Source organism: Micromonospora sp. NPDC049645, from assembly GCF_040675155.1.
Taxonomy (GTDB): domain Bacteria; phylum Actinomycetota; class Actinomycetes; order Mycobacteriales; family Micromonosporaceae; genus Micromonospora.
The window spans coordinates 226,687-338,086 of the sequence record NZ_JBFAOI010000001.1; the positions used below are offsets into that span (position 1 = coordinate 226,687).

Annotated in this window: 111 protein-coding genes, 2 tRNA genes, 2 pseudogenes and 1 riboswitch (2 of these 116 running past the window's edge); of the genes and pseudogenes, 61 read left to right on the forward strand and 54 right to left on the reverse strand. The window is 71.2% G+C overall.

The window, feature by feature from the left end; all coding sequences use genetic code 11:
• The 3 genes from AB0J33_RS01085 to AB0J33_RS01095 all read left to right on the forward strand — a co-directional run.
• Window positions 1-302, forward strand: the 3' end of a protein-coding gene (locus tag AB0J33_RS01085) for a helix-turn-helix transcriptional regulator (RefSeq protein ID WP_091396372.1). The gene continues 580 nt to the left of window position 1, outside the view; the window shows 302 of its 882 coding nt (coding positions 581-882); the start codon falls outside the window, past its left edge; it ends in the stop codon at window positions 300-302.
• The gene (locus AB0J33_RS01090; RefSeq protein WP_363608573.1) at window positions 272-493 is read left to right on the forward strand and encodes a DUF397 domain-containing protein; all 222 of its coding nucleotides are present in this window, start codon (window positions 272-274) and stop codon (window positions 491-493) included. Before AB0J33_RS01085 ends, AB0J33_RS01090 begins: the two co-directional genes overlap by 31 nt.
• 214 nt (window positions 494-707) lie before the next feature.
• The gene (locus tag AB0J33_RS01095; protein WP_363608575.1) at window positions 708-1,106 is read left to right on the forward strand and encodes a hypothetical protein; all 399 of its coding nucleotides are present in this window, start codon (window positions 708-710) and stop codon (window positions 1,104-1,106) included.
• On the opposite strand, the gene AB0J33_RS01100 is transcribed toward AB0J33_RS01095, so the two are convergent.
• Window positions 1,074-1,673 carry a hypothetical protein gene (locus AB0J33_RS01100; RefSeq protein ID WP_363608577.1) on the reverse strand — a complete coding sequence of 200 codons (600 nt, stop codon included), beginning with the start codon at window positions 1,671-1,673 and terminating at the stop codon, window positions 1,074-1,076. The genes AB0J33_RS01095 and AB0J33_RS01100 overlap by 33 nt on opposite strands.
• Window positions 1,674-1,889: 216 nt before the next feature.
• On the opposite strand from AB0J33_RS01100, the gene AB0J33_RS01105 reads away from it, so the two are divergent.
• Entirely contained in the window at window positions 1,890-3,446 is a 1,557-nt protein-coding gene (locus tag AB0J33_RS01105) for a S8 family serine peptidase (protein WP_363608579.1), read from the forward strand.
• Between the two features lie 85 nt (window positions 3,447-3,531).
• Here the strand turns inward: AB0J33_RS01105 and AB0J33_RS01110 are convergent, their stop codons facing one another.
• The 3 genes from AB0J33_RS01110 to AB0J33_RS01120 form a co-directional block, all read right to left on the reverse strand.
• Window positions 3,532-4,338 carry a WecB/TagA/CpsF family glycosyltransferase gene (locus AB0J33_RS01110; RefSeq protein WP_363608581.1) on the reverse strand — a complete coding sequence of 269 codons (807 nt, stop codon included), beginning with the start codon at window positions 4,336-4,338 and terminating at the stop codon, window positions 3,532-3,534.
• On the reverse strand, window positions 4,335-5,450 hold the full coding sequence (locus AB0J33_RS01115) for an NAD-dependent epimerase/dehydratase family protein (protein WP_363608583.1): 1,116 nt from the start codon (window positions 5,448-5,450) through the stop codon (window positions 4,335-4,337). The genes AB0J33_RS01110 and AB0J33_RS01115 overlap by 4 nt, the downstream gene beginning before the upstream one ends.
• A 64-nt stretch (window positions 5,451-5,514) precedes the next feature.
• Window positions 5,515-5,600 (reverse strand) — tRNA-Leu (locus AB0J33_RS01120).
• A 207-nt stretch (window positions 5,601-5,807) separates the two neighbouring features.
• Between AB0J33_RS01120 and AB0J33_RS01125 the strand changes: the two genes are divergently transcribed.
• From AB0J33_RS01125 to AB0J33_RS01160, 8 genes are read left to right on the forward strand one after another with little or no spacing between them, the layout of a single operon-like run.
• Complete coding sequence (locus tag AB0J33_RS01125) at window positions 5,808-6,596, forward strand: DUF3662 and FHA domain-containing protein (protein WP_269681726.1); 789 nt, start codon at window positions 5,808-5,810, stop codon at window positions 6,594-6,596.
• 6 nt (window positions 6,597-6,602) lie between these two features.
• Window positions 6,603-7,088, forward strand: coding sequence for an FHA domain-containing protein (locus tag AB0J33_RS01130; protein WP_088986981.1), 486 nt, complete (start codon window positions 6,603-6,605; stop codon window positions 7,086-7,088).
• Window positions 7,085-8,554 (forward strand): PP2C family serine/threonine-protein phosphatase, encoded by a 1,470-nt coding sequence (locus AB0J33_RS01135; RefSeq protein WP_363608586.1) that lies wholly within the window; start codon window positions 7,085-7,087, stop codon window positions 8,552-8,554. Before AB0J33_RS01130 ends, AB0J33_RS01135 begins: the two co-directional genes overlap by 4 nt.
• Before the next feature lie 30 nt (window positions 8,555-8,584).
• Window positions 8,585-10,078 carry an FtsW/RodA/SpoVE family cell cycle protein gene (locus AB0J33_RS01140; RefSeq protein WP_363608588.1) on the forward strand — a complete coding sequence of 498 codons (1,494 nt, stop codon included), beginning with the start codon at window positions 8,585-8,587 and terminating at the stop codon, window positions 10,076-10,078.
• Entirely contained in the window at window positions 10,075-11,580 is a 1,506-nt protein-coding gene (locus tag AB0J33_RS01145) for a penicillin-binding protein 2 (protein WP_363608590.1), read from the forward strand. The genes AB0J33_RS01140 and AB0J33_RS01145 overlap by 4 nt, the downstream gene beginning before the upstream one ends.
• Window position 11,581: 1 nt before the next feature.
• Window positions 11,582-12,991, forward strand: coding sequence for a protein kinase (locus AB0J33_RS01150; protein ID WP_363608592.1), 1,410 nt, complete (start codon window positions 11,582-11,584; stop codon window positions 12,989-12,991).
• Window positions 12,988-14,802, forward strand: coding sequence for a Stk1 family PASTA domain-containing Ser/Thr kinase (gene pknB, locus AB0J33_RS01155; RefSeq protein WP_363608594.1), 1,815 nt, complete (start codon window positions 12,988-12,990; stop codon window positions 14,800-14,802). Before AB0J33_RS01150 ends, pknB begins: the two co-directional genes overlap by 4 nt.
• A 21-nt stretch (window positions 14,803-14,823) precedes the next feature.
• Window positions 14,824-15,519, forward strand: a complete 696-nt coding sequence (locus AB0J33_RS01160; RefSeq protein WP_363608596.1) for an ElyC/SanA/YdcF family protein — start codon at window positions 14,824-14,826, stop codon at window positions 15,517-15,519.
• 89 nt (window positions 15,520-15,608) lie between these two features.
• Here the strand turns inward: AB0J33_RS01160 and AB0J33_RS01165 are convergent, their stop codons facing one another.
• Genes AB0J33_RS01165 through AB0J33_RS01180 form a run of 4 tightly spaced genes read right to left on the reverse strand, consistent with a single transcriptional unit; the run spans window position 15,609 to window position 19,003 of the window.
• Complete coding sequence (locus AB0J33_RS01165; protein ID WP_363608598.1) at window positions 15,609-16,259, reverse strand: aminodeoxychorismate/anthranilate synthase component II; 651 nt, start codon at window positions 16,257-16,259, stop codon at window positions 15,609-15,611.
• A gap of 2 nt (window positions 16,260-16,261) precedes the next feature.
• Complete coding sequence (locus AB0J33_RS01170) at window positions 16,262-16,540, reverse strand: hypothetical protein (RefSeq protein ID WP_363608600.1); 279 nt, start codon at window positions 16,538-16,540, stop codon at window positions 16,262-16,264.
• 4 nt (window positions 16,541-16,544) lie between these two features.
• The gene (locus tag AB0J33_RS01175; RefSeq protein WP_363608602.1) at window positions 16,545-18,206 is read right to left on the reverse strand and encodes a class E sortase; all 1,662 of its coding nucleotides are present in this window, start codon (window positions 18,204-18,206) and stop codon (window positions 16,545-16,547) included.
• Window positions 18,203-19,003: a DUF881 domain-containing protein gene (locus tag AB0J33_RS01180; RefSeq protein WP_363608604.1), complete on the reverse strand. Its 801-nt coding sequence runs from the start codon at window positions 19,001-19,003 to the stop codon at window positions 18,203-18,205. Before AB0J33_RS01180 ends, AB0J33_RS01175 begins: the two co-directional genes overlap by 4 nt.
• Before the next feature lie 221 nt (window positions 19,004-19,224).
• Between AB0J33_RS01180 and AB0J33_RS01185 the strand changes: the two genes are divergently transcribed.
• From AB0J33_RS01185 to AB0J33_RS01205, 5 genes are all read left to right on the forward strand, one after another.
• Window positions 19,225-19,488 carry a cell division protein CrgA gene (locus AB0J33_RS01185; RefSeq protein ID WP_363608606.1) on the forward strand — a complete coding sequence of 88 codons (264 nt, stop codon included), beginning with the start codon at window positions 19,225-19,227 and terminating at the stop codon, window positions 19,486-19,488.
• Window positions 19,489-19,690: 202 nt separating this feature from the next.
• Entirely contained in the window at window positions 19,691-21,889 is a 2,199-nt protein-coding gene (locus AB0J33_RS01190) for a (Fe-S)-binding protein (protein ID WP_363610154.1), read from the forward strand.
• Window positions 21,890-21,993: 104 nt separating this feature from the next.
• Window positions 21,994-23,319, forward strand: a complete 1,326-nt coding sequence (locus AB0J33_RS01195) for a hemolysin family protein (RefSeq protein ID WP_363608608.1) — start codon at window positions 21,994-21,996, stop codon at window positions 23,317-23,319.
• A complete protein-coding gene (locus AB0J33_RS01200) occupies window positions 23,312-24,313 on the forward strand; it encodes a hemolysin family protein (protein WP_363608610.1) in 1,002 nt (333 codons plus the stop codon). Before AB0J33_RS01195 ends, AB0J33_RS01200 begins: the two co-directional genes overlap by 8 nt.
• 167 nt (window positions 24,314-24,480) lie before the next feature.
• The gene (locus tag AB0J33_RS01205; protein WP_363608612.1) at window positions 24,481-25,494 is read left to right on the forward strand and encodes an NlpC/P60 family protein; all 1,014 of its coding nucleotides are present in this window, start codon (window positions 24,481-24,483) and stop codon (window positions 25,492-25,494) included.
• Between the two features lie 56 nt (window positions 25,495-25,550).
• Here AB0J33_RS01205 and AB0J33_RS01210 read toward each other — a convergent pair whose 3' ends face one another.
• On the reverse strand, window positions 25,551-27,533 hold the full coding sequence (locus AB0J33_RS01210; protein ID WP_363608614.1) for an N-acetylmuramoyl-L-alanine amidase: 1,983 nt from the start codon (window positions 27,531-27,533) through the stop codon (window positions 25,551-25,553).
• Window positions 27,534-27,768: 235 nt separating this feature from the next.
• A riboswitch (cyclic di-AMP (ydaO/yuaA leader) is annotated at window positions 27,769-27,905 on the forward strand.
• A 13-nt stretch (window positions 27,906-27,918) separates the two neighbouring features.
• Here AB0J33_RS01210 and AB0J33_RS01215 point away from each other — a divergent pair.
• A complete protein-coding gene (locus tag AB0J33_RS01215; protein WP_363608616.1) occupies window positions 27,919-28,959 on the forward strand; it encodes an NlpC/P60 family protein in 1,041 nt (346 codons plus the stop codon).
• Between the two features lie 113 nt (window positions 28,960-29,072).
• On the opposite strand, the gene dcd is transcribed toward AB0J33_RS01215, so the two are convergent.
• Entirely contained in the window at window positions 29,073-29,651 is a 579-nt protein-coding gene (gene dcd / locus AB0J33_RS01220; protein ID WP_030332009.1) for a dCTP deaminase, read from the reverse strand.
• 99 nt (window positions 29,652-29,750) lie between these two features.
• Between dcd and AB0J33_RS01225 the strand changes: the two genes are divergently transcribed.
• Both AB0J33_RS01225 and AB0J33_RS01230 read left to right on the forward strand, forming a co-directional pair.
• Window positions 29,751-30,308, forward strand: coding sequence for a pyridoxamine 5'-phosphate oxidase family protein (locus AB0J33_RS01225; RefSeq protein ID WP_363608618.1), 558 nt, complete (start codon window positions 29,751-29,753; stop codon window positions 30,306-30,308).
• Window positions 30,309-30,539: 231 nt separating this feature from the next.
• A tRNA-Gly gene (locus AB0J33_RS01230) sits at window positions 30,540-30,613 on the forward strand.
• Between the two features lie 90 nt (window positions 30,614-30,703).
• Here AB0J33_RS01230 and AB0J33_RS01235 read toward each other — a convergent pair.
• Entirely contained in the window at window positions 30,704-31,093 is a 390-nt protein-coding gene (locus AB0J33_RS01235; RefSeq protein ID WP_363608620.1) for a site-specific integrase, read from the reverse strand.
• A gap of 22 nt (window positions 31,094-31,115) precedes the next feature.
• Between AB0J33_RS01235 and AB0J33_RS01240 the strand changes: the two are divergent.
• Window positions 31,116-31,550 (forward strand): annotated as a pseudogene (locus AB0J33_RS01240) (HAD-IA family hydrolase); the annotation flags it as partial.
• Window positions 31,551-31,653: 103 nt separating this feature from the next.
• Here AB0J33_RS01240 and AB0J33_RS01245 read toward each other — a convergent pair.
• The 4 genes from AB0J33_RS01245 to AB0J33_RS01260 form a co-directional block, all read right to left on the reverse strand.
• Complete coding sequence (locus tag AB0J33_RS01245) at window positions 31,654-32,715, reverse strand: DUF4365 domain-containing protein (protein ID WP_363608622.1); 1,062 nt, start codon at window positions 32,713-32,715, stop codon at window positions 31,654-31,656.
• Window positions 32,716-33,075: 360 nt separating this feature from the next.
• A complete protein-coding gene (locus AB0J33_RS01250) occupies window positions 33,076-34,125 on the reverse strand; it encodes an LD-carboxypeptidase (RefSeq protein WP_363608624.1) in 1,050 nt (349 codons plus the stop codon).
• Between the two features lie 36 nt (window positions 34,126-34,161).
• Window positions 34,162-34,584: a nitroreductase family deazaflavin-dependent oxidoreductase gene (locus tag AB0J33_RS01255; RefSeq protein WP_363608626.1), complete on the reverse strand. Its 423-nt coding sequence runs from the start codon at window positions 34,582-34,584 to the stop codon at window positions 34,162-34,164.
• The gene (locus tag AB0J33_RS01260) at window positions 34,584-35,207 is read right to left on the reverse strand and encodes an NAD(P)H-binding protein (RefSeq protein WP_363608628.1); all 624 of its coding nucleotides are present in this window, start codon (window positions 35,205-35,207) and stop codon (window positions 34,584-34,586) included. Before AB0J33_RS01260 ends, AB0J33_RS01255 begins: the two co-directional genes overlap by 1 nt.
• A gap of 100 nt (window positions 35,208-35,307) precedes the next feature.
• Here AB0J33_RS01260 and AB0J33_RS01265 point away from each other — a divergent pair, with 100 nt between their 5' ends.
• Window positions 35,308-35,712: a helix-turn-helix domain-containing protein gene (locus AB0J33_RS01265; RefSeq protein WP_363608630.1), complete on the forward strand. Its 405-nt coding sequence runs from the start codon at window positions 35,308-35,310 to the stop codon at window positions 35,710-35,712.
• Between the two features lie 70 nt (window positions 35,713-35,782).
• Here AB0J33_RS01265 and AB0J33_RS01270 read toward each other — a convergent pair whose 3' ends face one another.
• Entirely contained in the window at window positions 35,783-36,136 is a 354-nt protein-coding gene (locus AB0J33_RS01270; RefSeq protein WP_363608632.1) for a transcriptional regulator, read from the reverse strand.
• Window positions 36,133-36,888, reverse strand: a complete 756-nt coding sequence (locus AB0J33_RS01275) for a hypothetical protein (protein WP_363608634.1) — start codon at window positions 36,886-36,888, stop codon at window positions 36,133-36,135. The genes AB0J33_RS01270 and AB0J33_RS01275 overlap by 4 nt, the downstream gene beginning before the upstream one ends.
• 161 nt (window positions 36,889-37,049) lie before the next feature.
• On the opposite strand from AB0J33_RS01275, the gene AB0J33_RS01280 reads away from it, so the two are divergent.
• The gene (locus AB0J33_RS01280) at window positions 37,050-37,415 is read left to right on the forward strand and encodes a VOC family protein (RefSeq protein WP_363608636.1); all 366 of its coding nucleotides are present in this window, start codon (window positions 37,050-37,052) and stop codon (window positions 37,413-37,415) included.
• Window positions 37,416-37,447: 32 nt separating this feature from the next.
• On the opposite strand, the gene AB0J33_RS01285 is transcribed toward AB0J33_RS01280, so the two are convergent.
• The 3 genes from AB0J33_RS01285 to AB0J33_RS01295 form a co-directional block, all read right to left on the reverse strand.
• Window positions 37,448-38,092 carry a dihydrofolate reductase family protein gene (locus tag AB0J33_RS01285; protein WP_363608638.1) on the reverse strand — a complete coding sequence of 215 codons (645 nt, stop codon included), beginning with the start codon at window positions 38,090-38,092 and terminating at the stop codon, window positions 37,448-37,450.
• Between the two features lie 43 nt (window positions 38,093-38,135).
• Complete coding sequence (locus AB0J33_RS01290; RefSeq protein WP_363608640.1) at window positions 38,136-38,840, reverse strand: dihydrofolate reductase family protein; 705 nt, start codon at window positions 38,838-38,840, stop codon at window positions 38,136-38,138.
• A gap of 235 nt (window positions 38,841-39,075) precedes the next feature.
• Complete coding sequence (locus AB0J33_RS01295; RefSeq protein WP_363608642.1) at window positions 39,076-39,348, reverse strand: GNAT family N-acetyltransferase; 273 nt, start codon at window positions 39,346-39,348, stop codon at window positions 39,076-39,078.
• Between the two features lie 48 nt (window positions 39,349-39,396).
• Between AB0J33_RS01295 and AB0J33_RS01300 the strand changes: the two genes are divergently transcribed.
• A complete protein-coding gene (locus AB0J33_RS01300; RefSeq protein WP_363608644.1) occupies window positions 39,397-40,278 on the forward strand; it encodes an LLM class flavin-dependent oxidoreductase in 882 nt (293 codons plus the stop codon).
• Window positions 40,279-40,308: 30 nt separating this feature from the next.
• Here the strand turns inward: AB0J33_RS01300 and AB0J33_RS01305 are convergent, their stop codons facing one another.
• The 3 genes from AB0J33_RS01305 to AB0J33_RS01315 form a co-directional block, all read right to left on the reverse strand.
• Window positions 40,309-40,740, reverse strand: coding sequence for an ASCH domain-containing protein (locus AB0J33_RS01305; protein ID WP_363608646.1), 432 nt, complete (start codon window positions 40,738-40,740; stop codon window positions 40,309-40,311).
• Window positions 40,741-40,797: 57 nt separating this feature from the next.
• On the reverse strand, window positions 40,798-40,989 hold the full coding sequence (locus tag AB0J33_RS01310; protein ID WP_363608648.1) for a hypothetical protein: 192 nt from the start codon (window positions 40,987-40,989) through the stop codon (window positions 40,798-40,800).
• 106 nt (window positions 40,990-41,095) lie between these two features.
• Window positions 41,096-41,647: a phosphoribosyltransferase family protein gene (locus AB0J33_RS01315; RefSeq protein WP_363608650.1), complete on the reverse strand. Its 552-nt coding sequence runs from the start codon at window positions 41,645-41,647 to the stop codon at window positions 41,096-41,098.
• Between the two features lie 187 nt (window positions 41,648-41,834).
• On the opposite strand from AB0J33_RS01315, the gene AB0J33_RS01320 reads away from it, so the two are divergent.
• The 4 genes from AB0J33_RS01320 to AB0J33_RS01335 all read left to right on the forward strand — a co-directional run bounded on the left by AB0J33_RS01320 (window position 41,835) and on the right by AB0J33_RS01335 (window position 46,186).
• On the forward strand, window positions 41,835-42,467 hold the full coding sequence (locus AB0J33_RS01320; RefSeq protein WP_363608652.1) for a septal ring lytic transglycosylase RlpA family protein: 633 nt from the start codon (window positions 41,835-41,837) through the stop codon (window positions 42,465-42,467).
• A 104-nt stretch (window positions 42,468-42,571) separates the two neighbouring features.
• On the forward strand, window positions 42,572-43,696 hold the full coding sequence (locus tag AB0J33_RS01325) for a PP2C family protein-serine/threonine phosphatase (protein WP_363610156.1): 1,125 nt from the start codon (window positions 42,572-42,574) through the stop codon (window positions 43,694-43,696).
• 128 nt (window positions 43,697-43,824) lie between these two features.
• Entirely contained in the window at window positions 43,825-45,681 is a 1,857-nt protein-coding gene (locus tag AB0J33_RS01330; RefSeq protein WP_363608654.1) for an acyl-CoA dehydrogenase, read from the forward strand.
• Between the two features lie 235 nt (window positions 45,682-45,916).
• The gene (locus tag AB0J33_RS01335) at window positions 45,917-46,186 is read left to right on the forward strand and encodes a DUF6458 family protein (protein ID WP_030332052.1); all 270 of its coding nucleotides are present in this window, start codon (window positions 45,917-45,919) and stop codon (window positions 46,184-46,186) included.
• A 56-nt stretch (window positions 46,187-46,242) separates the two neighbouring features.
• Here the strand turns inward: AB0J33_RS01335 and AB0J33_RS01340 are convergent, their stop codons facing one another.
• Window positions 46,243-46,782 (reverse strand): histidine phosphatase family protein, encoded by a 540-nt coding sequence (locus tag AB0J33_RS01340; RefSeq protein WP_363608656.1) that lies wholly within the window; start codon window positions 46,780-46,782, stop codon window positions 46,243-46,245.
• Window positions 46,783-46,894: 112 nt separating this feature from the next.
• Between AB0J33_RS01340 and AB0J33_RS01345 the strand changes: the two genes are divergently transcribed.
• On the forward strand, window positions 46,895-47,182 hold the full coding sequence (locus AB0J33_RS01345) for a DUF6458 family protein (protein ID WP_238657100.1): 288 nt from the start codon (window positions 46,895-46,897) through the stop codon (window positions 47,180-47,182).
• A 221-nt stretch (window positions 47,183-47,403) separates the two neighbouring features.
• Here the strand turns inward: AB0J33_RS01345 and AB0J33_RS01350 are convergent, their stop codons facing one another.
• The gene (locus tag AB0J33_RS01350; protein ID WP_363608658.1) at window positions 47,404-48,081 is read right to left on the reverse strand and encodes a hemolysin III family protein; all 678 of its coding nucleotides are present in this window, start codon (window positions 48,079-48,081) and stop codon (window positions 47,404-47,406) included.
• Between the two features lie 107 nt (window positions 48,082-48,188).
• Here AB0J33_RS01350 and AB0J33_RS01355 point away from each other — a divergent pair, with 107 nt between their 5' ends.
• From AB0J33_RS01355 to AB0J33_RS01365, 3 genes are read left to right on the forward strand one after another with little or no spacing between them, the layout of a single operon-like run.
• The gene (locus AB0J33_RS01355; RefSeq protein WP_363608660.1) at window positions 48,189-48,884 is read left to right on the forward strand and encodes an allophanate hydrolase subunit 1; all 696 of its coding nucleotides are present in this window, start codon (window positions 48,189-48,191) and stop codon (window positions 48,882-48,884) included.
• Window positions 48,881-49,744: a biotin-dependent carboxyltransferase family protein gene (locus AB0J33_RS01360; protein WP_363608662.1), complete on the forward strand. Its 864-nt coding sequence runs from the start codon at window positions 48,881-48,883 to the stop codon at window positions 49,742-49,744. Before AB0J33_RS01355 ends, AB0J33_RS01360 begins: the two co-directional genes overlap by 4 nt.
• Window positions 49,728-50,477 carry a 5-oxoprolinase subunit PxpA gene (locus AB0J33_RS01365; protein WP_363608664.1) on the forward strand — a complete coding sequence of 250 codons (750 nt, stop codon included), beginning with the start codon at window positions 49,728-49,730 and terminating at the stop codon, window positions 50,475-50,477. The genes AB0J33_RS01360 and AB0J33_RS01365 overlap by 17 nt, the downstream gene beginning before the upstream one ends.
• Window positions 50,478-50,510: 33 nt before the next feature.
• Here AB0J33_RS01365 and AB0J33_RS01370 read toward each other — a convergent pair whose 3' ends face one another.
• Entirely contained in the window at window positions 50,511-52,349 is a 1,839-nt protein-coding gene (locus AB0J33_RS01370; RefSeq protein ID WP_363608666.1) for an NHL domain-containing thioredoxin family protein, read from the reverse strand.
• Between the two features lie 849 nt (window positions 52,350-53,198).
• Between AB0J33_RS01370 and AB0J33_RS01375 the strand changes: the two genes are divergently transcribed.
• Complete coding sequence (locus tag AB0J33_RS01375) at window positions 53,199-53,393, forward strand: hypothetical protein (protein WP_363608668.1); 195 nt, start codon at window positions 53,199-53,201, stop codon at window positions 53,391-53,393.
• A 299-nt stretch (window positions 53,394-53,692) separates the two neighbouring features.
• On the opposite strand, the gene AB0J33_RS01380 is transcribed toward AB0J33_RS01375, so the two are convergent.
• The 8 genes from AB0J33_RS01380 to pdhA form a co-directional block, all read right to left on the reverse strand.
• Window positions 53,693-53,938: a hypothetical protein gene (locus tag AB0J33_RS01380; RefSeq protein WP_363608670.1), complete on the reverse strand. Its 246-nt coding sequence runs from the start codon at window positions 53,936-53,938 to the stop codon at window positions 53,693-53,695.
• A 382-nt stretch (window positions 53,939-54,320) separates the two neighbouring features.
• Window positions 54,321-55,868, reverse strand: a complete 1,548-nt coding sequence (locus AB0J33_RS01385; protein WP_363608672.1) for a recombinase family protein — start codon at window positions 55,866-55,868, stop codon at window positions 54,321-54,323.
• A gap of 43 nt (window positions 55,869-55,911) precedes the next feature.
• On the reverse strand, window positions 55,912-56,034 hold the full coding sequence (locus tag AB0J33_RS01390; RefSeq protein ID WP_357267830.1) for a hypothetical protein: 123 nt from the start codon (window positions 56,032-56,034) through the stop codon (window positions 55,912-55,914).
• Window positions 56,035-56,169: 135 nt separating this feature from the next.
• On the reverse strand, window positions 56,170-58,875 hold the full coding sequence (locus AB0J33_RS01395; protein ID WP_363608674.1) for a hypothetical protein: 2,706 nt from the start codon (window positions 58,873-58,875) through the stop codon (window positions 56,170-56,172).
• 342 nt (window positions 58,876-59,217) lie between these two features.
• Window positions 59,218-59,355 (reverse strand): hypothetical protein, encoded by a 138-nt coding sequence (locus AB0J33_RS01400; RefSeq protein WP_363608676.1) that lies wholly within the window; start codon window positions 59,353-59,355, stop codon window positions 59,218-59,220.
• Between the two features lie 218 nt (window positions 59,356-59,573).
• Window positions 59,574-61,067: a dihydrolipoamide acetyltransferase family protein gene (locus AB0J33_RS01405; RefSeq protein WP_363610158.1), complete on the reverse strand. Its 1,494-nt coding sequence runs from the start codon at window positions 61,065-61,067 to the stop codon at window positions 59,574-59,576.
• Window positions 61,068-61,072: 5 nt separating this feature from the next.
• A complete protein-coding gene (locus tag AB0J33_RS01410) occupies window positions 61,073-62,062 on the reverse strand; it encodes an alpha-ketoacid dehydrogenase subunit beta (protein WP_363608678.1) in 990 nt (329 codons plus the stop codon).
• Window positions 62,062-63,237: a pyruvate dehydrogenase (acetyl-transferring) E1 component subunit alpha gene (gene pdhA, locus AB0J33_RS01415; protein WP_363608680.1), complete on the reverse strand. Its 1,176-nt coding sequence runs from the start codon at window positions 63,235-63,237 to the stop codon at window positions 62,062-62,064. The genes AB0J33_RS01410 and pdhA overlap by 1 nt, the downstream gene beginning before the upstream one ends.
• 521 nt (window positions 63,238-63,758) lie before the next feature.
• Between pdhA and AB0J33_RS01420 the strand changes: the two genes are divergently transcribed.
• Window positions 63,759-64,724: a hypothetical protein gene (locus tag AB0J33_RS01420; protein WP_363608682.1), complete on the forward strand. Its 966-nt coding sequence runs from the start codon at window positions 63,759-63,761 to the stop codon at window positions 64,722-64,724.
• Between the two features lie 65 nt (window positions 64,725-64,789).
• Window positions 64,790-65,413, forward strand: a complete 624-nt coding sequence (locus AB0J33_RS01425) for a phosphatase PAP2 family protein (RefSeq protein WP_363608684.1) — start codon at window positions 64,790-64,792, stop codon at window positions 65,411-65,413.
• Between the two features lie 97 nt (window positions 65,414-65,510).
• On the opposite strand, the gene AB0J33_RS01430 is transcribed toward AB0J33_RS01425, so the two are convergent.
• Genes AB0J33_RS01430 through AB0J33_RS01440 form a run of 3 tightly spaced genes read right to left on the reverse strand, consistent with a single transcriptional unit; the run spans window position 65,511 to window position 70,294 of the window.
• Entirely contained in the window at window positions 65,511-66,734 is a 1,224-nt protein-coding gene (locus AB0J33_RS01430; RefSeq protein WP_363608686.1) for a hypothetical protein, read from the reverse strand.
• Window positions 66,735-66,791: 57 nt separating this feature from the next.
• Window positions 66,792-68,477: a GTPase gene (locus tag AB0J33_RS01435; RefSeq protein WP_363608688.1), complete on the reverse strand. Its 1,686-nt coding sequence runs from the start codon at window positions 68,475-68,477 to the stop codon at window positions 66,792-66,794.
• Window positions 68,474-70,294 carry an ABC transporter gene (locus tag AB0J33_RS01440; RefSeq protein ID WP_363608690.1) on the reverse strand — a complete coding sequence of 607 codons (1,821 nt, stop codon included), beginning with the start codon at window positions 70,292-70,294 and terminating at the stop codon, window positions 68,474-68,476. Before AB0J33_RS01440 ends, AB0J33_RS01435 begins: the two co-directional genes overlap by 4 nt.
• 220 nt (window positions 70,295-70,514) lie before the next feature.
• On the opposite strand from AB0J33_RS01440, the gene dnaK reads away from it, so the two are divergent.
• The 5 genes from dnaK (at window position 70,515) to AB0J33_RS01465 (ending at window position 75,253) form a co-directional block, all read left to right on the forward strand.
• Entirely contained in the window at window positions 70,515-72,374 is a 1,860-nt protein-coding gene (gene dnaK / locus AB0J33_RS01445) for a molecular chaperone DnaK (RefSeq protein ID WP_363608692.1), read from the forward strand.
• Window positions 72,375-72,422: 48 nt separating this feature from the next.
• A complete protein-coding gene (gene grpE, locus AB0J33_RS01450; protein WP_363608694.1) occupies window positions 72,423-73,184 on the forward strand; it encodes a nucleotide exchange factor GrpE in 762 nt (253 codons plus the stop codon).
• Between the two features lie 85 nt (window positions 73,185-73,269).
• Window positions 73,270-74,451: a molecular chaperone DnaJ gene (gene dnaJ, locus AB0J33_RS01455; RefSeq protein WP_363608696.1), complete on the forward strand. Its 1,182-nt coding sequence runs from the start codon at window positions 73,270-73,272 to the stop codon at window positions 74,449-74,451.
• Window positions 74,452-74,481: 30 nt separating this feature from the next.
• Complete coding sequence (locus tag AB0J33_RS01460; RefSeq protein WP_030332087.1) at window positions 74,482-74,922, forward strand: helix-turn-helix transcriptional regulator; 441 nt, start codon at window positions 74,482-74,484, stop codon at window positions 74,920-74,922.
• A 136-nt stretch (window positions 74,923-75,058) separates the two neighbouring features.
• Complete coding sequence (locus AB0J33_RS01465) at window positions 75,059-75,253, forward strand: hypothetical protein (protein WP_363608699.1); 195 nt, start codon at window positions 75,059-75,061, stop codon at window positions 75,251-75,253.
• Between the two features lie 181 nt (window positions 75,254-75,434).
• Here AB0J33_RS01465 and AB0J33_RS01470 read toward each other — a convergent pair whose 3' ends face one another.
• The 4 genes from AB0J33_RS01470 to AB0J33_RS01485 form a co-directional block, all read right to left on the reverse strand.
• A complete protein-coding gene (locus AB0J33_RS01470; protein WP_030332093.1) occupies window positions 75,435-75,866 on the reverse strand; it encodes a hypothetical protein in 432 nt (143 codons plus the stop codon).
• 221 nt (window positions 75,867-76,087) lie between these two features.
• On the reverse strand, window positions 76,088-77,308 hold the full coding sequence (locus AB0J33_RS01475) for a cation:proton antiporter (protein ID WP_363608701.1): 1,221 nt from the start codon (window positions 77,306-77,308) through the stop codon (window positions 76,088-76,090).
• A gap of 5 nt (window positions 77,309-77,313) precedes the next feature.
• Window positions 77,314-77,814, reverse strand: a complete 501-nt coding sequence (locus AB0J33_RS01480) for a TrkA C-terminal domain-containing protein (protein ID WP_363608703.1) — start codon at window positions 77,812-77,814, stop codon at window positions 77,314-77,316.
• A gap of 142 nt (window positions 77,815-77,956) precedes the next feature.
• Complete coding sequence (locus AB0J33_RS01485) at window positions 77,957-78,268, reverse strand: GntR family transcriptional regulator (protein WP_363608705.1); 312 nt, start codon at window positions 78,266-78,268, stop codon at window positions 77,957-77,959.
• Window positions 78,269-78,289: 21 nt separating this feature from the next.
• On the opposite strand from AB0J33_RS01485, the gene AB0J33_RS01490 reads away from it, so the two are divergent.
• Window positions 78,290-78,553 carry a hypothetical protein gene (locus tag AB0J33_RS01490; RefSeq protein ID WP_363608707.1) on the forward strand — a complete coding sequence of 88 codons (264 nt, stop codon included), beginning with the start codon at window positions 78,290-78,292 and terminating at the stop codon, window positions 78,551-78,553.
• Window positions 78,554-78,659: 106 nt separating this feature from the next.
• On the opposite strand, the pseudogene AB0J33_RS01495 reads toward AB0J33_RS01490, so the two are convergent.
• Window positions 78,660-79,140, reverse strand: a pseudogene (locus AB0J33_RS01495) (epoxide hydrolase); the annotation flags it as partial.
• Between the two features lie 87 nt (window positions 79,141-79,227).
• Here AB0J33_RS01495 and AB0J33_RS01500 point away from each other — a divergent pair.
• The 9 genes from AB0J33_RS01500 (at window position 79,228) to AB0J33_RS01540 (ending at window position 87,353) form a co-directional block, all read left to right on the forward strand.
• On the forward strand, window positions 79,228-79,872 hold the full coding sequence (locus AB0J33_RS01500) for a helix-turn-helix domain-containing protein (protein ID WP_363608709.1): 645 nt from the start codon (window positions 79,228-79,230) through the stop codon (window positions 79,870-79,872).
• Between the two features lie 85 nt (window positions 79,873-79,957).
• On the forward strand, window positions 79,958-82,549 hold the full coding sequence (clpB, locus tag AB0J33_RS01505; protein ID WP_363608711.1) for an ATP-dependent chaperone ClpB: 2,592 nt from the start codon (window positions 79,958-79,960) through the stop codon (window positions 82,547-82,549).
• A 116-nt stretch (window positions 82,550-82,665) separates the two neighbouring features.
• The gene (locus AB0J33_RS01510) at window positions 82,666-83,046 is read left to right on the forward strand and encodes a hypothetical protein (RefSeq protein WP_363608713.1); all 381 of its coding nucleotides are present in this window, start codon (window positions 82,666-82,668) and stop codon (window positions 83,044-83,046) included.
• Between the two features lie 121 nt (window positions 83,047-83,167).
• Window positions 83,168-83,788: a DUF4178 domain-containing protein gene (locus AB0J33_RS01515; RefSeq protein WP_363608715.1), complete on the forward strand. Its 621-nt coding sequence runs from the start codon at window positions 83,168-83,170 to the stop codon at window positions 83,786-83,788.
• 92 nt (window positions 83,789-83,880) lie between these two features.
• On the forward strand, window positions 83,881-84,627 hold the full coding sequence (locus tag AB0J33_RS01520; protein WP_363608717.1) for a hypothetical protein: 747 nt from the start codon (window positions 83,881-83,883) through the stop codon (window positions 84,625-84,627).
• A gap of 105 nt (window positions 84,628-84,732) precedes the next feature.
• Complete coding sequence (locus AB0J33_RS01525) at window positions 84,733-85,389, forward strand: hypothetical protein (RefSeq protein ID WP_363608719.1); 657 nt, start codon at window positions 84,733-84,735, stop codon at window positions 85,387-85,389.
• 10 nt (window positions 85,390-85,399) lie between these two features.
• Window positions 85,400-86,209 carry an SDR family oxidoreductase gene (locus tag AB0J33_RS01530; RefSeq protein WP_363608721.1) on the forward strand — a complete coding sequence of 270 codons (810 nt, stop codon included), beginning with the start codon at window positions 85,400-85,402 and terminating at the stop codon, window positions 86,207-86,209.
• Window positions 86,210-86,378: 169 nt separating this feature from the next.
• Window positions 86,379-86,918 (forward strand): orotate phosphoribosyltransferase, encoded by a 540-nt coding sequence (pyrE, locus tag AB0J33_RS01535; RefSeq protein ID WP_112586136.1) that lies wholly within the window; start codon window positions 86,379-86,381, stop codon window positions 86,916-86,918.
• 57 nt (window positions 86,919-86,975) lie between these two features.
• Window positions 86,976-87,353 (forward strand): metalloregulator ArsR/SmtB family transcription factor, encoded by a 378-nt coding sequence (locus tag AB0J33_RS01540; protein WP_030332125.1) that lies wholly within the window; start codon window positions 86,976-86,978, stop codon window positions 87,351-87,353.
• A gap of 169 nt (window positions 87,354-87,522) precedes the next feature.
• Here AB0J33_RS01540 and AB0J33_RS01545 read toward each other — a convergent pair whose 3' ends face one another.
• Window positions 87,523-88,344, reverse strand: coding sequence for a DedA family protein (locus AB0J33_RS01545; RefSeq protein WP_363608724.1), 822 nt, complete (start codon window positions 88,342-88,344; stop codon window positions 87,523-87,525).
• A gap of 129 nt (window positions 88,345-88,473) precedes the next feature.
• Window positions 88,474-90,048 carry an LPXTG cell wall anchor domain-containing protein gene (locus AB0J33_RS01550; RefSeq protein WP_363608726.1) on the reverse strand — a complete coding sequence of 525 codons (1,575 nt, stop codon included), beginning with the start codon at window positions 90,046-90,048 and terminating at the stop codon, window positions 88,474-88,476.
• A 182-nt stretch (window positions 90,049-90,230) separates the two neighbouring features.
• Between AB0J33_RS01550 and AB0J33_RS01555 the strand changes: the two genes are divergently transcribed.
• Together AB0J33_RS01555 and AB0J33_RS01560 are read left to right on the forward strand one after the other, a co-directional pair.
• Window positions 90,231-90,710 (forward strand): SigE family RNA polymerase sigma factor, encoded by a 480-nt coding sequence (locus AB0J33_RS01555; RefSeq protein WP_363608728.1) that lies wholly within the window; start codon window positions 90,231-90,233, stop codon window positions 90,708-90,710.
• Window positions 90,711-90,712: 2 nt separating this feature from the next.
• Window positions 90,713-91,774 (forward strand): LCP family protein, encoded by a 1,062-nt coding sequence (locus AB0J33_RS01560; protein WP_363608730.1) that lies wholly within the window; start codon window positions 90,713-90,715, stop codon window positions 91,772-91,774.
• A 93-nt stretch (window positions 91,775-91,867) separates the two neighbouring features.
• On the opposite strand, the gene AB0J33_RS01565 is transcribed toward AB0J33_RS01560, so the two are convergent.
• Together AB0J33_RS01565 and AB0J33_RS01570 are read right to left on the reverse strand one after the other, a co-directional pair.
• On the reverse strand, window positions 91,868-93,436 hold the full coding sequence (locus tag AB0J33_RS01565) for an LPXTG cell wall anchor domain-containing protein (protein ID WP_363608732.1): 1,569 nt from the start codon (window positions 93,434-93,436) through the stop codon (window positions 91,868-91,870).
• Window positions 93,437-93,579: 143 nt separating this feature from the next.
• Window positions 93,580-93,792 carry a hypothetical protein gene (locus AB0J33_RS01570; RefSeq protein ID WP_363608734.1) on the reverse strand — a complete coding sequence of 71 codons (213 nt, stop codon included), beginning with the start codon at window positions 93,790-93,792 and terminating at the stop codon, window positions 93,580-93,582.
• A 123-nt stretch (window positions 93,793-93,915) separates the two neighbouring features.
• On the opposite strand from AB0J33_RS01570, the gene AB0J33_RS01575 reads away from it, so the two are divergent.
• On the forward strand, window positions 93,916-94,299 hold the full coding sequence (locus tag AB0J33_RS01575) for a phage holin family protein (protein WP_363608736.1): 384 nt from the start codon (window positions 93,916-93,918) through the stop codon (window positions 94,297-94,299).
• A gap of 135 nt (window positions 94,300-94,434) precedes the next feature.
• The gene (fbaA, locus tag AB0J33_RS01580) at window positions 94,435-95,460 is read left to right on the forward strand and encodes a class II fructose-bisphosphate aldolase (protein WP_124771129.1); all 1,026 of its coding nucleotides are present in this window, start codon (window positions 94,435-94,437) and stop codon (window positions 95,458-95,460) included.
• 50 nt (window positions 95,461-95,510) lie between these two features.
• On the opposite strand, the gene AB0J33_RS01585 is transcribed toward fbaA, so the two are convergent.
• Window positions 95,511-96,704, reverse strand: coding sequence for a hypothetical protein (locus AB0J33_RS01585; RefSeq protein WP_363608739.1), 1,194 nt, complete (start codon window positions 96,702-96,704; stop codon window positions 95,511-95,513).
• Window positions 96,705-96,952: 248 nt separating this feature from the next.
• Here AB0J33_RS01585 and AB0J33_RS01590 point away from each other — a divergent pair, with 248 nt between their 5' ends.
• Complete coding sequence (locus tag AB0J33_RS01590) at window positions 96,953-97,381, forward strand: DUF3151 domain-containing protein (RefSeq protein ID WP_363608741.1); 429 nt, start codon at window positions 96,953-96,955, stop codon at window positions 97,379-97,381.
• A 45-nt stretch (window positions 97,382-97,426) separates the two neighbouring features.
• Here the strand turns inward: AB0J33_RS01590 and AB0J33_RS01595 are convergent, their stop codons facing one another.
• Together AB0J33_RS01595 and AB0J33_RS01600 are read right to left on the reverse strand one after the other, a co-directional pair.
• Window positions 97,427-99,745: a chromosome partitioning protein gene (locus tag AB0J33_RS01595; RefSeq protein ID WP_363608743.1), complete on the reverse strand. Its 2,319-nt coding sequence runs from the start codon at window positions 99,743-99,745 to the stop codon at window positions 97,427-97,429.
• 92 nt (window positions 99,746-99,837) lie between these two features.
• Window positions 99,838-100,956 carry a diacylglycerol kinase family protein gene (locus tag AB0J33_RS01600; RefSeq protein ID WP_363608745.1) on the reverse strand — a complete coding sequence of 373 codons (1,119 nt, stop codon included), beginning with the start codon at window positions 100,954-100,956 and terminating at the stop codon, window positions 99,838-99,840.
• A 124-nt stretch (window positions 100,957-101,080) separates the two neighbouring features.
• Between AB0J33_RS01600 and AB0J33_RS01605 the strand changes: the two genes are divergently transcribed.
• The 3 genes from AB0J33_RS01605 to purD all read left to right on the forward strand — a co-directional run bounded on the left by AB0J33_RS01605 (window position 101,081) and on the right by purD (window position 104,146).
• Complete coding sequence (locus tag AB0J33_RS01605) at window positions 101,081-102,370, forward strand: adenylosuccinate synthase (protein WP_363608747.1); 1,290 nt, start codon at window positions 101,081-101,083, stop codon at window positions 102,368-102,370.
• A gap of 201 nt (window positions 102,371-102,571) precedes the next feature.
• Window positions 102,572-102,841: a type IV toxin-antitoxin system AbiEi family antitoxin domain-containing protein gene (locus AB0J33_RS01610; RefSeq protein ID WP_363608749.1), complete on the forward strand. Its 270-nt coding sequence runs from the start codon at window positions 102,572-102,574 to the stop codon at window positions 102,839-102,841.
• 54 nt (window positions 102,842-102,895) lie between these two features.
• Complete coding sequence (gene purD, locus AB0J33_RS01615) at window positions 102,896-104,146, forward strand: phosphoribosylamine--glycine ligase (RefSeq protein WP_363608751.1); 1,251 nt, start codon at window positions 102,896-102,898, stop codon at window positions 104,144-104,146.
• Between the two features lie 12 nt (window positions 104,147-104,158).
• Here the strand turns inward: purD and AB0J33_RS01620 are convergent, their stop codons facing one another.
• From AB0J33_RS01620 to AB0J33_RS01630, 3 genes are all read right to left on the reverse strand, one after another.
• On the reverse strand, window positions 104,159-105,721 hold the full coding sequence (locus AB0J33_RS01620; RefSeq protein WP_363608753.1) for an AMP-binding protein: 1,563 nt from the start codon (window positions 105,719-105,721) through the stop codon (window positions 104,159-104,161).
• A 193-nt stretch (window positions 105,722-105,914) separates the two neighbouring features.
• Entirely contained in the window at window positions 105,915-107,129 is a 1,215-nt protein-coding gene (locus tag AB0J33_RS01625; RefSeq protein ID WP_363608755.1) for an acyl-CoA dehydrogenase family protein, read from the reverse strand.
• A 1-nt stretch (window position 107,130) separates the two neighbouring features.
• A complete protein-coding gene (locus tag AB0J33_RS01630; protein WP_363608757.1) occupies window positions 107,131-107,583 on the reverse strand; it encodes an SCP2 sterol-binding domain-containing protein in 453 nt (150 codons plus the stop codon).
• Between the two features lie 68 nt (window positions 107,584-107,651).
• On the opposite strand from AB0J33_RS01630, the gene AB0J33_RS01635 reads away from it, so the two are divergent.
• Entirely contained in the window at window positions 107,652-108,290 is a 639-nt protein-coding gene (locus tag AB0J33_RS01635) for a TetR/AcrR family transcriptional regulator (RefSeq protein WP_363608759.1), read from the forward strand.
• On the opposite strand, the gene AB0J33_RS01640 is transcribed toward AB0J33_RS01635, so the two are convergent.
• Entirely contained in the window at window positions 108,265-108,933 is a 669-nt protein-coding gene (locus tag AB0J33_RS01640; protein ID WP_363610160.1) for a VTT domain-containing protein, read from the reverse strand. The two genes, AB0J33_RS01635 and AB0J33_RS01640, sit on opposite strands and share 26 nt — an antisense overlap.
• A 167-nt stretch (window positions 108,934-109,100) precedes the next feature.
• Here AB0J33_RS01640 and AB0J33_RS01645 point away from each other — a divergent pair, with 167 nt between their 5' ends.
• Window positions 109,101-110,252, forward strand: a complete 1,152-nt coding sequence (locus AB0J33_RS01645) for a histidine kinase (RefSeq protein ID WP_363608761.1) — start codon at window positions 109,101-109,103, stop codon at window positions 110,250-110,252.
• Entirely contained in the window at window positions 110,249-110,890 is a 642-nt protein-coding gene (locus tag AB0J33_RS01650) for a response regulator transcription factor (RefSeq protein WP_363608763.1), read from the forward strand. The genes AB0J33_RS01645 and AB0J33_RS01650 overlap by 4 nt, the downstream gene beginning before the upstream one ends.
• Before the next feature lie 34 nt (window positions 110,891-110,924).
• On the opposite strand, the gene AB0J33_RS01655 is transcribed toward AB0J33_RS01650, so the two are convergent.
• Window positions 110,925-111,400: the 3' portion of a DedA family protein gene (locus AB0J33_RS01655; protein WP_363608765.1), read on the reverse strand. The gene runs 145 nt beyond the window's last position; 476 of the gene's 621 nt are visible here — the last part of the coding sequence; its start codon lies off the right edge, out of view — the gene reads right to left on this strand; its stop codon occupies window positions 110,925-110,927.

The window sequence follows — 111,400 nt, forward strand, 5'->3', positions numbered from 1 at the left end:
TGGCCGAGTTGCCGAACGTGACGCTGCAGATCCTGCCCTTCGAGGTGGGTGCGCATGCCGGCATGGACGGCACGTTCACGATCCTCAGCTTCCCTGAGCCCGGTGATCCGGATGTTGTGTACGCGGAGAACGCCACGGGTGGGCTTTTCCTCGAGAAGAGCGACGAACTACAGAAGTACAGCTTCATCTTCGATCACATCCGCGCCGCGGCCATACGTCCGGAGGAGTCCGTCGCACACATCGCAAAACTGGCAGAGGAGCCGTTGTGGAAATGGCGACCAAAGGGTTCCCCGTGGACCTGACGCAGGCAGCATGGTTCAAGAGCTCGAAGAGCGGGCCGAACTGTGACAACTGCGTGGAGGTGGCGTACGTGACGGGGGCGGTCGGAGTGCGGGACTCGAAGGACAAGGCGGGCCCCGCCCTGGTCTTCGCGCCGGGTGACTGGCACGCCTTCGTCGCCGGCACCCGGGGTGGTGTGTTCGGCGAGGTCTGACCGACTGGTCAGTGGAGTCCCCGTCCGGTTCGCCGGACGGGGACTCTGCCGTGTGCGCGTGAGCCGTCGCGCACGGTCGAGTCGTGGCCGAGGGCCGGCGAGGTTCCGTCGGGATTCCCGTCGCCAGACAGCCCCCGTCTCGTTGAACCGGTCGGTACGGCGCTGGTCGACGACCCGCCGCACCGACCCGCAACCGAGCGAGTAGGCGAGACGGATGACGACGATCGGTTCAGACAACCTCACCACCGGTCCGGCGAAGCCGGAGCGGTTCGGTGGCAAGTACCGCGGTGCTCGTCGGGACACGGTTCTGACCGAGGTGGTCTCGACCGACCAGGACTTGAGTGGGCGGGATAGCGATTCCGAGACGACGGATCCGCCGCTCTCACTGCCCTCGTTGGACCCGAACCCGCTGATCGAGCCGTCGTTCCCGCCGGCCGGATGGCCGATGGAGCCGCCCGAGTCCCTGGCTGACCACCCGTTGCTGCGTGGTCTGCTGATGGAGCTGCCGCCGAAGGGCACCGTGCCCTCGCAGGACTGGCTGGACCGCTGGTTCGAGGCGACCAGGTCGATCCTGGAGTTGCTATACGTGCAGAGCGCCAGCCGTCCGCGTTGACCGTGCGGCGGCGGGCCGGGCCCGCTCGGCGAAGCGGTTGTGCCGGAGCGCGTGCCGCACCGCGATGACGGCCACCGCGAGGGCCCCCACGGTGATGGCCGGGCCGGTGACGCCAGGATCGGCTCCGAGGTCGGTGCCGGCCGCCGCGATCAACGCTGGCACCGTCGCCAGGGCGGTCACCTGCAAGGGCAGCCCGACGAGCGGATGAGCCGCGGCGGCGCGCAGCCCGTGCGGAGCGGGTGTGGCGGGTGCACTGGCGAACGCGCCCGCCCCGGCTCGCAGCCGGCGGATTCGTCGTACCGAGCAGAGCGTCGCCACGAGCGCCGGCCCGGCGGCCAGGGTGAGCCCGGCGGCGGCCTGGTCGACCGGCGCGGTGCCGGCATCGAACAGCCCTCCGCCGAGCACGGCCGCGGTGAGCGCCGTGCCGGTGAGGGTCAGCGCCAGCAACCAGCCGGTACGCCGGTGCAGCGCGCGGGTGTTGAGCAGCCGGGGAAGTCCGTCGGCGACGACGCCGGCGGCCAGCCACACGGCGGCGATCGGCAGCAGGATGGTGAGCTGACTCTCCATGTTCGAGAGTCTTTCCCGAATCCCGCCGGGGCGAATCCGGGCCCGTCCCCCGTTCGCCCCGGACACCGGGCCCGTAGGGGGTCATCACTCGAAGGTATGGCCGTTTCGACATGTTCAAGTGGCCGATGGCTGACTTAGTCTCAGCTCGATCGGCAAGCGTCGATTGATGTTGGGACCGGTGGTCTCGTTCCGCCGCCGGTCAGAGGGAGGTAGGAGATGGGTCTTCCACGAAGGTCCGTACTGGTCGGGGTGGCTGCGGTGACCATGCTGGCCGTCGGCACCCCGGCCCTGGCCGCCGAACCCGTCGGTGTGGTTCGGGCCGCCGGCGGAGCCACCGCCGTGCCGGACAGCTACATCGTCGTACTCAAGGACAGCGCCGTGGCCCGGGACCGGGTCGGCGACACCGCGAAGCGGCTCTCCGGCCGCCACGGCGGCACGGTGGCCCGCACCTACGGCGCGGCGCTGCGCGGCTTCGAGGTCAAGGTGAGCGCGAACGCGGCGGCCCGGATCGCCGCCGACCCGGCGGTGGCGTACGTCGAGCAGAACCACACCGTGTCGATCTCCGGAACGCAGGCCAACCCGCCCTCCTGGGGTCTCGACCGGATCGACCAGCGCAACCTGCCGCTGGACAGCTCCTACACCTACCCGAACACGGCGAGCAACGTGCACGCCTACATCATCGACACCGGCATCCGGTTCTCCCACAACGACTTCGGCGGCCGGGCGACCTCCGGTTACGACGCGGTCGACGGCGGGTCGGCAGACGACTGCAACGGACACGGCACGCACGTGGCCGGCACCGTCGGCGGATCCGCCTACGGGGTGGCCAAGGCCGTCCAGCTCGTCGGCGTACGGGTGCTGAACTGCTCCGGCAGTGGCACCAACGCCGGTGTCATCGCCGGCGTCGACTGGGTCACCGCGAACGCGATCAAGCCGGCGGTGGCGAACATGAGCCTCGGCGGCGGCGCGAACAGCTCCCTGGACAACGCCGTCCGCAACTCGATCGCCTCGGGTGTCACGTACGGCCTGGCGGCCGGCAACGACAACGGCGCGAACGCGTGCAACACCTCCCCGGCGCGTACCACGGAGGCCATCACGGTCGGCTCGACGACCAGCTCCGATGCCCGCTCGTCGTTCTCCAACGTCGGCACCTGCCTGGACATCTTCGCGCCCGGCTCGTCGATCACCTCGGCCTGGTACACCAGCAACACGGCGACCAACACGATCAGCGGCACCTCGATGGCCACCCCGCACGTGGTCGGGGCGGCGGCCCTGGTGGCCAGCGCCAACCCGAGCTGGACCCCGGCGCAGGTCCGCAACCAGCTGGTGGCCAACGCGACCCCCAACGTGGTGGGCAACCCCGGCTCGGGCTCACCGAACCTGTTGCTCTACGTGGGCACCGGCAGCACCCCGCCGCCGCCCACCGGCTGCACCGGCACCAACGGCACCGACGTGTCGATCCCGGACGCCGGCTCGGCGGTGACCAGCTCGATCACCATCTCCGGCTGTGGCCGCAACGCCTCCTCGGCCTCCACCGTGGCGGTGAACATCGTGCACACCTACCGCGGTGACCTGGTCATCGACCTGCTCGCCCCGGACGGCAGCGCGTACCGGCTGAAGAACAGCAGCACCTCGGACAGCGCCGACAACGTGATCGCCACGTACACGGTCAACGTCTCCGGTGAGGCTGCCGACGGCGTCTGGCGACTCCGGGTGCAGGACACCTACGCGGCCGACACCGGCTACATCAACACCTGGACCCTGACCGTCTGACGGGTCTGCCACGACTGAGGCCCCACCCGGGACACGCCGGGTGGGGCCTCGCGTCGTACGGGTCGCGGTGTCGTGCGGGTCGGGCTCAGACCGAGAAGGTGGCCGGTCGCTCGGTGGCCGGCGCCGGCGGTCGGGCCTTCCACAGGCCGACCTTCTGCGCGAAGAGCCGGGTCAGGTAGGCCGGGTTGAGGATGACGTAGCGGCGCCAGAGCCGTTTCGGCTCCAGACCGAGTCGCCAGAACCACTCCAGGCCGGCACGCTGCATCCACGGCGGGGGTTGGCGCAGCAGCCCGGCGTGGTAGTCGAAGGCCGCGCCGACCGCCATCAGCGGCATGTCGAGCAGCGGTCGCATGGCGTACGCGAAGACCTCCTGGCGCGGGCAGCCGAGCCCGACCAGGACCAGTCGGGCACCGCTGGACCGGATTCGGTCGGCGATCTCGACATCCTCACCGGGCTGGACGGCACGGAACTTGGACGGCTCCACGCCGGCGATCTTCAGCGCGGGGAACATCCGCTCCAGGGCCGGGATCAGCCGGGCGAGGGTCTCCTCGGTCGAGCCGTACAGGTAGACCGGCAGGCCCTCGTCGGCGAAGCGCGACAGCACGTGCAGGGTCAACGTCGGCCCGTACACCCGGTCGGCGAGCCCGGCGTGGTGCAGCAGGTTGAGCGCCCACCGCACCGGCTGCCCGTCCGGCGTGACCACGTCGAAGGAGTTGAGCCGCGCGTTGTGCGCCGGGTCCAGCACTCCGGTCATCACCCCGTGCACGGCCAACGCGGTCAGCGCGAGGGGCCGGCGATCGTGCGCCGCGGTCACCACCGCGTCGGTCGCCGTGGCGTAGTCGGTGGCGTCGACCAGGACGCCGAGCACGTTGCGCTTGGTCCGCGTGGTCACGGCTGGGCCACCCACTTGTCCACGTTGGCCTCGTAGATCTCCCGCAGGATCATCGGCACGTCGTAGGTGATCTTCCAGTCCGGGTACTGCGCCTCGAACCGGGCCATGCTGCTGACGTACCACTGGTGGTCGCCGGTGCGGTTCTGCTCGACGTAGTTGATCCGCGCCTCACGGCCGGCGATCTCCTCCGCGATCCGGAACGCCTCGATGTGCGAGGTGTTGGAGTGCCGCCCGCCGCCGAGGTTGTAGACCTCCGCGGATCGCGGAGCCCGGAAGAACGCCTCGAACGCGGTCAGCACGTCGCGCGAGTGGATCGCGTCGCGGACCATCTTGCCCTTGTAACCGAACAGGTTGTATGTCCGGCCCTCCATGACGCAGCGCATCAGGTAGGCCAGGAACCCGTGCAGTTCGGCCGCGGAGTGCGCCGGGCCGGTCAGCGTGCCGCCCCGGAAGCAGGCGGTCTTCATGTCGAAGTAGCGCCCGTACTCCTGGACCATCACGTCCGCGGCGACCTTCGAGGCCCCGAAGACCGAGTGCAGCGAGTGGTCGATCGACATCTCTTCGGTGATGCCCTGGTACCAGCGGTGGTCCTCGGGCAGCTCGTACCGGGTCTCCAACTCGACGAGCGGCAGGCTGTTGGGCCGGTCGCCGTAGACCTTGTTGGTCGAGCAGTGGATGAACGGGGCGTCGATCGCGTGCCGGCGGGTGTTCTCCAGGATGTTGAGCGTGCCGCCGGCGTTCACGTCGAAGTCCGTGTACGGCTCCTTGGCCGCCCAGTCGTGGCTCGGCTGCGCGGCGCTGTGGATCACCACGGCGATGTCCGAGCCGTACTTCTTGAACACCTGCTCCAGGCCGTCCCGGTCCCGGATGTCGACCGCGAAGTGGGTGTAGGCGTTACCCAGGTCACGGCCGAGCCGTTCCAGACTCCAGGAGGTGGAGCCGTCCTCGCCGAAGAAGTACCGGCGCATGTCGTTGTCGATGCCGACGACATCCAGACCGAGGCCGGCGAAATGCCGGACCGCCTCGGAGCCGATCAGACCACCCGACCCTGTCACCAACGCGACACTCACACGCCACTCCTGGTCCATCGGAGGCAGAATCCATCGGAGCATAGCGTGACGCCCGGCACGCCCCGATATGACGGAAGGGCCCCGCATCAAGCGGAGCCCTCGTCGGTGGTGGGGATGGGGGGAGTTGAACCCCCACGCCCTTTCGGGCACACGGACCTGAACCGTGCGCGTCTGCCATTCCGCCACATCCCCGTGGCACAACCCGGAACACTCTAGCCGCCCCGGCCCCGCTGTCTCCAACGGGCCCCGGGAATACTACGCTGTCCCCGACGCTCGCCACGAGCGATTACCGTTCGTGGCGGACGAAAGATTAGCACGACAGTCCCGGCCCTTCCGAACGGGTCGAGAGCAGGCGGCCGAGCGGCGTGTGAGCTGCGCGCGCGCCGGCCGGATACCATCATGTCCTCGGGACCCGAGGAGGAGCCGGTGAGCGTGCTGCAACGCTTCGAGAAGCGTCTGGAAGGCCTGGTCGAAGGGGCCTTTGCCAAGGTCTTCAAAGGGGTGGTCCACCCCGTGGAGATCCTCAACGCCATGCAGCGGGAGGCCGAGGCGCACAAGGCGATCCTGGCCGGTGGGCGCACGTTGGTGCCCAACCGCTACGTGATCGATCTCTCGCCGTTCGACCACAGTCGGCTGGCGCCGTACGCCGCCGCGCTGGCCCAGGAGTTGGCCCAGTCGCAGGCGGAGTTCATCGGCGAGCAGGCGTGGACGGTCTACGGCGACGTGATCGTCGAGATCGAGCGAGGCGAGGGCCTGGACACGGGCATGTTCCGTGTCACGGCCGAGGTCTACACCGGCGGCGAGGTCGCCCCGGTGTCGGCGCCCGGCTACGACGCCGGCCCGCCCGCCTACCCCACGTACGACCAGGGCGGCGGCTACGGCCCGCCACCCGGGCACGGCGGCGGTCGCAACGTGCGGCTGGTCTCCGGCGACGGTCGTACCTACCCCCTCCAGATGGGGTCGACGGTGATCGGTCGCGGCGACCAGGCCAACCTGCGCCTGCCCGACGTCGGCATCTCCCGGCGACACGCCCGGCTGGATTTCGACGGGGGCCAGGTCGTGCTGACGGACCTGGGCTCGACCAACGGCACCATGGTGAACGGGCAGCGGGTCTCCGCCGTCGCGCTCAACCCCGGTGACATGGTCCAGCTCGGCACGACGACGCTGACCTTCCGCGTGGACGGCTGACCCGCCTTGCCGGAACTGGTCATCACCGTTGCCCGGTTCGGGTTCCTGATCCTGCTGTGGATCTTCGTGTTCACGGTGGTCGGCGTGATCCGCCGGGACCTCTTCGCGGGCGCCCGGTCCGGTCGCCTGGTGGCCGCGCCACGCGCGGTGGGCGCCTCGACGGGGCAGGCGGCCAAACCGGCGAAGGTGAAGCGGGGCAGGGCGGCGCACCAGCTGGTGGTGACCGCCGGTCAGCTGGCCGGCACCAGGATCACCCTCGGTGAAGCGCAGATCACGATCGGTCGGGCTGAGGACTCCACCCTGGTCATCACCGACGACTACGCCTCTGCGCGACACGCCCGGCTCGTGCCGCGTGACGGGCAGTGGTACGTCGAGGACCTCGGCTCGACTAACGGCACGTACCTCGATCGCGCTAAGGTCACCGGACCAACCCCCGTCCCCCTCGGCGTGCCGATCCGGATCGGCCGCACTTCCCTCGAATTACGGCCATGACTCTGACCCTGCGCTATGCGGCCCACAGCGACCGCGGTCTGATCCGAGACGGCAATCAAGACTCCGTCTACGCCGGGCCGCGGTTACTCGCCGTTGCCGACGGCATGGGCGGTATGGCCGCCGGTGACGTCGCCAGCAACATCGTCATCGGTGCCATGGCGCCGCTCGACGAGGACGTCCCGGGGGACGCTCTCGTCGATGCGTTGCGTTCGGCCGTGGGCACCGCCAACCAACAACTCCGCGACACGGTGGACGCCAACCCGCAGCTGGAGGGGATGGGCACCACGCTGACGGCGACCCTCTTCACCGGCAGCAAGCTGGGCATGGTCCACATTGGCGACTCGCGGGCCTATCTGCTGCGCAATGGCGAGTTCGCGCAGATCACCAAGGACGACACGTACGTCCAGATGCTCGTCGACGAGGGCCGCATCAGTGCCGAGGAGGCGAGTAGCCACCCGCAGCGGTCGCTGCTCACCCGTGCCCTCGACGGCCGGGACATCGATCCGGAGTACTCGGTACGCCAGGTCATGCCCGGCGACCGGTACCTGATCTGTAGCGACGGCCTCTCGGGTGTGGTCAGCGCCGAAACCATCGGCGAGACCCTGCGGGAGTACACCGACCCGCAGCAGTGCGTCGAGCGGCTGGTGCAGCTCGCGCTGCGCGGCGGTGGGCCGGACAACATCACGGTGATCATCGCGGACGCCACGGATCAGGACATCGTCGAGGCGACCCCGATCGTGGGCGGCGCCGCCGCCCGGGACCGGGGCATGGCGACCTCCGCCGACGACTCGACTCCGGCCGCCCGTGCCTCGGCGCTCTCCGCGCCACGCCCGGCCGCGCCCGAGGAGCCGGCCGCCGCCGATGACGACGCCGACCGACCCAAGCGACGCCCGGTACGGACCGCCGCCATGGCGCTGGCCCTGCTGGTGATCGTCGGTGGCGGCGCCTTCGGTGGTTGGACGTACACCCAGCGGCAGTACTACGTGGGCGCCACCGAAGAGGGGCAGGTCGCCGTCTTCCGTGGTGTCCAGGGTCAGATCGCCGGGATGGACCTGTCCAGCGTGCACCGCCGCAGCGGCACCCGCCTGGACGACCTGACCGTCGCCGCGCAGGACACCGTCAAGGTCGGCATCCGGGCCAAGAGTGAGCCGGACGCCGAGCGTCAGCTCGCCGAGCTGACCAGCGACACGCCGAGCAACCCCAACCTGAAGCCGCTCTGCCCGCTCGACCCGACCACGGCGGCGGGGCCCACGCCCACGCCGCCGCCGATCGGGTCGACGCCGACGCCGAACGGCAGCCCGAACGCCAACGTGTCGCCGACCCCCAACGGGGTCGTCAGCGCGAGCCCGACCGTCGGTGCCACCACCGCTCTCGGTGGGGCCGGCGCGACCACCACACCCGACGTCACGCCCTCCGACTCGGCCACGCCGGCGCTCGACCCGGCCGGTTGCCGGTCTCCTGAGTGAGCGTCGGCTGAGATCCTGAGGACTCCACCCGTGACCGTAGCGGCCACACCGGCACCCTCGCCCGCCACCGCGGGCGAGCAATCCGGCGTACGCCTGGCGCGGTCGCGCCGCAACGCCGAGCTGTCCCTGTTGCTGCTGGCGATGGTGCTGGTGGCCGCGTACGGGGCGACCGTCGAGGCGAACCTGCTGGACACGGTCACCCCGGACTTCTGGATGCCGGCCGCCGCGCTCGGCGCGGTCTTCCTCGGCCTGCACCTGGTCATCCGCTTCCTCGCCCCGTTCGCCGACCCGGCGCTGCTGCCGGCGGTGGCCCTGCTCAACGGGCTCGGGGTGGGCTTCCTCCGCCGGATCGACCTGGGCGACGCCCCGGTGGCCGAGCGGGAGAGCCTGGCCGTCTTCGCGGGGCAGGGCGGGCGTCAGCTGGCCTGGACGCTCGGCGCGGTGATCCTCGCCGCCGGCCTGCTCGCCATCATGCGCGACCACCGGTCGATCTCGCGGTACGCGTACACCCTGGGGTTGGCCGGCATCGTGCTGGTGATGATCCCGGCGGTCCTGCCGTCGAGCATCTCCGAGATCAACGGCGCGAAGCTGTGGGTCCGGGTGGGCAGCTTCTCCATCCAGCCGGGTGAGTTCGCCAAGCTGGCGCTGCTGGTCTTCTTCGCCTACTACCTGGTGCGTAAGCGTGAGGTGCTGTCGCTGGCCAGTCGGCGCTTCCTCGGTATCGACTTCCCGCGTGGCCGCGACCTCGGCCCGGTGGTCGGGGTCTGGCTGATCAGCGTCCTGGTGCTGGTCTTCGAGAAGGACCTGGGCACCTCGCTGCTCTACTTCGGCATGTTCGTGGTGACGCTCTACATCGCCACCGAACGGGTCAGCTGGCTGCTGATCGGCCTGGTCCTGTTCTTCGGCGGTGCGTACCTCGCGTACTTCCTCGGCTCGACGGTCGGTGGACCGTTCGCCAACTTCTACCTGCGGGCGGAGATCTGGCTCGACCCGTTCGCCGACCCGACCAACAAGGGCTACCAACTCGTGCAGGGCCTGCTGGCCCTGGGCACGGGCGGGCTCTTCGGTGCCGGGCCGGGCGGCGGTCAGCCGGAGATCCTGCCCGAGGTGCAGAACGACTTCATCTTCGCCGGCATCGGTGAGGAGATCGGTCTCTTCGGCCTCTCCGCGCTGCTGGTCGTCTACCTGCTGATCGTGGAGCGCGGGCTGCGTGCCGCGCTCGCGGTCCGGGACTCGTTCGGCAAGCTGCTCGCCGGCGGTCTGGCGTTCACCCTCGGCCTCCAGGTCTTCGTGATCGTCGGCGGGATCAGCAAGCTGATCCCGCTGACCGGTCAGACCACCCCGTTCCTGTCCGCCGGTGGCTCGTCGCTGATGGCCAACTGGTTGCTCATCGCGGTGCTGCTGCGGGTCTCCGACGGCGCCCGCCGACCGGTGACCGGGGGAGGCGGCGGCAGGGCGGCCCGTCCCAGCGGTGGCCCGCCCGAGCAGCTGCACGGTGCTCCCACGGAGGTGATCAAGCCGTGAACGCACCCCTGCGCCGCGTCGGCGTCGTCGTCATGGTCCTGTTCGGTCTGCTCTTCGCGAACCTCAACTGGATCCAGGCCTACAAGGCGGACGAATACCGCACCAGCGACTACAACGGTCGGGTCCAGGTCGCCGAGTACGACCGTAAGCGCGGCAACATCGAGGCTGGCGGCACGGCCCTGGCCACCAGCAAGGAGACCACCGGCAACCTGAAGTTCCTGCGCACCTATCCGGGTGGTGCCAAGTACGCCCACGTGCTCGGCTACAAGCCGGTCAACCTGGCCGACCAGGGCATCGAGCGGGTGGAGAACGACTTCCTGGCCGGCACCAGCGACCAGCTGATCGGCGACCGGTTGAAGGACATGTTCACCGGCGACGACACCGGCGGCGGCAACGTGCTGCTCACGCTCTCCAAGCGGGCCCAGGACGTGGCGTACGACCAGCTGCGCAACAACCAGGTGGGTGCCAAGCGGGGCGCGGCGATCGCCATCGACCCGCGTACCGGCGCGGTCCAGGCGCTGGTCTCCATGCCGAGCTTCGACCCGAACCCGCTGGCCAGCCACACCGGCAGCGAGGCCGCGGCGGCGTACAACAAGCTGGAGCAGGACCCGGAGGGTCCGCTGAAGAACCGCGCGCTCTCCGAGACGTTGCCGCCGGGCTCCACCTTCAAGATCGTGGTGGCCGCGGCGGCGCTGGAGAACGGCGTCACCAAGACCACCCAGATCCCGGCCAGTGCCAGCTACACCCCGCCCACCTCCGGCACCCCGATCCGCAACGCCGAACCGTCGATCTGCCCGGAGCGGCAGGTCACCCTGCTGGAGGCGGTCACCGAGTCGTGCAACACCGGCTTCGCCCAGCTCGGCGTACGGCTCGGTGCCGACGCCATCAAGGAGAAGGCCCGCCAGTTCGGCTTCGAGCAGGACGACCTGACCGTCGGCCAACTCGGCGAGGACGGTCTGCCCACGGCGGCCAGTCGGACCGGCACCATGCAGAACCCGGACGGCAGCACCGACCCGGCCGCGCTGGCCCAGTCGTCGATCGGCCAGAACAACGTCCGGATGACGCCGCTCGAAGGCGCCATGATCGCCGGCGCGATCGCCAACAACGGCAGTCAGATGCGGCCGTACCTGGTGCGGCAGTTGCTCGCTCCGGACCGCACCACCAGCTACTACAGCGCGAAGGCCCGGGAGCTGCGCCAGCCCGTCGAGCCGCAGGTCGCCACCGACCTGCGCGAGATGATGGTCAGCGTGGTCCAGAACGGCACCGGGCGGAAGGCCGCGATCAACGGCTACACGGTCGGCGGCAAGACCGGCACCGCACAGTCCGCCCCGGACCGGCCCGACCACGGCTGGTTCATCGGCTTCGCCCTGGACAAGAACGGCAACCCGGTCTCCGCGGTCTGCGTGATGCTGGAGCAGGCCGGGCCCGGCGGCAGCGGCGAGGCCGCTCGGATCGCCGGCCAGATCATGCGGGCCGCCATCGCCGACCCAGGGGGTCGCTGACATGCTCAGCCCCGGTGTGCAGCTCGGCAACCGCTACCGTCTCGACGAGCGGATCGCCAGCGGCGGCATGGGCGACGTCTGGCGCGGCACCGACCAGGTGCTCGGCCGGACGGTCGCGGTGAAGAGCCTGCTTCCCGCCCTGCTCGACGACCCGGACTTCGGCGAGCGGTTCCGCGGCGAGGCGCGCACCATGGCCACCATCAACCATCCCGGTGTGGTGGACGTCTACGACTTCGGCAACGACCAGCAGATCGCCTTCCTGGTGATGGAGTACGTCGAGGGTGACGCCCTGTCGTCCACGCTGAGCCGGGTCGGCCGGCTCACTCCGGCCCGGACGATGGCTCTCGTCGCGCAGGCCGCCGACGCGCTGCACGCCGCGCACGAGAAGGGCATCGTGCACCGCGACGTGAAGCCGGGCAACCTGCTGGTCCGGCCGAACGGCACGCTGGTGCTGACCGACTTCGGCATCGCCCGCTCCGACCTGGTCGGCCAGCTCACCGCCGCCGGTTCGGTGCTCGGCACCGCCTCGTACATCTCGCCGGAGCAGGCCACCGGTGGCGTGGCCACCCCGGCGTCCGACGTGTACGCGCTCGGCGTCGTCGCCTACCAGTGCCTGGCCGGTCGGCGGCCGTTCGAGGGCGACAACCCCCTGGACATCGCGATGCGGCATGTCCGGGAGACGCCCCGGCCGTTGCCCGCCGACATCCCGCCGCAGGTGCGCGCCCTGGTGGAGCGGGCGTTGGCCAAGGACCCGGCCGCCCGCTGGCCGAGCGCCGCCGCACTCGCCGGTGCCGCCCGTCAACTCAAGGCCGCGCTCTCCCAGCAGGCCAGGTCCGGTGGCAACTCCGGGCCGATCTCCGCGGCGCCCGCCTCACCCGCCGCGCCCGGCCGGGCCCAGGTGCCGCAGGCACACCAGATGCGTCCGCCGGCCGCCCGCCCGCCGCTGGCCGGGTCGAGGCCGACCGCGATCGCCCCGGCCCAACAACCACGCCCCACCGCCGTCGCGCCGGCCGTCCAGCCCGCCCGGCCGCAGGGCGCACCGAACGGCTACCCGCGCGGGGCCGCGGCGGTGCCGTCCGGGCCGCCCCGACAGGACCACCCGCCGGCGTACGCCCGGCAGGCCGGCCCGGCGGTGCCGTCACCCGAGCCCCAGCGGTCCCGGCCCGGGATGGTGCTTCTCGCCATCCTGCTGGCCGTGCTGGTTCTGCTCTGCTCCGGCGTGATTTCCTACAACCTACGGAAGCAGTCGCAGGCCGGTGGATCCGCCGGGCTGGCGCCGCGCACCGTGGCGTCCGGCGCGCTACGACTCGACGGACGCGACGATCCGACCCGGACGTCGTACCGTCGGGAGATACGACTCCAGCCGGGCAACGGCGGGACGACGACGAGCGAAGGACGACAGACGCGATGACAGCGCAGGCCCGCCTGCTCGGTGGCAGGTACCAGGTCGGCGAGCTGCTCGGCTATGGCGGCATGGCCGAGGTGCATCGTGGTCGCGATCTCCGACTCGGTCGGGATGTCGCGATCAAGATGCTCCGCACCGACCTCGCCCGGGACGCGACGTTCCAGATGCGGTTCCGTCGGGAGGCGCAGAACGCCGCCTCGCTCAACCACCCGGCGATCGTGGCGGTCTACGACACCGGCGAGGAGACCGCGCCGACCGGCGAGACGCTGCCGTTCATCGTGATGGAGTTCGTCAACGGGCGGACCTTGAAGGAGGTCCTCGGCGCCGAGGGGCGACTACAGCCCCGCCGGGCGCTGGAGATCTGCGCCGACATGTGCGCCGCGCTGGAGTTCAGTCACCGGCACGGCATCATCCACCGGGACATCAAGCCCGGCAACGTGATGCTCACCCAGACCGGCCAGGTCAAGGTGATGGACTTCGGCATCGCCCGCGCGTTGGCCAGTGGCGCGACCACCATGACGCAGACCAGCGCGGTGATCGGCACCGCACAGTATCTGTCCCCGGAGCAGGCGCGTGGCGAGGCCGTAGACGCGCGTTCCGACGTGTACGCGGCCGGCTGTGTGCTCTTCGAGCTGGTCTGCGGGCATCCGCCGTTCGTCGGGGACAGCCCGGTCAGCGTCGCGTACCAGCATGTGCGGGAGACGCCGCCGACGCCGAGTGACATCAACCCGGACGTCACCCCGGCGGTCGACGCGATCGTGCTCAAGGCGCTGTCGAAGAACCCGCTCAACCGTTACCAGAGTGCCGGTGAGATGCGGGCCGACCTGCTCCGCGCCGCCGCCGGCCGGCCCGTGCTGGCCACCCCGGTGCTGCGCGAGGCGGAGACGGTGGCGATGGCCCCGGCCGGCGGTGGGGGCGGCTATCCGGCTCCCGGCCGTGGGCCGCAGACCGGGCAGATCCCCGCTCGGGTCGGCGACCCGCGGCAACGCAAGGCGTCCTCCTGGCTGATCGCGACGTTCAGCGCGGTGGGTGTGCTGGCGGTGATCGCCCTGGTCGCGGCCCTGCTCTGGAGCCAGCAGGGCAAGGACCTGAAGTCGGTGCCCACCCTCACCGGCAAGACCCGCGACGCGGCGATCGCGGAGATCCAGAAAGCCGGCCTGTCGGCGCAGGTGGGTGACCCGGTGCTGGCCAGTGACTGCACCGAGGGCACGGTCGCCAAGCAGAGTCCGGTGCCGACCACCCAGTTGGAGCAGAACCGCACCGTCACCATCCAGCTCTGTGGCGGTAAGCCCGAGGTGCGTGTTCCCGCCGGGCTGAAGGGCAGCAAGCGGGAGAGCGCCATCGCCCGGCTCACCGAGGCGAACCTCAAGTACGAGATCAAGACGGTGGACGACGAGGCGAGCCAGGACGAGGTTCTCAAGGTCGAGCCGCCGGAGGGTGAGAGCGTTCCGGAAGGTACGCAGGTGAAGCTCACCGTCTCCAACGGCAAGGTCCGGGAGGTGCCGGACGTGGTGGGGTTGAGCCAGGAGGAGGCCACCCGGGTCCTCCGGAACGCCGGCTTCACGGTCGTCCCGGACGAGGGGCCGGAGGTGCCGGCCGCCGAGGCGGGGAAGGTCACCGACCAGAGCCCGAACGGCAAGGAGAAGAAGCCCACCGGCACGAGGGTGACCATCAAGGTGAGTCAGCCCGAGCCGGAGACCGACCCGACGCCCACCGTGACGCCGACGGGCACCCCGACGGGCACGCCGACCACTCCCGGCAACGGTGGCGGCGTCGGTCTGCCGTTCCCGCCCCCGCCGGGCCGGCCCCAGGACTAGGCCGCATCTGCGGGCGTCGGCGTGACTGACGCGGAGGCGTACCCGGTGGCGCCGGTGCGGCGATGGCCTCGACGCCTTCGCCGCCTGGCCATCGCGGGCCTGGTCGTGCTGGTGCTCGCCAGCACCCCGTGGCTGTGGACGACGCTCGCCGCACGCGGCCACGTCTACGCCGCCTCCGACGCGCCGGCGGCCGACGTGGTGATCGTCCTCGGTACCGAGGTGGCCGCCGATCGGCAGCGGCCGGGGGACCGTCTCGCCGGCCGCCTGGACACCGCCGCCGAGTTGGTGACCAGCGGGCGGGCGCAGGTCGTCCTCGTGTCCGGCGACGGCGGCGGCGCGTCGGGCGACGAGCCGGCGGTGATGACGACGTATCTCGCCGAGCGCGGCGTCGACCCGCGTCGGGTGGTGGCCGACCCGTTCGGCCTGGACACCTACGACAGTTGCGCCCGAGCGCGCGACGTGTACGGCGTCGAGCGGGCCCTGATCGTCACCCAGTCCTACCACCTGTCCCGGGCGGTGACGCTGTGCCGGCATCTCGGCCTCGACGTCGACGGGGTGACCGCCCGGTGCGACGGCTGTGGCGCTGCCCTGCTCGCCGAGAAGTCGGTGCGGGACTACTTCGCCAGCGGCAAGGCGGCCTGGGACGCGGTCCGGAACCGGCCACCGGCGGTGCGCTCACCCACGGATCCCGCGATCCAGCGGGCGTTGCGGGGCTGACCCGGCCGGTACCGGCTCCCGAACATGGGCTCTGACCGTCCGATGCCCACCGCACGGGCTCTCGAACCCGGACCCGGTCCGTCCGACGCTCAGGTGGTGGCGAAGGCCGCGAGACGACGGGCATCGACCTCGGCGGCCAGCGCGGGAGCGCGTTCCAGCGCCTCGGGGTGACCGCAGCTGGCCAGCCAGTTGGCCAACATGAGGTGGCCGCCCTCGGTGAGCACCGACTCCGGGTGGAACTGGACGCCCTCGATGGGCAGCGTCCGGTGCCGCATCGCCATCACCACGCCGGAGCCGGTCCAGCCGGTGACCTCCAGCTCGTCCGGGAGTGTCTCGGGCAGCACGGCAAGCGAGTGGTACCGGGTGGCGGTGAACGGATCGGGCAGGCCGGCGAGGACGCCGACCGAGTGGTGCCGCACCTCGGAGGTCTTTCCGTGCAGCAACTCCGGGGCGCGCGTCACGGTCGCCCCGAACGCCTCGCCGATCGCCTGGTGGCCGAGGCAGACGCCGAAGATCGGCAGCTTGCCCGCGTACTCCCGGATGACGTCCAGGCAGATGCCGGCCCGGTCGGGGCTGCCCGGCCCCGGCGACAGCAGGACGCCGTCCGCGCCGACGGCGCCCACCTCGGCGACGTCGATCTCGTCGTTGCGACGAACCTCGCACTCCACGCCGAGCTGGCCCAGATATTGCACCAGGTTGAAGACGAAGGAGTCGTAGTTGTCGATCACCAGGACGCGCATGGTCACCTGCTCGGGGAGGGAGGCGCGGGATTGTTCTGGTCGGTGTCGTACGGCAGTTCGTGCTCGTCGCCGGCCGGCGTCTCCACGGTCACCGGGTCGCCGCCGCCGGTCTCACCGGGTACGCCCGACTCGACCTGTACGTCGTCGAAGGGCAGCAGGGGCTCGGCCCAGGGAAAGGCGACATACCACAGCAGGGCCACCGTGGCGGCCACCAGCAACACCGAGCCGGTCAGCTTTCCGACCAGGCCGAACGGCAGCTTGCGCCAGATGAACGCGTACATCGGGTCAGCCTCCCAGCTCCGCCGGGCGGCCCGCCGACTTGGGTTGGGTGCGGTCCAGCTCGGCGTGGATGATCAGGCGCTGATAGTTGTCGAACTTCGGGTTGCAGGTGGTGAGGGTGAGCATCCGCTTGGTCGGCTTCTTGTCCGGCTCGCCGGGCACCGGTGCCACCACCTCGACCTGGGTCGGCCGGACGATCCGCGACTGCGACACCCGGTAGACGTACCAGTCGGTCTTGCTCTCGACCACGATCGGGTCGCCTTCGTCGAGCTCGTCCAGACGCCAGAAGGTGGCCCGGTTGCGGTGGCCGGCGACGGAGAAGTTGCCCACCTGGCCGGGGAGGGCGCTGGTCGGATAGTGACCCGGGGCGTAGCGGATGTCCTCCTGGGTGACGCCCTCGACCACCACCCAGTTCTTGTCGAGCTTGGGGATGTAGAGACCGGCGAGCGGCTTGCCGCGTACCGGTGGGGACGGTTTGGTGCTCGGCGCCGCCGACGGGGCGACCGTCGGGTCGTCGGTCGGGCCCCACGCCTGAGCCAACTGGTTGTTGAGGTCGTTCTGGTGGGCGTCGACGATTGCCGACTTGCCCCAGACCTCGTAGCCGGCGAAGAGCAGCACCACCAGGCCGAAGGTGATCAGGATTTCACCGGTGACGCGGATGCCGGTGCGCAGTCGCGAGCCGAGCGACGGGCGGGTGAGCTCGGAGTAGACGCTCTTGTAACCCTCGCCGGTCTGGTGCGGCCGGAGTTGGACCACCCGCTCCCCGCGTCGGGGCTGCGGAGGGTCGGCGGGGCTGTCGCCGGTCGGCTCGTCGGGGACCGCGGTGCGGGGTACGGCACCCATCAGGGCGGTCGAGTCCATGGTTGGCGGCCTGGTGGCGGGTGTTGCGGGCACGGCCGGAATCAGCGCGGTGGCGGCCGGATCGGCACCGGCGACCGGTTGTGGCCGGCTCGGGCCGCTCGGCGGGACCCGGTTCGGCCCGGTCGATCCGAAGCCCTCCGACCCGGCCGACGCGCCGCGGTTGGGGGCGGCCGGCGAGATCGGGGTGGCCGGGGATCCGGTGGGACGCGCGGGCCGGGCGGCGACCTGCGGAATGTACGCGGTCGGCGAGTCGGCCACCGGCGGGGCCGAGGGGCCGGACGGTGCGGGCCGGCTCGGAGTGCCGGAGGCCGTCGGCCGGGTCGGCATGGGCGTCCCGGCGGGCGGAGCTGGTCGGGTCGGGGACGCACCCGGCGGGGTTCCGGTACCCGGCGGACCACCGGCGGCCGGCGGCCGGGTCGGCGCGGCACCGGCTGCGGCCGGTCGGCTGGACGGTGCGCCGGGCGCCTGGGGTCGGGTCGGGGCGTTGCCGGGAGCAGCGGGCCGAACCGGACCCTGGTTGGTCGTGGTCGGGCGGCCGGGGGTGGGCGCGGGGGGAACGCCGGCGGCTGCGTGCGGGCCCGGCCCGGCAACTGCGGCCCCCGGCCAGGGCGGCGGGGCTTCGACACCCGGGCGGCCCGGGGTGTGGGGCGGCTCGGACCGGGTGGGCAGCACGGGTGCGGGCCAGTTGCCGGCCGGGGCCGGGTGGTCGGGTGCCGCCTCGGGTCGGTCGAACTTGGGCAGAAAAGCTGTCGGCTCGTCGGCCTGGTCTCGGTGTCGTCCGTCGCGACGATCGTCCGGCCCGCTCATTTGGGCACCGTAGCCGAGCGCAGGGCGGTGGAATCCTCGAATGCGGGAACTCGCACCGTGGAGGCCGTCTCCTTGTAGCCGAGCTGGTAGTCGTCGACCGCGTCCTTGAACAACCGGACTCCCTCAGAGCCGGCGAGGGCCTGCTGGAGGGCAGCGGGGTCGCCGATTGCTACGATCTTGAACGGTGGGGAGTACACCCGGCCGTGAAGGAGCAGGGTGTTACCGACGCAGCGTACCGCGCTGGTGGTGAGCACGCGGACGTTCATGATTGACATGGCCTCGGCTCCGCCGGCCCAGAGCGCGTTGACCACCGCCTGCACGTCCCCCTGATGCACCACCAGGTCGTCGTTGCTGGCGTCCGACTGGGTCTGGTCGAGCTGTGGCGCGTCGTTCAACTCGACCGTGACCCCGGGCCCGGTGAGGGCGGTGAACCCGGCGGCCTGGAGGCTGCCCTGGGCGCGGTTCTGCTGCTCCTTGATCGGGGCGTCCGAGCCGGCCAGGGTGTCGGTGCGTTGCTCGACCTCGCCGCGCAGGGTGGCGGCGCGGCGTTCGCTGGCCGCCACCTGTTCGCGTCGGTCCTCGATGAGCTGGTTGAGCTGTGGTCGCCGGTCCTCGCGGAGCGCGGTGCCGCCCGCGGTGGTAGCGGTGGTGGTGAAGAGCAACCCGGCCGCCGCGGCGATCAGGGGCACCCCGATCGACCAGCCCGGACGGCGTTGGCGCGGTCGCCGGGGCAGCAGCCCGGCGGCGGCCCGTCGGAGGGCCTTCTGCCAGGAGGTTGCGCCGGATGTGTACTCCACCGAGCGTTCCTTCCGCGTGTCGGGGGTAGGTCCGTGCCGGCTGGGCCGGTGAAGCGAACAGTCCCGCCTCTTTCGGTCACTCCGTGCACCGGACTGACCCCATTCGTGGTCCGGACGGGCAATCGGGACTACGCTAGCTGTCGAACATTATTGGCCATGGACCGTCGCCCCCGCGCCCGGTTGTCAGGCCGGACGAGGTCGTCACCCCTCTGGAGAGCGCCGTGCCCAAGTCTCAGGTCCGTAAGAAGAAGGTGTACACCCCGCCGACGGACGTCCGTCCGACGACGGCGGCGTCGTCGCGCAAGCCTAGCCCGGTGTGGTTGCCGATCACCGCGGTCGCGCTGATCGTCGCCGGGATCGGCTGGCTGGTGCTCTACTACCTGTCCGAGCAGGAGTACCCGGTCATGGCGTGGGGTTACTGGAACCTCGCCGTTGGCTTCGGAGCGATGGTCGCCTCGCTGGCGTTGCTCTCCCGCTGGCGCTGATCCGACCGGCCGCGTCGGCGGTCTCACGTCACCCCGTCGAGCCCCTGCCCAGCAGGATCGGGTGGGGCCCCCTATGGTGTCCGCAGGCAGCGCGGCCTACTGCGAGATGACTCACGTTACTGCTGGGTAACCTTCGCGTAGGCTGCACTGCATGACCGCGCAGAGCGAGGTCATCAGGCAGCAGACCGGGGAGGCCAACTCGATGGGCAGCGTCCAGATCGTCACCACGATCCTCGCGGCCGCCATCACCGCCGTGGCGGTATGGCTTGCGGTTCGTGCGGTCCTGAAGATGGTGGCAGTCATCCGGCTCGGGCAGCCCGCGCCGGAGCGGTTCACCGACAAGGTCACCCGCGCCCGGACCATGCTGGTCGAGACGGCCGGTCACACCCGGATGCTCAAGTGGGGCGTGGTGGGCGCCGCGCACTGGTTCGTGATGGTCGGCTTCATCGTGCTGTCGCTGCTGGTGCTCGAGGCGTACTTCGAGGTGGTCACCACCGACGGTGGCCTGCCGATCATCGGGCACTGGACGATCTTCGGCCTGGTCACCGAGATCATCGGGGTGTTGGGCCTGGTCGGCATCCTGGTGCTGATGGCGATCCGGCTCCGCAACCGGCCGACCCGCCCGGGTGGGCGGTCGCGGTTCACCGGCTCGACGATGTGGCAGGGCTACTTCGTCGAGTGGATCGTGCTGCTGGTCCTGATCTTCGGGTTCGTGATCCGGGGCTTCAAGGTCGCCACCGACCACTTCGAGTTCCCGTTCTGGGCGACCCCGGTCAGCCACGCGGTCGGTGCGGTGCTGCCCGACTGGGCGGACGGCGTCAGCGTCGCCGCGGCCATCAAAATCATCATCTCGATGACGTGGCTGATCGTGATCTCGCTGAACGTCACCATGGGCGTCGCCTGGCACCGCTTCCTGGCGTTCCCCAACATCTTCTTCAAGCGGGAGCCGGCCAAGCCGGCCGGCTCCGGTCTGGGCGCGCTGCGGCCGATGACCAGCCAGGGCAAGCCGCTCGACTTCGAGGAGGCGGACCCGGAGAAGGACCAGTTCGGCGTCGCCCACGTCGAGCAGTTCAGCTGGAAGGGCCTGCTGGACTTCAGCACCTGCACCGAGTGCGGTCGCTGCCAGTCGCAGTGCCCGGCCTGGAACACCGGCAAGCCGCTGTCGCCCAAGCTGCTCGTGCTGAGCCTGCGCGACCACGCGTACGCGAAGGCGCCCTACCTGCTGGCCGGCGGCGGCAAGGACCTGACCGGCGAGGAGAAGGCCACCCAGGCGCAGCTCGCCCACCTGGACGTGCTCGCCCTCGCCGAGGCCGACAAGCCGTTGATCGGCACCGCCGAGGAGGGCGGCGTCATCGACCCGGACGTGCTCTGGTCCTGCACGACCTGCGGCGCCTGCGTCGAGCAGTGCCCGGTGGACATCGAGCACGTCGACCACATCGTCGACATGCGTCGCTACCAGGTGCTGATCGAGTCCAGCTTCCCCTCCGAGGCCGGCGTGATGCTGCGCAACCTGGAGAACAAGGGCAACCCGTGGGGCGCCCCGCAGAACACCCGCGAGGACTGGACCAAGGGCCTGGACTTCGAGGTGCCCCGGGTCGGCGAGGTGGACGACTTCGAGTACCTGTTCTGGGTCGGTTGCGCCGGCGCGTTCGAGGACCGGGCCAAGAAGACCACCCGCGCGGTCGCCACGCTGCTCAACGAGGCGGGCGTGAAGTTCGCGATCCTGGGCGAGGGCGAGACCTGCTCCGGCGACCCGGCGCGGCGGATCGGCAACGAGTTCGTCTTCCAGATGCTCGCCCAGCAGAACGTGGAGACGCTGAACGAGGCGTTCGAGGGCCGGGACAAGGCCAAGCGCAAGATCGTCGCGACCTGCCCGCACTGCTTCAACACCCTGGGCAACGAGTACGGCCAGCTCGGTGGCGAGTTCGAGGTGGTCCACCACACCCAGCTGCTGGCGCACCTGGTCGCCAGCGGCAAGCTCACGCCGGTGCAGCCGGTCGACGGCGGGGTCACCTACCACGACCCCTGCTACCTGGGTCGGCACAACCGCATCTTCGCAGCACCCCGCGAGGTGCTCGGTGACGCCATCGCGGGCGACCTCACCGAGATGCCGCGCAACAGCGAGCGTTCCTTCTGCTGCGGTGCCGGCGGCGCCCGGATGTGGATGGAAGAGAAGATCGGCAAGCGGATCAACGTGGACCGGGTCGAGGAGGCCATGGCCACCGGGGCGAAGACGGTCGCGGTCGGCTGCCCGTTCTGCTCGACCATGCTCAACGACGGCGTCAACGGCAAGGGCGCAGGCGAGCAGGTCGAGGTGATCGACGTGGCGAGCGTGCTGCTCCGGTCGGTCAAGCCGGAGCAGCCGCAGGGCGCCAAGGACACCGCGCCGATCGGCGGCTGAGGCGCGTACCCCCGGGATCTGTGCACCGACGGCGGCGGCCCCCTGCGGGCCGCCGCCGTCGTGCAAGAATCTCGCCGAGGTGAGGCGACATCGACGGCCTACTCTTGACCACGCTGTTGCCCCTGGTCGGCTTCGCAGCTCTGACCGCGGGCAACGCGTTCTTCGTCGCGGCCGAGTTCGCCCTGGTCACGGTCGACCGCGCGGAGATCGACCGGCGGGCCGCCGCCGGCGACCAGGCCGCTCTGACGGTACGCGCCGCGTTGCGCGAACTCTCCTTCCAGCTCTCCGGGGCGCAGCTCGGCATCACCATCACCGCGCTGCTCACCGGCTACCTGGCCGAACCGGCCCTGGCTCGCCTCTTCGCCCCGCTGTTGCGCCCGTTGGTCGGGGACGGCACCGCACGGATCACTCCGTTCCTCGCGCTGGCGCTGGCCACGCTGATCTCCATGCTCTTCGGTGAGCTGGTGCCGAAGAACGCCGCGCTGGCCCGGCCCATGCCGGCGGCGTTGGCCACGGCCGGCCCGATGCACACCTTCTCCCGGACCTTCGGCTGGGTGATCCGCGGGTTGAACGGCTCGGCGAACCGGCTGGTCCGGGCGCTCGGCGTGGAGCCGCAGGAGGAGCTGGCCAGCGCCCGCTCACCGGAGGAGCTGGGCCTGTTGGCGGGCATCTCGGCGCGCGCAGGCGCGCTGCCCACGGACACCGCGATGCTGCTGCGCCGCACCATCCGTTTCGGTGACAAGCGGGCCGCGGAAGCGATGACCCCCCGGGTGGACGTGGTCGCGCTGCGCGTCACGGCCACCGTGGCCGAGCTGCTGGAGGAGTCGCGGCGGACCGGGCGCACCCGCTTCCCGGTGTACGAGGAGACACTTGACCTGGTCACCGGCGTGGCCGGTGTGCCCGACGCGTTGGGGGTGCCGCTGGCCGACCGCGCGTCCACAGTGGTCGGCTCGGTGGCCCGCGAGCCGGTCTACGTGCCGGAGAGCCTCAACCTGGACGGTGTCCTGGCCGCGCTCAAGGCGGCCGGGGCCGACCTGGCCATCGTGGTCGACGAGTACGGCGGCACGGACGGCGTGGTGACGGTCGAGGATCTCGTCGAGGAGTTGGTCGGTGAGATCGCCGACGAGTTCGACCCGGCGAGCGTGGACGACGCCGGTCCGATCGAGCTGACGGTGCCGGGCGGTGAGCGCACCGTGCTGGTCGACGGTGTGCTCCGCTCCGACGAGTTGGCCGAGCAGACCGGCTTCCGGCTGCCCGAGGGGCCGTACGAGACGCTGGCGGGGTTTCTGATGGCCCAGCTCGGGCACATCCCGCTCGCCGGTGAGACGGTCGAGGCGGACGGCTGGGAGTTCACCGTGGTCGAGGTGGAGCGGCACCGGATCGAGCAGGTCCGGGTGTTGCGCCCGGCGGATCCGGACGACGATGACTGAGCTGCTGGTGACCGTGCTGCTGCTGCTCGGCAACGGGTTCTTCGTGGGCAGCGAGTTCGCGCTCATCGCGTCCCGCCGGACGGTGATCGAGCCGCTGGCCGCCGGCTCGAAACGGGCCCGGTGGGCGTTGTCGGCGATGAACCAGATCCCGTTGATGATCGCTGGCGCGCAGCTCGGCATCACGGTCTGCTCGCTGGGTCTGGGCGCGATCGCCGAACCCGCGCTGGCCCACCTGCTGGAGCCGCCGTTCCACGCGGCGGGCCTGCCGGAGCGGGCGGTGCACCCGGTGGCGTTCGTGCTGGCCCTTGGCGTGGTGGTCTTCCTGCACACGGTCGTCGGCGAGATGGTGCCGAAGAACATCACGCTGGCCGGGCCGGAGGTCTCCGCACTCTGGCTCGGCCCGGCGATGCTGGCGTTCTGTGTGGCCACCAAACCGCTGTTGCTCGCGATGAAATGGGCGGCCCGGCGAGTGCTCGCGTTCTGGCGGATCGAGGCGTCCGAGGCGGTGAAGACGGTGTTCACCGCCGAGGAGTTGGCCGGGTTGGTCTCCCAGGCACGGACCGAGGGACTGCTCGACGCGGAGCAGCACGCGCGCATCACGGGCGCGCTGGCACTGCACGCCCGGACCGCGGCGGACGCGCTGCAACCGTGGTCGACGGTGGTGACGGTGGCCGAGGACGTGTCGCCGGCGTCACTGGAGGTGCTGGCGACCCGAACCGGCCGATCCCGGTTCCCGGTGGTGCAGCGGTCGACCCGTCGAGTGCTCGGCTTCGTGCACGTCAAGGACGTGCTCGGGTACGCCGGACCGGCTCGCCGTTCCCCGGTGCCGGCCGAGGTCTACCGGCCGCTGGCGGTGGTGCCGCCGGAACGTACGCTGGCCGACCTGCTGCTGGCCATGCGCCGCGAGCGGCGGCACATGGTGCTGGTCAGCGACGGCCGACGGCCCCTCGGTGTGGTCACTCTCGATGATGTATTGACCGCAATCGTTGGGTGACGGGTCAGTACCCTTGGTGTGCAAGCGGTTGCACGACAGTGATGGTTACTGCGCCCGCCTTGATTACCGCCCCGAGCTTCCCTAATGTGGGGCACCGACCGCTGTGGGTCGTCTGCCTCGGCCCTTCCCTCACGCGAGGCGCCCGGCGGTCGGTTGCAAAGGAGTCGGTGCCGGTGGCAACCATGCCCCCTCATCGTCACGACCTGAATGCTTCTGCTCGGCGCATTGGCCTGCGCCGCGCCGCCCATCGTGTGCTGGTCCTGGTCGCCGCGGCGGCGGTCGGTGCCGGTCTGTTGGCCGCGCCGGCACATGCCGAGCCGACGGTCGACGAGATCGAGGCGCAGATCGACAAGAAGTGGGAGCAGTTGGAGCCCACCATCGAGCAGTACAACAAGGTCCGGGCGCAGCTGAAGGTCAACCGGCAGAAGTCGGCGGACCTGCAAAAGAAGATCGAGCCGCTGGCGTTGCAGAGTGAGCTGGCGCTCAACCGGGTCGGCGATCTCGCCTCCCGCTACTACATCTCGGGCCCGTCGCACGACATCGGCGCGCTGCTGGTCAGCGCCAAGCCGGACACGCTCACCGAGCAGCTCACCATCCTCGACCGACTTGCCGCCCAGGAGCGCAAGGAGGTCGAGGGAGTGCTGGCCGTGCGGGCCAAGTACGACGGCGAGAAGCAGAAGCTCGACACGCTGATCGTCACCCAGACCCGGCAGCAGAACGAGCTGGCGGCGAAGAAGAAGCAGATCGACACCGAGATCAAGCAGCTCGAGGCGTCGATGCCGAAGACCACGGTGGTGACCGCGGCCTGCCCGACCATCAACGGAGTGGTCAGCGCGGCGGCCCGTACCGCGATCCGGACCGCCTGTGGCAAGGTCGGCAAGCCGTACGTCTGGGGCGCCACCGGGCCGAACTCGTTCGACTGCTCGGGGCTGACCCAGTTCGCCTACAAGGCGGCCGGGATCTACCTCACCCACCACACGGGTGACCAGTGGAACGAGGGCAAGGCCGTCTCGCGAGCCGACGCCCGCCCCGGTGACCTGGTGTTCTTTTTCAGCGGCCTGAGTCACGTCGGGCTGTATCTGGGTAACAACCAGATGGTGCACGCGCCACGTGCCGGTAAACCGGTGCAGGTCTCCAGCATCAACACCATGCCCATCGCCGGTTTCCGCAGACCCGGCTGATCCACCTCGCGCGACACGACGGCCCCCGGTCACCGACCGGGGGCCGTCGTGGTTCGTCAGCGCGGCGCGCCCACCGGGGAGGGCAGCAGCTGCACGTCGGCGAGGTCGACGTACATGATCCGGTGGCCGAACTGGATCTGCGCGTAGCGGTTCTTGCCGCGGATCACCGTCCAGTCACCGGGCGAGGAGCCGTCGAACGTGCTGGCCCGGTAGTACTCCCCGGCCAGCACCGCGCCGACGGCGTACCGCTGCCCGGCGGCGAGGGTGTACTGCAGCGGCGAGATCGTCTGGTAGGGCACCCCCTCCGGGTACGCCGCCTGCTCCGGGTACGCCCGTCCGTACACGGGGACGGTGGCCCGTCCGGGCTTCGGCGTGGCCACGACGCCGACGGTCCAACTGGCGGTCGGCGCGGACGCCGGGTTGTGGAACCAGGCCCGCTGCCCGAGGTACCAGATCGCCGTCCAGTCGCCCTGCCGCCCCGCGAGCGCGTACGTCTGCCCGGCGGAAGCCCGGGCCCCGTGGTCCGACACGGCCATCGTGTTCGGGGTGCCGTCCGGCCGCAGCGCGACGTCGTTGACCAGCGGCGCGTCCGCGGACGGTGCGCTGCGCAGCACCACCGCCGAGGAGCCGCGCGGCGCGCACGGCACACCGGCGGTGACGCAGCCGGTGAACGCCGGCTGGTTGGTGGCGTAGTCCGGGTCGATCCGGACCAGCCCGGTGGCCGGGGTGCCGGTGTCCAGTCGGGGTGCGTGCAGCAGGTCGAAATAGTGCGTCCAGTCCCAGTACGGGCCCGGATCCCAGTGCATTCCCCGCACGGTCGAGGCGATCGTGCCGGGCACGTTGTCGTGGCCGATGATGTGCTGGCGGTCCAGCGGGATGCCCAGCCGCAGCGCCAGGTGCCGGACCAGCTTCGCCGAGGTCCGGTACATCGCCTCGGTGTACCAGGTGCCCTGTGCCGCGAAGCCCTCGTGTTCCAGACCGATCGACTTGGCGTTGACGTACCAGTTGCCGGCGTGCCAGCCGACGTCCTTCGTCTTCACGTGCTGGGCGATGTGCCCGTCGACCGAGCGCAGCGAGTAGTGCCAGCTCACGTAGGTCGGATCCTGGACGAGTTGCAGGGTCGTCGCCCAACTCGCCTCGGTGTCGTGGATGACGATGTATTCGATCTTCTGGCGTGCGGGCCGGTCGGAGAGGTCGTGGTTGCCGTAGTCCCCGTCGCCGAACGCCTCGTAGGGCGCCGGAATCCACTCGCAGGAGATGGTGCGCGGGCATTCCACCCCGTCCGGGCGGGCCAGGCGGCGCAGGCCCAGCCGGTCCAACCAGGAACGCTCGGGCCGCACCGCACGGGCCGGCAGGGTGATCCGTTGGCCGTCGTCGGTCACCCGGGACTCGCCCGCGCCGATGGTGGTGAAGACCTCGTCGGCGAAGGCCGCCGCGGCGTCGGCGCTGTCCGCGCCGGAGTAGCGGGCCACCGCGCCGTACCAGGCCGCCGGGTCGGTGTCGGCGCCGACCGGCGCGCCCAACTCCCGCTGGTACGCGCTCAGCAGCGCGGCACCGCCCCGGATGTTGACGCCCGCGTCGGTGCGCAACGCCTCGGGGGCCGCGCCGGTCAGCGAGGCGGCGGCGTCCATCGTCTGCAACGCGGCGGTGGAGGGCGCGGGAGTCTCGACCGGTCGGGGCGCGGGCGCCCGGGCGGGACGGGAGTCGTCACCGCGTGGGTCCTCGGCCTCGCCGTCGTGGTGGCCGCGCCCGGGTAGGGCGGCCACGTGCCGGGCGTCGGTCAGGTGCATCGGGCCGTAGCCGCCGCTGGTGCTCGGTGTGCCGGCGTTGCTGTCCCAGCGCGACTCCAGATAGGAGACGCCGAGCAGCACGGCGGGTGGTACGCCGTACTCGGTGGCCGCTGCGGCATACTGCTGTTGACGGTCGGTGGTGGGTGCGGCGGCGGCCGGGCCGACGGAGAGTGGCACCGTGGTCGCGGCGGCGACCACGGTGGCGGCGAGCAGTACGCGCCAGCCGGTCGACAGGGTTGGATGGTGCATCGAACCCCCTAGATTCTCGCGGAGTGAGGTCAGGTCACCATCGCGCCGCGCGGGAGTCCACGTCAATACCTTTCTATCTATCGAAGCGTGTGGAAAGATTTCTTCACACACGGTCGGTGACCTCACCCGATCGGTACGGAGTGTCACGGCCGCATGGGTTGCGGATCGGTAACAAGCGTCTCTACTCTGGTCATTCGTCGGCCCGACAGCAGCTCCGCCCAGCCCGGGCGGTAACGGACCGACACCGCCGAGTCGTTTCCGAGCGAACCGGGGACCCAGGTCCCTCGGGGTGAATCCGCAGCCACTTGCGGTAGGGCGCCGACTTCCCGCCCGAACCCGTCAGCTAACCCGGTAGGCGGTCAGGAAGAAGGAGTACGGAACCCCGGTGGCACTCCATGCCCCGCGGCCGTCGTCCGAGCGGTCGGCACCAGCCGGCCCGTCGTCGATCGTGCCGCGCCCACGCTGGTCCCGCTTCACCACCGCTCTCGCCGCGCTGGCCGGCGTCGCCGTCGTCCTGACCGGCAGCGCCACGGCGGCCCACGCCGACCCGTCCGTCGCGGAGATCGAGCGCCAGATCGACGCCGACTGGAACAAGCTCGAACCGATCATCGAACGGCACAACGCCACCCGCGCCGACCTGGCCGTGAAGCGCAAGCAGGCCGACGCGCTGGCCGCCCGGATCACTCCGCTGGAGCGCCAGGTCGACGCCGCGATGGACAAGGTCAGCGCCCTGGCCGTCCGCGCCTACAAGGGCGAGAACGTCTCGACCGTCAACGCGGTGCTCGGCAGCCGGTCGCCCAGCGAGGTGGTCGGCCAGCTGGAGATGCTCGACCGGTTCGCGCACAACCAGCAGAAGGACGTACGCGAGGTCGCCGACCTGCGCGACCAACTGGCCGCGCAGAAGGCACCGCTGGACGAGATGGTGGCCCAGCTGACCCGCACCGAAGCGCAGTTGGCGGCGAAGAAGAAGCAGATCAACGAAGAGATCGACCGCCTGCAGAAGCTGCGCCTCAAGGTGTACGGCAACGGCGGAGGCGGTCCGCTGCGCCCGGCGCCCTGCCCGGGTAGCTACCCCGGCGGCGCCGCGGGCACCGCGGTCAAGTTCGCCTGCGCGCAGATCGGCAAGCCCTACGTCTGGGGAGCCGAGGGCCCCAACTCGTACGACTGCTCCGGGCTGATGCTGGCCGCCTGGGCGAAGGCCGGCGTGTCGCTGCCGCACAACGCCGCCGCGCAGAGCCGGGTCACGAAGAACGTCAGCAGGAGCGACCTGCGCCCCGGCGACCTGGTCTTCTACTACAGCGACATCCACCACGTCGGCATGTACGTCGGCGGCGGCTGGGTGGTGCACGCCTCCCAGGCCGGTCAGCCGGTCAAGATGAAGAAGGTCGACGACGGCCCGATCCACAGCTACGGCCGCCCAGGCTGATCCCCGAGTGACCGGAGGGCCCGCCGCGATCATCGCGGCGGGCCCTCGTCGTCTGTCTGCCGTGCCTCAGCGGGTGCGGCCCTCGCCCCTGAGCGGGGGTGCGGCCCTCGGCCTCAGCGGGTGGGCCAGGTGCGCCAGTGCTGCCAGGCGCGGCTGGGCGTCGGCCCCCGCTGCCCCTGGTAGCGCGAGCCGTAGACCACCGAGCCGTACGGGTGCTCGGCCGGCGACGACAACCGGAAGATGCAGAGCTGACCGATCTTCATCCCCGGCCACAGGGTGATCGGCAGGTTCGCCACGTTCGAGAGTTCCAGCGTCACGTGACCGGAGAATCCCGGGTCGATGAAACCGGCGGTGGAGTGCGTGAGCAGCCCGAGCCGGCCCAGGGAACTCTTGCCCTCCAGCCGGCCGGCGAGCTGGTCACCCAGCGAGATGACCTCCAGCGTCGAGGCGAGCACGAACTCCCCCGGGTGCAGCACGAACGGCTCGCCATCGGGCACCTCGACCGCCGAGGTCAGGTCGTCCTGTTGCATGGCGGGGTCGATGTGGGTGTAGAGGTGGTTGTTGAAGACCCGGAACAGCCGGTCGAGTCGGACGTCGATGCTGGACGGTTGGACCAGGGTGGGCTCGAACGGTTCCAGGCCCAGCGTGCCGGCCTTGATCTCGGAGACCAGGTCGCGGTCGGAGAGCAGCATCGGACCACCATAGCCGCGTTGCGGAAACTGGCCGGATTCGGTGCCGGTGACCAGCGCGTCGAGGTCGCTGCTCGTACATTTGTTCGATAGAATGCCCACATGGCTTCCTGGTCCGAATTCGCCGCCGACGAGCCCCGACTCGCCGACGGGATTCGCGTTCTCCTCCAGCAGTACGGGCCGGGCTTCGGCTACCTGGCCACGGTCCGTGCCGACGGCGGGCCCCGCGTCCATCCGGTCTCTCCGGTCATCACCGACGAGGGGCTGTTCTGCTTCATCATCGACTCCCCCAAGCGCCGCGACCTCGAACGTGACGGCCGTTACGCGCTGCACTCGTTCCCACCGGAGGAGAGCGACGACGAGGCGTACGTGGCGGGACGCGCCCGCCCGGTGACCGATCCGGTCCGGGTGGCGCAGCTGGCGCAGACCGCCCGCGCCGAGCCGCAGGTCGACTGGCGGCTGTTCGAGTTCACCGTCGACGTGGCGATGCTCACCCGCCGCGAGCAGCACACCGCCGGCATTCCGGGCCTCGCGCCGGGCCGGCCGGCCGTTCGGGTCTGGCTCGACCCGCACGCCCCGCCGGCGGCGGCCACGCCACTCGCCGCACCGCAGGCCCGCCCGACCCGCCTCAGCCGTGACGTCCAGTGCACAGCCGCCTGATCACGCCCCGACGGCCACCGGTGTCGGCTCCGTCCTGACGGAGCCGACACCGCGCACGCCCCCGGCCAACCGGCCCCGCGCGGGCATGATCAACTCGGTTTCCGTAAAACCGCGGTGTCCCAGCGGTTCGGATGGCCCGACTTTCAGGACGCCGAGTGGATCGACAGCGCCCGACCGGGCGGGGGTACCTGGGTGCACGGGCCGGACGACTCGGGTACAGTGGTGCCGCTTGCGGGTGTAGTTCAATGGCAGAACATCAGCTTCCCAAGCTGACAGTGCGGGTTCGATTCCCGTCACCCGCTCCACGCACCGAAGCCCTGGTCAGGACAGACGTCCCGCCAGGGCTTCCGTGGTTCTAGGTCATGCTGAAACAGGGATGGGCCATTAGTGGGCCATTAGCTCGCCTCGGCGGCCGGTCCGTCGCCCTCGGCAACCCGCTTGACCTTTCGCTTGCTCGGCTTGCGCCGGGCAGCCTTGACCGCCTTGTCGATCGCGTCGGCAATGCCCTGGTCGGCCTCCCGGTTGGCGTGCTGATAGATCAGCGCGGCACGAGGGCTGTCGTGCCCCATCCGCGCCATGATGTCGCGCAGGCTCGCCCCCGGTGCCCGGGACGCGAGCGTGTTGCCGGTATGCCGCAGGTCGTGAAAGTGCAGTCCCGGAACACCCACGACGGCGACCGCCTCGGGCCACTTAACCAACTTGTTGAAGTTGCCGCGCCAGAGGTTCCGGCCGCTCTCGCCAGTGAACACGAACGCTTCGGGTGCCTCGCCGACGTAGCTGCCCATGTGCTGGTACGCCGCTAGCGTCGCGGTGCCCACCCCGTTCGGGCATGAGGTAATCCTGGGCGCGCACGCCCTGGGCGTGCCGGTCGCCGTGGTAAGCAACAACTCGGCAGTGGCGATCGAGGCGTACCTCACGGCCCATGATCTCGCCGCATACGTCACCCCGATCATCGGTCGGGCATACGCAGATCCGAGGCGGATGAAGCCAGATCCCGGCCCCGTCCTCGATGCGGTGCGCGCCCTCGGGGCAGATCCAGCCTCCTGCGTGCTCGTCGGCGACTCGCTCTCCGACATCGAGGCGGCCCGCGCTGCCGGGGTCGGCGCGATCGGCTACGCCAACAGACCATGGAAGGCCGCAGCGTTCGCGGCGGCCGACATCATCATCACGTCGATGGGGGAAATCGCCGAGGCTCTGTCTCCGGTGTCCCCCGTGTCCCCACTGTCCCCAGAGGCGGGCTGAGCTGCAAAAATGAGGGGGACAGTGCGAACGTCAAGTGTCCCCTCGCCTCGGCAAGGTCGGACCGAACCGGCTCAAGATTCGGGCCATTATGACCGGAGGGGATTTAGAAAATATCAATCCATCCATGTTCGCTCACTTCGCCAGCAAATAGCTGAACGTTACGATCATTAGTGAGGTCGGGCACGGATCGTAGAAGGTCGCTCATCAGATTCCGGGCTTCCGAATCATCATCCGACTTGTAAATGGCATACACCAACGCCCTATATCGAACGGTCCAGTCGGTCGACGTGCGTACTAGCGTTACTGCCTTTTGCTGCAAGTCGGGATCCTGCAGGAGTAGCATTGCAATATGTTCACCGAAGACACCTCGGCCGAACATGTCGCCGTTATCTTCTACAACAGTCAACAGTTTAGAAATCTCCTCGGGAGTCCAGACCATCTCCCTTCTCAACCGGTCTTTCACTGGCCCATTCACCCAGTTTGCAGACGTCCATAAGATATCAGGATGCGGAGTCGTATGCGCCAGCGCAGCAATGGCCGCGTGCAATCCATCGGAATGCAGCGTCCCAAGAAGTCTGCGCAATAGGAGCATTGCGCGCGGATCTCGCCTCCCGAGCCCGAAGCAGTCGCTTACGGCGGCGGCTTGACGTAGTGCATCGTCGCTTGCCAGGTCCAGTGCACCCGCGAATGAGCTACCTCTGACGCCTTCCTCCATCGCCGCACGAAACGTGGGCCACGTATCCCGTGTTAGTGGTCCAAATGCGGGCGCAAAGCCTCCCCGATTATCGCCATTAGCGTATCGCTCAGCGCAATGATCACTCAAGTTGACCCAGTGAAGAGTGGGATCGGATTGAAGGTGCGCCACCCCAACTACCGGAACTGTCGAGCTTCTAAAGAAGTCCGCATCATTTGGAGTAAAGGGGATTCCTCTAGTTGTCCCCGCACTACTGTGACGGCTAGTTTGCTCACCTCCTTTAATCTGGACCGCAATGACTAGCCCCGTAGCGCGCCGGTCTTCTACCAAATCAACATACAAATCCTTCCCGATGTCGTTAACAAGGTCAACCGACTGGACAACGCAGTTCATTTCCTCAAAAAAAGCTGTAACGGCGTTTACTGCCGCCCGTTCTATCGGCCGATTCTCGCGCAGAAACTTTCCTGTCACCGACTTCCACCTCCGACAGTTTAAATCGCATGCCCAACAGGTTTGCGCAGCAAGGTCCTCGCTGTAGCATAGGGTCCCCCTGAAACCCTGCCAGAGCGGGATCTGAAGCGGGCCATTGCGGCAGGATAAACGAGGTCATTCCAGGCCACTCGATCTGCCGTTGAGCTGCCGGGCAGGGTGGTCACCAGGGACCCTTGTACGGTTCCCAAGCTGACAGTGCGGGTTCGATTCCCGTCACCCGCTCCACCGCGAAGGCCCTGGTCAGGACGTGAGTCCCGGCCAGGGCCCTCGGCATTGTTGCGGCCAGCAGCGCCTGTGAGACCGGTCGCCCGCAGCACTGGCAGTCGCGTGCGGAAGCCCCTATCGGTAGTCCGCGAAGATTCGACGTTGAACGCCGTCAACGGTGATCGGGCCGCCGTGCGGAAGGATCCACTGCGGTCTGGTGTGGCCGAATGGGACGCCGACGCAGATCACCGCCTCCGGGTTGTAGCGGGTCACCATGTCGACGACCGTGTCGCGCTGCCGCTCCCGTAACCCTGCCCGAATCGCCGCATCGGGCCGGCGGGTGTGGTCGGAGACCGGGGGACGGGCGACCAGGACCGCGTCGACGGCGTCGAGGAGGCCGCGTTCACCCAGCGATCGAACAATCCAGCCGACTTCACGCGCCGGAAGAAGTTCCTCCGACGTCTCGATGATCAGCACCCCGCCCTTCAGGGCCTGCGGTGGAAATGGGAAGCGGCCCGCCGTCAGGATCCACTGGATGACCTCCAGGCAGCCACCCCAGCTGGGGCCGGTGATCGCGCGGGGTGGCCCGTGCCAGCTCCATGGTTCGGTCGGTTCGCGTTCTCCGAACGAATTCAACGCCTGCGGGTTGGCCCAGTCGATTCCGACATCCTCGGACTCGCCCGGATCGGTGATCTCCAACTGTTCCCCGGTGAGCAGCGCCGCTCGTAGCGACCGGGCGTGGATGTCGTCCACGACCGGCCCGGGGCCGAGGTGCACCTGGGAAGAACCGCCGTAGAAGCTGGCGATGCCGAGGCCCCAGAGCCAGTGGTGCAGGTTGGTGTTGTCGCTGGTGCCGAGGAACGGCTTCGGATCGGCTCGGGCGAGGTCGGCGTCCAGGTGCGGGATGACCGTGATCTGGTCCTCACCGCCGACGACGGCGAGAATGCCGCGTACCCGGGGATCCGCGAAGGCGGCGTTGATGTCGGCCGCACGGGCAGCCGCGGCCGCACCCACCTCGCGGGTGGTCGGATATTCGACCGGGACGAGGCCGGTCAGGTCGGCGAGCCGTCGCATGGCCTGCTCGTGGATCTCGGGATAGGCGCCGGCCGCAGCGAAGGACGGCGAGAGGACCGCGATGTGGTCCCCGGGTCGGGCCTTGCGAGGACGAACAAGCTCATGCGTCATGTCGAAATCCAACCGGGCTGCCCGTCCGTACGCATCTTATTTCGGAACGGGTTCCATAAGGACCACAGGGATCTCCCGTGTGATCCGTTGTTGGTAGGCGGCGTACTCCGACCTGACCGACACCATCAAGTGCCACAGACGCGGACGCTCCCCGGCCGTGGCGGGCCGGGCGTACGCGCGGAAGGTCTCCGTACCGACCTGCACGGTGACGTACGGGTCGGCGAGCAGGTTGAGATACCACGCCGGGTGGTGGTCTGCGCCGCGATTGGAGGCGGCCAGCACGTAGCGGTCGCCGTCGCGTTCGTAGACGAGCGCGGTGCGGCGCAGTTCGCCGGTTTTCCGGCCCCGGGTTGTCAGGAGCAGGTCGTTCACTCCGGGCCGGGGTCGACCGCCGGTCTCCTCGAACCGACGGATGTGCTCCGCGACCCAGGCGTTCGGGCTGTCGTGGACCTCGGGCATCACACCTCCCGGACACTCGCGGCGGCGCGGTGGTGGCGGGGTTCCTCGATCTCGTCGACGAGCGCGATCGCGAAGTCCGGGTAGCTGATCCGACTGGTCGGGTCGCCGTGCTCGGCGAGGCGGTAGTGGCCGGTGCGCGTGCCGTCGTGGTCGAAGTCACCGGCGGGGGCGAGGTAGGCCCAGTCGAGGTCGGACGTCCGAAGCTCGTCGAGGCCCGCCGCGTGACCCAGGTAGAAGGACCGGTACGCGTTCGGGTAGCCGGGCTCGTCCATCAGGGCGGCACCGGACGCCCCGGGCATGATCGAGGCGAGGCCGACCACCACCAGACGACGTACACCTGCCTCGGCCAGACCGGCGGCCAGGGCCCGCGACGACGCGGTGAAGAAGTCGTGCGGCGGTACGGACAGGTCGACGGCGGCGCTGATGGCGGCGTCGTGCCCGGCGGCTGCCTGCGCGATGCTTCCCGCGTCGACGACGTCGCCTGTCACCACCCGCACGTCGGTCAGGTCGCCGTGGTCAGCGGGGTTGCGCACCACGGCGGTGACCTGATGGCCGCGTCGTCTCGCCTCGGCGATTACCCGCCGTCCGGCCCGGCCGCCCGCGCCGAAGACCACGATCCTCATGAATTACGCCTCTCACCAGGGGTCGGCCCATACGCTCGGCCGGTTCGGCGACGCTATCGAGGGTCGTGGTTACCACCGGGATACCAGTTATGGTTTGGCGATGAGGCAACCTCTGCCCGCCGACATGTTCGACGAGCTGTGCCCGTCCTCGCTCAATCCGATCCGATTCGGCGACAAGTGGGCGGCGCTCATCATCCGCTGTCTCGAGCAGGGGCCTCGCCGGTTCTCCGAGCTGCGCGTGCCGCTGCGCCGCGTCACCCCCAAGGTCCTCACCCAGTCGCTACGCTCCCTCGAACGAAGCGGGTTGATCAAGCGCACTGTCGTCGCCGAGGTCGCCCGGCGCGTGGAGTACGAGCTGACGCCGGTGGGTCGCAGCATGCTCGAACCGATCGCGGTTGCCTGCGCCTGGACCGAGCAGCACTGGGACGAGCTGCTCGACGCCCGTGAGTCGTACGACAACGCCACTCACCTCGACCGCAGTGGAGGCGTCGGCGCCCTCGCCTGACGAGTCGGTCGTCCATCCAGAGCGCCGGGCGGGTCTGCGTCGCGGGTGCTGACTTGGTCGCATGCTGACGTCAGGTCGAGGCCCGGAACTCCTGGTGGCGTCGGAGGAGTTCCCGTAGCGCGCTGATCTCGGCAGCCAGTGCGGCCTGCCCCTGTTCGGTGATCCTGATCCAGGTCTTGGGTCTGCGGCCGTGGTAACCCCGCTCGATCTGGATCAGCGCCGCTTCCTCCAGGACGGCGAGGTGTCGGGACAGGTTGCCGGCGGTGAGTTCGAGCGCGTCTCGCAGGTAGGCGACCTCCACCCGCTCGGCCTCGGCCGCGATGGTGAGGATGCCGAGTCGGTTGCGCTGGTGAACGGTGTCGCTGAGGCCGTTCGTCGGGTGCCCGCCGTTGCCGGGCCCGGTGGCCTCGTCAGCACTGCTCACACCGACCTCTTGATGGAGCCGAGGAGGGCGATGCCGCCGCCGACGAGCAGGATCGGTGCGGGCAGCAGGGCCGCCAGCACGAAGCTGTGGCGGGTCACGTCCCCCGGTTGGAAGTCGGTGGTCTGGAAGTAGACGTTCACGAGGACGACCGCTGCGGCGTAGAGCACGGCCACGACCGTCAGGCCACGGCTGCGTTCCAGTCGAGCCAGCACCAGTAGTCCTACCGCGATGACCAGATGCGGGAACATGCCGCGACTGGATACGCCCAACAGTGGTGTGGTCACCCAACTGGTCCCGTTCGAGATCGCCGTCGCCGTGTTGAGCAGCAGGTAACGCAGCACGATCGGCAACATTAGCCCGGCAAGGGTGCCCACGATGCCGGCGACGACGTACGGCCGAGCCGGAGTTTGGACGCCCACCCGCACACCATGCCACCGATACCACCAGAGGCTGAGCAGGTAGCCGCCGATGAGCGCCGCCAACCAGTACCAGCCGAGGGCCGCCGAGCGTTCGAGGAAGTCCCCACCGAGGCCGGTCAGCGCGGGGTTGTCCGCCGTGGCGCGCAGGGCGGGCGATTCGACCGACTCGACGTACAGGGGCGCGGCCACCGCCATCAGGAGACCGAACAGCAGCAGCGGCAGCCAGTAGGCGTTTCGGGCGGCCCGGGTACGCCGTTGGAGGGCCGCCATCGACGTCAGTAGCTCTCCGGCTGGGTTGCCGCTGTTCGGTGCGGCGCTCGGTGTTTCCGACACGATGTCCTCCAGGCCGTCTCGACTGCCACTGCGTTACCAATAGGTTTGCATCGCAAATCAATCTGCGCAAGAGGCTCGATGGTTGACGAGACCGAACGGGATCGACGGCGATGGTTCCTGCCGAGCCTGGCACCAGCTAATGTCCGGATTGGAGGTGATCCGTGTTCACCGAGGCCTTTCCGATCGTGACGACACCCGACCTGCCACGACTGATCGCGTTCTACCGCGACGTGGTCGGCTTCGAGCTGACCTACCGGTTCCCGGACGAGGGCACCCCGGAGTTCGTCGCCCTCCGCCTGGGCAACAGCGAGCTCGGCCTGGCCGCCAACCCGGAGGCTGGCGAACCGGCCGACTCGCACCGCTGGGAGCTGTGCGTCTACGCCGACGACTGCGACGCGGCCGTGGGCGCGCTGCGCACGGGTGGCGCGACGGTCACCGAGGAGCCGGTCGACCAGCCCTGGGGTGAGCGCTCCGCGCGGGTCACCGACCCCGACGGCAACCGGTTGCTGGTGCTGGCCCGGCTGTAGCCGCAGGCCCCGGGGAGGGAGGACGACGGCGGTCATCGTCTCCAGAACAGGAGATGGGTGACTCCGCTGGGGCTGGGCACCGACTCGAGGTGGAAGCGGTCGAGCAGTTCGTCGGGGCTGTTCCACAGACGCTCACCCCGTTCGAGGTCGACGGGCGCGACGGCGATGTGCATCGTGTCGACCAGATCGGCCTCGAGGAACTCGCGAATGGTCGCCACCCCACCACCGAGGCGTACGTCCCGACCGGCGGCCGCCTCCCTGGCCTGGGCCAGCGCCTCGGCGGGGCTGGCGTCGAGGAAGTGGAACGTGGTGTCGGCCAGGGTGAACGACGGCCGTACGTGATGGGTGAGCACGAAGACCGGCGTGTGGAACGGCGGGTTGTCCCCCCACCACCCCTGCCACTCGTGGTTCTCCCAGGGGCCACGCTGCGGGCCGAACTTGTTGCGGCCCATGATCTCCGCGCCGATGTTGCACTCGGCGTCGCGGGTCAGGTAGTCGTCCAGGCCGCGGGTGCCCCCCGGCTCGGTGCGATAGACGAAGCTTGCGGTGGCGGAGCGCCAGGAGAACAGCGGGGTGGGGTCCGCGTGGCCGAAGGGCCGTTCCAGGCTCTGCCCCTCCCCGGTGCCGAACCCGTCGCGCGAAACGTTGAAGCACTGCACCCGCAACAGCTGCGGCATGGTGTCTCTCCTCTTCCCTTCGACTTTCCTTCGAGGACGTGACTCAGTTCGCGATCACCGTCGGGCCGCCCCCGCTGCCCCGGTCGTCGAGCGCAAGCGGGGCGCGACCGCGCACCGCGTACCGGATGTGGGTGACCTGTGGTGTGGCGATCACGCGGGTCGGTGTCAGCTCGACCGCCTCCCGGTCGCCCAGGTCGAGGTCCGCGTCGAACAGCCGCAGGCCGGTGCCGAGCACCACCGGTACGACGTGCAGCTCCAACTCGTCGAGCAGGCCGGCCTTGAGTACCTGCCGCACCAGGCTGCCGCCGCCGGCCACGGCGACGTTCTTTCCACCGGCCACGGCGCGCGCCTGCTCGACGGCGCTGGCCACACCATCGGTGACGTAGGTGAAGCTGGTGCCCCCTCTGCGCAGCAGCGGCTGACGGGGGCGATGGGTGACGACGAAGACCGGCGCGCGGAACGGCGGTTCCTCACCCCAGGGCACCTCACCCCCGTCGGCCATCCGGCGCCCCATCACGTACGCGCCGGCCGCCCCGAACGACTCGGCGACCACCTCGGAGTTGGTGTCCTGCTCCCCGCCGGCGAAGCCCTGCCGTTCGCGCCAGGCAGCCGCCTCGGTCACCCAGCGGGTGACCCGGAAGAACTTGGCGCTCTCCGCCGAGTCCATCCAGTCGCCGTTTCCGTCGAACCGTGGGCCGGCGTAGAAGCCGTCCATCGACACCGACAGCTGGGCGGTCACCTTCGTCATCGCGTTGGTCCTCTCCTCGGTCACACCCCGACGGGGTGCAGCTTCGCCAAGGGGTCGGAGCCGAACGGGGCCTCCCTACCAACGATCAGTGTGACGGGCATCACCTTCGGGTGAGTGGCCACCCGCCAGGCGATTGCCGCCTCGATCCGCAGGTGGAGGTCGGTCAGGATGAGGAAAGCCGGCCAGGATGTGCGGGACGTCGCCACGCTCGGGCGGCGGTGTCCCGGTCGTTGGTCTAGTCGGCGGGTCGCCTGATCCACGAGGTGCCGGATGGTGCGTCGCCGTGGCGGCGGTAGAACCGCACCGCGCTGGCGTTGCGGTGATGGATGCCCGCCGACAGGTTGCTGATCCCGTGCTCGGTCGCCCACCGGTCCGCCGCGTCGAGCAGCGCGGAGCCGACGTCGGGGTCGAGGGCGAGGTGTGCTTTGGCATTCGCCAGGCGTAACTCCACAAGCGCCGGCACGTCAGCAAAGCTTGCCGGTCGTACAGTTGGCCCGGTCTGCTGCATGGGCGTGATGCTAGGGCCCGGCCGTTCGGCCCGGCTAGGGTGGCGATCATGCGGATTGGCATCGTGATCCTGCCGGACCAGCGGTGGTCGGAGTCGCAGCGTCGCTGGCGGCAGGTCGACGAGTGGGGCTTCGACCACGCCTGGACGTACGACCATCTGGGTTGGCGTGACCTGGTGGACGGCCCGTGGTTCGACTCGATGGCCACGCTGACCGCCGCCGCGACGGTGACCTCGCGGATTCGGCTGGGCACCCTCGTGGCGTCGCCGAACTTCCGGCACCCGGCCGCGTTCGCCCGGCAGATCACCACGGTGGACGACATCTCGGCTGGTCGGCTGCTGCTCGGTCTGGGCGCGGGCGGCATCGGTTTCGACTCCGCGGTGCTCGGCGGTGAGACGCTGCCACCGCGGCAGCGGGTCGACCGGTTCGCCGAGTTCACCGAGTTGCTGGACCTGATCCTTCGGGAGGACGGCACCACCTGGCGTGGCGACTGGTTCGCCGCGGTGGATGCCCGCAACAATCCCGGCTGCGTGCAGCAACCCCGGGTGCCCTTCGTGGTGGCCGCCAACGGGCCACGGTCGATGCGACTGGTGGCACGCTTCGGGCAGGGATGGGTGACCACCGGCACCGGTGACGACGACGACCTGGCGGGTTGGTGGGCCAGCGTGTCGGCGCTGTCGGCGCGGATGGACCGGACCCTGGACGAGGCGGGCCGCGACCCGGCCAGCCTGGACCGTTACCTCTCGCTGGACGCCGCGCCGGTCTTCTCGCTCAGCAGCGCGCAGTTCTTCGCCGACCAGGTCGGCCGGGCCGCCGAGCTGGGCTTCACCGACGTGGTGACGCACTGGCCGCGCGCCAGCAGTTGGTACGCCGGTGACGAGGCCATCCTGGTCGACGTGGCGACGCGGTTGCTGCCGCAACTGCGCGGCTGAGGCCGTCGCCCCACCCGGTTGGGGCCCGCCTCAGGTGCCGAGGTCGCCGCTGGCCACGCCGCCCTCGCCGCCGGAGACCAGCCGGAGGCGGAGGCAGACGATCGGGGTGTCATCGTCGACCGGCGTGCCGAGCCGCGCCCAGTAGGCCGAGTGCCCGGCCCGCCACTCCTCGATCGAGCGGTCACCCTCGCCCTCGGCGCGGGCGAACTCCCACGGCACGTCGGCGAAGCGGACCACCTCGACTCCGGTGATCTCCACGACGCCGGCCAGCGCGTCGTCGTCGTCGACCAGCGCCAGTCGTTCGCCGACGTGCTCCAATTCCTCGCTCTCTTCCGCGTACTCGGCGAGTCGGCCGGCCGTCGCGGTCTTCACGCCGGCCAGCACCAGGGTGTTGAGGGTCGACCGCAACTCGCCGGGGGTGCCGAGGGCGAGGGCGCGCAGTTCACCGATCCGAGGCCACATCCTGCCGAGGCTAGGCCAGCAGGGCCCGGGCCGCCGCCGCAATACGCGTGGCCCCGCTCAGATCAGCTGGCCGGCGTAGCCGGGTGTGGTGAGGAGCCGGTCGTCGCCACTGGCGGCGTGCGCATCGAGGACCGCGTCGGCCAGTTTGACCACGTGTTCGTCGCCGTGGCGGGCGGCGCGGGCGAAGACCTCCGCCGGGGTGGCGGGGGACACGGTCGGTGGGGCGATGTCGTCGGCTGGGGCGTACACCGAGATCAGCCCTCGAACTCCGGGCCGGTGCGGTGCAGTCGCTCGTACGCCTCGTCGAGGTTCCGTCGCTCATCCACCGATCGTCGGTGCTCAACCTCGCTTGAGGTCAAGCCGGTAGATCCCCGGCGTCGATCAGGCCGGTGATCCGTAGCTCGACCGCGACGTCGGGCGGGCAGTCCACGGCCACCACGGCGGTGCCCAGCACCTCGGCCCCGCGGGCGGCGCAGATGTCGTACAGGGCGCGTAACTGCGCGCCGGTGCGCACCCAGTCGTCCACCACCAGCACCCGGTCCTCGGGGCCGAGATGCCGGTTCCGTACGGCGAGGTCGACCTGTCGTCCCCGGTAGTCCGGTGGGCTCTGCGCCCAGGTCAGCGGTCCGGCCGGTAGTCGCCCGTCACCGGCCTTGTGGGCCGCCACGAACCCGACTCCGAGCGCGGTGGCGGCCAACGGCCCGAGCAGCAGCCCGGTGACGGCCGGGGCGAGCACCACCGTCGGCCGGGCGGCCCGGTACGGCGCCACCAGGGCCGGTCCCAACTCGGCCAGCACCGTCGGGTCCCGCCACCAGCCGGAGATGTCGCTGACCAGGTGACTGGTGCCCGGACCGGGGTCGATCCACCGGAACAGGGTGGCCAGTCGTGCGGTCAGCTCAGCGGGCATCCGCTCATCCTGCGGCACGTGCGGCAGGCGTGGCGGCACCCCGGGCCGGCCGGCCCACCCCGGGTCGGATGATCGGCTACACGTACCTGTGCAAATATGGGCATAACACCATGATCACGTTGACTTCGGAAGTACTTCTCTCGTTACGGTCCGACCCGGTTTGTTGAGACGACGAAAGGATCGGCCGGTGGCAGGCAAGCACTCCCGCACCCGCATCTTCTCCTCCCCGGCGGGCATCGTGGCCACCGCGGCGGTCGGCGTCGCCCTCGCCGTCGGGGGCACCTTCGGTGCCGTCCAGCTGACCTCCAGCTCCGACCAGTCGGAGCAGGCGGCCCTCGAATTCACCCCGACCACCGCCGCGAGCAGCCTCACGCCGAGCGCCCCGTCCGTTTCCCCGAGCCCCAGCGCCTCGCCGAGCGTGACCGCAAGCCCGTCGGCGACCAGGTCGCAGCAGGCCGCCTCCCGGGCCAAGACCCGCACCGCGTCGCCGAAGCCGAAGCCGACCGCCAAGAAGACCACGGCCGCCGCAAAGGTCCTGGACAGCGGCTCGTGCGGCGCCTCGTTCTACTCCGACGGGCAGCTCACCGCAAACGGCGAGTCGTTCAACCCCGACGCGCTCACCGCCGCGCACAAGACGCTGCCGTTCAACACCAAGGTCCGGGTGACCAACCCGGCCAACGGCAAGTCGGTGACGGTACGGATCAACGACCGTGGCCCGTTCATCGACGGTCGCTGCCTGGACCTCTCCCGGGCCGCCTTCGCCACCATCGCCTCGGTCGACGTGGGCGCGCTCACCGTCCGCTACGAGGTCCTCGGCTGACCCGGCCGGGCGGCACCGATTCGGCCGACCGACTGGGCCGGCCGGACAGAACCTTCTCGGACGACGGGTCAGGTTCATTCACCGGTTCACGTCGATCAGGCAAACTGTCCCTCGTACCCACGCGACTCCTCCAGTCGGGCCGTCGCCCGCTGAGCCCCGGATCCCGCGCCGGCCTCGGCGCGGCCCTCGTTCTGCTCGCGATCGTGTCGGCGGTGGAGGCGGCGGACGGCCGGAAGGCGCACTACGTCGCGCTCCTGGCGGCCGCGCCAGTGCTCGCCGCCGCCCTGGCGTCCTGGCTGGTGGTCCTGGGCGTGGGCGTCGCGGCGACGCTGATCGGCGTTGGCTTCGCGCTGGTCGCGCCGAAGATGTCGTTGGTCACCTCGGTCAACGTTGTCGCGGTCGCGCTCGCCACCGGGTTCGCCGTGGCCGTGGCGTGGGTTCGGCAGCGGCAGGCCGAGCGGATCGTCGAGCTGACCAAGCTCGCCTCGGTGGCCCAGCAGGCGGTGCTTCGTCCACTCGGGCCGCAGGTCGGCACGCTCTCGGTCGCCGGGCGTTACATCTCGTCCACCGCCACCGCCGAGATCGGCGGGGACCTGTACGAGGCGATCGACACGCCCTACGGCGTACGCATGATCATCGGTGATGTGCGCGGCAAGGGCCTGGACGCGGTCCGGCTGGCCAGCATCGTCCTCGGTTCCTACCGACACGTGGCGTACGAGCGGGCGGACCTGCGCGCCGTCGTGGCCGACCTGGACCGCGCGGTGGCCCGCAACGTCGGCGACGAGGACTTCGTCACCGCCGCGCTGGTCGAGGAGCGTGGCGGCACCCTCACGATCGTCAACTGCGGCCACCCCCCGCCGCTGCTGCTGCGCCGGGGCGCGGTGATCCCGCTGGAGCCGCCGGCGCCGGCGCCTCCGCTCGGGTTCATGCCGGTGGTCCGCCCCCGGGTGGAACGCCTGGAACCCGGCGACCGGCTGCTGTTGTTCACCGACGGCCTCGGCGAGGCGCGGAGGGACGGCGAATTCTTCCCCACCGCCGACCGGGCCTGGCGACTGCTCGGCCACGGCACGGTCGCCGACGGGCTGGCCTCGCTGGAGACCGCACTGGTCGAGTGGGTCCACGGCCGGCTCGACGACGACATCGCGCTGGTCCTCATGGAGTACGTCGGCGCTCGTACCGGCGCGGCGGTGGCCGTCCCGAGTTGGGAGGTCGGCGCCGCCGAGAGCTGAGCCGGCCGACCACGCCCGGAGTGTGTAATCGCCGTCACTTGGGTGATCCGCTTGTCGCTGCCTACCCGCGAGTAATACAGTCGGGGTTACTGATCGGTAACACCTGTCCGGAAGCGGGGCCAGCGAGCATGACCCACTACAAGAGCAACCTCCGGGATCTCGAGTTCAACCTGTTCGAGGTCTTCGGGGCGGACCGGGCGTTCGGCCAGGAGCCGTACTCGGATCTCGACACCGACACCGCCCGCAGCTTCCTCGCTGAGGTCGACCGCCTCGCCCGCGAGGACCTGGCCGCCAGCTACACGGACAGTGACCGCAACCCGCCGGTCTTCGACCCGGCCACGCACACCGCGCCGCTACCGGAGTCGTTCAAGAAGTCCTACCAGGCGTTCATGGACTCCGAGTTCTGGCGCCTGGACCTGCCGCCGGCGCTCGGCGGCAGCAACGCGCCGCGCGCCCTCTGGTGGGCGCTCGCCGAGCTGGTGCTCGGCTCAAACGCCCCGGTCTGGATGTACGCCTCCGGCCCGTCCTTCGCGCACGTGCTGCACGTCGAGGGCACCGAGCGGCAGAAGCAGTGGGCGAAGCTCTTCATCGACAAGCAGTGGGGCTCCACGATGGTGCTGACCGAGCCGGACGCCGGCTCGGACGTCGGCGCGGGTCGCACCCGGGCGGTCCAGCAGCCCGACGGCAGCTGGCACATCGAGGGTGTGAAGCGCTTCATCACCTCGGGTGAGCACGACCTGAGCGACAACATCGTGCACTACGTGTTGGCCCGTCCGGTCGGCGTGGAGGGTGTCGGTGGCCCCGGCACCAAGGGCCTGTCGCTCTTCGTGGTGCCGAAGTTCCACTTTGACGAGACCACCGGTGAGCTGGGCGAGCGCAACGGCGTCTACGCCACCAACGTCGAGCACAAGATGGGTCTGAAGGTCTCCAACACCTGCGAGGTGACCTTCGGCGAGCACGGCGTACCGGCCAAGGGCTGGCTGCTGGGCGACCGGCACGACGGCATCCGGCAGATGTTCATGATCATCGAGTACGCCCGGATGATGGTCGGCACCAAGGCCATCGCCACCCTCTCCACCGGCTACCTCAACGCCCTGGAGTACGCGAAGAACCGGGTGCAGGGCGCCGACCTGATCCAGCAGGCCGACAAGACCGCTCCCCGGGTCACCATCACCCACCACCCGGACGTGCGCCGCTCGCTGCTGTTGCAGAAGTCGTACGCCGAGGGCCTTCGCGCTCTGGTCCTCTACACCGCCACCTGGCAGGACAAGGTCGCGCTCGCCGAGGCCGCCGGTGACGAGAAGGCCACCAAGCTGGCCAAGCGGGTCAACGACCTGCTGCTGCCGCTGGTCAAGGGCGTGGGTTCGGAGCGGGCGTACGAGATGCTCGGGCACGAGGCACTGCAGACCTTCGGCGGGTCCGGCTTCCTCCAGGACTACCCCCTGGAGCAGTACGTCCGGGACGCCAAGATCGACACTCTGTACGAGGGCACCACCGCCATCCAGAGCCTCGACCTGATCTTCCGCAAGATCGTTCGGGACAACGGCAAGGCGCTGCTGGCGGTCTCCGGCGAGATCCAGGAGTTCATCTCCTCCGAGGCGGGCAACGGCCAGCTCAAGGAGGAGCGGCAGGCGCTCGGCAAGGCGCTGGCCGAGATCCAGAACATCCTCGGCGTGCTGACCGGCTGGCTGGGCGAGGCACAGGCCGGCGACACCCGCGCGCTCTACAAGGTCGGGCTGAGCAGCCGACGGTTCCTGCTGGCGATCGGCGACCTGGTGGTCGGCTGGCTGCTCCAGCGGCAGGCCGACGTGGCGCTGAAGGCGCTGGCCGGTGAGGTTTCCGCAAGCGACAAGGCGTTCTACACCGGCAAGGTGGCCGCTGCCCGTTTCTTCGCCCGCGAGGTGCTGCCCCGCATCGGCGCCGACCGGCGGATCATCGAGGGTGCCGACCTCGACATCATGGACCTCCCGGAGGAGGCCTTCTAGACCCCTGGGTCGCACCACCCAGCGGCGACGGCCGGCGGGGCGAGTCTGCCCCCGTCGGCCGTCGGCGTTCCCCGGGGCCGGCCGGGCGGGCCTGCTCCGTCGGCCGTCGGCGTCGCCCCGGCTGGCGGCACGTATTGGCCGAGCCCGGTCGGGTATGCCGATGGCGTGGCGGGTAACCGTCGCGTGACCTGGAAAGGGAACGCCCAGAGCCACCGCACGGGGGAGTGCAGCGCACATGGGTGTAGGAAGCGGCATTTTTCTCATCGCGATCGGCGCGATCCTGACCTTCGCGCTGAGAGCCAACGTCTGGTGGATCGACGTACGGGCGGTCGGCTGGGTGTTCATCCTGGCCGGGCTCGCCGTACTGCTCACCACGCTCTGGTTCTGGCAGGACCGGCGCAAGCGGGCCCGAACCCTGATCGTCGAGGAGAACCGGCTGTCTCATCCGACCGCGATGATGCCGCCGCCGCCGGACCCGCCGCCACCAACCGCCCCGCCGTCCTGACCTGGGCGACCTGGACGCGTACCCCTGAGCCACCCGTCGACAGACCGACGGGTGGCTCAGCCGCGTGCGGTGTGCCTGGCCGTGAGCGGCGCTCCCGCCCGACCCAACTCGGCCCAGCCGAGCGGGGACCGGTGCACCGCCAGCTCGGCGGTGCGCAACCCCTCGTCGTACAACCCGTTCGGGTCGAGGAGCACGGACAGCAGAGATATGCCCGGATTGTGGGCGATGAGCAGCGCGGTACGGGCTGTGGAATCCACCGTGCGGATCAGCGACAGCAACTCCTCGGGGTGCGCGTCGTACGCACCCGGCTCATAACGGACGGTGGGTCGGGGTCCGGTCGGGCCACCCTCCGGCGGCGAACCGGTCATCCCCATCGCCACCCCGTGCCAGGTCTGCCGGGTGCGCCGGGCCGTCGAGCAGATCACCACGTCGGGCAGCAACCCGTGGTGTGCCAACCAGGCACCCGCCGCAGCCGCGTCGGCGTTCCCACGTGCGCTGAGCGGTCGCTCGGCGTCGTCCGTCGCGTCGCTGCCCTGCTCGGCCTTCGCGTGCCGCAGCAAGACCAGTGTCCGTGTCTCGGGGTCGGCGTCCGTCATGTTCCCAGCTTGCCCGATTGGCGATCTCCGTGCCGGGGTAAGTCGATGGATGCCGCACCCCTACCGACGGCCGCGGCGCGAGGTACGCCAGGTTAGAGCCGAGGAGCGAGACATGGGCATTGGTGGCAGCATCTTCTTGATCGCGTTAGGCGCGATCTTCGCCTTCGCAGTGGAGGCCGATCTGGGCTGGCTGGACCTGGCCGTGGTCGGCTGGGTGCTGATGCTCGCCGGCGTCGCCGGCCTGCTCGCCACCCTCTACTTCTGGAGCAGCCGCCGCCGCACGGTGGTCGCCGCCCCGGTGCGCGAGGAGCGGGTGGTGGCCGACCGGGTCGTACCCGTCCAGGACGACCAGGTCATGCGGGAGTACCGCGAGGTGCGTCGGCCGGGCCGGCCGGTCTGATCCTCGCTCACACACTCCGGGGTCCCGCAGCGTCGCGGGGCCCCGGCTCGTGTGTGCGCCCGGTGCGGGCTCGATCCCGGGCGGGTGCCGGGGAGCGGCGGTTCCCGGAGATCGTGCTGGATCCAGGTAAGAGGGCCCTCGGGGTGCGAGAGAGGCCACCACCTCATTGATCGAGCACGATCATGGCGGCTGGCGCCGTGGCGTTTCTCGCCGAATCTGGGTCAGGCGAACAGCGCGAAGTAGATCGCGATGTGGTGACAGAGCGCCGCGAGCAGGGTGCAGGCGTGGAAGAACTCGTGGTGGCCGAAGACGGTCGGCCACGGATTGGGTCGACGCAACGCGTAGAAGATCGCGCCGATGCTGTAGATCGCGCCGCCGATGATGAGCAGCACCAGCGCTGCGACACCGCCTCCGTGCAGGATCTCCGGCAGCATCGCCACCGCCACCCAGCCCAGCGCCAGGTAGAGCGGCGCGGACACCCAGCGCGGCGCGTGCGGCCAGATCAGCTTGACCGCCACGCCGGCCAGCGCGCCGCCCCAGACCAGGGCCAGCATCACGGTGGCCGGTCGGGGCGCGAGCAGCATCGCGCAGAGCGGTGTGTACGTCCCGGCGATGAACACGAAGATCATCGAGTGGTCCATCCGGCGCATCACCTGGTAGCCGCGCTCCGACCACACGCGACGGTGGTACAGGGCGCTGGTGCCGAAGAGTCCGCAGACCGTCAGGCTGTAGATGAGACAGCTCACCAGCGGGGCCCACCCCGGTCGGGTGGCGGCGATCGAGCAGAGCACGATGCCGCAGACCAGGGCGACGAAGAAGGCGTACGTGTGTAGCCAGCCGCGCATCCGGGGCTTACCGATGTCGACCGGCTTCAGGCGAAGCGGGGCGGAGGTAGTCACCCCGTCAGGTTACGGCACCGTAGGTTACTTGTAAGTAGTGGCGTTGGTGACACCTGGCACCGTCAACGTGAACACCGGATCGGCACGACATCGGCAAGGATGAACGGATGCGGATCCGACCTGTCGGGGCGCACGCCCTGCTACTCGACTGCACCGACTCCGCCGACGTGCCCGAGGCCGATCTGGTCGACGCGTGGCGGGCCGAGCTGTGGCGGCGTCGGGAGCAGGGGGAGCTGATCGCCGTCGAGATCGTGCCGGCGGCACGGACCGTGCTGCTGGACGGCCTGCCCGACCCGACCACCACCGCCCAGCAGCTGACCCGGTGGGCGTCCGCCGTCGCCGCGACCGTCCGCCCCGACTCAGCCGACGACGACGGTCGTACCCGAGCCACCGGCCACGACGTCGACGCCGCAGTTGACGACGTGGCGGACGTGGTCGTGCCGGTCTTCTTCGACGGGCCGGACCTGCCGGTGGTGGCCGAGCACTGGGGGGTGGACGTGGAGGCGGTGCGGCACCGGTTGACCAGCACCGGGTTCCGGGTCGCGTTCTGCGGCTTCGCCCCCGGATTTCCCTACCTCACCGGGCTGCCCACCGAGTTGGCGCTGCCCCGGCTGGCCACACCGCGTCCCCGGGTGCCGGCCGGTTCGGTCGCGCTGGCCGGCCCGTACGCGGGCATCTACCCAAGCGCGTCCCCGGGCGGTTGGCTGCTGGTCGGGCGGACCGACCTGATCCTCTTCGACGTGACCGCCGACCCGCCGACCCGACTCGGTCCGGGCAGCACGGTCCGGATGGAGGCGGCGTGACCCATCGGGCCAGCATCGAGGTGCTGCGGGCCGGCGCGCTCACCACCGTGCAGGATCTGGGCCGCCCCGGCTGGGCGCACCTGGGCGTGTCCCGGTCCGGTGCCCTCGACCCGGCCGCCCTGCGGCTGGCGAACCGACTGGTCGGCAATCCGGAGCACGCGGCCGGTCTGGAGATCACCCTGACCGGCTGTACCCTGCGGCTGACCCGCGCCACCACGGTGGCGGTCACCGGCGCCGAGGTGCCGGTCCAGGCGGGCGTTCGGCCCGGTGACATCGGGCGCCCACTCACCGTGCCGGCCGGGACGGTGCTGCGGATCGGTCCCGCCCGACGGGGCGTACGGAGCTGGTTGGCGGTGGCGGGCGGGATCGACGTGGCGCCGGTGCTTGGCAGCCGGGCCACCGACACCCTGTCCGGGCTCGGGCCACCTCCGCTGCGCGACGGCGATCGGCTGCCGCTCGGCGAACCGGTCGACGCGCCGGCACCGGTGGATTCGACCGTCTGCTCCAGCCCCGCGTCGGAGCTGCACCTGACGCTGCGCCCCGGTCCGCGCGACGACTGGTTCACGCCGGCGGCACTCGACCTGCTGTTCGGCACCGCGTACACCATCAGCCCGGTCAGCAACCGGGTCGGCGCGCGGCTCGCCGGCGCTGCCCTGCCCCGCGCGGTTGCCGGCGAACTTCCCAGCGAGGGCATCGTGCTCGGCGCGGTGCAGGTACCGGCGGACGGACAACCCCTGATCTTCCTCGCGGACCATCCGACCACCGGCGGATACCCCGTCGTCGGGGTGGTCACCGACGTGACCCCGCTCGCGCAGGCCCGGCCAGGGACTACCGTCAGATTCCATGGACCTCAACGCTGACCTGGGCGAGGGATTCGGCATCTGGCGGCTCGGTGACGACGAGGCGCTGCTGGGCCTCGTCACCTCCGCCAACGTCGCGTGCGGCTTCCACGGCGGCGACCCGTCCACGATGCGGCGGGTCTGCGAGGGCGCGGCACGACGCGGGGTCGCGGTGGGCGCGCAGGTCGGCTACCGGGACCTGGCCGGCTTCGGTCGACGGCACATCGCGTACGACTTCGCCGAACTACGCGACGAGGTGACCTACCAATTGGGGGCGCTGGACGCATTCTGCCGGCTGTTCCGCACCCGGGTTCGCTACCTCAAGCCGCACGGCGCGCTCTACCACGCGGCCAGCACCGACGAAGCCCAGGCAGCTGCGGTGGTGGCGGCGGTCAGCGGCTACGACCCCGAGCTGCCCGTGCTCTGCCTGCCCGGCTCGACGCTCGCCCAACTCGCCGTCGGTGCGGGCCTGCCGGTGGTGGCCGAAGCCTTCGCCGACCGCGCCTACCTGCCCACCGGGGCGCTGGTGCCGCGCGGCACCCCCGGCGCGGTCATCACCGACCCCGAGCAGGTGGCCGAACGGGCGGCGCGGATGGCCACCGAACGCAGCGTGGTGGCGATCGACGGCACCGTCATCCCCTGCTCGGTCGACTCGATCTGTGTGCACGGCGACACCCCGGGCGCGGTCTCCGCCGCCGAACTCGTCCGCGCCACCCTGATCGACGCCGACATCACCCTGGCCCCGTTCGCCTGAGTCGGAGGGGCCCGGCAGGCCCCTCCGACCGCGTCAGGCGTCCAGGCCGCGCAGCACCAGCGGCAGCCGGGTCACCGCTCCGCCGACCACCCGGACCGGTACGCCCCAGTCCTGCCGGGTCAGGTGGCACGCCGCGTGCTCGACGTCCGCGTCACAGGTCGCCGCCTGGGCGGTCACCTGGAGCACCCCCGCCGTGACCTCCCCGTTGAGCACCAGCCGCCGGGACAGCTCGGTACCCGCGCCGGCACCGTCCACCAACAACTCCGGCGGGGACGCGGAGACGACCAACCGGGTCGACGGCCCGTACGTCTCGTCCAACTTCTGCCCCGGCGCGGGGGTGAAGACGATGTCCAGGGTGACCTCGCCGGGCGCGATGTCGGTCGGCTTGCGTTCGGTGCGGTGCCGGGGGCCGTCAACCGTGCTGGCGCCCGCCGCCGACAGGGCACCCGGCGCGAGCCGGGTCAACCGGTGCGCGGCGGACTCCACCACCAGCACCTCGCCGGACGGGGTGAGCACCAGATCACTCGGCTCGGCCAACCCGTCGGCCACCGTGGAGACCTGGTCGCTGGCCGGATCGAAGCGGCGCACCGCGCCGTTGTACGTGTCCGCGATCAGCACCGAGCCGTCCGGCAGCGCGCACACCCCCAGCGGGTGCTGGAGCAGCGCCGACTCCGCCGGACCGTCCACGTGCCCGAAGTCGAACAGGCCCTGCCCGACGGCGGTGCCCAGCACACCGTTCTCGACGTACCGGACGGCGCTGGTCTCGCTGTCGGCGACCCAGAGTCGGGTGCCGTCGGCGGAGACGGAGAGCCCCGACGGCTGCGCCATCCACGCCTCGGCCAGCGGACCGTCCCGCAGCGCCTCGACGGTGGTGCCGGCGTACATGCCCGCGGTCCGCTTGATCGGGTCGAACCACCAGAGCTGGTGGATGCCGGCCATCGCGATGATCAGCTTGTCGTCGTACCAGGCCAGGTCCCACGGGGAGGAGAGGTCCACGGCGAGCGCGTCGTGGGCGTGGTCGTCGACCGAGGCGCGCCACTGCCGCCCACTGCCGGCCACGGTGACCACCTCGCCGGAGCCCAGCCGCACCCCGCGCAGCAGGTGGTTGACCGTGTCGGCCACCACCAGGTCGTAGCCGGCCACCTCGGCGACGTGCGTGGGCAGCAGGCACAGCCCCTGCGGTTCGGAGAACGCCGCGGCTGCGGCCGGCCCGTCGGCCCGGCCCCGCTCACCCGAGCCGATCCGGCGTACCGGGGTCTCGCCGTCCGGGGCCACCTCGACCAGGGAGTGCCGGGCCGAGTCCGAGACCAGCAGATTGCCGTCGGGCAGCAGCACCGCCTTGCCCGGGAAGCGCAGCGCGGTCTCCGGTGCCGGCGGCGGGACGTACGGGCCGTCGCCCCGGTGCAGGGTGCCCTTGGCCTCGTGGGTGGCGATCAGCTCGTCGATCAGCCGGGCCAGCCCCTCGGCGTGCCCCTCGCCGGCCATGGTGGCCACCACGTAACCCTCGGGGTCGATCACCGACAGGGTCGGCCAGGCCCGGGCCGCGTACTGCTGCCACATGTCCATCTCGGGGTCGTCGAGGACGGGGTGGTGCACCCCGTACCGCTCCACGGCCGCGGCGAGCGCGTCGGCGTCCTTCTCGTGCTCGAACTTCGGTGAGTGCACGCCGATCACGACGAGCACGTCGCCGTACTTCTCCTCCAGCGGGCGTAGCTCATCGAGCACGTGCAGGCAGTTGATGCAGCAGAACGTCCAGAAATCTAACAAGACGCAGCGACCTCGAAGATCCTGCAATGTTAGGTTTTGTCCACCTGTGTTGAGCCACTGCCGGCCCCGTAGTTCGGGCGCACGTACACGCGCTGTCGTTGCCATGCCTGTCAGCCTGCCACGGCGAGGCTTTTCCGTATCGGTCGTCGTGACCCGGACGACAGAAAGCGTCGAGGAGTCTTAGCCCGCGCCGCCTTCGTTGCGTTCCCGACGCTTCGCGGCGTACTCGCGGACCTCGACCGCGTCCCAGATCCGGCCGACGGTCAACGTCTCCATCGGGGCCGGGAAGTCGACGGCGCGGGGTGCCGGCTGACGTCAGCTTCGACATGGGCGTGTTGACGATCCTGAGGCGCAGCGGCTCGCCGAGATTGCGGCCGAGGAAAGCCAGTAGCTTCTCGGCCTCTACCCCTACGCGCGTAACAAGTCGAGCTTTAAGGGCGTCGTCGTAGGCCTCTTCGACGGCTTGGGCACCTTGAGGCGTGACGTACCTCACACAGCTTCCTCGTGATCATCGCATGAACGCTCATCGTCTAACTGCCGCTTGACGTGCGGAAACTACGCTGCTGGGCGTTCACAAGCCTTGTTGGTGCCCGTGTGTCCTGTCGTCGCGATCGTGACAACCCGGGGTGCGGAGTGGTGGTTCCGCCAGACGCGCCCATTACGCTCCCAACCATGGAAAACAACGGGGTGCAGCCCCAGGTCAAATTGATCGCGTGGACCCAATTCGCGGCCCCGGACGACGTGCCGCAGTCGACCGGCGACGAGCGACGCCATGCTCGGTAAAACGACGACGGCACCCGCGCCAACGGGTGCCGTCGTGAGTAGCCACCCGCGCCAACGGGTGCTCTGTAACGAGATCAGCCGAATCCTCCGCCAAGAAGAAACAGGAGACCTGCAATGAGCACTGTACGTCGGCCGAAGAATCGACGTAAGAGGTGCCGTCCTAATTACGACGTGTCGCACATTGCCCAGGTCGACCGTGAGGACACCTCTGGTAAGCCCGACCTGACGACGCGAGGGCTCGCCGTGCTCCTGGCGGGTGCCTTCATCGCCTACCTCGCACTGATGCACCCGAGCGCCGCGAGCCCGGTCCTCGCGGGTCTCACGGTCATCACCGTGCTCTACCTGCTCATGGGCGGGAAGAGGTAACGCAGGAGGACGCCCTCGGTTCCCGGATCACCCCCGGGACCGAGGGCTTCCTCGTCCTCGACGTCGGGGCCGGGCGATTCCTGGTCGGCGAGGGTCGCGACCCGTGCAAGGAGTTCATCGCGAGGCGCGCCATGAACCTGCACAAGATGTGCACCGACGAGCTGATCAGCTACCGGCACTTCTTGGTGAACGGGTTCTCCGAGTCGAAGTCCACGAGGCGACGCGTGCCGGCTGTCACTAGCCGGCCGGCCAGGTGCTTGGCGGGCGGGCCCGGCCGTTCTAGGGCCTCTCTCGAGGGGTCAAAAGCCGAATCGGTCGCGCTCGCTGACCGGCGGCGGAGGCTGGACGACGCGATCCGGGCACTCGCCGACGTACTCGACGGCCAGACGCCGGGCGGTCGCGTTCGGCCCTCGGGCCCCGTAGTAGCGGGCGGTGTGAAGGATCGCGCGGGTCTCGACCGTCCAGCGGTCGGCGCACTCGCCAGGGTCAAACCCTGGGATCGTGTCCGGCCGGGCTCGCCACCACGCGCGCAGGGAGGCGTCCATGAGTCCGCCCCGTGCCGGGCCCGGCGGTAGAAGCTCGGCCGCGTAACGCGATGCGGCCTGCGCGATGGGACCGCCCGAGGTCCCGTCGTCCGTCGGGTCGTCGGGGTGGAACATCGGCCACACGCAGCCGTCGTACTCGACCGCGACGCTGTGTCGGCCCGCGCCGGTCTGAAGTTGCGCCCGGCGGCTCACCGCCGACCCCACCGGCGACCGGCGAGGGCCCGTCCCGCATTCGTACCGCCGAGGTCTCCGCCGAGGTTGACGCCGACGGCCTTCATAGCGGCGACGGCGGCGGTGCGGGCCTGACGCGCGGTGTCCGCCAGCGGGTTAGCGACCGGCGGCGGCCACGGCGGCGGCGAGGGCGTCGGCGGCGTGTCTGGTCTCAGGCGTCGGCGGGCACAGGCTCGGGCTCGTCGGCCCAGGTGAAGCGCAGACGCGCGGCGGGGTCGAACCGGTAGCCTCGGCGACCCTCGGCGGGCGTGATCGTTATGGCGTTCAGGGCCAGGCCGAGAAGGTCGCGCCGGTCGGCGAGAGTGGCGGCGTCCCAAGCTTCGCGAGCTAGCACCGGATCAAGTAGCGGGCTAATGTCCGCCTCGGGCAACGGGAACTCGGCGAGGTTGCGACGCAGCCCGGCGACGCGGACGGTCAGCCGTTCGTGCAAACGGGCCCAGCGCTGGACCGCCTCGGGGCCGACGAACTCGCCGCGCAGGTATCGGGCGTCTTCGAGATCGACCAGGGCGGCGTTAGCGTCGTCCAGGGCGGCTGTGATGGTTGTGCGCTCGCGGATCACGGCGGGGTCGTGGCGGGCGACCCATCGTTCAGCAACGGCGTCTAGCAGTGGGTCGCCGGGCTCGGTCGCGGCGAGGCGGTTGACGAACGAATCGACCACGGCGCGGTCTACGGCGGCGATAAAGGCCGTGGTGTGCGCCGGACAGGGACGGCCGAGGCGGCGAGCCTGACAGACGTACGACTTGCCGGCGGCTGACATGCGCCCGCCGCAGCCCCCGCACCGCAGATAGCCGGTCAACAGGTGCGATACCTCGGCCCGGACCCCGCGATTGCGTCCCGTCCGATCGGCGGCGGCGCGACCTTCGAGGAGGCGCACGGCCTGTAGTTGTTCGGCCGGCGTGACGATCCCTCGGCCGACCTCGACGGCCTCGCCGGTCTCCGGGTCGCGCCACGGAACGACCTTCGCCGTGTACTTCCCGTCGCGCTTGATCGTCTCCGGGAGTAGTCCGGCGAACGCGGGGGACTTGAGCAGAGTCGATAGCGTCCCGACGGCCCAACTACCGCCACGCGGAGCGGGGATCTCCCGGGCGTTGAGGTCGCGCGCGATCCTCACCAGCGGTTCGCCGGACAGGGCCCGGTCGGCGATCTCGCGGGCGGTCGGCGCGGTGCGTGGGTCGTGGTCTAGCCGGCCGTCTTCGCCGACGGCCAGGCCGTACGGCGGCTGTCCCCCGATCCATCGGCCGAGAGTGCGAAGGTGAGCCTTCGCACTGGCGACGCGAAGGCCGATGTTCGCGGATTCGCTGCGGGCGACCTCGGACAGGAGAGCGAGCACGAGCCGGGCCTGAGAGTGCGACGTGTCGAGGCCGTCCTGTACGAAGACGATCCGCCCGCCGACCTTCTCGACGTCGTCAAGGACTTGGCCGACCTGGCCCATGCCACGCCGGGACAGGCGGTCAACCTTCCAGACGACCAGCGTCCCGACGGTGCCGGTCGTGAGGGCGGACACGGCGGCGTCGAACCCGGCGCGGTCGACGGCCTTATAGCCGGACCGGCCCCGGTCGATGTGGACGGTACGGACCTCTAGCCCGGCGCGTACGGCCCAGGCCCGACAGTCGGCCTCTTGGCGCTCGATTGCGGTTTTTCCCTCACGGTCGAGGGACAGGCGTAGGTAGAGATCGGCGAGGTGTTCGTGATGGGACATGGCGAGGACGCTAGGGCCTCGGCGCGTGAGTTACAAGCTTCTTCTAGGACATCCAGAAGTCCGCGATGACGATCTTGCCGCGGAGGTCGGCGAGCTTGAGGTCGCGTCCACCGGTGTTCAGCCAGCCCCGACCGCGCAGCTCGGGTGCCCGTACTCGTGCGCTCATGCACCCATCGTGCCTGACCATCGGCCCGCGTCCCGGCGGAGGGGGCGAGTCGCCGCGATCCGGGCCCGATCCGGCCCACCGGCGGGTACGACGACGGCGGGGTCACGGTCGCCCGTGACCCCGCCGTCGGTGCGGCTACTTCGTGGCCGGCTTCAGGCAGAGCACCCGGTTGTTGCCCGCACCCGGCAGCACCACGTGCGGCTGCGTCGTGTCGGTGCACTTCTCCTTGGCGTCCACCTTCGAGACGATCGTGAACGCGCCCGCCTCGCCGCAGTCCGCCGCCGAGGCGCCACCCTGCCCGGACTGCTTCACGCAGGTGCCGACGGCCGGGTCGAAGGCCGGTGTGTCGTCCCCGCCGACCTTGCCGAGCAGCAGCAGCAGACCCAGCGGCACCGCCAGGATCAGCACCGCGGCGATCAGCACCGCGGCCAGTACCCGACCGTTGCGTACCTTGGGTGCCGGCGGCTCCGCCTTCGGCTCGTCGGCGTCCGGCTTGAACGCGTCGAACCGCCCCTGGTCCGCCTGGCCGGTCTGCTGGCCCCAGGACGGCGCGGGCTGCGGCGGTGGCGGGAACGACGGCGGGAAACCGCCGCCCGGCACCGGTTCGGTCGCCGGACCGGCGCCGGAGCCCGGCCCACCGGAGCCCGGCCCACCGAAGCCCGGCCCACCGGAGCCCGGCCCACCGAAGTTCGGCCCGCCGAAGGCCGCCGTGCCGTTCACCGTCGCGGCACCGGCGGCAGGCGAGCCGGGACCACCGAACTGGTCCGCCGGAGGCTCGGCACCGGCGTGCGGCCGGGTGCCGTTCACCGGCCTGCTGTTGCCCGGGGCGTCGACGAAGGACGGCACACCCGGCGGGAACGCCGGCGGGGCCTCGTTGAACGCGTTCGGTGCCGGCTGCCGCTCGTCGAAGCGCTGATCGGCCGGGGACTCGCCGCCCCAACCGGGCCCAATTTGCCGCTGCACCTCGTTCTGCCAGTCGGGCGCGACCGGCCGCTGGGGCTCGTTCTGCCAGTCGGGGGCGGCCTGGCGCTGCGGCTCGTTCTGCCAGTCGGGCGCGGCCTGGCGCTGCGGCTCGTTCTGCCACTCCGGAGCACCCTGACGTTCGGCGCCCGGGTCGCCCTGGAACGCCTCCGGCTCCGGTTCGGCCTCCGGCTCGGGTCGAGCCGGCCGGCCGTACACCCGGGGTTGCGGGGTGGCCGTGCCGGTCGGCCGGATGGCCTGGTCGGTCGGGGGCATCACCCGGCTGGCCAACGGCACCGAAGCGCTCGCCGTGGCCCGCGCCGCCGACTCGGCGTCCGACACCGGTACGACCGCGCGGCCCGCTCCGGACTCCGGAGAGGTACGCGGGGCCGGCACCACGGCGCCACCCGCGGCGGGGTCCTCGGCGCGGCTACCGTACTGCGCGGCGGCGTCCGGGGTCTCCCGCTCGGCGTAGCCGGGCTGCTCGGGGATCGGGGCGAACTGGGCCTGGGGCGCGTAGTCGGCCGGCGGGGCGGCGGCCAGGCTGGCACCGGGCACGCGCTGCTCCTGCGGGGGCAGCGGCACCGCGTTCGCCGGTGAGATGCCCGGCGCGGGGCCGGGCTGGTAGGCAGGTGCCTCGTCGCCTCGGTCGGCCTCCCAGCCGCCACGGGACTGGGCGGAGGCTTCTGCCTCCGCGCGGCCCCACACCTCGCCGGGCGCCCACGGCTCGACCTCCGGTACGCCGGATTTGCCCTGCGCCCCGTCGTTGCCGGGCACGCTGGCGCGGGCGCGGGCGGGGAGGCTGGTCTGCTCCGCAGGCGTCCACCCCGCCTGCTCCGGCCGGTCGGTCGGCTGGTCGGGCTGCGAGAGCACCCAGTCGGGCTGCTGCGGACGGCTCTCGGCGCCACCCCAGGCGGTCGGCTGCGCGGGCTGGTCCTGCCGCGCGTCGCTGCCCTCGTTCCACCCTGCGGACTGCGCCTGCTGCTGCGCGGCCCATCCGCCGGAGTGGGCCGGGTCGTCCTGCGCGGGCCAGTTCGTCGTCGGGGCCGGCACCTGGGCCGCGCCACGGGCAGCGTTCGGCGCGGCGGCCTGACCCCAGCCGGGGGCGGGTTGCTCGGTCTGCTCGGCGGGCTGTCCCCAGGCCGGCGGCGACTGCTCCGCCGGAGTCCACACCGGCTGGTCGTCCCGGCCGGCGTTGCCGGCGGGCCATCCGCCGTTGCCGGCGGCCTGGTCCTGCGGAGCGCCGCCGGACCAGCCGGCGGCCGGAGGTGAGTCGGCCTGCGCGGGCTCGGCTCCGCGCCAGTCACCGGCGGCCGGGTTGGCCTGCGCCGCGCCGCCCCAACCGCTGGCCGGGTCCTCCTGGGCGGGCCAGGCGGCGGTGGCCGGGGAAACCTGTGCGGCGCCTCGCGCGGCCGGCTGGGCCTGCGCCCAGTCCGGCTGGTCCGCGGGTGCGCTCGGGGTCCAGGCGGGAGCGGGTGCGCTCTGCTCGGACGGCGTCCAGCCCTGCTGCTGCGCCGCCCAGGGGTCGGGCTGCGCCGCGGCCGGCGCGCCGTCGTTACCGGGCCACGCGCCGGGCTGCTGCTGCGGCGGCTCGCTCGCGCCACCGCCGGCGGCCCAGGCGGGCTGTGCCGGGTCGTTGGGCTGCGGGGCAGCGGCGGCACCCCAGGCGGGGGCCGGCGGCTGCTCGGACTGGGTCGCCCATGCCGGCGCCGACGGGTTGGGCCGCGTCGGTGGCGGGGGTGCCCAGCCCAGGTCGGGGCCGGCGGCGTTCTGGCCGTTGTCCGGCTGCGCCGGGCGGTCGCCGTACGGCGCCGGTCCGCCGGCGCCCGGTGACACCTCGTCCGGCTCTTGGCCGGGGCGGTGCGGGCCCTCGGACGTCATGGGTGCGCCTCCTCCATCACATGTCGGCTCGCCGGTGCCGATCGGTCTCCTCGGCGTGGCTGCCGGCGTCACCGGCGTACCGCTGTGCCGGCTCCCCGCACGGTATCGGGTGGTGGCACGACACGTCCAAGGAGCACTGGTCGTCACTCACCGTGGCCGGTTGGTGTCGAGCAGCTTTGTCGGCTCGGCCTCTGCCGGGTCGGCGGGCGGCGACCGAAGCCCACCGTACCGGGCGCTGCGGCAGGGCGGAATCCCGGTGTGGGTGGCCGGTAAACGCCGATGGCCCACCCGGCGGGCCGGGTGGGCCATCGATCTGGAGGCGGTGAGGAATGTCGTGGAGCGTCAGCTCATGTGACGCTGGGCGATGACGAGGATCTCCTCGCGAACTGCCGGCGTGTTCGCCGAGCGCAGCGCGTGCTCGATGGCACGGGCGCGGCGGCTGGCGTCGCGGTGGTTGCGGATTCGCTCGATCATGCTCATTGGTGGGTCCCCCTAGCTATTCGGTTGTCAGCCCCTGATGCATCTATTCAACCGCAGAAGCCGGCGAACTTCCATCGATTATTAGGTGAGCTGAGACACCTGCCTAACAATCAAAGGTCAACAGGCCATCTGGCCGACGGTTCCGTCGCCCAACGGACACGGCCGGTGTGCCGGGCGTTAACCCGTGGCACACCGGCCGTGGCTGGCGTCGCGAACGATCAGGTCCAGGCGAGCAGCGCCGCCTCCGGGTCGGTGAGGAAGTCGCCGATGTCCCGCAGGAACTTCGAGCCCAGCTCGCCATCGATGATCCGGTGGTCGAAGCTCAACCCCAACGTGGTCACCTGGCGAACCTTGACCTTGCCCTTGTGCACCCAGGGCATTTCCCGCACCGCGCCGAACGCCAGGATCGCCGACTCACCCGGCGGCAGGATCGGCGTGCCGGTGTCCACACCGAAGACGCCGACGTTGGTGATGGTCAGGGTGCCGCCGGACATGGCCGCCGGCGAGGTACGCCCGGACTTCGCCGTCTGCACCAGATCGGTCAGCGCGTCCGCCAACTCCCGCAGCGAGAGTCGGCCGGCGTCCTTGACGTTCGGCACGATCAGGCCACGCTCGGTGGCCGCGGCGATGCCCAGGTTGACGTACTCCTTGACCACGATCTCGTCGCCCGCCCAGGTCGAGTTGACCATCGGGTGACGCTGGACCGCCAGCAGCACCGCCTTCGCCACCAGCAGCAGTGGCGAGACCCGTACGTCGCGCCACTCCCGCCGGCCACGCAGCCGGTCCAGCGCCTTCATCGCCCGGGTCACGTCGACGGTCAGGAACTCCGTCACGTGCGGGGCGGTGAACGCCGAGCGGGACATGTTCTCGGCGGTGAGCTTGCGGACGCCCTTGACCGGGATGCGCTGCTCCCGATCGGCGCCGAAGCTGGGCGCCGTCGTCGCGGCGACCGGCTCGGCGGCCGGCACTGTCGCACCGCTCGCCGCCCGCTGCACGTCCTCCCGGGTGATCGAGCCCAGCGGCCCCGACCCGGTCAACGTGCCGAGGTCGACCCCCAGGTCCTTGGCGAGCTTGCGCACCGGCGGCTTCGCCAACACGGCCCCGCCGGCCCCGCCGGCCCCGCCGGCCCCATTGCGTCGATCATGGACTTGTGGTGCCGGAATCGTGGGGGTCGCAGCTGGTTTGTCACCCACCACAACTCCATGATCGACCCCAGCGGGGGTGGGCGTGGCCGTCTGCGCCGGCACCGCGCCCTTACGGGGACGACGCTTCGCGGCGGTGGTACGCGGGCCGTAGCCGACCAGCACGGCGGTCCGCCCACCAGGGGCCACGCCGCCGATCAGACCGGGCTCGACCATGCCCTCGGCCGGTGCCACCTGCACCGCCGCCAGCGACGCCGCCGACGGGGTGGGCAGGTCACCGTCGGACGCGGCCGTGGTCGACGGCGTCTCCAGCGGGCCGGCCCCCGGGTCGGTGTCGATCGCGATGATCGGCGTACCGACCTCGACCGTGGTGCCCTGCGGGTGGTGGATCGCCTGCACCTGCCCGGCCCACTTCGCCGGGATCTCCACGGCCGCCTTGGCCGTCTCCACCTCGACGATCGGCTGGTTCAGCTCGATGGTGTCGCCGACCTCGACCAGCCAGGCCAGGATCTCGCCCTCGGTCAGCCCCTCGCCCAGATCGGGCAGGTTGAACGTCTTGATCCGGGACATGTCGCTCACCAGCCGAAGGTGCGGTCGACGGCGTCGAGCACCCGGTCGAGGTCGGGCAGGTACTCCTCCTCCACCCGGGCGGCCGGGTAGGGGGTGTCGAAGCCGGTCACCCGCAGCACGGGCGACTCCAGGGAGTAGAAGCACTCCTCGGTGATCCGGGCGGCCAACTCGGCGCCGAGGCCGATGTTGGAGGGTGCCTCGTGCACCACGACCGCGCGGCCGGTGCGCTTCACCGACTCGTACGCGGCGGTCAGGTCCAGCGGCGAGAGCGTGCGCAGGTCGATGACCTCAAGCTCCCGGCCGTCCTCGGCGGCGGCGGTCGCCGCCTCCAGGCAGGTCCGCACCATCGGGCCGTACGCCAGCACGGTGACGTCGGTGCCGGGCCGCACGACCCGGGCCGAGTGCAGGGGGTACGCGTCGGACAGCGGCGCGTCCAGGTCGACCTGGCCCTTCTCCCAGTAGCGCCGCTTGGGCTCCAGGAAGACGATCGGGTCGTCCGAGGCGATGGCCTGCTGGATCATCACGTACGCGTCCTGCGGGTTGGAGCAGGTCACGACCTTCAGGCCGGCGGTGTGCGCGAAGTACGCCTCGGGCGACTCGGAGTGGTGCTCGACCGCGCCGATGCCGCCGCCGAACGGGATCCGGATCACCATGGGGATGCTGAGCCGGCCACCGGAGCGGTAGTGCATCTTTGCCACCTGCGACACGATCTGGTCGTAGGCGGGGTAGACGAAGCCGTCGAACTGGATCTCGCAGACCGGCCGGTAGCCACGGATGGCCAGACCGACAGCGGTGCCGATGATGCCGGACTCGGCCAGCGGGGTGTCGATCACCCGCTGGTCGCCGAAGTCCTTCTGGAGCCCGTCGGTGATCCGGAAGACGCCGCCGAGCTTGCCGACGTCCTCGCCCATGATGACGACCTTGGGGTCGTTCTCCAGGGCGCGGCGCAGGCCGGTGTTGAGGGCCTTGCCGATGGTGAGCGTCTCCGTGGCCATCAGTGGGCGCTCCCCTCGAACGAGTCCATGTAGCGGCTGAACTTCGCGCGCTGCTCGTCGAGCAGCGGAGATCCGTTCGGATAGACGTGGTCGAACATCGTCACCGGCTCCGGGTCCGGCATGGCGAGCACCCGCTCGCGCAGGTGCACCGACTCGCGGCGGGCCTGCTCGTCGACCTCGGCGAAGAAGCCCGCGTCGGCGATCTGCTGCTTCTCCAGGAACGCCTTGACCCGCGCGATCGGGTCCTTGGCCTGCCACGCCTCGACCTCGCTGGCGATGCGGTAACGGGTCGGGTCGTCGGAGGTGGTGTGCGCGCCCATCCGGTAGGTGTACGCCTCGATCAGGCTCGGGCCCTGCCCGAGGCGGGCGTTGTCCAGTGCCGTGCGGGTGACCGCGTACGAGGCGAGCACGTCGTTGCCGTCGACCCGTACGCCGGGGAAGCCGAAGCCGGCGGCCCGCTGGTAGAGCGGAACCCGGGTCTGCCGCTCCAGCGGCTCCGAGATCGCGTACTGGTTGTTCTGGCAGAAGAAGACCAGCGGCGCGTTGAACACGCTGGCCCAGACGAACGCCTCGTTCACGTCGCCCTGGCTGGTGGCGCCGTCACCGAAGTAGGCGATGGCCGCCTCGCCGTCGTCGGTGCCGGTCTTGCCGTCGATGGTGATCCCCATCGCGTAGCCGGTCGCGTGCAGGGTCTGCGCGCCGATGACGATCGTGTACATGTTGAACTTGAACTCGTTCGGGTCCCAGCCGCCCTGGTCGACACCGCGGAACAGGCCGAGCGGCATGATCGGGTCGATGCCCCGGCAGTAGAGGACGCCGTGCTCCCGGTAGGTCGGGAAGGCCATGTCCTGGGGGCGCAGCGCCCGCCCGGAGCCGACCTGGGCGGCCTCCTGGCCGAGCAGGCTGGCCCAGAGGCCCAGCTCGCCCTGGCGCTGGAGAGCGGTCGCCTCGGCGTCCAGCTTCCGGACCAGCACCAGGTCGCGGTAAAGACCGCGGTATTCCTCGTCGGTGAAGTCGACGCGGTACTCGGTGCCGTCCGGTCCGGTGGCGCTGTCGATCCGTTCGCCTTCGGGGGTGAGTAGCTGCACCAGCTCGGGGTCGCCGGCAGCGCCCTTCCTGGAGCGGGGTGCGGCCCGCCTGCTGCGGGTGGTGCCCCCGGGGTCGCCCTTTGCCATCGGTCTCTCCCTGTCGTGTCTGCGTCGGCACCGGGGGGTCACCCGGCCGCGCAACTCGTGCGCCTGTCCGGCTGCTGCCGGACCGGTTCCTGGCGGCCGCGCCTAGCCCCGGTGGGGGTTGCCGCACGGCGTGATCCGGGTTCTGGCCGAACCCGGATCGGGAGCGCCGGCGCTCAACCGCGCCTGCCGCGAGGGTGCGCGGAGGTCACGGCTGCGTTGCCGTCGTGCTCCATATTCGCAGAGCAGGTGAGCGCGCCCACAGTACGCCTGCCCCGCATTCCGACCGCCCCCGCTTTGACGTCGTTTGTCGCCATCATGCCGGCCTACGTTTCCGATGCGTTCCGGCGCGATTCGTCACCGTTCGGCCAGCACCGCGTGTCGACACGCGGTGGAGGTTGGCTGACGCAGGGTAACTGGGTCAGGCTGATTCCCGCAGGATCGCGCCTAACAGGTGATTTGCCGGGTTTCTGCCCGATGGTGGCCATCCATGTCCATCGACAGCCGACGACTAGGGGTGTGCGGTGTACGAGCCAGGTGACGGTCCCGGCACACCGGCGCTCGGTCGGCACCGGTCGGCGGGTGGTTATCGGCGGGTGGTCGGCGTGCACCGCGCCCCCGGCGCCGGCGGCCCCACCCGGGGTTATCTGCTCACGGTCGCGTTGCTGGCCGGGACGGCGTCGATGCCCATCCTCGCCGCGATCAGCGCGGGCTCGGCCACCCCGGGCAGCACCGCCCTGCCGGACAGCAGCATCCCGTTCATCCCGACCCCGTCCGTCGGGCCGGTGGTGATCCCGCTGCCGATGACCAGCCAGCCGCCGCCCTCGCCGCCCGGCACGCCCAGTGTCGGCCCGACCAGCGGCTGGTTGCCCGCCGCTCCCCGGCACGCGGCGGAAGGGCCGGGCGCGGGCGATCCGGGGCCGGTCCGACGGGCGACCACCCCGCCGATGGCGCCGAAGCCCACGCGGGGCACCTCGCCACCGGTACCTCCGCCGGTCGCTCCTCCTCCGTCGACCGGTTCGCCGACCGACCCCGCCCCGACCGACCCGCCAGACCCGGACCCCACCGACCCGACCGATCCACCGGACCCGGACCCCACCGACCCGACCGATCCACCGGACCCGGACCCCACCGACCCGGACCCCACCGACCCGGCCGACCCCGAGCCGACCCCGACGCTGGACCCGACACCCACGCTCGACCCGACGCTGGAGCCGACGCCCACGCCGACCGACGGCTCGACCGCGACGGCCGTGCCGACCAGCACCCGGTCCGTGCCGGCCCCCACGCCGACCGACGGCTCGACCGCGACGGCCGTGCCGACCAGCACCCGGTCCGTGCCGGCCCGCACACCCACGCCGCCTCAGGCGCCGACCCGCCGGCCCAGCCCGGCGACCCCGTCGCCGTCGCCCGTTGCCTCGACGCCCACCGTCAGCCCGGTGCCGCTGGCCGGACCGACGCACCCCGCGCTCTCACCGGCGGTACGGTGACGATCAGGCGCGGCCCATCCGGCGCCGGCGGTGTTCGGCGGTAGGCGCGTACCGGAGGGGGTGGCGTGGGCGGCGGTGCGGAACTCCGCCCGGTCACCACCCGACCTGGCCCGGGGCTGCGGATCGCCCGACTGGTCACCGAGGTGACCGCACCGGCGGTGCTCGTGTCGCTGCTGATCCTCACGGTGAGCTGGCACAGCGCACGCCGGCCCGGGCAGGGCCTGCTCTGGGGTCTGCTCGCCACGCTCTTCGTCACCGGCATACCGTTCGCCTACATCGTCGGCGGGGTACGCCGTGGCCGGCTCACCGACCACCACGTCGGCCGCCGGGAGCAGCGCCGGGTGCCGCTGCTGGTCGGCCTCGGGTCGGTCGCGGGCGGGCTCGCCCTGCTCGCCGTGCTGGGCGCACCCCGCCCGGTGCTGGCGCTGGCCGTGGCCGGGCTGGTCGGCCTCGTGGTCGCCGTGTCGGTCAGCCACTGGTGGAAGATGTCGATCCACTCGGCGGTGGCCGCCGGCACGCTGGTCATCCTGACGCTGACCTTCGGGACGCGGCTGGTCGTCGCCGCGCCCCTGCTGGCGGTGGTCGGCTGGTCCCGGGTGCGGCTGCGGGACCACACGGTGGCGCAGGTGCTGGCCGGGGCCGCGCTCGGCGCGCTGATCGCCGCGGTGGTCTTCGGCCCGCTGCGCTGACCCGGTGCAGCGGGCCGACCTGGGCCGTAACCTCCCGATCGACCGGCGGGCCGGGCGCGGGGGCGGGCGGCGCGGGGCCGCCCACCCACGAACGCCGTCAGGCGCCGTCGTCGGCGAGGCGGTGCCGGTTCGCCTCGATCCAGGCGTCCAGCGCGGCCGGGTCGTCCGGGTCCACCCCGTCGGCCATCAGCTGCGCCACTGCGGCGGTGGCCGGGCTACGCCGTTCGCCGGTCGAGTAGAGGCGGGCGAACTCCGGCACCATCTCCTCGATCGCCTCGTCGGTGCGCGTGGTCGCCGCCTCCGGTAGTCCGCGCTGGCGCGACGCGTACCGCGCCCAGGCCCGCAGCACCCGGGGCAGCATCGCCGCGTCGTCCATGTCCAGCACGGCCCGGCGGTGCACCCAGTCGAGCAGGAAGAGCCCGGACACCGCAGGGCTCCACCGCATCGGATCGGCGTCCGGGAAGCTCGCCGAGTGGTCCAGCAGCAGGCTCAGGCAGAAGTGCAGCGAGGCCAGCTCGGGGCCGTCGACCGTGTCCAGCCCGAAACGGGCGGCCTCCGGCGCGGCGAGGAACCGTCGGACCAGGTCGGTGCGCTCGGCGGCGGAGAGCGGCTCGACCTCCACCGGACCGGTCGGGTCGGCCGCGGTGGGCAGCATCGCCAGCCGTGCCCCGACCAATGCCCGGTCGGTGGCGAGGGACCCCTCGCCGGGCAACTCGCCCAGGTCGTCGGTCACCGCCAGGTGGCGGGCCACCTCGCCCCGGAGTCGAGCCGGATCTTCGGTCCGGAACCAGGTCAGCTCGTCGTCGGCGCACATCTGCCGGACCTGATCCAGGATCCGCTCGGCCGGCCCGCCCACGAAGACGTCCTTGGTGATCCCGATGTTGTGATCCACCAGGGCCACCAGGGCGTGTTCCGAGCCGCCCGACTCGTCGTCGTAGGCGAAGGTAGCGAGGTAGGAGGTCTGGTCGCCGTACACGTCGCCGTACGCCCAGCTGCCGGTGAGGTGCACCCGGCCGAGTTGGGTGGTCCAGGTCGGCGCCTGGCTGCCCGGCCGCACCCGCTCGGTGCCCTCGGCCGTCGGCACGAGCGTGGCGAACACCTGCCGGATGGTGGTCGCCGCCGCGATCCTGCGGCGGCCGGTGGCGGCGAGGAAACCGGTGACGAACTCCCGTACGGCGGTGTCGCGGTCGGTCTCCGCGATCGCGTAGACACTGCCCAGCAGCGCGCTGCCGAGCATCTCGGCGTCGAGGGCGGACTCCAGCTTGGTCACGTCGCGTGCGGCGTGCAGCACCGCGTCGTAGGGGGTCTGAGGCGTGGCCATGCTTCGACCCTACGCCGCTGTGGGCGTACGGAAAGGGGTAGCGGGCCGGGCGGAGCGTCAGCGGCGGGCGGCGTCCCGCAGCGCGTCGCGTGCCTGCGCGTACGAGCCGAGCACGGTTCGTACCGGTGTCAGCACGTACTCGTCACCCACCTGGGCTACCCGCGCCGTCAGCCGCTGCTCGGCGCGGGCCCGGGCGCGCCGGGCGGCCCAGCGCACCACCGGTCGGGTCAGCGCCGCCACCAGCAGCCCGGCCAGCAGGCCGCCGAGCAGCAGCAGGGTCGGCAGCGGCACCTGACCGACCGTCGGGTTGTCCAGCGCGGGCAGGCCGAGGGCCCGCAGCGCGTAGCCGAGCACCAGCCAGCCCAGCCCGACCACGGCGGCGAGGGTGACCAACCACTGCGCCCCGCCGACGATCCGCCACCACAGCGGCCGCCGGTCGAGGCCGAGGTCGGTGCCGGCGATCGTGCGGTCCAGGGCGTCCGGCAGGTCGCCGAGGCGGGACCGGGCGGCGGAGGTCACCGCGCCGGGCCAGGCGGCGGGTAGGTCGGTGGCGGCCCGGTCGGCCACCGCGCGGATCGCGAGGCCGAGCGCCGAGCGCTGGGCGGCCGTCGGGTCCGGTACCGATGTGGCCGCGACCAGGCTCTCCGCCGGGTCGGCCTGGGCGCCACCCGGGCCGGGCAGGTGCAGTCGACGCAGCGGGTCGGGTCGCAACCGCCGCCAGCCCCGGACCACCGGCCAGCCGGTGGCCGCGCCGGCCCGATGCCGGTACGCCCGCTCCACGGCCTCGGTCACCGCGGGCACCCCGGCCGCCCCGGCCAGCGCCCGGTTGAGGCCACGGACGGCGGCGTCGTCCGGCCCACCTGCCGGCCGGGCCGAACCGACCAGCTCGTCCAGGCCGGCGACGACCGTGTCGACGTCACCCGCCAGCCGCCGCAACGCGGCCTGCCGCTCGGCGACCGTGCGCTCCAGGGCGCCGCGCAGCCCGACCATCCCGGCCGGATCGATGGCGGTGGTGGCCAGCAGGGGCACACCGGTCAACCCGTCGGTGTCGAGCAGCCGGCGCAGGTCGTCCAGGACCCGGGGCACCTCGGCCGGGGGCAGCCGGTCGGCCTGGTTGAGCACGACCAGGGTGACGTCGCGGTGCCGATGGAACTCGCGCAGGTAGCTGTCGTGGATGACCCGGTCGGCGTACTTCTGCGGATCGACCACCCAGACCACCTGGTCGACCAGGCCGAGAAGGCGGTCCACCTCGAGCCGGTGGGATCGCTGCACCGAGTCGAAGTCGGGCAGGTCGAGCAGGATCAGCCCGTGCAGCGCCGTCTCGTCGTCCGCGTCCAGGGCGCTCTCCCGGACGAAGCGGTGTCGGGGCAGGACGCCGATCCAGTCGAGCAGATGGTTGGCGCCCTCCAGCGGCCCCCACACGCAGGCGTGGGTGACGCCGGTGGTCGGCCGGCGGACCCCGACCGGCGAGAGTTCCAGCTGGGCCAGCGCGTTGAAGAGGCTGGACTTGCCGCTGCCCGTCGCGCCGGCCAGGGCGACCACGGTGTGGTCCCGGGACAGCGCGAGCCGGGTGCCGGCGCGCTCGACCAGGGTGTGCGCGGGCACCAGGTCGGAGTCCGGCAGCAGACCGTCCACCGCGGTCAGGAATCGGCGTACCGCGTCCAGCCGGGCGATCAGCGCGTCGGCGTCGACCCGCTGCTCCCCCCGGAACGCCTCGCGGACCCGGCCGGCGATGTTGCTCACCGAGAACCCTCCTCGCCGCCGGCGGACAGGCCGCTGCGATGCCGGGCCAGCTCGACCCGGCCGGCGGCCCGGCGCAGCCCGTCGCCGGCGTCCGCGGCGGTGCGGGCGTCGGCGGTGCGGCCGAGGAAGCGGTCCGACTCCGCGTCCAGCAGCGTCCGCACCCGGGCCAGCAGGTCGGTGCGGGCCTTGGTGGCGAGGGTACGCACCGCCTGGTCGCCGAAGATCGCCTGGAGGACGGCCTGGGCGGCAACCGTGGTGCCGGCCCCGGTGGCCAACTCCAACCCGGTCGGGATGAACGCGGTGGAGGCGAAGACGGCGATCATCACGGCCAGGCCGGTGGCGTTGACCGCGTACGCGGCGGTGCGCGCCACGAACCGCTTGTCGCCGCCCTCGACCCGGACCAGCTCCAGCACCCCGCGCTGCCAGTCGCGGACCATGCGCTCGGCGCGTTCGGGCAGGTCGTCGCTCGGGTGGGCGAGCGCCGGATCGAGCAGCCCGGCACCGGCCGGGTGCGCCTTCCACCCGGTGTACGCGGATTCGGCGGCCTCCGAGGCCACCCCGCGCAGCAGCGTCACCAGCTGGGACTCGATGGCGTTGCGCAGCTCGGCGGCGGGTGCCGGTCGGCCGGTGACGGCGGCCACGACCCGGTCCCGGAGCCGGCCGATGCGGGCCTCCAGGGTGCGGAACAGCTCGCCGGTGCCGACGAACTCCTGCCAGCGGGCCAGCACCTCACCCCGGAGTAGCCGGCCGTCCTGCAGCCCCTGCTCGACGGTGCGCTCGGCACCCCGGTACGCGGCCCGGACCCGTTCGTCCAGCCCGTCGGCGGCGGTGACCTGCTCGTCGGCGGCGTCGGCCAGCTCTTCCACGGTCGGGTGGAGTGCGGCCAGCGCCCCGTCGAGGGTCTGACGGACCACCGCCGCCCGCGCGTCCGCGTCGGCGGCCAGTCGGGCGAACCAGTCGGCCAGCGGCGCGGTCACTCCCTCGGGCAGCAGCCCCTGACCGTCGACCCAGGTCTCCGGCAACACGAACAGTGGCGCCCGGCCGAGGTCCTGCTCGGCGAGCATCTCGGTCAGGTGCGCGGCGATCTCGTCGGTGGCCTCGGCGGGCACCCGGTCCAGCACCATGGCGATCACCGCGCCCCGCGTCCGAGCGCTGCGCAGCAGCTCCCAGGGCACCGCGTCGGCGTACCGGGCGGCGGTGGTGACGAAGAGCCACAGGTCGGCGGCGGCCAGCAGTTGGGTGGCGAGGGCCCGGTTGGCGTCGACGACCGAGTCGATGTCGGGCGCGTCGAGGAAGGCGAGCCCGGCCGGCAGGGCCGGGGCCGTCACGAGGTGCAGGGCGCGCGGATCTTCGCTCGGCTCGGTGGTGCGGGTCAGCCCGGGTAGGAGGTCGCCCTGCCGAAACCAGGCCGCGTCGGACGGGTTGCAGACCAGCACCGGGGAGCGGGTGGTCGGCCGGAGCACGCCGGCGGCGCTGACCCGGGCCTTGACCAGGCTGTTGACCAGGGTCGACTTGCCCGCGCCGGTGGAGCCGCCGACCACCACGAGCAGCGGGGCGTCCAGCCGGGCGAGCCGGGGCAGCAGGTAGTCGTCGAGCTGGTCGGTTAGTGCGGTGGCGGTCTGCCGGGCGGAGCTGGCAGAGGGCAGCGCGAGGGGATACCGGGTAGCACCGATCGCCTCCCGGAGGCCCGCGAGTGCGCCGGGGAGGCTGTCGTCCCCGGTGGTGGCGGGCGGCTCCTCCGGGGCGGCCGGCGGGTCGGTGCGGGCTGCGACGGCGGGCGCGCCGGAACGGGTGGCGGGATCGCCGTGCGTCGTCACCGCTAAAGCGTGCCCGACCGATGCAAGGGAAGACAACCGGACGGTAATAACGGCTGGGTTGCGCGGGGTTGACTCAACCCAACTTGACGATTGGCCAACGCGTGGCACTATTGAGTCAAGTTCACTCAACTTGTGGTGGGGCCCGCTGCGGGCGGTGCTCGCCAGCAGCCCACGGGCGATGCCCGTCACCTGCACAACCTTACGAAGCGAGGAAGCGAAGATGGCACGTGCGGTCGGTATCGACCTCGGCACGACGAACTCCTGCGTCAGCGTTCTCGAGGGCGGTGAGCCCACCGTCATCGCCAACGCTGAGGGGTCGCGGACGACTCCGTCGATCGTCGCGTTCGCCCGCAACGGCGAGGTGCTCGTCGGTGAGGTCGCCAAGCGTCAAGCGGTGACCAACCCGGACCGGACGATCCGGTCGGTCAAGCGCGAGGTCGGCACGAACTGGTCCGTCGACATCGACGGCAAGAAGTACACCCCGCAGGAGATCTCGGCCCGGACGCTGATGAAGCTCAAGCGGGACGCCGAGGCGTACCTGGGCGAGCAGATCACCGACGCGGTGATCACCGTCCCGGCGTACTTCAACGACAGTCAGCGTCAGGCCACCAAGGAGGCCGGTGAGATCGCCGGCTTCAACGTGCTGCGGATCGTCAACGAGCCGACCGCCGCCGCCCTGGCGTACGGGCTGGACAAGGGCTCCAAGGAGCAGACCGTCCTGGTCTTCGACCTCGGCGGCGGCACCTTCGACGTGTCGCTGCTGGAGCTGGCCGAGGGCGTCATCGAGGTCAAGTCGACCAGCGGTGACAACCACCTCGGTGGCGACGACTGGGACCAGCGGATCATCGACCACCTGGTCAAGACGTTCCGTGGTGAGCACGGCATCGACCTCGGCCAGGACAAGATGGCCCTCCAGCGGCTCCGTGAGGCCGCCGAGAAGGCCAAGATCGAGCTGTCCGCCGCCACCACCACCAACATCAACCTGCCGTACATCACCGCCGGCGCGGCCGGCCCGCTGCACCTCGACGTGACGCTCAGCCGCGCCGAGTTCCAGCGGATGACGCAGGACCTGCTGGACCGTTGCAAGGGCCCGTTCGAGCAGGCCGTGAAGGACGCCGGGATCAAGATCTCCGACGTCGAGCACGTCATCCTGGTCGGCGGTTCGACCCGGATGCCCGCCGTGACCGACCTGGTCAAGCAGCTCACCGGGCGCGACCCCAACAAGGGCGTCAACCCGGACGAGGTCGTCGCCGTCGGCGCCGCGCTTCAGGCCGGTGTGCTCAAGGGCGAGGTCAAGGACGTCCTGCTGCTCGACGTGACCCCGCTGAGCCTGGGCATCGAGACCAAGGGCGGCATCTTCACCAAGCTGATCGAGCGCAACACCACCATCCCGACCAAGCGTTCCGAGGTCTTCACCACGGCGGACGACAACCAGCCGTCGGTGCTGATCCAGGTCTTCCAGGGTGAGCGCGAGATCGCGGCCTACAACAAGAAGCTCGGCACCTTCGAGCTGACCGGCCTCCCGCCGGCGCCGCGCGGCGTGCCGCAGATCGAGGTCGCCTTCGACATCGACGCCAACGGCATCGTCAACGTGCACGCCAAGGACCTGGGCACCGGCAAGGAACAGAAGATGACGATCACCGGTGGCTCCTCGCTGCCGAAGGACGACATCGAGCGGATGCGCCGCGACGCCGAGGAGCACGCGGAGGAGGACAAGCGCCGCCGCGACGACGCCGAGACGCGCAACGTGGCCGAGGCGCTCCAGTGGCAGACCGAGAAGTTCCTCGCCGAGAGCGGCGACAAGCTGCCCGGTGAGAACCGCGAGCAGCTCAACGAGGCGCTCGGTGAGCTGCGCGGCGCCCTCGGCGGTCAGGACATCGAGAAGATCAAGTCCGCGCACGAGAAGCTGGCGCAGGTCTCCCAGCAGGCCGGCTCGCTGCTCTACTCGCAGCAGGCCGAGCAGGGTCAGCAGCCCGGTGGCGAGGCCGGCCCGGGTGCGACCGGCGCGACCGGTCCGCAGGCCGGCGGCGCCGACGACGTGGTCGACGCGGAAATCGTGGACGAGGACGGCAAGAAGTGACCGTCGGCCTCCGACACGTGTTCACCGCGAAGGGGATGAGGTAGCCGCATGACGCAGAAGCCACGAGCCGCCGACCCGGGCGACACCGGGTCGACGCCGGGTGGCTCCGCGCCCACGGAGCCGACCACCGGCGACGGGGAGCGGGTCGTCATCCGCAACAACCGCAAGCTCGTCGACACCGCCGAGCCGGAGGGGACCGCCGCCGACGCGGAGACCGGCGCCCCGGCCGAGGGTCTGGTCGAGGACGCCGAGGTCGTGGTCGACGAGATCGAGGTCGAGGTCAACTCCACCGACGGGCCGGAGCCGTCCGGCCCGCCGGTGGTGGACGCCCCGGCGCAGCCGGTGGACGGCGGCGCCGCTACGGGCACCTCGCTCGGCGCCGAGTTGGAGGCGCTCCGGGCCGAGCTGGACGAGCGGACCAGGGATCTGCAGCGGGTGTCGGCGGAGTACGCCAACTACCGCAAGCGGGTCGATCGTGACCGCGGCCTCGTGCAGGAGCAGGCGACCGGTTCGGTGCTGGCCGCACTGCTGCCGATCCTGGACGACCTGGACCGGGCCCGGGAACATGGCGACCTGGTCGGGCCGTTCGGCACGGTGGCGGAACAGCTCACCACCGCGCTGGGCAAGTTCGGCCTGAACGCCTTCGGCGAGCAGGGCGACCCGTTCGACCCGACCCGGCACGAGGCGGTCGCGCACCAGACCTCGGCCGACGTCAGCGAGCCGACCTGTGTACAGGTCATGCGACGCGGCTACCAGCTCGGTGAGCGGCTGCTGCGCCCCGCGCTCGTCGCGGTCGCGGATCCGGAATAGTGCCAGACAGTGACCGGGCCGTCCCGCCCACCGCGCAACGGTGGGCGGGACGGCCGGGCCACCAGGGTCGGAAGGAGGTGGACCGGTGAGTTCGAAGGACTGGATCGAGAAGGACTTCTACGCCGTGCTCGGCGTGGACAAGGCCGCCTCCGCGGATGACATCAAGAAGGCGTACCGCAAGGTGGCCCGGGAGTCGCACCCGGACCACAACCCGGGTGACCCGAAGGCCGAGGAGCGGTTCAAGGCCGCGTCCGAGGCGTACAACGTGCTGTCGGACACCGGTCGCCGTCGCGAGTACGACGAGATGCGTTCGCTGTTCGGTTCGGGCGCGTTCCGACGCAACGCCCGGGGTGGGGGCCAGCCGGGCGGCATGCCGTTCGACGTCTCCGACATGTTCGGCGGCGGCGGAGGCGGCGACCGTCGCTTCGGAGGCGCCGGCTTCCAGGACCTGTTCAGTTCGATCTTCAGCGGTGGTCAGGGCGCCGGGCAGGCCCCGCCTCGCGGTCCGGCCCGTGGTCGGGACGTGGAGACCGAGGTGGCACTGGACTTCGGTGACGCGGTGCGCGGGGTGACGCTGCCCCTGACGCTGCGGGCGCCGGGAGTCTGCGACACCTGCCACGGAAACGGGGCCAAGCCGGGCACCCAACCGACCACCTGCCCGGTCTGTCACGGTGCCGGCGTGACCACCCGCAACCAGGGGTCGTTCAGCTTCTCCGAGCCGTGCCGCAACTGTCAGGGCGTGGGCACCGTGGTCGAGGAGAAGTGCCCGGAGTGCCACGGCAGCGGCGGTGTCACCAAGACCCGCACCATGAACGTGCGCTTCCCGGCCGGTGTGGCCGACGGTCAACGCATCCGGCTGGCCGGGCGCGGTGAGCCCGGCGAGCGCGGCGGTCCGGCTGGCGACCTCTTCGTGCACGTCAAGGTTCGGCCGGACGAGTTGTTCGGGCGTACCGGAGACGACCTGACGCTGGCCGTGCCGGTCACCTTCGCGGAGGCCGTGCTCGGCACGGACCTGCGGGTGCCCACGCTCGACGGCGCGGTGACCCTGCGGGTTCCGCCGGGGACGCCGAGCGGGCGGGTGCTGCGGGCCCGGGGCAAGGGTGTGGTTCGCCGTGACGGGCAGGCCGGTGACCTGCTGGTCACGCTCGACGTGGTGGTGCCGTCCCGGTTGTCGGACGAGGCGCGCACGGCGCTGGAGTCGTTCGCGGAGCAGACGCCCCCGGCGGCCCGGGAACATCTCGACGCCCGGGTGCGTCGGGTCAGCTAGTCCGGTGGAATGGACGCGGAGGTGAGCGGGATGTCAGGCGAGTTCCTCGGTTCGGGCGACCCTGCCTACGAGGCCAAGGTGCTGATGATCTCGGTCGCGGCGCGGATGGCGGGAATGCACCCGCAAACCCTGCGCCAGTACGACCGACTGGGGCTGGTGCAGCCCGGCCGGGCCGCTGGCGGCGGGCGTCGCTACAGCGTCCGTGACGTGGTGCTGCTGCGCGAGGTGCAGCGACTCAGCCAGGACGACGGGATCAACCTGGCCGGCGTCAAGCGGATCATCGGGCTGGAGCGGCTGCTGGAGCAGGCGCAGCAGCGGGTGGCCCGACTGGAGGCGGAACTGGACGCCGCGTACCGGCGGGTGGCGGAGCTGGAGTCACTGGCCCGCTTCCCCGGCCGGGATCTGGTGCCGACCAACCGCACGTCCACCGCCCTGGTGGTGTGGCGGCCTCGCCGTACGCCCGATCGCTGACCTGCGACTCACACCCGGACCGTCTTTCGGCCCGGACCGTGCTGGATTCCCGGCGCGGTCCGGGCCTTTTCGGTTAACCTGTCGATAAGGGTCCAATCGTCTTAATGCGGACCTTCCGGCATGGCGAGGGGGAGCGATGGCGGATCCGGCGAAGAAGATGGCCCAGCAGACGGAAGACCGGTTGGAAAGCCTGGCCGAGACCGTCCGCAAGAAGTTCGACAAGGTGACCGAAGGAACCTACCGGGACCGGATCGTCGCGGGCCGGTTCGCCGAAGAGGGCGAGCGCGGCGGCGACAGGGGTCGTACCGAAACCGAACGCAAGCAGGACTGACCGGTGACCGACGTGCGGGCCGGGACCCACGGGGGGTCCCGGCCCGCACACGTCGTCATGCGGTGCGGATCGCCGTGCAGCGCGCGCCGATCTTGCACTTTAGGACGAAGAAATGTCTGGCTTCGGGTGGAAGGTCGGGACAGAAAGAGCAAGATCGACGCAATGAATGGGCCGATTCGGTTCAGCCGAGGCGGCGGTTTTCGCGGACCAGGCCGCCCTCGCACCAGTCCCGGTAGACGAAGAGGTCCGGTCGAGCCAGCAGCACCCTGCCGTTGTGCGCCCAGATCTTCATCAGCTCGTCGCCGTCCCGCTCGGCCTGTTCGACGAGCTTGCGAAAGCGGCGCTTCGGGTGGGCGCGGAAGTTCGTCCGAATGCCGTCGGCCGCGTAGATGTAGAGGCAGTGCAGCGCGAAACGCCGGGCCGGGCAGGTGGGATCCATCGCCAACTCGAAGAGCGTCAACACCAGTCGGTCGCCGGAGACCAGCAGGTCCCAGTCGGGTGGCATCGAGGCCAACGGCACCGAATCAGGCTTGTACGCCCAGGCCCGCAACTCCGCCGGAGTCGGATCGACAGGGTTGGCGAAGCCGTGGAAAGTCGACTCCTGCACGCTCACCGGCCAACCTTCCGCTCTCGCCCGCGTGTGGCAACGCTGCCTGCGGACCGTGGCTGCTGGGGCGAAACGGTAACCCGCCGCCGGGTGCTGCGGTAGTCCCCATGGGGAGCAATTCCGCAACCGTTGGCATGGGTGGGTCCACCGCATCGACGGTGCAGTCGATGACGCTCCTATGACAATCCATGTTCGACGGTTCGAGCGAGGTGCCGAGGCTCGGTTCGTCAGGGGGCGTGCAGTGAGTCGGCGACCGGAGTCGGCTCCCGCCGCTGGGTCGCCGCACGGGTGCGCAGCCACCGCTTGAACCACGGGAAGTCCGGCAGCCGGGCCAGAATCGGCCCGGTCACCACGGTGATCAGGACGTACGTCGCGGCCAGCGCCGCCAACCGCGGCTCGACGCTCCCGGCGGCCACCGCGAGCCCGGCGATGACGATGGAGAACTCACCTCGGGGTACGAGCGCCAGACCGGCGCGCCATCGACCGGGTTCCGCGATGCCGACCCGGCGGGCCGCCAGGTAACCGGTGAGCGTCTTCGTCGCCATGGTGACCACGGCCAACGCGAGCGCCGGCAGCAGCACCGGCGGAATGTCCTGCGGGTCGGTGGTCAGGCCGAAGAAGACGAAGAACACGGCGGCGAACAGGTCCCGCAGGGGCGAGAGCAACTCGGTAGCGTGGTGCGCCACCGGGCCGGAGAGGGCGATGCCGACCAGGAACGCGCCGACCGCCGCCGACACCTGGAGCGACGCGGCGATGCCCGCGATCAGCAGCGTCAGACCGAGTACGCCGAGCAGTAGCGCCTCCGGATCCTTCGCCGACAGGGCGGACGAGATCAGGTGGCCGTACCGGATGGCGACCACCAGCACGAGCAGCACCGTGCCTACCGCGACGGTGAGCGCGATCCCGCCGCCGAGCAGGCCCGTGCCGGCCAGCACGGCGGTGACGAGCGGCAGGTAGAGGGCCATCGCCAGGTCCTCGATCACCAGCACCGAGAGGATCACCGGGGTCTCCCGGTTACCGAGTCGTCCCAGGTCCGCGAGGACCTTGGCGATCACCCCGGAGGAGGAGACCCAGGTGATACCGCCGAGCACCAGGGCGGCCACCCAGTCCCAGCCGAGCAGCAGGGCGAACCCGGCACCGGGCAGCGCGTTGAGGACACCGTCGATCAGCCCGGCCGGGGCCGCCGAGCGGAGGTTGCCGACCAACTCGTTGGCCGAGTACTCCAGGCCGAGCATCACCAGCAGGAGGATCACGCCGATCTCGGCGCCTACCGCGAAGAACTCCTCGCTGGCGTCCAGCGGGAGAAGCCCGCCGTGCCCGAACGCCAGACCGGCGAGCAGATAGAGGGGGATGGGAGAGAGGCCGAAGCGTCGGCTCAGCCGGCTGAGGAGCCCAAGCAGCAGCAGGAGCGCGCCGACTTCGATGAGCAGCGTGGTGAAATCGTGCATCCGCCTCAGCCGTCCGGGTCACTGTCGGCGAGGATGGCGGACACGCCGTCGAGACCTCTACGGGTCCCGACAACGACCACCACGTCGCCGGCCGCGAAGCGGAAGGAGGGGAGTGGCGAAACGATGACTTCGCCTTCACGCAGCACCGCCACGATGGAGGCGCTGGTGCGGGTACGCGCCTTGGTGTCGCCGAGCTTCCGGTTGACGTACCGCGACCCGGCCGGGATGGCGATCTGCTCGGTGAGCAGACCGGCGGCCTGCTCGCGCAGCCCGGAGAGCTGACCGAGCATCAGCGACGCGCCGAGGATGTCGGCCAGAGCCTCGGCCTCGTCGTCGGTCAGCGGAATGTCCGCCTGGCAGGCGTCGGGATCGTCCGGGTCGTACAGGACGAGATCACGGCGGCCGTTGCGGTGGGAGACCACGCCCAGCCGGCGTCCGGACTCCGTCACCAGGTCGTGGCGTACCCCGATCCCGGGCAACGCGGTCTGCTCGACACGTACTCGCACCCGCCAAGGCTACCGCTTCGTGAACAGAACGCAGATCTTGGACGGACAGCGCCCCTCGGACCGACCTCGACGCAGCCCAATGGCCTTGATCCACTCGGGTTCATTGAGGTCGGGGTATCCGGCGCGGCGGGACACCCCGACTTCAATGAAGCCGAGTCGATCTACTTCGGGTCGCTGACGTAGGTCCCTTGCCCTGGTGTCCCTCGATCAGACCCTCGGCCCGCAGGATCAGGAGGGCCGAACGGACCGGCTCGGCGAATACACGTAGTGCGGTCATCTCACGCAAGGACGGCAGCTTGTCGGCTGGCGGGTATTCCCGAGAAGCGATCTTGTCGCGGATGTCCCTGTGCGACCGGTCTCTCGGCCGGGCCGTCCGCGTCGCGCTGGCACGGCCTGCACTCCCTCGGGTGAACGGCCGGGCCAGCGATCCCTGGCGAGAGGGGTTCACCACCATGCCTGACCTGGTGCAGCGGCGATGACCGGGCGGTTCGTCGCCCACCTGCCGATCTCCGCGCCGGACCTGGCGCGCGCCAAGATGGCGGGGCGGACCACCGGCCGGTCGTTGGCCTTCCTGGCCCGGATCGACCTCGGTGGTATCACCGTCTCCACCGAGGACGACCAGGGGATACGGCACTGGGTCTTCTGTGACCGGCGGCTGGTCGGTGGCCGTCGCCGCGTACTTCGCGCCGACCACGAAACCCGTGCACCGCCCGGTTGCCCCGGCGAATCGGCCCTGTAACTGGCCATGCGGGCGCCTGATCGACTCGGTTTTCAGGATGTCGCGGTGTCCCGGCGGTCCGGATGCCCCGACTTTCTGAAAGTCGAGTGGATCAAGCGCCCGCTACCGGGTCGCCGGAGGGGAACGAGAAGAGCTGGGTGACGTGCACGCCGAGCACATGCTCCCGATCGACCCGACCCAACTCCGGCGCGATCATCGAGCCGGCGTCGTTGCCGATCGCGCCGTAGCTGTCGTACGCCAGGCGGTTCATCAGCTCGGCCCCAGGCGCGGGCGATGCGGAACCGGTTCCAGCCGGCGCTGCGGGTCGGGCCGGAGAACCCGAAACCGGGCAGCGACGGAACGACCACGTGGAAGGCCGGCGCGTCCGGGTCGGTCGGCTCGGTGAGCGGGGCGATCACGTCGAGGTATTCCAGCACCGAGCCGGGCCAACCGTGGGTGAGCACCAGCGCGGTGGCGTCCGGCCGGGACGACCGCGCGTGCAGGAAGTGGATCTGCTCGCCGTCGATCTCGGTGACGAACTGGGGGTGCGCGTTCAGGCGGGCCTCGACGGCACGCCAGTCGAAGTCGCCCCGCCACCGGTCGACGAGGCATGTCAGCTCTCTTGGAACGGAATGTTTCGTTCTGCAATTACGATAGCAGACCGGAACGGTCCGTTCCACTGTTAGGCTGAGGCCATGTCCTCGACACCCGGAAAGACGCTGGCCGGCCGCCGCGCCCAGGCCGCCCGCAACGACGAGGTCATCCTCGAAGCCGCCCGCGCGGTCTTCCTGGACGACCCGAAGGCGCCGATCGCGGCCGTCGCCGAACGCGCCGGCGTCGGCATCAGCGCGCTCTATCGGCGGTACGCGGGCAAGGAGGATCTGTTGCGTCAGCTCTGCCACGACGGGCTGCGCCGGTACGTCGCGGAGGCCGAGACCGCCCTGGCCGAGCCGGACGACTGGACCGCGTTCACCGGCTTCCTGGCCCGGGTGGTCGACGCCGACGTGCACTCGCTCACCGTCCACCTGGCCGGCACCTTCACCCCGACCGAGGAGATGGGTCGGGACGCGATGCGCGCCGGTGAGTTGGCCGCCGCCCTGGTCGACCGGGCCCACGCCAGCGGGCGGTTGCGCCCCGACGCGGTCGTACACGATCTGGGGTTGTTGTTGGAGGCGTGCGCCGCCGTCCGCGTACCCGATCCGGAGCGGACCCGCCAACTGCGCCGCCGGCAGCTCGCGGTCCTGCTGGCCGGCCTGTCGTCGGCACCGGACGCGGACCCGCTGCCCGGCCCGCCCCCGGCGGCCGGGGAGTTCGACTGGCGGTGGCGGCGTCGGGAGTGATGGGCGTCACGCGCTAAGGTTGAGCGGAATACGCTCAACTCTGGTTGTGTCCAACCCAATGGACAACGCCGATCCGGGGGAGCCCATGAACACCGAGAAACTCACCACCAAGAGCCGGGAAACCATCACGGGCGCCGTCGCGCTGGCCAACCAGCGTGGTCACGCCACCGTGGAGCCCTGGCACCTGCTCCTGTCACTCCTGGACACCGATGGCTCGACCGCCACCGGTCTGCTGCGCGCCGTCGGGGCCGACCCGACCGAGCTGCGCCAGACCGCCCAGCGCGCGGTCGACGCCCTGCCGGCCGCACGCGGCTCCAGCATCGCCGAGCCGACCCTGGCCCGGGAGTTCGTCAACGCCATCGGCGCCGCCGAGCAGATCGCCCGACCGCTGGGCGACGAGTACACCTCCACCGAGCACCTGCTCGCCGGCCTGGCCCGGGTGGGTGGCGCGGTGTCCGGGGCGCTGAAGACCGTTGGGGCCACCGAGGAAGCCCTGGTCGCCGCCTTCCCGACCGTGCGCGGTGGGGACCGGCGGGTCACCACCGCCGACCCCGAGCAGACCTATCAGGCGCTGACCAAGTACGGCGTCGACCTCACCGCCAGCGCCCGGGACGGCAAGATCGACCCGGTCATCGGCCGGGACTCCGAGATCCGACGCGTCATCCAGGTGCTCTCCCGGCGTACCAAGAACAACCCGGTGCTGATCGGCGAGCCCGGCGTCGGCAAGACCGCCATCGTCGAGGGCCTGGCCCAGCGGATCGTCACCGGCGACGTGCCCGAGTCGCTGCGCGACAAGAAGTTGATTTCGCTCGACCTCGGCGCGATGGTCGCCGGCGCGCAGTACCGCGGCCAGTTCGAGGAGCGGTTGAAGTCCGTCCTGGAGGAGATCAAGAACTCTAACGGGCAGGTCATCACGTTCCTCGACGAGCTGCACACCGTCGTCGGCGCCGGCAAGGGCGAGGGCTCGATGGACGCCGGCAACATGCTCAAGCCGATGCTGGCCCGTGGTGAGCTGCGGATGGTGGGCGCCACCACGCTCGACGAGTACCGCGAGCACATCGAGAAGGACCCTGCCCTGGAGCGCCGTTTCCAGCCGGTGCTGGTCGGCGAGCCGACGATCGAGGACACCATCGGCATCCTGCGGGGGCTCAAGGAGCGCTACGAGGTGCACCACGGCGTACGTATCACCGACGCCGCGCTGGTCGCCGCCGCCACCCTCTCGGACCGCTACATCACCGACCGGTTCCTGCCGGACAAGGCCATCGACCTGGTCGACGAGTCCGCGTCCCGGCTCCGGATGGAGATCGACTCCCGTCCGGTCGAGGTGGACGAGATCGAGCGGGCGGTCCGCCGGTTGGAGATCGAGGAGATGGCGCTGGCCAAGGAGCCGGATGCCGCCTCGGCCGAGCGATTGGAGCGGCTGCGCAAGGAGTTGGCCGACAAGCGCGAGCAGCTCACCGTGCTCTCCGAGCGCTGGCAGACGGAGAAGAGCCACATCGCCAAGCTCTCCACCGCCAAGGAGGAGTTGGAGCGCCTCGGCGGCGAGGCCGAGCGGGCCGAGCGGGACGGCGAGTTGGAGCGCGCCGCCGAGTTGCGCTACGGCCGGATCCCCGCCCTGAAGGTCGAGCTGAAGCAGGCCGAGGAGGAGCTGGCCCAGCTCCAGGCCGCTGGCGCGATGCTCAAGGAGGAGGTCGGCGCGGACGACATCGCCGCCGTGGTCGCCTCCTGGACCGGCATCCCCGCCGGCCGCCTGCTGGAGGGCGAGACGGCCAAGCTGCTGCGGATGGAGGAGTCGCTGGGCGGCCGGGTGGTCGGCCAGGCCGAGGCGGTCGGCGCGGTCTCCGACGCGGTCCGCCGGGCCCGTGCCGGCATCGCCGACCCGGATCGCCCGACCGGCAGTTTCCTCTTCCTCGGCCCCACCGGTGTCGGCAAGACGGAGCTGGCCAAGGCCCTCGCCGAGTTCCTCTTCGACGATGAGCGGGCGATGGTCCGCATCGACATGAGCGAGTACGGCGAGAAGCACTCGGTCGCCCGCCTGGTGGGTGCGCCGCCCGGCTACGTCGGCTACAACGAGGGTGGTCAGCTCACCGAGGCGGTGCGCCGTCGACCGTATTCGGTGGTGCTGCTGGACGAGGTGGAGAAGGCCCACCCGGACGTCTTCGACGTGCTGCTCCAGGTGCTCGACGACGGCCGGCTCACCGACGGCCAGGGCCGCACGGTGGACTTCCGCAACGCGATCCTGATCCTCACGTCCAACCTCGGGTCGTCGGTGATCAGCGACCTGACGCTCGCCGACGAGCAGCGTCGGGAGGGTGTGCTGGCGGTGGTCCGGTCGCACTTCAAGCCGGAGTTCCTCAACCGGCTGGACGACATCGTGGTCTTCGCCTCGCTGCGCGGGGACGACCTGCGCTCCATCGTCGACATCCAGCTGGACCGGATGCGGCGACGGCTGGCCGACCGCAGGCTGGGTCTGGAGATCACCGACGCGGCCCGGGACTGGCTTGCCGAGCACGGCTACGACCCGATCTACGGTGCCCGCCCGCTGCGCCGCCTGGTCCAGACCGCGATCGGTGACCAGTTGGCGAAGGCGCTGCTGTCCGGCCAGATCCGCGACGGCCAGACGGTGAAGGTGGACCACACCCCCAAAACCAACACCCTCTCAGTAACCCCAGCCTGACCCCTGCCCCCCTTCGACGAGGTGATCAAGAGGTTTGCGTCGGGTTCGCGTCTTCGCATGACGCAAACCTCTTGATCAACAGGGTGGGGCGTCGGTGGACGGGGAAAGAGTGGGGCATGTTTGGGATCGGGAAGAAGTGGGAGCGGGAACTTGGTGCGGCCGTCGACGAGTTGGTCGCGGCTGACACCCTCGCCTTTGGCGGGGTTGGCATCGCCGGAAAACTGTTGCCGGTGACCGAGGCGTACGAGCGGGTCTTGGCCGCCCTCGACGAACACCCCGAGGAGGTGCGCCGCCAGCTCGACCGGGTGCTGACCGACGGCACACCCGCCGGCCGGGCGTACGCGGCCACCCTGCTGGAGAGCATCGACCCGGCTGCGGCCCGAGCGGCGTGGACGACGCTGCGGGACGACCCGAGCGAGTTCACCACCTTCGTCGGCTGCGTGATGGACCGCGAAACCCTGGGCGCCTACGCCAGCCAGCGGCTCGCCGCAGCCTGAGCCGTGCACACCCGGCGACGCCGCCGGTGCCGTCGGTAGCTGAGCTGTCGGTCACGGTAGGGGTCGCGACGGTGCCGAAGGTTGTTACCGTCTGCGCCGACGAACCTGGGGAGGTGGTCGGGTGGACGCGCCGGTGACGTACCTGGTGGTGGCAATCGCCGTACTCGTGGTGGTCGTGGTCCCGCTCGTCGTGCGCGCCCGGCGGCGGGCGACGGCCCGGCCCGACGGCCTGCCACCGTCCGGACGGCCCGCGCGCGGCGGCGCGGCGGAGACGCTTCGCGCAGGCCCGCTCCGCCTGACCCCGGGCGACCGCGTGCGGATCCGCGAGCGGGAGTACGCGGTGAGCGCCACGATCCGTCTGGTCGAGGGTGACTGGAGCTGGGTGCAGCACCTGCTCGCCGACGACTCCGGCACCCGCCACCGGCTCTCCGTGGAGGACGGCCCCGAACTCGAACTGGTGCTCTGGACCGCCGAGCCGGGCGCCACCGTCACCCCGGGCGCCCCCACCATCGAACTCGGCGGGCGGCGCTACACCTGGTCCGAGAGCGGGCAGGCGCGCTACACCGCCACCGGGGAGACCGAGCTGGCGTCGGCCGGCACGATGCGCTACCACGACTACCAGTCCGGTGGCGCCGCGCGGCTCTCCTTCGAGGCGTACGGCGAAGAGGGGTGGAGGGTGGCCCGCGGCGAACTGCTCCACCCCACCGACCTGACGATCCGACCCGCACCCGACGCCGGTTGATCCAGGCCGGGCGGGCGCGCCGGGCTCGTCACGGCATGCCGAACTGGTCGGTTGTCGATACGGTGTGGGCGCGATCTTAGGGAAGGAGAATCGTGGTCGATTCCCAGAGCACGCCGGCCCGCCAGCGGCCATCCATTGTGTCGATTTCCAGTTACCTGCTCTTCCTGTTCCTGGCGTTGCAGGTGATCAGTCTGATCATCTCGCTCAGCACCTTCGGCAAGACGCGTGACGCGCTCCGTGACGCGTACGCGGGCAGCTCCACCGACGGTGAACAGGTGGCCGACGTCTTCGTCGCCGTCGGCATCGGCAGCAGCGTGCTGCTGCTGTTGCTCGCGGTCGTGCTGGGCGTGCTGGCCCTGTTCAACAACCAGGGCCGCAACGGCGCCCGGATCACCACCTGGATCGTCGGCGGCATCATGGTCTGCTGCGTGGGCGGTGGCCTGCTGAGCAACGCGGCCGGCGGTTTCAACACCGGTGGCGGGACCGGCGGCGACGGCCCGAGCCCGGAGGAGATCCAGCGCCGGCTGGAGGAGGCTCTGCCCTCCTGGGTCACCCCGGTCAGCCTCGTACTCGGCGTGCTCAGCCTGATCGCGCTGATCACGGCGCTGATCCTGCTGGCGCTGCCGAAGGCGAACCCGTTCTTCCGCAAGCCCGCCGCGGGCTGGGAGCCGCCCACCCCGGGTGCCAGCTACCCGCAGGCACCGGGTTACCCGCAGGCATCCGGCGAACCGGGTTATCCGTCGAGTGGGGAGCCGAGCTACCCGCCGCCGGCGACGGACCGGCCGGACGACACGCCGCCCACGGATCGGCCCGGGTCGACCCCGCCGTCGACGAGCTGACGGCGCGGGTCGCCCCCGCCGTCGACGAGCTGACGGCTCGATAAGCACGACGCCGACGATCCCTCCGAGTAGGTTGCAACCCGACGCCTACCGGAGGGATTCGTCGTGTCGTACCCCGAATCGGCACCGGCCCGCCGGCCCGCCGCCGTCCTGTCCGCCGCGACCGTGCTGTTGGTGATGGCGGTCGCCGCGCTCGCGTACGCGGTGGTCGACCTGGTGGTGCTGGGTGGAACGGTCGACGCGTTCCGCGCCGCCGCCCGGGACACCTCGGCGACCCCGCAAGAGATCGACGACGTGGTGACGCTGCTCCGCGCGTCCGCGGTGCTGTCGGCGGTGGTGGCGGTGCTCTCCGCCCCGGTCCTCGCTGGGCTGGCCCTCGGGCTGTTGTCCGGCCGCAACGGCGTGCGGGTGGCCACCTGGGTGGTCAGCGGGCTCGGTCTGCTCGCCGGCTGTTGCAGCGTGGCAGTGGTGGTCGGCGAACGGGCCGCGCCACTACGACTGGGCTCCGGCGAGCAGGCACTCGCCGAGTTGCTGGGCCTGATCGGCGACGCGTACCCGTCCTGGTGGATCCCGCTCAACGCCGGGCTTTCCGTCGCGCAGGGGCTCGGTTACCTTGTAGTAGCTGCGCTGCTGGCGCTGCCCGCCACGAACAGCTGGTTCGGTCGCCACCGCTGGGCCGCGCCTACCGCGCCGCCCGCGTTCACGCCCGCCCCGCACCAGCCCCCGTCGGCGCCGCCGGCATCCCCGTACCCGCCCAGGTGAGGACCGCCCCGTGACGCTCGACCCCACCACCGCCGAGCGCCGAGCCCTGGTCACCGGGGCCACCGCCGGCATCGGCGCGGCGTTCGCCCGGCGGCTGGCCACCGACGGCTGGCATCTGGTGCTCGTCGCCCGCGACGCGACCCGATTGGCGCAGTTGGCCACCGAGCTGGGTTCCACGTACGGCCGCGAGGTGGAGACCATCCCGGCCGATCTGTCCACCGACGACGGCTGCGCCACCGTGGAGCAGCGGATCGCCGACGGCAGCCCGGTGCACCTGCTGGTCAACAATGCGGGGATCAGCCTGAACAAACCGTTCCTGCGCTCCACCGCCGAGGACGAGGCGCGGCTGTTGCGGCTCAACGTCCACGCCGTCATGCGGCTGACCCTGGCGGCGCTGCGACCGATGACCGAACGACGAAATGGGGCAGTGATAAATGTCTCTTCGGTCGCGGGTTTCGGCACGGCGATGCCCGGATCGACGTACTCGGCCAGCAAGGCGTGGGTCACCAACTTCAGTGAATCCGTCGGCCAGTCGGCGCGGCCGTTCGGCGTAAAGGTGATGGCCCTCTGCCCCGGCTACACCCGCACCGAGTTCCACCAGCGGGCCGGCATCAACATGTCCAAGACGCCGGAGTGGCTGTGGCTACGGGCCGAGGATGTGGTCGACGAAGCACTGCGTGACCTGCGCAAAGGCAAGCTGGTCAGCATTCCGGCGTGGAAGTACAAGGTGGTCGTCGCCGGTATGCGGCACGCGCCGCGGCGGCTGCTGGAGGCGGTCGCCCGCGACACCCGCGGCCGGATCGGTCGCGACGAGCGCTGAGCGTCGACCGGCCCGTCGACCCAGTTCGGGCGGTGCGCCCCCGTTGGCGCGCCGCTGTCAGGCCAGTCGCTGAGCGTAGTCGAACATCGCCAATCATCGGTTTTCCCCGGGGCTGATCAGGGTGGACCCCGCACACGGCGTTCAGACTTGCGCAGTAACCTCTATCGCCATGGGGGACCACGACGACCTGCGTAAATTCATTACCGACCTGGCTGTGGTGCACGGACGGGTCGTGCTCTCGTCGGGGCGCGAAGCAGACTGGTACGTGGATCTGCGGCGCGTCACGCTCCATCACCGGGCCGCTCCTCTGGTCGGCCGGGTGCTGCTCGACCTCACCGCCGACTGGGAGTTCGATGCTGTCGGGGGCCTCACCCTGGGCGCGGACCCTGTCGCGCTCTCGATGCTGCACGCCGCCGCTCCGACCGGCCGGGCCCTGGACGCCTTCGTGGTGCGCAAGGCGGGCAAGGCACACGGTCTGCAGCGACGGATCGAGGGCCCGGAGGTGGCCGGCCGCCGGGTGTTGGCGGTGGAGGACACGTCCACGACAGGCGGAAGTGTTTTGACCGCTGTCGAGGCGCTTCGCGAGGCCGGGGCGGAAGTCGTGGGCGTGGTGGTTATTGTTGATCGAGGCGCCGGCGACGCGGTGCGAGCCGCCGGATTGCCGTACCGGGCGGCCTATACGTTGGCTGACCTCGGCCTTGTGGCGTAAAAGTCTGCCGATTCGGATCTGCTGATATGCAGGCGGATCGATGCTGCTGGTGGAAGGATGGAATACGTGGGAACTGCGTTGGCCGAAATGACTATGCCTCAGATCTCGCCGCTAAACGGCGAGCCGATCGAACGTGCCGATGCCGAGCGTCTTGCCGGGGTCCTCAAGGCCCTTGCTGATCCTGCTCGGTTGCGGCTGCTCAGCCTGATCCAGTCGGCCCCAGAGGGCGAGGCGTGCGTCTGTGACCTGACGGCGCCGCTCGGCCTCTCTCAGCCGACGGTCAGTCACCACCTGCGTATCCTCACCGAGGCTGGCTTGTTGCAGCGGGAGAAGCGCGGTGTCTGGGCGTACTACAGCTTGGTCCCGAGTGCGATCGCGACGATCGCCGACCTGCTGACCCCGCCGCGTAAGCGAGCCACCAAGAAGGCTCGCTGACGTAGGCACCAACCGCCGTCCCGAGCCGGGACGGTATCCGGTGGCGAGCCAGGGGTGGCGCCACCGGTGGGTGACACCTGCTCGTCCCCGGTCGCACCACCGGAGGCCGGGTACGACCTGCCGACGGCCGACCCCCTTCCCAGGGGGCCGGCCGTCGTCGTCGTGATCCTCAGCGGTCCTGACCGTGCTCGGGACGCTGACGGCCGTGCTGGTGCCGGTCGTGGTCGAACGACTCGCGGGCCGCCTCCACGGCGCCGGCGGCACTGGCGGCGGCGACCACGGCGACCGCCTCGCCGCGCTTGCGAGCCCGCCGGTCGCGTAGGAACTCGAAGAAGATCGGCAGCACCGAGATCAGGATGATCAGGGCCACCACCGGCAGGATGTAGCGGTCGATCTTGTCGCCGATGGCCTCGTAGATCTGCTCGGCCAGCAGATAGCCGATCAGCAGGATGCCGTCCACCCAGAGCACCGCGCCGACGATGTTCCACAGCAGGAACTTGCGGGCCGGCATGCCGAGCGCGCCCGCGACCGGGTTGAGGAACGTCCGGACGATCGGAATGAAACGCGCCAGCACGACGGCCTTCGCCGGGCCGAACTTCTGGAAGTAGTACTCGGCCTTCTCCACGTACTCCTTCTTGAAGAGCCGGGAGTTCGGTCGTTCGAACATCCGCCGGCCGTACCGCGCGCCGAGCCAGTGCCCCAGCTGGGCGCCGACGATCGCGCAGATCGGCCCGCCGATCAACAGGCCGGCGAGGGAGAGGCGGGTGCCGTCGCCGAAGATCGCGTCCGCCACCGGCGACGAGGCGACCCCGGCGAGGAACAGCAGCGAGTCGCCGGGGAAGAAGAACCCCACCAGCAGGCCGGTCTCGGCGAAGAGGATCACCCACACACCGATCAGCCCGAAGGTCTGCAACAGATCCTTGGGATCGAGCGGGTTCAGGGCGACGCTCTCCACGAGAGCGCGGGTCTTCTCAGCTGTGTCCACGGCCACAAAGGGTACCGAAGGCCAGGGTCCCGGCCGCGCCGGACCGGGCCCTCGCCACCCGCCCGCGTCACGCGCCGCAACGACGGTGCCCCGCCGACCGGGCTGGTCGGCGGGGCACCGGTGGTGCGGTACGGGTCAGGCGACGAAGCGGGTCCGGCGGCGCTTGGCCACCAGGTAGCCGCCGACGCCCGCGACGAGCAGCAGCGCGCCGAGGCCGGCGATCAGACCGGTGGACTGACCGGTGATCGGCAGCGAGCCGCCATCCTCGTCACCGCCGCCACCGCCCGTGCCGCCGGCCGCGTTCACCAGGATCTTGGCGACGTCGTTGGCCGGCTTCAGGTCCTCGGTGAAGCCCTCGCACTCGCACTTGGCGTTGATGGTGACGGTGCCCGCCGCGTTCGCGATCACCTTGTCGATCCGGAAGTCGATGTCGACCGTCTGCTCCTCACCGACACCGATGAAGATGTCCGGGTAGCAGCGGTAGAGCTTCGCGCCCGGCGTGCCGGCGTTCTCCCAATCCTGCTCGTCACCGTTGAGCGGTGCGCAGAAGTCGGGGACCTCGACGGCGGTGGTGCCCTCCGGAACGGCGATGTCGATCTTGGTGACCGGGCTGCCCATGCGACCGAAGTCCAGCGCGGCCGGGCCGTCGTTGCGGACTCCGAGGGTGGCGGTGACCACGTCGCCGGCCTTGCCGGTCAGCTGGTCGCCGACCGCCACGAGGTCCGTGCCGTTCTTGCCGGTGACCTCGACGGTCATGCCGGACCAGTTGTTCATCGGGTCGGTGTCGGCCTGGAAGCCCAGCGCCGCCACCTTGGACGGGGCCTTCGGAAGGCTCAGCACCGGGCCGTTGCCGGGCTGCCCTGCCGAGATGCCCCCAGCCTCGAGGTAGGCGCTGAAGTCCTCGAACTCGGCGACCGTCATCCAGTTGTAGTAGCCGTACTCCCGGCCCGGCGCGTAGGTGTCCTTGCCGAGCGTGTAGGGCAGCGGCACCGAGCGAGCCTCGCCAGCGGCGGTCACCTCGGAGAAGGTGCAGGTCCGCAGGTGACCGTCCTCGTAGGTGCAGTTGCTGTACTGCGTCTCGGGGCGGATCGCGTAGTCCAGGTCGAAGACCGCGACCGCACCCTTGGCGTCGGTCTTGCCGGCGTTGCTGAGCGTGAGCGGGGCGCTGAACTTGCCGCCGGGGGTGGAGGACAGCTTGGCTTCCTCGCCCGGAGCGGCCAGGTCGACGCCCTCGCCGATCCGCAGCTTGGCCGTGTGGCTGGCCGGGGCGAGGCCCTCGGCGCTGACCGTGACCTTGAGGTTGCCGGTGTCACCGTCGCCAGCCTTGGCGGTCGGCGTCATGGCCACGTTGAAGAGGCCGCCGAAGGCCCACTCCTCGAGACCGATCTCGAACGGGTCGGTGCAGACCAGTACGCCGGCCTCCGGCGACTGGCACTCGGGGCTCGCCGAGTCGGGCTTGACCTGGACGACACCGTCGAGGTCCCGGTAGTCGTACGTCACCGTCAGGCCCTCGACCACCACCGGCTCGGAGGCGAACAGCAGGGGAGAGTCGATCTTGCCTTCGGAACCGGCGGCAAGCGTGGTGTCGCTGAAGTAGACGCCCAGTTCGATGGGCGCCTCCTCGGCGTTGGCCGGGCTGGCGGAGGCGGCGACGATCGCGCCTGCTACGCCCAGTCCGGCGAGCCAGCGCCGGGTGGATTGGGTGAGCATGAGGGGGTTTCCTCCAGTTGGGGGATCAGGTGGAGCCTGCGGATCTTAAGGAAGCCTTAAGGCGGCTTGCAGCCCCGGAAGCCGCCCACCTGGCAAGACGAACCGAAAGGTTGATCAATGACCACCGCAACGTTCCGTCGGTCCGTCTCCGTCATCTGTGGCAGGAGCCCCCGGGAGGTGCAGTGACGTACGAGGAGTTCGCGGACACGCGGCTGACCCCGCTACTGCGGTATGCGGTGATGCTCACCGGCGATCCGCACCAGGCACAGGACCTGGTGCAGGAGACCATGGTCCGGGTCCAGCTGAACTGGCGCCGGGTCGCCCGGGCGGACTCACCGGAGCGTTACGTACGCCGGATGCTCACCAACCAGTTCGTCGACTGGCGGCGTGGCTCGTGGGTCCGCCGGGTGCTGCTGCGCGGAGAGCCCGACGTGTCCGTGCCGGTGCTTACCGACCATGCCCAGTCCGCGGTGGAGCGGGACCAGATCTGGTCCTGGCTGTCCCGGTTGCCGCGTCGGCAGCGGGCCGCCCTGGTGCTGCGCTACTACGAAGACCTGCCCGACGCCGAGATCGCCGACCTCCTCGGCTGCGCCGTCGGGACCGTCCGTTCGTCCATCTCCCGAGCCCTGGCCACGCTCCGGGCCGAATACGTGGAGGCGTGAACATGATCGAGGACGACCTGCGTGCCGCGTTTCTCCGGCACGAGCCGCTGACTCCGTCGCCGGGCCCGCTACGGGCCACGATCGACCGGCTCGCCTCCATCCGCCGTCGCCGCCGACAGCGGTTCCAGGCCGCCGGCGTCACGCTCGCCCTGCTCGGCGCGCTCGGAGTCGGCGTGCCGCAGCTGCGCCCCGACCGTCCGGCAGTGGACTCCACGGTGTCCGGTCAACCGACCGGCTCGCCGACCGGGGCGTTGAACGTCCTGCTGCTCGGCGTGGACGGCTCGGGCGCCGAACCGCCGTACCGGTTGGCGGACTCCATCCTGCTGGTGCACATCCCGGCCGACCGGAGCCGGCCGTACCTCATCTCGTTGCCGCGCGATCTGGAGGTGTCGATTCCCGGCCGGGGGGTCGACAAGCTCAACAGCGCGTTCCACACCGGCTCCGGGGAGCCCCGGCCCGACCTGGACGCCGGCTACGACCAGGTCCGCCGGTTGGTCGCCGACCTGACCGGGGTACGCGTCGACGCCGGCGCGGTGCTGACCTTCGCGGGGCTACGCCGGATCACCGAGGCCGTCGACGGGGTGGAGGTCTGCCTGCCGGATGAGGTCCGGTCCTGGCACACCCGACGGGTCTTCCCGGCCGGGTGTCAGCGGCTCGACGGGGCTGCCTCCGTCGACCTGCTGCGGCAACGGCGGTACCTGCCGGACGGGACATTCGACCGGGACCGTAACGCCCAGCGTTATGTCGACGGGCTGATCCGACGGGTGGTCGCGCGGGACGTGCTGACCAACCCGGTGCGGCTGGCCGCGTTGTTGTCGGCCGCCGGTGAGGATCTGACGGTCGACGACGATGGCCTCCCACTGACCAAGCTGGTGGCGGTGCTACCCGAGCTGAAGAGTGTCGAGCCGGTGGGGCTCAGTCTCCCGGTCGGCCCGCCGGTGGGCAGCTCTGCCCGGCTGCCGCTGGACCAGAGGCAGAGCCCGGCGTTCCTCGCCGCGCTGAGCGAGGATCGGTTGGCGCAGTGGGTGGCGCAGCACCCGGAGCAGGTCAACCGCGTCCGGTGAGGTACGCGTAGTCCTGACCCGCTGAGCTGCGGCGGACGCGACGACGCCCCGCCGGCCGGGTACGGCCCGGCGGGGCGCCGGTCCGGCGGGTGGTCAGCCGCCGACGTGGGTGGTCCGACGCCGGGCGAGCAGGTAGCTGCTGACGCCGGCCACGAGCAGCAGGCCGCCGATGCCGGCGATCACGCCGGTGGGGGCTCCGGTGATGGGCAGCGAACCACCGCCACCGCTGCCTCCACCCTCTTCACCCTCGCCGCCACCGTTGCCCTGGGGCGCGTTGACCACGATGGTGGCCCTGTCGTTGGCCGGTTTGGTGTCGTCCCGGAAGCCGCCGCCGCCGGGGCACTCGCACGGCGCGTTGACCCGCACCGCGCCCCGGGCGTTGGGAATGACCTTGTCGATGCGCAGCCGGAACTTCAGGGTGTAGCTCTGCCCGGCCACCAGGCGCATCTCCGAGGCGCACAGGTACGTGCGGGTGGTGTCCTGCCGCAACCAGCAGTTGTCGGGAACCTCGACGGCGGTGGTGCCCGGCGGTAGCTCGACGTCGGTGTGGGTGGCGGCCTCGAAGTCTCCGTTCGTTCCGTCGAGCGTCGCCGGGCCGTTGTTCCGGAAGCCGACGGTCGCCGTGACGACGGCGCCGGCCCCGCCCTTGAGCGTGGCGCCGATCGCCGCGAGGTCGGTGCCGTTCTTGCCGGTGGCCTTGATGATCCACCCGGTGTAGTCGTAGCCCGGGCCGACGTCGGTCTGGTCCGCCTGCCGCGCCGTGGCGGGTGCCTCAGCCAGAGTCAGTTTCGCGCCGCCGCCGGGGGTGGCCGCCCGTGCGCCGACGGCCGCCCGCACCCGGGTCAGGTCCTCGAAGTCGGCAATGGTCATGAACTGGGCGTAGCCGGAGTGGTTGGCCGGCGCGTAGGTGTCCTTGGCGAATTCGAGGTTCAGCGTGGTGGCGAGCCCGGTGCCCACCGGGATGTCCTCGTCGAACTGGCAGGAGACCAGGTGGTCGTCGGAGTAGCGGCAGTTGCTGAACCGGTCCTTGGTCCTGATCGAGTAGGGCAGGTCGAAGACCGCGACGAATCCGTTGACGGTCTTGTCGCCGGCGTTGGCCACGACCAGCGGCACCGTGAACTTCGCACCCGGCTTGGCGGAGAAGTCGGTGAACGGCCCCCCGGCCAGGTCGACCCCCTCACCGACCCGGACGCGTGAGGTGTAGCTGCCGCGCCGCCCGCCGGCGGCCTGGAAGCTGACGGCGACGTCCCCGGAGTCGCCGAGCTGCGCGTCTTCGGTGAGGCCGAGGCGCACCTGTTTGGTCACGTTGCGGTAGATCCCGCTGCCCAGAGGGGGCAGCTCGTTGAGGGCGACGTCGAAGGGCTCCGTGCAGACGAGAACGCCCGGCTCCGGCGCGGCGCACTCCTGGCCATCGGCAGAGGTCACGGTGATCTTGTTGGCCAGGGAGCGGTAGTCGTACCGCACGGTGACGTCGGTGAGGACTGTCGGCTCTCCGGCGTACAGGAACATTGCGCGGGTGGTCCCCGTCGAGCCGATGGCCAGGGTGCTGTCCTGGAAATAGGGCTCGACTGTGGGTGCGGCGACGGCGGGGGTGGCCGAGGCGGCGACCAGCGCGCCTGCGGCGCCGAGCCCGGTCAGCCAGCGGAGCGAGTGCTTGAGCATGGGTCCTCCCGTGGGGTGCAGGTGGCGCTCGTCCAACCTAGGGAGGCCCCGGCTCCTCCGGTAACCCTTTGGGATCGACATTTGTCTAATGGCCCGAACGGCTGACCACCTCTGTCGCAACGGGCAGCCGACCCTGCGGCGGGTCAGCGGTAGTCGTCCTCGTCCCCGGTGACCACCCGGGCCTGCTCCATCGCGTCCCAGTCGTCGACCTCCAGGCCGCGGTGCGGCTCACCATCGACGTCGGCGGGACCGGCGAGGGTGGCCTGCTCGACCGCGTCCGCCGGGTCCGCCTCGGGGTCGCGCTCGTGGGGCGCGAGGTGGTCGCCGGGGGTGAAGTCCTCGTCGGGCTGACCCATCGTCCCTCCCGGGGTCTCGGGGCACGGTTCCCACCCACCGTACGGGCTGTGCGGGCGTACCGCCCGAAAGCGGAGTAGGCGGAATCAGCCCTCGACGACGCGGCCCGATGCCAGGATGGTGTCGTGGGCTTCCTCATCCGGCTGGTGATCACCGCGGTCGCGTTGTGGATAACCACGCTGATCGTGCCCGGGGTGGACGTGCACGGCCGCTCGGGTGGCAACACCGTCCTCACCCTGATCGTGGTGGCGCTGATCTTCGGCGTGATCAACGCGTTGCTCAAGCCGGTGATCCGGGTCGTCGGCTGCGTGTTCTACCTGCTGACGCTGGGCCTGTTCGCGTTGGTGGTCAACGCGTTGCTGTTCCTGCTCACCGAACGCATCGCCCGCGGGCTCGACCTGCCGTTCCAGGTGGACGGCTTCTGGCCGGCGTTCTGGGGAGCCATCGTGATGACCGTGGTCACCTGGCTGATCAGTGTCGTCGTGCCGGACAACCTGGATCGACGGTGAACGGCTCGCACCCGGGTCGGTTGTTCCGGCGCACCCCACCTACGGGATACTTCGGGTCGGAGGACAGCGCGGTCCGGCGCACAAATGAAGAACAGCGGCCAGCAGGCCGAGAGTGGTAAGTAAGGAGCGCATCACATGCCCATCGCTTCCCCCGAGGCTTACGCGGAGATGCTGGACCGCGCCAAGGCTGGCCGGTACGCGTACCCCGCAATCAACGTGACCTCCTCCCAGACGCTGAACGCGGCGCTCAAGGGCTTCGCCGACGCGGAGAGCGACGGCATCATCCAGGTCTCCACCGGTGGCGCCGAGTACCTCTCCGGTCCCTCGATCAAGGACATGGTCACCGGCGCGGTGGCGTTCGCCGCGTACGCGCACGAGGTGGCCAAGAAGTACTCGGTCAACATCGCCCTGCACACCGACCACTGCCCGAAGGACAAGCTGGACAAGTTCGTCCGTCCGCTGATGGGCATCTCGCAGGAGCGGGTGAAGCGCGGCGAGGAGCCGCTGTACCAGTCGCACATGTGGGACGGCTCGGCCGTGCCGGTCGCGGAGAACCTGCAGATCGCCGCGCAGCTGCTCGACGAGGCCGCCAAGGCCAAGATCGTCCTTGAGATCGAGGTCGGTGTCGTCGGTGGCGAGGAGGACGGCGTCGAGAACGCCATCAACGACAAGCTCTACACCACGACCGAGGACGGCCTGGCCATGGTCGAGGCACTCGGCCTCGGCGAGAAGGGCCGCTACATGGCGGCGCTGACCTTCGGCAACGTGCACGGCGTCTACAAGCCGGGCAACGTCAAGCTCCGTCCGGAGATCCTCAACCAGATCCAGGAGGCGGTCGGCGCCAAGTACGGCAAGGACAAGCCGCTCAGCCTGGTCTTCCACGGCGGCTCGGGCTCCCTGCTGAGCGAGATCCGCGAGGCTCTGGACTACGGCGTGGTGAAGATGAACATCGACACCGACACCCAGTACGCCTTCACCCGGCCCGTCGCGGACCACATGCTCCGCAACTACGACGGCGTGCTGAAGATCGACGGCGAGGTCGGCAACAAGAAGCAGTACGACCCGCGCGCCTGGGGCAAGGCCGCCGAGGCAGGCCTGGCCGCGCGGGTCGTCGAGGCGTGCGAGCACCTGCGCTCGACCGGCACCACGATGACCAAGTAACGACGTCCCACCGACGGCCGGCTCCCCACCCGGGGCGCCGGCCGTCGTCGTCACATCGTCAGCAGTCGTACCGCCTCGCGGACGTCGTCGGTCAGGTGGATCGTCGACGACAGGTCGCCGAACGGGGACGCGGCCAGCAGCGGACGCAGCAGCGCCTCCACCGGCAGTTCCGTGGTCCAGTAGGCGCGGTCCAGGAAGATGTACGCCCCGCTCGCGCCGTCGGTGCCGTAGTAGGTCTTCGTGGCCGCCTGGAACACCTCCTGCACCGTGCCCGCCCGCCCCGGCGCGAAGACGATGCCGCCCCGGGCGAGCCGCAGGATGGTGTCCTCCCGGATCGCGTTGGAGAAGTACTTCGCGATCCGCCCGGCAAACAGGTTCGCCGGCTCGTGTCCGTACAGCCAGGTCGGGATGGCCAGCCCACCGGCACGGGCCCAGCCCAGATCGTCGCCGCGCTGCCGGGGCACACCCGCGTACCGCTGGCGAACCGTCAGCGCGGTGGCCGTGTACCGGTGGTGGTCGGTGAAGTCGGGGGCGGTGGCCAGCAGGTCGATCGCCGTCGTCACGTCGGTCGCCGGCCGGTCCGCCAGGTAGGCGCCGAGGTTCGCGGCCTCCATCACGCCGGGGCCGCCACCGGTCACCACCAGCCGGTCGGCCCGCGCCAGCTCCCAACCCAGCACGGCCGCCATCCGGTACGCGGGACTGCCGCGGCGCACCGCGTGCCCACCCATGATGCCCACCACCGACTGCGGCCCGTACGCCGCCAGCCAGACCCGGGTGGCGTCAGCCAGCGCGTTGTCCACGCCATGGTCGTGCAGCCGCTGACCCAGCGCCTCCTTGACGTCCGGCAGCGCGCCGCCGTGCGCCCGGTAGTGGTCGTACACCCGGGTGTCGTACATCCCGCTGAACCCACCCTCGGCGAACCCGGCGGCCAGGTCGTCAGGGGTGTAGAGGTGCGTCGGCTGGGTCGGGTACGGCAGCCCGGAGAACGGCGGCACCACGTTCGCGCCGCGTCGGACCAGGTCGGCGCCCACGTCCCGGGACGCGAACCGGCAACCGACGAAGAGGGTGCCGGCCACGTCGACACCCGTCAGGTCGGGCAGCGGCGCGAGGTCGAGCCGCAGGCCCTGCACGGTCAGCCCGGTCAGCCGGCCGGTGGCCAGTTGCTGATCGAACTCGGCCCGGGTCTGGATCTCGCCGGCGTGCAGGTGCGGCTCGATGACGTCCGCGGGAGGTGGGGTCGGCACCGGGCCATCCTGCCCCTCTGCCGGGGCCAGCCAAACCTCGGGCCGGGTCGGAACGGACAGGAGCCCGGTGGTCGTGGCCACCGGGCTCCCGCATTACCGGTTCCTGGGGAGGCTCCGGACCATTAGTTGTAATGGAAAACACCAGGCTGCGGCATAGGCCGCAGGCGTGACCAACTCCTCAGCCGTTCAGCGGAACGCGTCGGCCGACCCGCTCGCGTGTCGCCCTGTTGAGCGGGTTGAATGGGGCGATGCAGAACCTTTTGCCAGAGCCACCGGCCACCCGCCTGCCCGCGAACGACGAGGCCGACGCCGCCCTGGCCGCCGCCAACGAGGCCGGCACCGATGAGGCGTACGCCAACGTGGCCGCCGGTTACCCGACCTACAGCGCGGCCTGGGCGGAGCTCGGGGCGCGGGCGTTCGCGCAGGGCCAGGTGGTGACGGCGTACGCGTACGCCCGCACCGGCTACCACCGGGGCCTCGACCAGCTGCGCCGCAGTGGGTGGAAGGGCCACGGCCCGGTGCCCTGGTCACACGAGCCCAACCAGGGCTTCCTCCGCTGCCTGTACGTGCTGTCCCGTGCCGCCGACGAGATCGGCGAGGCCGACGAGGCGGCGCGCTGTGCCCAGTTCCTGCGCGACTGCGACCCGGCCGCGGCGGACGCGCTGGCGAGCAACTGACCCCACGCCGACGGCCGGCCCGACACCGGGCCGGCCGTCGGCGGGTTACAACCCTTCGGCGACCGCGGCGGCGATCTTCAGCCAGGCGTCCCGGGTGGCCGAGGACAGCCCGCCGTACCGGATCGGCTCGCCGCTGTCGATGAGCCGCTCGTACGGCGCCAGCAGCACCGCCCGGGTGCGGGCCGCGAAGTGCTCCTGGATGGCCGGCAGGTCGATCTCCTTGCGGGACGGCGGCATCGACACCACCGTCACGGCCTGCCGGACCAGCCGTTGCCGGCCGCTCTGCTCCAGGTGGTCGAGCATCCGGGCGGCGGTCTCCGCCGAGTCGTTCCGGGCCGACATGGTGACCACCAGCTGGTCGGTGGCATCCATCGACGCCTGCCAGTTCTGCGCCCGGACGTTGTTCCCGGTGTCCACGAAGATCAACTTGTAGAACCGGCTGACCACCTCACGGATCTCGGCGAACGCGGCGGCGGTCAACATCTCGCCACCGGTGGCCGACTCGTCCGAGGCCAGGACGTCGAACATCCCCTCGCCCTGCGAGCGGACGTACTGCGACAGGTCGCCGACCCGCCCGTGCGCGCCCTGGAACTGCCCGAGGTCGCGCAGCATGTCCCGCACCGTGCGGGAGTGGAAGTCCTGTTGGGCGCGCATCCCCAGGGTGCCCTGGGTCTCGTTGTTGTCCCAGGCCAGCACGTAGCCACCGCGCTTCTGACCGAACGTCATCGCGAGCAGCAGGATGGCCACCGTCTTGCCGGCGCCGCCCTTCGGGTTGACCACGGTCACCTGCCGCAGACCACCGAAGTTGCGGCGCACCATCTCGATGTCCCGCTTGAGCTCCTGCTCGTGTCGCCCCGGCGAGAGCCGGAGCAGGCCCATCTTGTTGACCACCGCGCGGACACCCATGGTCGCCACCGGGTCGGCGGGCCGGACCTGGCGGCGGCGGGCGAAGTCCTCGGCGGTCGGCGCGGCGGGTGCCTCCGGTGTCCAGCTCGCGTCCGGATAACCGGTGGCGTCCGGGTACGCGGTGCCCGGCACCCGGGTCACCCCGTCGGCCTCCTGATACGGCTGCCCAGGGGTGGCGCCGGGCGCGCCCTGCTGCCACGGCGGTGGATACCAACCCGGTGCGGGCGGGAACGGCCCCGGCGGTGGGGTCGTCGGCCCGGCCTGCGGCGGAACGTGCTGCGGCGCGGCGTGAGCCGGCGGCGGGTTGCCGAACTGCGTCAGATCCGGCGGAGGCGGAATCTGCTCCGGGCCCGCCTGCCCGGGAATGGCCGGGGCGAACGGCTGCCCGGGGTGCGCCGGCGCCGGGCCGACGTGTGGGACGACCGGGTGCGGCGGCGGGGGCGGGATCGGAGGCGTTACGGCGGTCTCGTCCGGTGCGGCTGCCCCGGCCGGACGTTGCGGCGGATAAGCCCACGGCGACTCGGCGACCGGCCGGGCCGGTGCGCCGGTGGACCCGTCCGACCCCGGCCCACCAGCCCGCGCCGCCGGGCCGGCCGCTGCGGGGTCCGCTGCGGAGGAGTCCGCCGGCGCGCGTCCGGCCGCCGGCGAATCGTCGGCGGCCCCGGCGGCGCTGTCGGCGGGCGCGGGTTGGCCGGTAGGCCCGGCGGGCCTGGCGGGGTTGTCGGCGGGCGCGGACCGGTCGGTGCTTGCGGCTGCGGCAGGTTGGTCCAGGGTGAACGGCAGGTCCAGATCGACGCCGCCCGCGACGGCCGGCGCGCCGGCCGGACCTACGTCGCCGGTCTGCGCCACCTCGCCCGCCCTGCTCGCGGCGCTGGTCGCGGCCGGTCGGCTGTCCGGGCGCGCGGGGGCGCCGGGTGGTGTCGTGGCAGAGCGGGTTCCGATCCCGCCCGACGCGCCGCTGTTTCCGGGCGCGCCCGGCGTGGGTGCGCTCGGCTGCCCGCCCGACGCGCCGCTGTTTCCGGGCGCGCCCGGCGTCGGTGGCGTCGGCTGCCCGCTCGTCGTGGGCGGCGGTGACGCGGCGGCCGGATCGGTCGGCGGCGGCCAACTCGGCCGGGCCGGCGCCCAACCCGATCCGGTGCCGGACGGGCCGCTGACCCCCCACCCTCCGGGGGCCGGAACGGCACCGGTGAGCGACGGGTAGTCCGCCGGCGAGGGCGGCGGCTGGGCCGCCGCGCCGGGCTGGCCGGGGACCGGAGGTCGACCGATCGGCGGCGCGGCCACCGGTGGCGTGGTGGTCGACGCTGCCGGACCACCCCGCTGCTCGGCGACCGCCGCCCAGGGGGGCACCGCCCCACCCGCGCCCCGGTCGCCCGGATCTGGCGGCCAGAGTGGTTCGATGTCCCGCTCCGGCACCGGCTGCTGGCCGGGCACCTGCGCCCGGTCGGCGTTCTCGTCCATTACGGCCCTCCCCAGTCCTCTTGCGAGGATAGGCCCATCCGCCCAGGAGGGCCGGTCGGCGCAGCCAGGTCGGCCGGTCGGCGCAGCCGAGATCAGATCGACCAGACCGCCCAGGCGCCGGGCTCGATCCACCAGGAACGCTTGCGGGTCAGCTCACCCTCGACACCATCGTCGAGGTACGGCACCTTGCCCTCCCTGGGCAGCACCGACACCGCCCGGCCACGGGCCCGCCGAACCTCGAGGCGTACCCGCTTGCGCCCCAACGCCGAGCGGACGACCACCGGCACGGCCACCGCGACCTCGACCTGGCCGTCGGCCGGGTCCGGCGCGGTCAGCAGCGTCACGTCGTCGAGCGTCGCGTACCCGCCGGCGTTGCCGACCGCGCAGGCCAGCAGCGGTTCGTCACCGTTGCTGAGGATGGTGTCGTCGACCTCCACCCGGGCACGCCAGTGCAGTGGCCGGCCCGCGTCGTCGGCGGCGCCGAGGAGGGCCCCGTCCAGGGTCACCGAGCCGCCGTCGTTGCGCAGCAGGTCCAGCCGGCGCGGCGTGCCGTCCAGCACCGCGGCGGCCACCGCCGCCGGGTCGCGGGGCAGCCCGAGCTGCGCGGCCAGGTCCCGGTGGGTGCCGGTGCGGGCCGGGTCGAGCGGGAGTACGGCCACCGGCGGCAGGTCGGGCAGGGTCCGGTTGCCGGGCAGATCCGCCGGGCGGCGGCTCGGCGCCGGGGCGTACCGCCGGACCAGCCGGCGCAGCACGGCGCGCAACTGCCCGTCGCTGGCCGTGGCGACGACCAGCCGAGTCTTGCTGTCCGGGTCCGGCCAGATGAGGCCGTCCGGGCGGGGCGGGCCGTCGAGCCGAGCCAACACCGCGTCGATCTCCGCGTCGGAGCGGGCGGTGACCGTCTCCACCCGGGCGCCCCGGCTGTTCAGCGCATCGGCGCAGGCCAGCACCGGCACCCGGGGCCGATCCGTCGCGCAGTGCCCGCTGTCGGCCTGGCTGGTGTCAGCCTGGTCGGTGTCGGCCTGGCTGTTGTCGGCCAGCTCGGTGTCGGCCTGGCTGGTGTCAGCCTGCTCGGCGTCGGCCTGCTCGGTGTTGGTCTGGCTGGTCGGGGCGGCGTCGGCCTCGGTCGCACCGCCGCAGCAGGCCCCGCCGCTGCCACAGCCCCCGGGAGCGTCCCGCTCCGAACCGAGGGTGAGCAGTACCACGTCGTACACGGAAGGAGCCTCCTGCCTCTCGACGCGACCCCTGCCGGCCACGCCGTCACTACTTGTTAACCTGACACCCCGGGCTCGCCGAGCGGTCGCCACCTGGCACCCGAGCCTTCTGGAGGCGGAAAAGATGCCAGCGATCGTGCTCATCGGCGCTCAGTGGGGCGACGAGGGCAAGGGCAAGGTTACCGACCTGCTGGGTGAGCGGGTCGACTACGTCGTGCGCTACTCCGGCGGCAACAACGCCGGGCACACGGTGATCACCCCGGACGGCCAGAAGTACGCGCTGCACCTGATGCCGTCCGGCGCGCTCTCACCGGACGCGATGATCGTCATCGGCAACGGCGTGGTGGTCGACCCGAAGGTGCTGCTCGCCGAGATCGACGGCCTGGCCGAGCGCGGTGTCGACGTGTCCCGGCTGCGGATCTCCGGTGACGCGCACCTGATCATGCCGCACCACCGGGCCCTGGACCGGGTGATCGAGCGTTACCTCGGATCGTCCCGGATCGGCACCACCGGCCGTGGCATCGGCCCGGCGTACGGGGACAAGGTCGCCCGAATCGGCATCCGCCTCCAGGACCTGCTCGACCCGGGCATCCTGCGCAAGAAGCTGGAACTCGCCCTGCGCGAGAAGAACCAGATCCTGTTCAAGGTCTACAACCGCAAGGCGATCGACCTTGAGGCCACCGTCGAGGAGTACCTGGAGTACGCGGAGCGGCTCAAGCCGTACATCGCGGAGACCCGGGCGATGCTCTGGGACGCCCTGGACCGGGGTGAGACGGTGCTGCTGGAGGGCGCCCAGGCCACCATGCTCGACATGGATCACGGCACGTACCCCTTCGTGACCTCGTCCAACCCGACCGCCGGCGGCGCCTGCGTGGGTGCCGGCATCCCGCCGACCGCGATCAACAAGGTCATCGCGGTGAGCAAGGCGTACACCACCCGGGTCGGTGCGGGCCCGTTTCCGACCGAGCTGTTCGACGCCAACGGTGACCACCTGCGCAAGATCGGCGCGGAGTACGGCACCACCACCGGCCGGGAACGCCGGTGCGGCTGGTTCGACGCGGTCGTCGCCCGGTACGCCTGCCGCCTCAACGGCGTCACCGACCTGGTCATCACCAAGCTGGACGTGCTCACCGGCATGCCGAAGGTGCCGATCTGCGTCGGCTACGAGATCAACGGTGTCCGGGTCGACGACATGCCGATGAGCCAGACCGACTTCCACCACGCCAAGCCCGTCTACGAGGAGCTTGACGGCTGGTGGGAGGACATCACCAAGGCCCGCACAGTCGACGACCTGCCGGAGAACGCCCGCCGCTACATCGCGCGGGTCGAAGAACTCTGCAACACCCGGGTCAGCGTCGTAGGCGTAGGCCCAGGCCGAGAAGAAAACGTCCTCCTCCACCCCCTCCTCCCCTAACCCCCACCCCCACCCCAACCCCACCCACCCACCCACCCCACCCCCACCGCCTCAGTGATCAAGAAGTTTGCGTCGAATCTCGCCGCTAGATTGACGTAAAGCTCTTGATCACCGAGGCGGTGGGGTGGAGTTATCCACAGGGGCTCCGGGGGTTGTCCACAGGGGCTTTGGTCGGGCAGGGCACTTGGGCAGGGTGTGGGTGTGGGTGCACACCAGCTACTTCGCCAGGTCGCGGCCGGGCAGGACGGCATGGTTACTCTGGGTCAGGCTCTGCGTGCCGGCCTGACCAGGGACCAGGTCCGACAGTTGCACCGGTCCGGCAGGTGGCAGCGGGTCCTCCGGGGCTGCTTCGTTCACCCTCCACCCCGAGTACATCCCCCACACGGTCCGTCAGGCGATCGCGGCCTCCCCACGAAGATGATCAATAGGTTTGCGTCAAGAACGAGTCCATCGCCGACGCAAACCTCTTGATCACCGAAGGCTGGCCGCAACGGCGGGGCGAAGGGGGACAGTAGGATCTCGGGCGTGCGGGTTCTTTTGGTGGGTGGCGGTGGGCGGGAGCATGCGCTCGCCCTTGGTCTGGTGGGCGATCCGGGCGTTTCCGCGCTTGTCGCCGCGCCCGGTAACCCGGGCATCGCCGGGTTAGCCGAGTTGCGGGCCGTGAACGCTTCCGATCCGGCCGCGGTGGCGGCGTTGGCCGTGGAGACCGCTGCCGACCTGGTGGTGATCGGGCCCGAGGCGCCGCTGGTCGCCGGGGTCGCCGACGCGGTACGCGCCAAGGGCATCGCCGTGTTCGGTCCTTCCGGCGCGGCCGCGCAGTTGGAAGGCTCCAAGGCGTTCGCCAAGGACGTGATGACCGCCGCCGGCGTGCCGACCGCCCGGGCGTACGTCTGCACGGACGAGGACAGCACCGCTCGGGCGCTTGACGAGTTCGGCGCCCCGTACGTGGTGAAGGACGACGGGCTCGCCGCCGGCAAGGGTGTGGTGGTGACCGACGACCGGTCGGCCGCGTTGGCGCATGCCGGCGAGTGTGGGCGGGTCGTCATCGAGGAGTTCCTCGACGGCCCGGAGGTCAGCCTCTTCGTGGTCACCGACGGTGAGGCGGCGTTGCCGCTGGTGCCGGCACAGGACTTCAAGCGGCTGGGCGACGGCGACACCGGGCCGAACACCGGCGGCATGGGCGCGTACGCGCCGCTGCCCTGGGCACCGGCCGGCCTGGTCGACGAGGTCATGCGCGACGTCGTGCACCCGACGTTGGCGGAGATGCGTCGTCGGGGCACCCCGTTCGCCGGCCTGCTCTACGTCGGGCTCGCGATCACCTCCGCCGGCCCTCGGGTGATCGAGTTCAACGCGCGCTTCGGTGACCCGGAGACCCAGGTGGTGCTCGCGCTGCTGGAGACGCCGCTGGGCGGGCTGCTGCACGCGGCGGCCACCGGCACGTTGGCCGAGCACCCGCCGCTGCGTTGGCGGGACGGCAGCGCCGTGACGGTGGTGCTCGCCGCGCCGGGTTACCCGGCCGCGCCGCGTACCGGCGACGTGATCACCGGCGCGGACCGACCGGGCATCATCCACGCGGGCACCGCCCGCCGGGCCGACGACGGCGCGTTGCTCTCCGCCGGCGGCCGGGTCCTCTGCGGTACGGCCACCGGCGCCGACCTGGCCGCCGCCCGGGATGCGGCGTACGCGCTGGTGGACGGGGTCGAGCTGGCCGGTTCGCAGCACCGCACCGACATCGCCGCCGCCGCGATCGAGGGCCGGATCGCGATCCCGGGCTGAGCGCGAGGCCGGTCAGCCGTAGTAGCGGCGCAGTTCGCGGGCGAGCACCTTGCCGGTGGCGTTGCGGGGCAGGTACTTCACGAAGATCACGTCCCGGGGGACGCTGAATCGCGCCAGGTAGTGCCGGACGTACTCGCGTACCGCGTCGGGGTCGAGCGTCTCTTCGGGGTGCAGGGCGAGGAACGCCGACAGGCGTTGGCCGTACTCGGGGTCGGGCACGCCGATCACGGCGGCCTCGCGGACCTGCGGTAGTTGCGCGAGGAGGTCCTCCACCTCGGACGGGAAGACGTTCTCACCACCGGAGACGATCATGTCGTCGGCCCGGCCGTCGACGAAGAGCAGCCCGTCGGCGTTGAGCCGGCCGAGGTCGCCGGTGTCGAGCAGGCCGTCGTGGGTTTCCCGGTGGGCCCCGGAGGTGTAGCCCTCGAAGAGCATCTCGTTGCCCACGAAGATCCGTCCGACCCGTCCCTCCGGTACCGGTTGGCCGTCGTCGCCGAGCAACTCCAGGCGGGTGCCGTGCGGTGGGCGACCGGCGGTGGTGGGCGCCTGCCGCAGGTCCGGTGGGCCGGCGATGGAGGCCCAGGAGACCTCGGTGGAGCCGTAGAGGTTGTAGAGGACGTCGCCGTAGACGTCCATGAACTTCGGTGCCAGTCCACCGGGCAGGGCGGAGCCGCTGACCGCGACGACCTTGAGTGCGGGGCGCGGGTCCGGCGGGGGCACCTCCAGCAGCCGCTGCACCATCACCGGTACGGCGAACAGCGCGTCGCACCGGTGCGCGGTCAGGGCGGCGAGCGTGGCGGCCGGGTCGAAGCGGCGGTGCAGCACGATGGTGGCCCGCAGTGCCAGACAGACCTGGAGGGCGGCGAATCCCCAGGTGTGGAAGATCGGCGCGGCGATCATCACCCGGTCGCGGGCGTGCAGGGGTATGCGGTCGATGATGGACACCAACGGGCCGAAACCGCTCGGCGTGGGCCGGCGAGCGCCCTTGGGTGTTCCGGTGGTGCCGGAGGTGAGCACGATGATCCGGCCATCCCGCTCCGGTGGGTGCAGGTCGCCCGGCAGCGCCCCGGCCACCAGCTCCTCGCGGGCGCGTTCGTCGAGCCGGGGCAGCTCGGCGGGGAGGCCGAGGACCTGCTCGGCGAACTCGTCGTCGTGCACCAGCAGCCGTAGCCGCTGCTCCTCCGCGACGGTGCCCAGCTGGGCGGCGGAGAGCCCGGTGTTGACCAGCACCGCGTCGACGCCGAGCAGGGTGGCGGCGACGATCGTCTCGATCAGCCCGTGGTGGTTGCGGCAGAGCACACCGATCCGGTCGCCGGCCTGTACGCCGAGACCCGCCCGCATCGATCGGGCCATCCGTTCGGCGCGGTCGAGCAGGTCGCGGTACGTCAGCTCGACGCCGTCCTCGTCGATGACGGCTGGCCGGCCGGGATCCCGGGCGGCTGCCTGGCGTAGTTCGCCCGCCAGGCTCCATCCCCAGGTTCGCAGTGCGTTGAGCTGCGAGGCGACCCGGATCGGGCCGCCGGGGGTGAGCAGCCCACGGCGGGTCAGCGTGGCAACGACGAACGGCAGGTCCATGCCGCAGACCTCCTCGGGGTGGTACGCGGACGGGGCGACGGGGCTCCCCGCCCAGCAGGGCGTCTTTCCTTGATCATGCACTGGGCGCGGCTGAAGGCCCAGTTCGCGTCGGCGTGGGGTGACGAAGACGGCACGGATCGTGGGCCGGACGGCCCCGCGGCCCGGCCCCGCCGAGGCGGGCCGGGCCGACGGGTCAGCGGATCTGCATCCCGGAGATCGCCCGGGAGATGACCAGTCGCTGGATCTCCGAGGTGCCCTCGAAGATGGTGTAAATCTTGGCGTCGCGGTACCAGCGCTCGACCGGATGGTCCCGCAGGAAACCCGCCCCGCCGAGCAGTTGCACCGCCTTCTCGGTGACCGACACCGCCACCTCGCCGGCCTTGAGCTTGGACATCGACCCCTCACCCGCCGTGAACGGGCGGTTGTTGCGGCCCATCCAGGAGGCACGCCAGACCAGCAGCCGGGCCGCGTCGATCTCCATCCGCATGTCGGCCAGCGCGAACGCGACCGCCTGGTTCTCGATGATCGGCCGTCCGAACTGGACCCGGTCCTTCGCGTAGTCCAGGGCGTACTCGTAGGCGGCACGGGCCACGCCGAGCGCCTGCGCGCCGACCGTGGGCCGGGACAGCTCGAAGGTACGCATCGCGGCCTGTCCGGTGGCCCGTTTTCCGGAGCGGGCGCGGGCCAACCGTTCGTCGAGGGCGTCCTTGCCGCCGAGCAGGCAGCGCCCGGGTACGCGCACCCCGTCGAGGAAGACGTCCGCGGTGTGTGACGCGCGGAGGCCGAGTTTGCGCAGCTTGCGGGTGGCGGCCAGGCCGCCGGTGCCGGGCGGTACGACGAACGCCGCCTGGCCCCGGGAGCCGAGCGTGGGGTCGACGGAGGCGGTGACCACGTGCACTCCGGCGATTCCGCCGTTGGTGGCGTACGCCTTCTGGCCGGTGAGCACCCACTCGTCGGTGGCCTCGTCGTAGACGGCCCGGGTGCGCATCGCTCCGACGTCCGAGCCGGCTTCGGGCTCGCTGGTGCAGAACGCGGCGACGGCTGGCGAGTCGACGTCGCCGAAGCACTGCGGCACCCACTCGATCATCTGGTCGGGGGTGCCGGCGCCGTAGATGGCGGCGACGGCGAGGGACGTGCCGAAGATGCTCAGGCCGATGCCGGCGTCACCCCAGAAGAGTTCCTCGCTGGCGATCGGCAGGGAGAGCCCGGTCGGATCGGCCCAGCAGGTGGCGAGGAACTCGAAGCCGTAGAGGCCGACCTTGGCGGCCTCCTGGATCACCGGCCACGGGGTGTCCTCGCGCTCGTCCCACTCGGCGGCGGCCGGGCGCACGACCTCGGCGGCGAAGCCGTGCACCCAGTCGCGTAGATCCCGCTGTTCCTCGTTCAGGTCGAGCGAGAACTCAGCCATGTCAGGCCTTGGGGATGTCGAACAGGTTGGCGATGTTGGCCGCGAGGCCGAGGTCGCCCTTCGCCTTCAGCTTGCCGGTCATGAACATCATCACCGGGTTGGCGCCACCGGAGACGATCTTCAGGAACTCGACCGGGCCCATGGTGAGGCTCAGCTTCGGGTCGTGCTGCGGGGTCTCGTTGACGACGCACTTGCCGTCGGCGATGACCACCTCGTAGGTGTCGCTGCCGCCGTCGGGGCGACCGGTGATGACCCAGTGGATGACCGCGTTGGTGGAACCGGCCCGGTCCGCGCGGAACAGCGACGGCATCCGGCCGAACACCTCACCCAGGACCTTGCCGCGCAGGTCACCGGACATCACCTGGGCGATCTTGTCGTCCGGGGTGGACTTGACCAGCTGGGCGAACTCCTTGGGGCCGACGTTGGCGAAGGTGGCCGGGTCGAAGTCAGTCATCAGGTGCGCCTTCCGGAAGATTTGGCTACTCGCGCGTAACCCTACGCACGAGTAGGTATGCTCGCAAGGTGTCCAGCGTCCCCGCCTTCAAGCGTCTGCCCCGCGCCGTCCGCGAGCAGCAGATGCTCGACGCGGCCGTCAAGGTCTTCTCCCGGCGCGGCTTCCACGCCGCCAGCATGGACGAGATCGCGGAGGACGCCGGCATCTCCAAACCCATGGTGTACGCGTACCTCGGCACCAAGGAGGAGCTCTTCGTCGCCTGCCTGCACCGCGAGGGCACCCGGATGATGCAGGCCATCGCCGGCGCCGCCGCCCCCGACCTGGCAGCCGACGAGCGGCTCTGGCGTGGGTTGAAGGCGTTCTTCGGCTTCGTGGGGGCCCACCGGGACGGCTGGGCGGTGCTCTACCGGCAGGCCCGGGGCGAGCAGCCGTTCGCCGGCGAGCTGGCCACCATGCGGGCCCGGCTGGTCGAGGTGGTCGCCGGCATGCTCGACCACGCGTTGCGCGCCGAGGGCCGCGAGATCGCCGCCATCGACCTGGAGGTCGTCGCGTACGCCCTGGTCGGCGCCTCCGAGTCGCTGGCCGACTGGCTCGCCGACCACCCCGAGGCCGAGCCGGAGAAGACGGCCACCCGGATGATGAACGTGGCCTGGCTCGGTGCCGCCCAACTCCTGCACGGTGTCACCTGGCGTCCGCCGGCCGACTGACGGCCCCGGCGGAGACAGCGTCGGTACCGGCCTCGCCGGCCCGCCCCGCGCGGCGGCGGTCGCGCAGCCAACGGACCACCTCGACGACCACCGTCACCGTCAGGGCGAGACCCAGACCGAGCAGGAGACCACGCAGTGGGTCCTGCTCGAAGGCCAGCCCGCCGAGGTAGCCGACCAGCGCCGAGTAGAGCCCCCACGAGCCGGCGGCGAGCGCGTCGAAGGCCAGGAACCGTCGCCGGGGATAGTGCACCGCGCCCATGGTGAGGGTGACCGCGGTCCGGCCGCCCGGCACGTAGCGGGCCACGGTGAGGATCAGGCCACCGCGCGTCGCGATGCCCCGGCGGGCCCGCTCGATGGCGGCCCGACGTCGACCGTCCGGTGGCAGCCGGTCCAGCAGCCGCGCCCCGCCACCCCGTCCGATGGCGTACGAGATGTGGTCGCCGACCAGCGCCCCGGCGGCGGCCACCAGGACCACCGCGGGCAGGTACGGCGTGCCGGAGGCCGCGAACACCCCCGCGGTGATCACCGCGGTCTCGCTCGGCACCACCGGAAAGAAGCCGTCGAGCACCGCGATCGCGAAGATCGCCAGGTACACCCAGGGCGAGGACATCGTCTCGTGCAGCAGGTCGAGCAGATCCATGATCCCGATGCTCGTGCCGGCGGCGGCCCCTGCCATCGGCCAGTGGTCAGGCGGGCGGCACTACTTAGGTAGCGGCCGGCCCGGACGGCGGGTCGGGGTCATCCCCCACCTCACCCGGGTACGGCGTCGCGGGGCGACCCGATCCGTCGGCCGAGCCCTAGGCTCGTCGGGTGGCCTCCAGCGCCGTCGCCCTCCGGCGGGTCGTCCAGCGGTACGGCCCGCTGCTGCTCGCCGTCACGGTGGGGGCAGCGGTCTGGGCCAGCGCAGCCGGTGACATCGGAGTCCGCTCGCCGCTGCCGGGAGCGGTCGTGCTGCTGATCACGCTGGCCTCGGCGTGGGCCGCCGGCACGATCCGGACCCGCCGCTGGCCGTTGTTCCTGGCCGCGGCGGTCGGCTGGTGGGTGCTCGCCGCGGCGGCCGCCGGGGTGCTGGCCTCGTACCAGGCGGGTCTGCGGCTGCGCGGTCGCCAACTCGTCGGCTACCTCGCCGGTGCGGCAGTGGTGCTGACCGGTGGGGTGCTGGTCGGGCTGGCGGTGGGTGGCGTACGCCGGATCACCACCGCCACCACCGGCAACGTGCTGCTGCTCGCCGCCTGCCTGGTCGGGCTGCCGTTGGTCTTCGGCCTCTGGGTGCGGGCCCGCCAGGACACGCTCGCCGCGCTGCGGGATCGGGCCGAGCGGCTGGAGCGTGAGCAGGAGGCCCGCGCCGACCGGGTCCGCGCCGAGGAGCGGACCCGGATCGCCCGGGAGATGCACGACGTGGTGGCGCACCGGGTTTCGCTGATGGTGGTGCATGCCGGGGCGCTGGAGGTGACCGCCAGGGACCCGGCGACCGTCGAGGCCGCCGCGCTGATCCGGACGACCGGCCGGCAGGCGCTCACCGACCTGCGCGAGGTGCTGGGCGTGCTGCGCCAGACCGGGCCGGCCGTGACGCCGGAGCGAGGGCTCGACACGTTGGACGAGTTGATCGGGGAGTCCCGTGCCGCCGGGTTGCGGGTGTCCCGGCAGGACGAGGGCGTGCCGAGGGCACTACCGGCGACGCTGGGGCGTACCGCCTACCGGGTGGTCCGTGAGGCGCTGACCAACGTGCGCAAGCACGCCGCCGACGCCGAGACGACCGTCTGCCTGCGCTACCTGCCGGACGGGCTGGAGGTGCTGGTCCGTAACGGCCCGTCCGGGGGCGGGCCGGCGTTGCCCGGCGCCGGGCAGGGGCTGCTGGGGTTGCGTGAGCGCGTGGAGTTGCTGGGCGGCCGGTTGGAGGCGACTGCCGTGGACGACGGCTTCCTGGTCCGGGCCCTGATTCCGCTGGCGGGCGCGGCGTGATCCGGGTGGTGGTCGTCGACGACGAGCAACTGGTCCGGGCCGGGCTGCGGCTGATCCTGGAGGCGGCGGAGGACATAACCGTGGTCGGTGAGGCGGCGGACGGCGCCGGCGCGCTGGAACAGGCCCAACGGCTGCGCCCCGACGTCGTGCTGCTCGACGTGCGGATGCCGGGCGTTGACGGGCTGACCATCGCGCCCGAGGTGGTCGCCGCCGGATCGAAAGTGATCATGTTGACCACCTTCGACCTCGACGAGTACGTGCACCGGGCGCTGCGGGCCGGCGCGGTCGGCTTCCTGCTCAAGGACACCCCGCCCCGCGAGCTGGCCGCCGCCGTCCGGACGGTCGCCGCCGGGAACGCGATGCTCGCCCCGACGGTGACCCGGCGTCTGATCAGCTCGTTCGCCGAGCGTGGCCCGGCCCGCCGGGACGCGGCCCGGCAGCGGCTCGCACCGCTCACCGAGCGGGAGCTGGTGATCGTCCGGGAGGTGGCGCGCGGGCACGGCAACGCGGAGATCGCCCGGCGGCTGACGATGAGCGAGGCCACCGTCAAGGCGCACGTCAGCCGGGCGCTGGCGAAACTCCACGCGGGCAACCGGGTGCAGTTGGCCATCCTGGTGTACGACGCCGACCTGCTGTGACACCCCCGCCCCGGCCCCCGTCGCCGCGAGCTGGTCAGTGGCGGGAGGAGGCGTGGCGGCGGGCCTTGCGGCGCAGCCACCGGATCCCCTCCAGCCCGAACGTGACGACCACCGAGAAACCCACCCCGACCAGCGCGCCCTTCACCGGCTCACGCTCGAACGCCAGCCCGCCGAAATAGCCGAGCAGCCCGCAGTACACCGCCCAGGTGCCGGCGCCGATGCTGTCGTACAGCAGGAAGGAGCGGCGGGGATAGCGCACCGCGCCCATGGTGAGGGTGACGGCGGTCCGGCCGCCCGGCACGTACCGGCTGGTGGTCAGGATGACTCCGCCACGCCGCTGCACGGCTCGGCGGGCCCACTCTGAGCTGGCCCGCCGGCGGCTGCCGTTGGGGAGGCGGGCCAGTCGGCGGGCGCCCCCGCCCCGTCCGATGGCGTACGAGACATGGTCGCCGACCAGCGCGCCGATGGCCGCGCTCACGATCACCAGAACCAGGTTGGGGTGCCCACCGC

Excerpts from the sequence above, each read along its gene's own strand:
- AB0J33_RS01090 (WP_363608573.1), top strand. The coding sequence starts at position 272 with ATGGCGACCAAAGGGTTCCCCGTGGACCTGACGCAGGCAGCATGGTTC.
- AB0J33_RS01095 (WP_363608575.1), top strand. The coding sequence starts at position 708 with ATGACGACGATCGGTTCAGACAACCTCACCACCGGTCCGGCGAAGCCG.
- AB0J33_RS01100 (WP_363608577.1), bottom strand. The coding sequence starts at position 1,673 with ATGGAGAGTCAGCTCACCATCCTGCTGCCGATCGCCGCCGTGTGGCTG.
- AB0J33_RS01105 (WP_363608579.1), top strand. The coding sequence starts at position 1,890 with ATGGGTCTTCCACGAAGGTCCGTACTGGTCGGGGTGGCTGCGGTGACC.
- AB0J33_RS01115 (WP_363608583.1), bottom strand. The coding sequence starts at position 5,450 with ATGCTCCGATGGATTCTGCCTCCGATGGACCAGGAGTGGCGTGTGAGT.
- AB0J33_RS01125 (WP_269681726.1), top strand. The coding sequence starts at position 5,808 with ATGTCCTCGGGACCCGAGGAGGAGCCGGTGAGCGTGCTGCAACGCTTC.
- AB0J33_RS01135 (WP_363608586.1), top strand. The coding sequence starts at position 7,085 with ATGACTCTGACCCTGCGCTATGCGGCCCACAGCGACCGCGGTCTGATC.
- AB0J33_RS01150 (WP_363608592.1), top strand. The coding sequence starts at position 11,582 with ATGCTCAGCCCCGGTGTGCAGCTCGGCAACCGCTACCGTCTCGACGAG.
- pknB (WP_363608594.1), top strand. The coding sequence starts at position 12,988 with ATGACAGCGCAGGCCCGCCTGCTCGGTGGCAGGTACCAGGTCGGCGAG.
- AB0J33_RS01165 (WP_363608598.1), bottom strand. The coding sequence starts at position 16,259 with ATGCGCGTCCTGGTGATCGACAACTACGACTCCTTCGTCTTCAACCTG.
- AB0J33_RS01170 (WP_363608600.1), bottom strand. The coding sequence starts at position 16,540 with ATGTACGCGTTCATCTGGCGCAAGCTGCCGTTCGGCCTGGTCGGAAAG.
- AB0J33_RS01175 (WP_363608602.1), bottom strand. The coding sequence starts at position 18,206 with ATGAGCGGGCCGGACGATCGTCGCGACGGACGACACCGAGACCAGGCC.
- AB0J33_RS01190 (WP_363610154.1), top strand. The coding sequence starts at position 19,691 with ATGGGCAGCGTCCAGATCGTCACCACGATCCTCGCGGCCGCCATCACC.
- AB0J33_RS01200 (WP_363608610.1), top strand. The coding sequence starts at position 23,312 with ATGACTGAGCTGCTGGTGACCGTGCTGCTGCTGCTCGGCAACGGGTTC.
- AB0J33_RS01210 (WP_363608614.1), bottom strand. The coding sequence starts at position 27,533 with ATGCACCATCCAACCCTGTCGACCGGCTGGCGCGTACTGCTCGCCGCC.
- dcd (WP_030332009.1), bottom strand. The coding sequence starts at position 29,651 with ATGCTGCTCTCCGACCGCGACCTGGTCTCCGAGATCAAGGCCGGCACG.
- AB0J33_RS01225 (WP_363608618.1), top strand. The coding sequence starts at position 29,751 with ATGGCTTCCTGGTCCGAATTCGCCGCCGACGAGCCCCGACTCGCCGAC.
- AB0J33_RS01235 (WP_363608620.1), bottom strand. The coding sequence starts at position 31,093 with ATGGGCAGCTACGTCGGCGAGGCACCCGAAGCGTTCGTGTTCACTGGC.
- AB0J33_RS01250 (WP_363608624.1), bottom strand. The coding sequence starts at position 34,125 with ATGACGCATGAGCTTGTTCGTCCTCGCAAGGCCCGACCCGGGGACCAC.
- AB0J33_RS01255 (WP_363608626.1), bottom strand. The coding sequence starts at position 34,584 with ATGCCCGAGGTCCACGACAGCCCGAACGCCTGGGTCGCGGAGCACATC.
- AB0J33_RS01260 (WP_363608628.1), bottom strand. The coding sequence starts at position 35,207 with ATGAGGATCGTGGTCTTCGGCGCGGGCGGCCGGGCCGGACGGCGGGTA.
- AB0J33_RS01265 (WP_363608630.1), top strand. The coding sequence starts at position 35,308 with ATGAGGCAACCTCTGCCCGCCGACATGTTCGACGAGCTGTGCCCGTCC.
- AB0J33_RS01285 (WP_363608638.1), bottom strand. The coding sequence starts at position 38,092 with ATGCCGCAGCTGTTGCGGGTGCAGTGCTTCAACGTTTCGCGCGACGGG.
- AB0J33_RS01290 (WP_363608640.1), bottom strand. The coding sequence starts at position 38,840 with ATGACGAAGGTGACCGCCCAGCTGTCGGTGTCGATGGACGGCTTCTAC.
- AB0J33_RS01295 (WP_363608642.1), bottom strand. The coding sequence starts at position 39,348 with ATGCAGCAGACCGGGCCAACTGTACGACCGGCAAGCTTTGCTGACGTG.
- AB0J33_RS01300 (WP_363608644.1), top strand. The coding sequence starts at position 39,397 with ATGCGGATTGGCATCGTGATCCTGCCGGACCAGCGGTGGTCGGAGTCG.
- AB0J33_RS01305 (WP_363608646.1), bottom strand. The coding sequence starts at position 40,740 with ATGTGGCCTCGGATCGGTGAACTGCGCGCCCTCGCCCTCGGCACCCCC.
- AB0J33_RS01315 (WP_363608650.1), bottom strand. The coding sequence starts at position 41,647 with ATGCCCGCTGAGCTGACCGCACGACTGGCCACCCTGTTCCGGTGGATC.
- AB0J33_RS01330 (WP_363608654.1), top strand. The coding sequence starts at position 43,825 with ATGACCCACTACAAGAGCAACCTCCGGGATCTCGAGTTCAACCTGTTC.
- AB0J33_RS01335 (WP_030332052.1), top strand. The coding sequence starts at position 45,917 with ATGGGTGTAGGAAGCGGCATTTTTCTCATCGCGATCGGCGCGATCCTG.
- AB0J33_RS01340 (WP_363608656.1), bottom strand. The coding sequence starts at position 46,782 with ATGACGGACGCCGACCCCGAGACACGGACACTGGTCTTGCTGCGGCAC.
- AB0J33_RS01345 (WP_238657100.1), top strand. The coding sequence starts at position 46,895 with ATGGGCATTGGTGGCAGCATCTTCTTGATCGCGTTAGGCGCGATCTTC.
- AB0J33_RS01355 (WP_363608660.1), top strand. The coding sequence starts at position 48,189 with ATGCGGATCCGACCTGTCGGGGCGCACGCCCTGCTACTCGACTGCACC.
- AB0J33_RS01365 (WP_363608664.1), top strand. The coding sequence starts at position 49,728 with ATGGACCTCAACGCTGACCTGGGCGAGGGATTCGGCATCTGGCGGCTC.
- AB0J33_RS01370 (WP_363608666.1), bottom strand. The coding sequence starts at position 52,349 with ATGGCAACGACAGCGCGTGTACGTGCGCCCGAACTACGGGGCCGGCAG.
- AB0J33_RS01380 (WP_363608670.1), bottom strand. The coding sequence starts at position 53,938 with ATGGACGCCTCCCTGCGCGCGTGGTGGCGAGCCCGGCCGGACACGATC.
- AB0J33_RS01385 (WP_363608672.1), bottom strand. The coding sequence starts at position 55,868 with ATGTCCCATCACGAACACCTCGCCGATCTCTACCTACGCCTGTCCCTC.
- AB0J33_RS01390 (WP_357267830.1), bottom strand. The coding sequence starts at position 56,034 with ATGAGCGCACGAGTACGGGCACCCGAGCTGCGCGGTCGGGGCTGGCTG.
- AB0J33_RS01395 (WP_363608674.1), bottom strand. The coding sequence starts at position 58,875 with ATGACGTCCGAGGGCCCGCACCGCCCCGGCCAAGAGCCGGACGAGGTG.
- AB0J33_RS01400 (WP_363608676.1), bottom strand. The coding sequence starts at position 59,355 with ATGAGCATGATCGAGCGAATCCGCAACCACCGCGACGCCAGCCGCCGC.
- AB0J33_RS01405 (WP_363610158.1), bottom strand. The coding sequence starts at position 61,067 with ATGTCCCGGATCAAGACGTTCAACCTGCCCGATCTGGGCGAGGGGCTG.
- AB0J33_RS01410 (WP_363608678.1), bottom strand. The coding sequence starts at position 62,062 with ATGGCCACGGAGACGCTCACCATCGGCAAGGCCCTCAACACCGGCCTG.
- pdhA (WP_363608680.1), bottom strand. The coding sequence starts at position 63,237 with ATGGCAAAGGGCGACCCCGGGGGCACCACCCGCAGCAGGCGGGCCGCA.
- AB0J33_RS01430 (WP_363608686.1), bottom strand. The coding sequence starts at position 66,734 with ATGGCCACGCCTCAGACCCCCTACGACGCGGTGCTGCACGCCGCACGC.
- dnaK (WP_363608692.1), top strand. The coding sequence starts at position 70,515 with ATGGCACGTGCGGTCGGTATCGACCTCGGCACGACGAACTCCTGCGTC.
- grpE (WP_363608694.1), top strand. The coding sequence starts at position 72,423 with ATGACGCAGAAGCCACGAGCCGCCGACCCGGGCGACACCGGGTCGACG.
- AB0J33_RS01460 (WP_030332087.1), top strand. The coding sequence starts at position 74,482 with ATGTCAGGCGAGTTCCTCGGTTCGGGCGACCCTGCCTACGAGGCCAAG.
- AB0J33_RS01465 (WP_363608699.1), top strand. The coding sequence starts at position 75,059 with ATGGCGGATCCGGCGAAGAAGATGGCCCAGCAGACGGAAGACCGGTTG.
- AB0J33_RS01475 (WP_363608701.1), bottom strand. The coding sequence starts at position 77,308 with ATGCACGATTTCACCACGCTGCTCATCGAAGTCGGCGCGCTCCTGCTG.
- AB0J33_RS01485 (WP_363608705.1), bottom strand. The coding sequence starts at position 78,268 with ATGGTGGTGAACCCCTCTCGCCAGGGATCGCTGGCCCGGCCGTTCACC.
- AB0J33_RS01490 (WP_363608707.1), top strand. The coding sequence starts at position 78,290 with ATGACCGGGCGGTTCGTCGCCCACCTGCCGATCTCCGCGCCGGACCTG.
- AB0J33_RS01500 (WP_363608709.1), top strand. The coding sequence starts at position 79,228 with ATGTCCTCGACACCCGGAAAGACGCTGGCCGGCCGCCGCGCCCAGGCC.
- clpB (WP_363608711.1), top strand. The coding sequence starts at position 79,958 with ATGAACACCGAGAAACTCACCACCAAGAGCCGGGAAACCATCACGGGC.
- AB0J33_RS01510 (WP_363608713.1), top strand. The coding sequence starts at position 82,666 with ATGTTTGGGATCGGGAAGAAGTGGGAGCGGGAACTTGGTGCGGCCGTC.
- pyrE (WP_112586136.1), top strand. The coding sequence starts at position 86,379 with ATGGGGGACCACGACGACCTGCGTAAATTCATTACCGACCTGGCTGTG.
- AB0J33_RS01540 (WP_030332125.1), top strand. The coding sequence starts at position 86,976 with ATGGAATACGTGGGAACTGCGTTGGCCGAAATGACTATGCCTCAGATC.
- AB0J33_RS01550 (WP_363608726.1), bottom strand. The coding sequence starts at position 90,048 with ATGCTCACCCAATCCACCCGGCGCTGGCTCGCCGGACTGGGCGTAGCA.
- AB0J33_RS01560 (WP_363608730.1), top strand. The coding sequence starts at position 90,713 with ATGATCGAGGACGACCTGCGTGCCGCGTTTCTCCGGCACGAGCCGCTG.
- AB0J33_RS01565 (WP_363608732.1), bottom strand. The coding sequence starts at position 93,436 with ATGCTCAAGCACTCGCTCCGCTGGCTGACCGGGCTCGGCGCCGCAGGC.
- AB0J33_RS01570 (WP_363608734.1), bottom strand. The coding sequence starts at position 93,792 with ATGGGTCAGCCCGACGAGGACTTCACCCCCGGCGACCACCTCGCGCCC.
- fbaA (WP_124771129.1), top strand. The coding sequence starts at position 94,435 with ATGCCCATCGCTTCCCCCGAGGCTTACGCGGAGATGCTGGACCGCGCC.
- AB0J33_RS01590 (WP_363608741.1), top strand. The coding sequence starts at position 96,953 with ATGCAGAACCTTTTGCCAGAGCCACCGGCCACCCGCCTGCCCGCGAAC.
- AB0J33_RS01595 (WP_363608743.1), bottom strand. The coding sequence starts at position 99,745 with ATGGACGAGAACGCCGACCGGGCGCAGGTGCCCGGCCAGCAGCCGGTG.
- AB0J33_RS01605 (WP_363608747.1), top strand. The coding sequence starts at position 101,081 with ATGCCAGCGATCGTGCTCATCGGCGCTCAGTGGGGCGACGAGGGCAAG.
- AB0J33_RS01620 (WP_363608753.1), bottom strand. The coding sequence starts at position 105,721 with ATGGACCTGCCGTTCGTCGTTGCCACGCTGACCCGCCGTGGGCTGCTC.
- AB0J33_RS01625 (WP_363608755.1), bottom strand. The coding sequence starts at position 107,129 with ATGGCTGAGTTCTCGCTCGACCTGAACGAGGAACAGCGGGATCTACGC.
- AB0J33_RS01630 (WP_363608757.1), bottom strand. The coding sequence starts at position 107,583 with ATGACTGACTTCGACCCGGCCACCTTCGCCAACGTCGGCCCCAAGGAG.